Annotated in this window: 91 protein-coding genes, 6 pseudogenes and 1 other annotated feature (1 of these 98 running past the window's edge); of the genes and pseudogenes, 48 read left to right on the forward strand and 49 right to left on the reverse strand. The window is 60.0% G+C overall.

The genetic code is table 11. From position 1 onward, the window contains the following. The 5 genes from repA to ABVK50_RS28960 all read left to right on the forward strand — a co-directional run bounded on the left by repA (position 1) and on the right by ABVK50_RS28960 (position 4,408). Positions 1-1,179, forward strand: a complete 1,179-nt coding sequence (repA, locus tag ABVK50_RS28940; RefSeq protein ID WP_353646266.1) for a plasmid partitioning protein RepA — start codon at positions 1-3, stop codon at positions 1,177-1,179. Positions 1,180-1,258: 79 nt separating this feature from the next. Next, positions 1,259-2,257, forward strand: coding sequence for a plasmid partitioning protein RepB (repB, locus tag ABVK50_RS28945; protein ID WP_353646267.1), 999 nt, complete (start codon positions 1,259-1,261; stop codon positions 2,255-2,257). A 159-nt stretch (positions 2,258-2,416) separates the two neighbouring features. After that, positions 2,417-3,625: a plasmid replication protein RepC gene (repC, locus tag ABVK50_RS28950; RefSeq protein WP_353646268.1), complete on the forward strand. Its 1,209-nt coding sequence runs from the start codon at positions 2,417-2,419 to the stop codon at positions 3,623-3,625. A gap of 92 nt (positions 3,626-3,717) precedes the next feature. Next, a complete protein-coding gene (locus ABVK50_RS28955) occupies positions 3,718-4,116 on the forward strand; it encodes a type II toxin-antitoxin system RelE/ParE family toxin (RefSeq protein ID WP_353646269.1) in 399 nt (132 codons plus the stop codon). Beyond that, positions 4,076-4,408 carry a helix-turn-helix transcriptional regulator gene (locus tag ABVK50_RS28960; RefSeq protein ID WP_353646270.1) on the forward strand — a complete coding sequence of 111 codons (333 nt, stop codon included), beginning with the start codon at positions 4,076-4,078 and terminating at the stop codon, positions 4,406-4,408. The genes ABVK50_RS28955 and ABVK50_RS28960 overlap by 41 nt, the downstream gene beginning before the upstream one ends. A gap of 31 nt (positions 4,409-4,439) precedes the next feature. Here ABVK50_RS28960 and ABVK50_RS28965 read toward each other — a convergent pair whose 3' ends face one another. Continuing rightward, positions 4,440-5,618: a site-specific integrase gene (locus tag ABVK50_RS28965; RefSeq protein WP_353646271.1), complete on the reverse strand. Its 1,179-nt coding sequence runs from the start codon at positions 5,616-5,618 to the stop codon at positions 4,440-4,442. A gap of 196 nt (positions 5,619-5,814) precedes the next feature. On the opposite strand from ABVK50_RS28965, the gene ABVK50_RS28970 reads away from it, so the two are divergent. After that, a complete protein-coding gene (locus tag ABVK50_RS28970; RefSeq protein ID WP_353646272.1) occupies positions 5,815-7,008 on the forward strand; it encodes an RHE_PE00001 family protein in 1,194 nt (397 codons plus the stop codon). A gap of 332 nt (positions 7,009-7,340) precedes the next feature. Here ABVK50_RS28970 and ABVK50_RS28975 read toward each other — a convergent pair whose 3' ends face one another. Next, complete coding sequence (locus tag ABVK50_RS28975; RefSeq protein ID WP_353646273.1) at positions 7,341-7,952, reverse strand: hypothetical protein; 612 nt, start codon at positions 7,950-7,952, stop codon at positions 7,341-7,343. A 334-nt stretch (positions 7,953-8,286) separates the two neighbouring features. Here ABVK50_RS28975 and ABVK50_RS28980 point away from each other — a divergent pair, with 334 nt between their 5' ends. The 4 genes from ABVK50_RS28980 to ABVK50_RS28995 all read left to right on the forward strand — a co-directional run bounded on the left by ABVK50_RS28980 (position 8,287) and on the right by ABVK50_RS28995 (position 12,588). Continuing rightward, on the forward strand, positions 8,287-8,511 hold the full coding sequence (locus ABVK50_RS28980) for a hypothetical protein (protein ID WP_353646274.1): 225 nt from the start codon (positions 8,287-8,289) through the stop codon (positions 8,509-8,511). Between the two features lies 1 nt (position 8,512). Continuing rightward, a complete protein-coding gene (locus ABVK50_RS28985; protein WP_353646275.1) occupies positions 8,513-9,064 on the forward strand; it encodes a hypothetical protein in 552 nt (183 codons plus the stop codon). 142 nt (positions 9,065-9,206) lie between these two features. Next, positions 9,207-11,120 (forward strand): hypothetical protein, encoded by a 1,914-nt coding sequence (locus tag ABVK50_RS28990; protein ID WP_353646276.1) that lies wholly within the window; start codon positions 9,207-9,209, stop codon positions 11,118-11,120. A 697-nt stretch (positions 11,121-11,817) separates the two neighbouring features. Beyond that, on the forward strand, positions 11,818-12,588 hold the full coding sequence (locus ABVK50_RS28995) for an HAD family hydrolase (protein ID WP_353646277.1): 771 nt from the start codon (positions 11,818-11,820) through the stop codon (positions 12,586-12,588). Between the two features lie 145 nt (positions 12,589-12,733). On the opposite strand, the gene ABVK50_RS29000 is transcribed toward ABVK50_RS28995, so the two are convergent. The 3 genes from ABVK50_RS29000 to ABVK50_RS29010 form a co-directional block, all read right to left on the reverse strand. Further along, a complete protein-coding gene (locus ABVK50_RS29000) occupies positions 12,734-13,915 on the reverse strand; it encodes a PD-(D/E)XK nuclease family protein (RefSeq protein ID WP_353646278.1) in 1,182 nt (393 codons plus the stop codon). A 1-nt stretch (position 13,916) separates the two neighbouring features. After that, positions 13,917-16,349 carry an ATP-dependent helicase gene (locus ABVK50_RS29005; protein WP_353646279.1) on the reverse strand — a complete coding sequence of 811 codons (2,433 nt, stop codon included), beginning with the start codon at positions 16,347-16,349 and terminating at the stop codon, positions 13,917-13,919. A gap of 561 nt (positions 16,350-16,910) precedes the next feature. Beyond that, positions 16,911-17,774: a hypothetical protein gene (locus ABVK50_RS29010; protein WP_353646280.1), complete on the reverse strand. Its 864-nt coding sequence runs from the start codon at positions 17,772-17,774 to the stop codon at positions 16,911-16,913. A gap of 646 nt (positions 17,775-18,420) precedes the next feature. Here ABVK50_RS29010 and ABVK50_RS29015 point away from each other — a divergent pair. The 4 genes and pseudogenes from ABVK50_RS29015 to ABVK50_RS29030 all read left to right on the forward strand — a co-directional run. Then, positions 18,421-18,747, forward strand: coding sequence for a hypothetical protein (locus tag ABVK50_RS29015; protein ID WP_353646293.1), 327 nt, complete (start codon positions 18,421-18,423; stop codon positions 18,745-18,747). Positions 18,748-18,757: 10 nt separating this feature from the next. Then, positions 18,758-18,874: a sequence feature (AL1L pseudoknot), on the forward strand. Further along, positions 18,776-18,973: pseudogene (locus tag ABVK50_RS29020) on the forward strand (IS3 family transposase); the annotation flags it as partial. It overlaps the preceding feature by 99 nt. 401 nt (positions 18,974-19,374) lie before the next feature. Next, entirely contained in the window at positions 19,375-19,644 is a 270-nt protein-coding gene (locus ABVK50_RS29025) for a hypothetical protein (RefSeq protein WP_353646281.1), read from the forward strand. 1,135 nt (positions 19,645-20,779) lie between these two features. Further along, positions 20,780-21,658 (forward strand): annotated as a pseudogene (locus tag ABVK50_RS29030) (DEAD/DEAH box helicase); the annotation flags it as partial. An 809-nt stretch (positions 21,659-22,467) separates the two neighbouring features. On the opposite strand, the gene ABVK50_RS29035 reads toward ABVK50_RS29030, so the two are convergent. The 3 genes from ABVK50_RS29035 to ABVK50_RS29045 form a co-directional block, all read right to left on the reverse strand. Further along, positions 22,468-23,835 carry a DUF2130 domain-containing protein gene (locus ABVK50_RS29035; RefSeq protein ID WP_353646282.1) on the reverse strand — a complete coding sequence of 456 codons (1,368 nt, stop codon included), beginning with the start codon at positions 23,833-23,835 and terminating at the stop codon, positions 22,468-22,470. A 370-nt stretch (positions 23,836-24,205) separates the two neighbouring features. Beyond that, on the reverse strand, positions 24,206-24,529 hold the full coding sequence (locus ABVK50_RS29040; RefSeq protein ID WP_353646283.1) for a hypothetical protein: 324 nt from the start codon (positions 24,527-24,529) through the stop codon (positions 24,206-24,208). A 4-nt stretch (positions 24,530-24,533) separates the two neighbouring features. Next, the gene (locus tag ABVK50_RS29045; protein ID WP_353646284.1) at positions 24,534-25,220 is read right to left on the reverse strand and encodes a ParA family protein; all 687 of its coding nucleotides are present in this window, start codon (positions 25,218-25,220) and stop codon (positions 24,534-24,536) included. A 434-nt stretch (positions 25,221-25,654) separates the two neighbouring features. Here ABVK50_RS29045 and ABVK50_RS29050 point away from each other — a divergent pair, with 434 nt between their 5' ends. From ABVK50_RS29050 to ABVK50_RS29060, 3 genes are all read left to right on the forward strand, one after another. Then, positions 25,655-26,035 (forward strand): hypothetical protein, encoded by a 381-nt coding sequence (locus ABVK50_RS29050; protein ID WP_353646285.1) that lies wholly within the window; start codon positions 25,655-25,657, stop codon positions 26,033-26,035. After that, positions 26,032-28,392, forward strand: a complete 2,361-nt coding sequence (locus ABVK50_RS29055; RefSeq protein WP_353646286.1) for a relaxase/mobilization nuclease domain-containing protein — start codon at positions 26,032-26,034, stop codon at positions 28,390-28,392. Before ABVK50_RS29050 ends, ABVK50_RS29055 begins: the two co-directional genes overlap by 4 nt. 920 nt (positions 28,393-29,312) lie before the next feature. Continuing rightward, positions 29,313-29,741 (forward strand): hypothetical protein, encoded by a 429-nt coding sequence (locus tag ABVK50_RS29060; RefSeq protein WP_353646287.1) that lies wholly within the window; start codon positions 29,313-29,315, stop codon positions 29,739-29,741. Positions 29,742-29,915: 174 nt separating this feature from the next. Here the strand turns inward: ABVK50_RS29060 and ABVK50_RS29065 are convergent, their stop codons facing one another. After that, positions 29,916-30,632, reverse strand: coding sequence for a hypothetical protein (locus ABVK50_RS29065; RefSeq protein WP_353646288.1), 717 nt, complete (start codon positions 30,630-30,632; stop codon positions 29,916-29,918). 54 nt (positions 30,633-30,686) lie between these two features. Between ABVK50_RS29065 and ABVK50_RS29070 the strand changes: the two genes are divergently transcribed. After that, positions 30,687-31,358 (forward strand): hypothetical protein, encoded by a 672-nt coding sequence (locus ABVK50_RS29070; RefSeq protein WP_353646289.1) that lies wholly within the window; start codon positions 30,687-30,689, stop codon positions 31,356-31,358. A 370-nt stretch (positions 31,359-31,728) separates the two neighbouring features. Here ABVK50_RS29070 and ABVK50_RS29075 read toward each other — a convergent pair whose 3' ends face one another. Together ABVK50_RS29075 and ABVK50_RS29080 are read right to left on the reverse strand one after the other, a co-directional pair. After that, entirely contained in the window at positions 31,729-32,805 is a 1,077-nt protein-coding gene (locus ABVK50_RS29075; protein ID WP_353646181.1) for a DUF6531 domain-containing protein, read from the reverse strand. Further along, positions 32,802-37,793 (reverse strand): TIR domain-containing protein, encoded by a 4,992-nt coding sequence (locus ABVK50_RS29080; RefSeq protein ID WP_353646182.1) that lies wholly within the window; start codon positions 37,791-37,793, stop codon positions 32,802-32,804. The genes ABVK50_RS29075 and ABVK50_RS29080 overlap by 4 nt, the downstream gene beginning before the upstream one ends. Before the next feature lie 1,018 nt (positions 37,794-38,811). Here ABVK50_RS29080 and ABVK50_RS29085 point away from each other — a divergent pair. Continuing rightward, positions 38,812-39,636 (forward strand): annotated as a pseudogene (locus tag ABVK50_RS29085) (IS5 family transposase). A gap of 16 nt (positions 39,637-39,652) precedes the next feature. Here the strand turns inward: ABVK50_RS29085 and ABVK50_RS29090 are convergent. Then, positions 39,653-40,255 carry a hypothetical protein gene (locus ABVK50_RS29090; protein ID WP_353646183.1) on the reverse strand — a complete coding sequence of 201 codons (603 nt, stop codon included), beginning with the start codon at positions 40,253-40,255 and terminating at the stop codon, positions 39,653-39,655. A 57-nt stretch (positions 40,256-40,312) separates the two neighbouring features. Between ABVK50_RS29090 and ABVK50_RS29095 the strand changes: the two genes are divergently transcribed. Then, complete coding sequence (locus ABVK50_RS29095) at positions 40,313-41,617, forward strand: patatin-like phospholipase family protein (protein ID WP_353646184.1); 1,305 nt, start codon at positions 40,313-40,315, stop codon at positions 41,615-41,617. A gap of 169 nt (positions 41,618-41,786) precedes the next feature. Here ABVK50_RS29095 and ABVK50_RS29100 read toward each other — a convergent pair. Continuing rightward, a pseudogene (locus ABVK50_RS29100) lies at positions 41,787-42,579 on the reverse strand (IS1380 family transposase); the annotation flags it as partial. Positions 42,580-42,854: 275 nt separating this feature from the next. Between ABVK50_RS29100 and ABVK50_RS29105 the strand changes: the two are divergent. The 7 genes from ABVK50_RS29105 (at position 42,855) to ABVK50_RS29135 (ending at position 68,479) form a co-directional block, all read left to right on the forward strand. Continuing rightward, positions 42,855-43,535 (forward strand): hypothetical protein, encoded by a 681-nt coding sequence (locus tag ABVK50_RS29105; protein WP_353646185.1) that lies wholly within the window; start codon positions 42,855-42,857, stop codon positions 43,533-43,535. A gap of 116 nt (positions 43,536-43,651) precedes the next feature. Next, positions 43,652-45,151 carry a trypsin-like peptidase domain-containing protein gene (locus ABVK50_RS29110; protein ID WP_353646186.1) on the forward strand — a complete coding sequence of 500 codons (1,500 nt, stop codon included), beginning with the start codon at positions 43,652-43,654 and terminating at the stop codon, positions 45,149-45,151. Further along, positions 45,141-45,998, forward strand: a complete 858-nt coding sequence (locus ABVK50_RS29115) for a hypothetical protein (RefSeq protein WP_353646187.1) — start codon at positions 45,141-45,143, stop codon at positions 45,996-45,998. Before ABVK50_RS29110 ends, ABVK50_RS29115 begins: the two co-directional genes overlap by 11 nt. A gap of 539 nt (positions 45,999-46,537) precedes the next feature. Further along, complete coding sequence (locus ABVK50_RS29120) at positions 46,538-48,397, forward strand: M23 family metallopeptidase (RefSeq protein ID WP_353646188.1); 1,860 nt, start codon at positions 46,538-46,540, stop codon at positions 48,395-48,397. Positions 48,398-48,399: 2 nt separating this feature from the next. Then, positions 48,400-59,820, forward strand: coding sequence for a hypothetical protein (locus ABVK50_RS29125; RefSeq protein ID WP_353646189.1), 11,421 nt, complete (start codon positions 48,400-48,402; stop codon positions 59,818-59,820). Further along, the gene (locus ABVK50_RS29130) at positions 59,817-67,748 is read left to right on the forward strand and encodes a hypothetical protein (RefSeq protein WP_353646190.1); all 7,932 of its coding nucleotides are present in this window, start codon (positions 59,817-59,819) and stop codon (positions 67,746-67,748) included. Before ABVK50_RS29125 ends, ABVK50_RS29130 begins: the two co-directional genes overlap by 4 nt. Before the next feature lie 32 nt (positions 67,749-67,780). Further along, positions 67,781-68,479 (forward strand): hypothetical protein, encoded by a 699-nt coding sequence (locus tag ABVK50_RS29135; protein WP_353646191.1) that lies wholly within the window; start codon positions 67,781-67,783, stop codon positions 68,477-68,479. A 289-nt stretch (positions 68,480-68,768) separates the two neighbouring features. Here the strand turns inward: ABVK50_RS29135 and ABVK50_RS29140 are convergent, their stop codons facing one another. The 14 genes and pseudogenes from ABVK50_RS29140 to ABVK50_RS29205 form a co-directional block, all read right to left on the reverse strand. After that, complete coding sequence (locus ABVK50_RS29140) at positions 68,769-70,940, reverse strand: type IV secretory system conjugative DNA transfer family protein (RefSeq protein WP_353646192.1); 2,172 nt, start codon at positions 70,938-70,940, stop codon at positions 68,769-68,771. A 27-nt stretch (positions 70,941-70,967) separates the two neighbouring features. Continuing rightward, a complete protein-coding gene (gene virB11, locus ABVK50_RS29145) occupies positions 70,968-72,020 on the reverse strand; it encodes a P-type DNA transfer ATPase VirB11 (RefSeq protein ID WP_353646193.1) in 1,053 nt (350 codons plus the stop codon). Further along, the gene (virB10, locus tag ABVK50_RS29150; protein ID WP_353646194.1) at positions 72,017-73,462 is read right to left on the reverse strand and encodes a type IV secretion system protein VirB10; all 1,446 of its coding nucleotides are present in this window, start codon (positions 73,460-73,462) and stop codon (positions 72,017-72,019) included. Before virB10 ends, virB11 begins: the two co-directional genes overlap by 4 nt. Further along, positions 73,462-74,271 carry a TrbG/VirB9 family P-type conjugative transfer protein gene (locus ABVK50_RS29155; RefSeq protein WP_353646195.1) on the reverse strand — a complete coding sequence of 270 codons (810 nt, stop codon included), beginning with the start codon at positions 74,269-74,271 and terminating at the stop codon, positions 73,462-73,464. The genes virB10 and ABVK50_RS29155 overlap by 1 nt, the downstream gene beginning before the upstream one ends. Beyond that, positions 74,268-74,984 carry a VirB8/TrbF family protein gene (locus ABVK50_RS29160; protein ID WP_353646196.1) on the reverse strand — a complete coding sequence of 239 codons (717 nt, stop codon included), beginning with the start codon at positions 74,982-74,984 and terminating at the stop codon, positions 74,268-74,270. Before ABVK50_RS29160 ends, ABVK50_RS29155 begins: the two co-directional genes overlap by 4 nt. A gap of 98 nt (positions 74,985-75,082) precedes the next feature. Continuing rightward, positions 75,083-76,120 carry a type IV secretion system protein gene (locus tag ABVK50_RS29165; protein ID WP_353646197.1) on the reverse strand — a complete coding sequence of 346 codons (1,038 nt, stop codon included), beginning with the start codon at positions 76,118-76,120 and terminating at the stop codon, positions 75,083-75,085. Position 76,121: 1 nt separating this feature from the next. Beyond that, the gene (locus ABVK50_RS29170) at positions 76,122-76,295 is read right to left on the reverse strand and encodes a hypothetical protein (RefSeq protein ID WP_353646198.1); all 174 of its coding nucleotides are present in this window, start codon (positions 76,293-76,295) and stop codon (positions 76,122-76,124) included. 84 nt (positions 76,296-76,379) lie between these two features. After that, on the reverse strand, positions 76,380-77,117 hold the full coding sequence (locus tag ABVK50_RS29175) for a type IV secretion system protein (protein WP_353646199.1): 738 nt from the start codon (positions 77,115-77,117) through the stop codon (positions 76,380-76,382). 19 nt (positions 77,118-77,136) lie between these two features. After that, entirely contained in the window at positions 77,137-78,312 is a 1,176-nt protein-coding gene (locus ABVK50_RS29180; RefSeq protein WP_353646200.1) for a transglycosylase SLT domain-containing protein, read from the reverse strand. Next, entirely contained in the window at positions 78,296-79,600 is a 1,305-nt protein-coding gene (locus tag ABVK50_RS29185; protein ID WP_353647065.1) for a hypothetical protein, read from the reverse strand. The genes ABVK50_RS29180 and ABVK50_RS29185 overlap by 17 nt, the downstream gene beginning before the upstream one ends. 6 nt (positions 79,601-79,606) lie before the next feature. Further along, positions 79,607-80,568 (reverse strand): annotated as a pseudogene (locus tag ABVK50_RS29190) (type VI secretion protein); the annotation flags it as partial. 134 nt (positions 80,569-80,702) lie between these two features. Beyond that, a complete protein-coding gene (locus ABVK50_RS29195) occupies positions 80,703-81,005 on the reverse strand; it encodes a VirB3 family type IV secretion system protein (protein ID WP_123150346.1) in 303 nt (100 codons plus the stop codon). Between the two features lie 3 nt (positions 81,006-81,008). Next, a complete protein-coding gene (locus ABVK50_RS29200) occupies positions 81,009-81,317 on the reverse strand; it encodes a TrbC/VirB2 family protein (protein ID WP_353646201.1) in 309 nt (102 codons plus the stop codon). Beyond that, on the reverse strand, positions 81,298-82,011 hold the full coding sequence (locus ABVK50_RS29205; protein ID WP_353646202.1) for a lytic transglycosylase domain-containing protein: 714 nt from the start codon (positions 82,009-82,011) through the stop codon (positions 81,298-81,300). Before ABVK50_RS29205 ends, ABVK50_RS29200 begins: the two co-directional genes overlap by 20 nt. 243 nt (positions 82,012-82,254) lie before the next feature. Here ABVK50_RS29205 and ABVK50_RS29210 point away from each other — a divergent pair, with 243 nt between their 5' ends. The 3 genes from ABVK50_RS29210 to ABVK50_RS29220 are packed head-to-tail and all read left to right on the forward strand — an operon-like array spanning position 82,255 to position 83,622. Then, positions 82,255-82,872: a hypothetical protein gene (locus tag ABVK50_RS29210; protein ID WP_353646203.1), complete on the forward strand. Its 618-nt coding sequence runs from the start codon at positions 82,255-82,257 to the stop codon at positions 82,870-82,872. Beyond that, positions 82,853-83,413 carry a thermonuclease family protein gene (locus ABVK50_RS29215; RefSeq protein ID WP_353646204.1) on the forward strand — a complete coding sequence of 187 codons (561 nt, stop codon included), beginning with the start codon at positions 82,853-82,855 and terminating at the stop codon, positions 83,411-83,413. The genes ABVK50_RS29210 and ABVK50_RS29215 overlap by 20 nt, the downstream gene beginning before the upstream one ends. After that, on the forward strand, positions 83,410-83,622 hold the full coding sequence (locus ABVK50_RS29220; protein ID WP_353646205.1) for a hypothetical protein: 213 nt from the start codon (positions 83,410-83,412) through the stop codon (positions 83,620-83,622). The genes ABVK50_RS29215 and ABVK50_RS29220 overlap by 4 nt, the downstream gene beginning before the upstream one ends. Positions 83,623-83,954: 332 nt before the next feature. Here the strand turns inward: ABVK50_RS29220 and ABVK50_RS29225 are convergent, their stop codons facing one another. Continuing rightward, a complete protein-coding gene (locus ABVK50_RS29225; RefSeq protein ID WP_353646206.1) occupies positions 83,955-84,278 on the reverse strand; it encodes a hypothetical protein in 324 nt (107 codons plus the stop codon). 260 nt (positions 84,279-84,538) lie between these two features. Next, positions 84,539-84,706, reverse strand: a complete 168-nt coding sequence (locus ABVK50_RS29230; protein ID WP_353646207.1) for a hypothetical protein — start codon at positions 84,704-84,706, stop codon at positions 84,539-84,541. A 386-nt stretch (positions 84,707-85,092) separates the two neighbouring features. Between ABVK50_RS29230 and ABVK50_RS29235 the strand changes: the two genes are divergently transcribed. The 4 genes from ABVK50_RS29235 (at position 85,093) to ABVK50_RS29250 (ending at position 88,912) form a co-directional block, all read left to right on the forward strand. After that, complete coding sequence (locus ABVK50_RS29235; protein ID WP_353646208.1) at positions 85,093-85,980, forward strand: zincin-like metallopeptidase domain-containing protein; 888 nt, start codon at positions 85,093-85,095, stop codon at positions 85,978-85,980. Between the two features lie 238 nt (positions 85,981-86,218). Then, complete coding sequence (locus ABVK50_RS29240) at positions 86,219-87,001, forward strand: hypothetical protein (RefSeq protein ID WP_353646209.1); 783 nt, start codon at positions 86,219-86,221, stop codon at positions 86,999-87,001. Positions 87,002-87,211: 210 nt separating this feature from the next. After that, on the forward strand, positions 87,212-88,264 hold the full coding sequence (locus tag ABVK50_RS29245; protein ID WP_353646210.1) for a hypothetical protein: 1,053 nt from the start codon (positions 87,212-87,214) through the stop codon (positions 88,262-88,264). A gap of 51 nt (positions 88,265-88,315) precedes the next feature. After that, positions 88,316-88,912 (forward strand): recombinase family protein, encoded by a 597-nt coding sequence (locus tag ABVK50_RS29250; RefSeq protein WP_353646211.1) that lies wholly within the window; start codon positions 88,316-88,318, stop codon positions 88,910-88,912. Positions 88,913-89,074: 162 nt separating this feature from the next. Here the strand turns inward: ABVK50_RS29250 and ABVK50_RS29255 are convergent, their stop codons facing one another. After that, positions 89,075-89,536, reverse strand: a complete 462-nt coding sequence (locus ABVK50_RS29255) for an Lrp/AsnC ligand binding domain-containing protein (RefSeq protein ID WP_353646212.1) — start codon at positions 89,534-89,536, stop codon at positions 89,075-89,077. A 94-nt stretch (positions 89,537-89,630) separates the two neighbouring features. On the opposite strand from ABVK50_RS29255, the gene ABVK50_RS29260 reads away from it, so the two are divergent. Both ABVK50_RS29260 and ABVK50_RS29265 read left to right on the forward strand, forming a co-directional pair. Next, entirely contained in the window at positions 89,631-90,668 is a 1,038-nt protein-coding gene (locus tag ABVK50_RS29260; protein WP_353646213.1) for an ornithine cyclodeaminase family protein, read from the forward strand. 323 nt (positions 90,669-90,991) lie between these two features. After that, complete coding sequence (locus ABVK50_RS29265; protein WP_353646214.1) at positions 90,992-91,384, forward strand: VOC family protein; 393 nt, start codon at positions 90,992-90,994, stop codon at positions 91,382-91,384. A 4-nt stretch (positions 91,385-91,388) separates the two neighbouring features. On the opposite strand, the gene ABVK50_RS29270 is transcribed toward ABVK50_RS29265, so the two are convergent. Continuing rightward, a complete protein-coding gene (locus tag ABVK50_RS29270; protein WP_353646215.1) occupies positions 91,389-91,889 on the reverse strand; it encodes an Lrp/AsnC family transcriptional regulator in 501 nt (166 codons plus the stop codon). 61 nt (positions 91,890-91,950) lie between these two features. Between ABVK50_RS29270 and ABVK50_RS29275 the strand changes: the two genes are divergently transcribed. From ABVK50_RS29275 to ABVK50_RS29285, 3 genes are all read left to right on the forward strand, one after another. Then, positions 91,951-92,904 (forward strand): DMT family transporter, encoded by a 954-nt coding sequence (locus tag ABVK50_RS29275; protein ID WP_353646216.1) that lies wholly within the window; start codon positions 91,951-91,953, stop codon positions 92,902-92,904. Between the two features lie 170 nt (positions 92,905-93,074). Continuing rightward, positions 93,075-93,758, forward strand: coding sequence for a Type 1 glutamine amidotransferase-like domain-containing protein (locus ABVK50_RS29280; RefSeq protein ID WP_353646217.1), 684 nt, complete (start codon positions 93,075-93,077; stop codon positions 93,756-93,758). A 51-nt stretch (positions 93,759-93,809) separates the two neighbouring features. Further along, the gene (locus tag ABVK50_RS29285; protein ID WP_353646218.1) at positions 93,810-94,733 is read left to right on the forward strand and encodes a serine hydrolase domain-containing protein; all 924 of its coding nucleotides are present in this window, start codon (positions 93,810-93,812) and stop codon (positions 94,731-94,733) included. 61 nt (positions 94,734-94,794) lie between these two features. On the opposite strand, the gene ABVK50_RS29290 is transcribed toward ABVK50_RS29285, so the two are convergent. Next, positions 94,795-95,178 (reverse strand): hypothetical protein, encoded by a 384-nt coding sequence (locus tag ABVK50_RS29290; RefSeq protein ID WP_353646219.1) that lies wholly within the window; start codon positions 95,176-95,178, stop codon positions 94,795-94,797. Between the two features lie 109 nt (positions 95,179-95,287). Here ABVK50_RS29290 and ABVK50_RS29295 point away from each other — a divergent pair, with 109 nt between their 5' ends. Then, entirely contained in the window at positions 95,288-96,901 is a 1,614-nt protein-coding gene (locus tag ABVK50_RS29295) for a hypothetical protein (RefSeq protein ID WP_353646220.1), read from the forward strand. Continuing rightward, positions 96,891-97,916 (forward strand): dienelactone hydrolase-related enzyme, encoded by a 1,026-nt coding sequence (locus ABVK50_RS29300; protein WP_353646221.1) that lies wholly within the window; start codon positions 96,891-96,893, stop codon positions 97,914-97,916. Before ABVK50_RS29295 ends, ABVK50_RS29300 begins: the two co-directional genes overlap by 11 nt. A gap of 688 nt (positions 97,917-98,604) precedes the next feature. Here the strand turns inward: ABVK50_RS29300 and ABVK50_RS29305 are convergent. The 7 genes from ABVK50_RS29305 to ABVK50_RS29335 all read right to left on the reverse strand — a co-directional run bounded on the left by ABVK50_RS29305 (position 98,605) and on the right by ABVK50_RS29335 (position 101,630). Next, a complete protein-coding gene (locus ABVK50_RS29305; protein WP_353647062.1) occupies positions 98,605-99,138 on the reverse strand; it encodes a thermonuclease family protein in 534 nt (177 codons plus the stop codon). Positions 99,139-99,383: 245 nt separating this feature from the next. Continuing rightward, the gene (locus ABVK50_RS29310; RefSeq protein ID WP_353646223.1) at positions 99,384-100,088 is read right to left on the reverse strand and encodes an SOS response-associated peptidase; all 705 of its coding nucleotides are present in this window, start codon (positions 100,086-100,088) and stop codon (positions 99,384-99,386) included. A gap of 3 nt (positions 100,089-100,091) precedes the next feature. After that, positions 100,092-100,382: a hypothetical protein gene (locus ABVK50_RS29315; protein ID WP_353646224.1), complete on the reverse strand. Its 291-nt coding sequence runs from the start codon at positions 100,380-100,382 to the stop codon at positions 100,092-100,094. A 67-nt stretch (positions 100,383-100,449) separates the two neighbouring features. Continuing rightward, positions 100,450-100,686, reverse strand: coding sequence for a hypothetical protein (locus tag ABVK50_RS29320; protein ID WP_353646225.1), 237 nt, complete (start codon positions 100,684-100,686; stop codon positions 100,450-100,452). A 1-nt stretch (position 100,687) separates the two neighbouring features. Next, the gene (locus ABVK50_RS29325) at positions 100,688-100,987 is read right to left on the reverse strand and encodes a hypothetical protein (RefSeq protein ID WP_353646226.1); all 300 of its coding nucleotides are present in this window, start codon (positions 100,985-100,987) and stop codon (positions 100,688-100,690) included. Positions 100,988-101,012: 25 nt separating this feature from the next. Beyond that, entirely contained in the window at positions 101,013-101,417 is a 405-nt protein-coding gene (locus ABVK50_RS29330; RefSeq protein ID WP_353646227.1) for a hypothetical protein, read from the reverse strand. 21 nt (positions 101,418-101,438) lie between these two features. After that, positions 101,439-101,630 carry a hypothetical protein gene (locus ABVK50_RS29335; protein ID WP_353646228.1) on the reverse strand — a complete coding sequence of 64 codons (192 nt, stop codon included), beginning with the start codon at positions 101,628-101,630 and terminating at the stop codon, positions 101,439-101,441. A gap of 96 nt (positions 101,631-101,726) precedes the next feature. Here ABVK50_RS29335 and ABVK50_RS29340 point away from each other — a divergent pair, with 96 nt between their 5' ends. Then, positions 101,727-101,990 (forward strand): hypothetical protein, encoded by a 264-nt coding sequence (locus tag ABVK50_RS29340; protein ID WP_353646229.1) that lies wholly within the window; start codon positions 101,727-101,729, stop codon positions 101,988-101,990. A gap of 323 nt (positions 101,991-102,313) precedes the next feature. Here the strand turns inward: ABVK50_RS29340 and ABVK50_RS29345 are convergent, their stop codons facing one another. Together ABVK50_RS29345 and ABVK50_RS29350 are read right to left on the reverse strand one after the other, a co-directional pair. Then, positions 102,314-102,757, reverse strand: a complete 444-nt coding sequence (locus ABVK50_RS29345; RefSeq protein ID WP_353647063.1) for a hypothetical protein — start codon at positions 102,755-102,757, stop codon at positions 102,314-102,316. 29 nt (positions 102,758-102,786) lie between these two features. Then, entirely contained in the window at positions 102,787-102,987 is a 201-nt protein-coding gene (locus ABVK50_RS29350) for a hypothetical protein (RefSeq protein ID WP_353646231.1), read from the reverse strand. Positions 102,988-103,411: 424 nt separating this feature from the next. Between ABVK50_RS29350 and ABVK50_RS29355 the strand changes: the two are divergent. The 4 genes and pseudogenes from ABVK50_RS29355 to ABVK50_RS29370 all read left to right on the forward strand — a co-directional run. After that, positions 103,412-103,605: pseudogene (locus ABVK50_RS29355) on the forward strand (hypothetical protein); the annotation flags it as partial. A 27-nt stretch (positions 103,606-103,632) separates the two neighbouring features. Next, the gene (locus ABVK50_RS29360; protein WP_353646292.1) at positions 103,633-104,004 is read left to right on the forward strand and encodes a hypothetical protein; all 372 of its coding nucleotides are present in this window, start codon (positions 103,633-103,635) and stop codon (positions 104,002-104,004) included. 393 nt (positions 104,005-104,397) lie between these two features. Then, a complete protein-coding gene (locus ABVK50_RS29365) occupies positions 104,398-104,583 on the forward strand; it encodes a DUF3606 domain-containing protein (RefSeq protein WP_353646232.1) in 186 nt (61 codons plus the stop codon). A gap of 2 nt (positions 104,584-104,585) precedes the next feature. Next, on the forward strand, positions 104,586-104,813 hold the full coding sequence (locus ABVK50_RS29370) for a hypothetical protein (RefSeq protein WP_353646233.1): 228 nt from the start codon (positions 104,586-104,588) through the stop codon (positions 104,811-104,813). Positions 104,814-104,885: 72 nt separating this feature from the next. On the opposite strand, the gene ABVK50_RS29375 is transcribed toward ABVK50_RS29370, so the two are convergent. Together ABVK50_RS29375 and ABVK50_RS29380 are read right to left on the reverse strand one after the other, a co-directional pair. Beyond that, positions 104,886-105,170, reverse strand: a complete 285-nt coding sequence (locus tag ABVK50_RS29375) for a hypothetical protein (protein ID WP_353646234.1) — start codon at positions 105,168-105,170, stop codon at positions 104,886-104,888. A gap of 60 nt (positions 105,171-105,230) precedes the next feature. Continuing rightward, positions 105,231-106,109 (reverse strand): RNA ligase family protein, encoded by an 879-nt coding sequence (locus tag ABVK50_RS29380; RefSeq protein ID WP_353646235.1) that lies wholly within the window; start codon positions 106,107-106,109, stop codon positions 105,231-105,233. Positions 106,110-106,353: 244 nt separating this feature from the next. Here ABVK50_RS29380 and ABVK50_RS29385 point away from each other — a divergent pair, with 244 nt between their 5' ends. Then, positions 106,354-106,935 carry a recombinase family protein gene (locus ABVK50_RS29385; RefSeq protein WP_353646290.1) on the forward strand — a complete coding sequence of 194 codons (582 nt, stop codon included), beginning with the start codon at positions 106,354-106,356 and terminating at the stop codon, positions 106,933-106,935. Between the two features lie 241 nt (positions 106,936-107,176). Here ABVK50_RS29385 and ABVK50_RS29390 read toward each other — a convergent pair whose 3' ends face one another. Beyond that, positions 107,177-107,686, reverse strand: a complete 510-nt coding sequence (locus ABVK50_RS29390; protein WP_353646236.1) for a hypothetical protein — start codon at positions 107,684-107,686, stop codon at positions 107,177-107,179. 86 nt (positions 107,687-107,772) lie between these two features. Here ABVK50_RS29390 and ABVK50_RS29395 point away from each other — a divergent pair, with 86 nt between their 5' ends. Continuing rightward, the gene (locus tag ABVK50_RS29395; protein ID WP_353646237.1) at positions 107,773-108,351 is read left to right on the forward strand and encodes a hypothetical protein; all 579 of its coding nucleotides are present in this window, start codon (positions 107,773-107,775) and stop codon (positions 108,349-108,351) included. 231 nt (positions 108,352-108,582) lie between these two features. Here the strand turns inward: ABVK50_RS29395 and ABVK50_RS29400 are convergent, their stop codons facing one another. The 5 genes from ABVK50_RS29400 to dpdJ form a co-directional block, all read right to left on the reverse strand. Further along, positions 108,583-109,083: a hypothetical protein gene (locus tag ABVK50_RS29400; protein ID WP_353646238.1), complete on the reverse strand. Its 501-nt coding sequence runs from the start codon at positions 109,081-109,083 to the stop codon at positions 108,583-108,585. Between the two features lie 391 nt (positions 109,084-109,474). After that, positions 109,475-109,918 (reverse strand): hypothetical protein, encoded by a 444-nt coding sequence (locus ABVK50_RS29405; protein ID WP_353646239.1) that lies wholly within the window; start codon positions 109,916-109,918, stop codon positions 109,475-109,477. A gap of 229 nt (positions 109,919-110,147) precedes the next feature. Then, positions 110,148-112,226, reverse strand: a complete 2,079-nt coding sequence (locus ABVK50_RS29410) for a hypothetical protein (RefSeq protein ID WP_353646240.1) — start codon at positions 112,224-112,226, stop codon at positions 110,148-110,150. Then, complete coding sequence (locus tag ABVK50_RS29415) at positions 112,223-112,768, reverse strand: hypothetical protein (RefSeq protein ID WP_353646241.1); 546 nt, start codon at positions 112,766-112,768, stop codon at positions 112,223-112,225. The genes ABVK50_RS29410 and ABVK50_RS29415 overlap by 4 nt, the downstream gene beginning before the upstream one ends. Continuing rightward, on the reverse strand, positions 112,768-115,343 hold the 3' portion of the coding sequence (gene dpdJ, locus ABVK50_RS29420; RefSeq protein ID WP_353646242.1) for a protein DpdJ. The gene runs 1,990 nt beyond the window's last position; only the last 2,576 of its 4,566 coding nucleotides appear in the window; its start codon lies beyond the right edge, outside the window; its stop codon occupies positions 112,768-112,770. Before dpdJ ends, ABVK50_RS29415 begins: the two co-directional genes overlap by 1 nt.

The raw sequence follows: 115,343 nt of genomic DNA on the forward strand, positions 1-115,343 counted from the left end.
ATGAACATAGCCGCTCAGGTCGGAGATATCGGCTTTGCAGACACCATTCTCGACCAAGGCGGCGAGATTTCGCGAAAGCTTGACATGCTCCGCATCGAGAAATTTCCGCCAAATGCCCAGAAGACACTTCGGCAGTTCTCGCTTGCAGAGGTAGCAGATTACATCGGTGTGTCCCAGAGCTACTTAAAGAAGCTGCATCTAGAGGGCAAAAGCGTACAGCCGATAACGTCATCAACGGGACGCCGATCGTACACCGCGGAGCAGATGAACGATCTCAGGAGATTTCTCGACCGGGAACCGCGTCGACGTGCAGGCGACAAGCTGCAGGTCCTCGCTGTGGTCAATTTCAAGGGCGGCTCGGGCAAAACAACGACTGCAGCGCATCTTGCACAGCATCTCGCGCTAAGCGGACATCGCGTGTTGGCAATCGACCTTGATCCGCAAGCATCTCTCACTGCACTCCATGGCATTCAACCTGAACTGGATCAAAATCCCTCCTTGTATGAATCGCTGCGATACGACGATGAGAGGAAGTCCATCGTGGAGGTCATCCGGTCGACAAATTTTCCGAACCTCGACATCGTGCCAGCGAACTTGGAGCTCCAGGAGTACGAATACGACACACCCCTAGCGATGCAGAACAAGGGATCCAATTCGGGGAAGATGTTTTACACCCGCATCGGAGACGCACTGGCCGAGGTTGATGATCGATACGATGTAGTTGTTGTCGATTGCCCTCCGCAACTCGGATACCTAACTCTGACGGCATTGACAGCGGCGACCTCCGTTCTGATCACCGTTCATCCGCAGATGCTCGATATAATGAGCATGAGCCAGTTCCTGCTCATGCTCGGCGAGATCCTTAAATCGATCGAGGGGGCCGGCGTGAAGGTCTCCCTGAACTGGTTCCGCTATCTCGTCACGCGCTTCGAACCCACGGACATTCCCCAGACCCAAATGGTCGGCTTTATGCAGTCCATGTTCGCCAAGCAGATGCTGAAGAACCCCATGGTGAAGTCGACAGCGATTTCGGACGCAGGGCTGACCAAACAAACGCTGTATGAAGTTGAACGGTCGCAATTCACCCGGTCGACATATGACCGCGCAATGGAGTCGCTAAACGCCGTAAACGGGGAGATTGCCGCTCTCGTTCATCAGGCTTGGGGGCGCAGACAATGAGCGTTCCGTTGTCAGCCGTACAGTCACGATTTTTCTTCAACGGTGACAATGACATAGTTCATTTTCGGAGAAGCTGAAGATGGCAAGACGCGACGTGCTATTGGGCATAACCCAAGCCGAGACAACGAAACCTGAACGCCCGGCGTCTGCAGGCTACGCGGCACGGGGCGCTTCTCGATCGATGTTGTCATCCATCGGCGAGCTTGCAGCTCAGGCGGCAAAGGCTGAACGACTGCTTGAAGGCGAGACAGTGGTCGAACTCGATCCCGGTCTCATCGACGACTCGTTCGTCTCCGATCGCATGGACAACGGCGACGAAGCCTTCACGGAATTGGTGAAAGTCATTGGCGAGAGAGGGCAGGACAGCCCGATTCTGGTTCGGCCTCACCCCGCGATGAGCGGACGATATCAGATCGTATTCGGCCACCGTCGTGCTCGCGCGGCAAAGCAACTTGGGAAACCCGTCCGCGCCGTAGTCAAGGAACTTCAGGACCGAGATCACGTCGTCGCGCAGGGGCAGGAAAACTCAGCACGGGCCAACCTGTCTTTCATCGAGCGGGCGGTGTTCGCGCAGAATCTGTCGGACCTCGGCCATGACAGGGAAACCATTCAGTCGGCACTGGCGATCGACGCGCCAATGCTGACGAGAATGCTTTCGGTCACAAAACGCATTCCTGATGTCATCATTCGGGCGATCGGAGCCGCAAAAGGAGTTGGCCGCGACCGCTGGCTTGATTTGACGTTGCTGATTGAAAAGCCGTCAAACCTGACGAAGGCAGTGGAACTCGTTGGGACGGAGACATTCAAGTCGGCGGCCACCGATGACCGCTTCGACCTACTCTTCAATCTTCTGACGACCTCGAGGAAGCCCAAAAAAGGGGCCGGCGCGCGCCCCACGGCCAGATCCTGGGCGTTAGCAGGCAAATCAGTCAGGGTGACTACAAAGGACACCGGGAACGCGTTCACATTGGCTTTAAAGGCCAAGGACGCATCCCGTTTCGGTGCGTACCTTTCCGAGAACCTGGAGCAGCTCTACCGAGCCTTCAGCGAATTGGAAGAGAAGGAAGCAGGAGAGTAGAAACCGCAAAAGAAAAAGGCCCCCGAACGTCACCGTCGCGGAAGCCCTTCTCGTTTCTTGGCAGATCGAGAATCCCATTTCCGCGAATCACTGTCAAGCTTTTTGAACGTCGTTTCGGCGAGCGGATTTCTTTTGCCTGATTAGAAGGCGAAGAAGGAAATGGAGACGCGTGTTTCAACGACGCCCTTTGGGCGGCGGCCGATGTCACTTGCGATGTTGGCAGCGCAAAACAATTCATGTGAGATTCCCGAGGGCAGGGCTGTCGAAAAGTGGCAGGTCTACCGCGCCCTTTGCGAAGCCAAGAGCATCGTTGGCATCGGCGATCGTGCCTTGGCCGTCCTGAACGCGTTGCTGTCGTTCTACCCGGACAACGAATTGAGCGCGGAAAACGGCCTGATCGTGTTCCCCTCGAATGTCCAGCTGTCTCTCAGGGCGCACGGGATGGCCGATGCAACGCTCAGGCGGAACCTGGCAGCCCTTGTCGACTGCGGGCTGATCACCCGTCGGGACAGCCCCAACGGCAAGCGTTTCGCCCGCAAGGACAGGGGAGGATACATTGAGGAGGCTTTTGGCTTCTCGCTGGCCCCGCTGCTGGCCCGTGCCCATGAGTTCGAGGCAGCAGCCGAACGCGTTCGGGCCGACAACCGGGCGCTGAGGCTCATGCGGGAACGCATTACGCTGCATCGCAGGGATATCCAGAAACTGATCGAGGCAGCCGTCGAGGAAGAGGTTCCGGGCGATTGGGGAGGCCTGTGGAAGCGTTTTCGCGCCATTGTGGAGGCAATTCCGCGCCGGGCAGTCATTGCCGAGCTGGCGCCGATCGTCGCCGATCTGGCCGCTCTGCACGAGCAGGTGGATATCCTCTTGAAAATGCATATGAAATCCACAAATCCGAGCGGCAATGAGTCCCACGCCGAGCGGCAGCATTCTAATTCAAACACCGACTCTATTTTTGAACTTGAACCTGCTTTCGAAAAAGCCGGGGTCGCGGCCGAGCCAAGGACAAGGAACGCCGAGCCGCCAAAAACCTATCCGCTGGGCTTGGTGTTGAAAGCCTGCCCTGACATTGTGGACTACGCCGTCGACGGGATCGCCAACTGGCGCGACCTGATGGCGACAGCGGCCCAGGTGAGGGGATATCTGGGGGTCAGCCCGTCGGCCTATGCGGACGCGCTGGATGTCCTTGGGCAGGAGAACACGGCCATCGTGATCGCCTGCATCCTGCAGCGGGCGCAGCATATCAACTCGGCAGGCGGCTATCTGCGCGCGCTTACCGAAAAGGCGAGGGCAGGGCAGTTTTCTGTCGGGCCGGTGCTGATGAGCTTGCTTCGGGAGCGGGGCCGGTTGGGCGAGGCGAGGGCGGGATAACGATACCGTTGTCTTGTTCAAGCGACAACGCGCTTGAACAGAGGCGTCGAACCCATTATATCGTAGAGTATCTATATCGTGAAGGATATAAGATGGCCGAATGGAAGGTCGAGTTTCATGAGAGGTTCAAAAGCGAAATTACTGATCTTCCATCGGGCGTTCGCATCGAATTGGCGGCGGTTTTGATACTGCTGCGCGAGAAGGGCTTCCGGTTGGGGCGGCCGGAGGTCGATACGCTCGAAGGATCAAGGCATCCCAACATGAAGGAGCTGCGGCTGAAGGTTCTGAAGGTGCAGTGGCGGTTCGCATTTGCATTCGATCCGGAACGAAAGGCGGTGGTTCTCTGCGGTGGCTCGAAGAGCGGGGTGAACCAGAAGCTTTTTTACAAGAGGCTGATCGACCTGGCCGACAAACGATACGACGATCATCTGGCCAGTTTGGAGAAGAGACATGGACGATCTGGACAAGCTGATAAAAGACCTTCCCGCTGATGAGCAGCGCGCGATTGCGAAGCGGGCGGAGGAATTGATCACGGCGCACAATCTGCGAGAGCTGCGTGCGCTCGCCGGCAGGACCCAGGCGGAGGTCTCGGAGCGCACCGGGTTCAAACAGAACAATGTCTCACGGCTGGAGAGACGCACCGATATGAAGCTGTCGACGCTCAGGGAGTATGTCGAATCCCTCGGCGGAACGCTGAAAATCGTCGCGGATCTGGCGGGCAAGAAGGTTGACCTGTCGAGCATTGCCAGACAGCCCGAAAGTCATGGTTCGAAAGGCGTATGACAGCATCTGTCGCACGCCTGGTGTAGATCGGCTAAACGATGAGCCTTGCCGCCCGCCCGAGCGTCCGTTCTGCATCGTTGTAGTAGTTGGACGCCTGTTGCACTGAGCGGTGCTGCGACTGCTGCATGGCTTCCGGCAGCGGAATGCCGCGGCGGGCGGTCTCGGTGAGATAGCCGGACCGCAGACCATGGGCACTGAAGGCCCTTGGGTCGAGCCCGGCCGCGGCGACGCGGCGTTTCAGGATCAGATTGACCGCCTGCGGGGTCAGTGCGCGTTTTTCGAGATTGCCCCAGCGGTCGATGCCACGAAACACCGCGCCTTCCGAAATGCCCGACCGCTCGAGCCAGTCTTTCAGGACCAGCACCGGCCGGCCGACCAGCAACACGAAGGCGTCTGTGTCGGCTTGCGTGGTCTTGGTGCGACCGAGCCGGATTTTCAGGCACGGCAGTTTTGGCCCGTCCGGATCCTTCGGATCGGCCGGCACCGGGTCTTCTTCCACCAGTTGCTCCACCCTCAGCGACGAAACCTCGCTGCGGCGGCGGCCGCCGGAGGCGAAGGCGGTGATGAGAAGAGCGCGGTCGCGGGCGTCGACCAGTTTTTCCCCGGCGCAGGCTTTCAGCAGGGCGGTCAAAATATCGGCGGTCACCGCCTTCTTGCTTTTTCTCCCGCGCGGCCGGGCGCTGGCGCGCACCGCCAGCTTTATCGCGCTCTGCAGGCCCGGCGCGTTGAATTTGCCGGAAAAACCGCGCCATTTGGTCAGCGTCGACCAGCTCGACAGCCGCCGTCGCACGGTGGACGGGGCATGTGGCCCGTCGCTGCGCAGAAGGCCTTCGGCCCTCAGCGCCGTCTCGACATGGGCCGGCATGCCGTGCGCCGGATCGGTTTGGCGTCGAGAAGAATCCCAGAGGTGGTGGGCGACGAATTTTATCAAAAACGCCTCGGGCGCCGGCCAGGGGAGCGAAGAACCGGTCGCGGCAAGCGACCAGGCCTCGAGATAGCCGAGGTCGGAGGCGAGCGCCCGCAGGGAATTTTCGCCCATGCCTTCTTTCGCCAGGTGCCGCAGCGTCTCGACGTCGTCGTCGGTCAGAAGTGTGGCCAAAAAATCGCGGCGGTCGAACGGCAGCACGGACTCGAGCGCATCAAGCGCTTCGGCGCGCCGCGCCACCAGGTTTTTGTCCGGGCGGCCGCTGGCGCGGGCATTTTTTTTCATCAGGGCGTTCTTTCGGTGGAGTCTGCGGCCGTTGCGGCCGTGCTTAGCGCCGACTCTAGCGCCTTTGCGCGCTGAAATCCATCGCTATCGATAAGAGGTCATTATCACCAGTCATTTTTCCACCCGAAGAACCCGCCGGTGACGGAAATGAGAGCCGAGTTAGCTTCGGTTGCGCGAATCGGCTACCGTCAAAACGATGGCTTACCATCGCGACGATTTGCCCCTGAACAGCCTGATCGGGCCGCTCGCCCGCGCCGACGACCTTTTGGCCCGCCTCGACGAGCGCGTGGCAAAAAGCCCGGTCCGCGACGGTTTTGTCGAGCGCCAGAACTTTGCCGACGCGGCGGCCGCGCTGTGGCTCGACGGCGAGCTGGTCCATGTCGAGGACCTTGTCCTCCACGACGCCCATATGGACATCCGCGCCCCGACCCACGAGCTCACCCGGGCGCACGCCGTGCTGCGCGCCCGCCGGCGTATTTTTGGCCACAAGCCTGACTGGGCTCTGTCGAAACCCGGCCTTTTGAGCCTGCGCGGCCGCGAAGGCCAGGGCGGCGGCAGCGCTGCGACCGCTGCGCTGGCCGGCTTCGGATCCAATGCGGCGGTGGCGGCCGCCGCCGGCGAAAACCTTGCCGACGACACCGGCCAGGAGGAGGCTCTTGCCGAAGAGCTGGCGGAGATCGACGCGCTGCTGGCCCGCTCCAGCCGGCTGCTCGCCGGCGAAAATCTCGCGCCGCGCGCCGCGAACGACCCGAATGTCGACACGGCCGGGCAGGGCGCAAACGCCCCGGAGAATGCTTCCTTTGACGGCCTCGGGCCGCTGATCCGCGATCTCGACTGGGACGAGGATCAGCGGCTTGCCGACTGGCTCGCGGTCCTCGACCAAGTGCGGGGCGGAACAGTGCCGACAGTGCTTGGCGCGGCGATCGCCTGGGAGGCGTGGGAGACGATCGAACCGCTGCAGCACCAGCATTGGCTCGGCAATCTGTTCACCGCCGCGCTGCTCAGGCAGCGCGGCAAGGTCGCCTCGCATCTTTTGTGCCTGCATGCCGGACTGCGGATTGTTCCCCGCGACCGGCGCAAAAGCCCCACCCGGACAATCCGGCTGCTGGCCGTGCTCGACGCGTTTGCAGAGGCGGCCGCGGCCGGGCTCAAGGAGCTCGACCGGCTGACGCTGGCCAAAGCCCAGATGGAGCGCCGGCTCAGGAACCGGCGCAAAAGTTCGAGCCTGCCGGCGCTGATCGATCTCGTGCTGGCGCGGCCGGTGGTATCGGCCGGTCTGGTCGCGGCCGAGCTGAAAATCAGCCAGCGCGCCGCGCTTGGCCTGGTTGCCGAACTCGGCATCCGCGAGGTGACGGGCAGGGGGCGCTACAGGGCGTGGGGATTTGTATGACGAAAGTCGTAAGCCGCCGCGCACCGTGATGGATTGCCACCAGTCTGAGCCTCTGAATACATGGCTGACCTATTTTGTCTTGCTTTTGTTTTAGGAGAAAACCGTGACCACGGCAGTCATTGACGATCCCATGGTCGAAGTCACAGCCGATGTTGTCTCGGCCTATTTTATCGTAGGTAATCAACTGGCGCTTCATGAGTCGCTCTATGCGCGAATCCACGATGGCAGCAGGCCAGTCCCGAGAAGCGCTCTCGCGGATCGTTGTGCCAAGCTCGGATGCCGGTTTCTCCGCGTAGAGAACCGCCGAGAGTTTCCTCAGTATCCTGAACTATTTAAGGTCCGGCTAGATTGCGCTCAGTCGACCGATGAAGTGAGTCTACGACGGCTTCCGACAGCGCCCGTTGCAACTCTTCAAGGTTTGGGGCCCGTGCCCGCTTAAGATCTAGAGCTTTCTTCCAAGCTTTAACGTATTGGCTGTCACGAGCGAAGTCAGGCTTCTTGCTTTCATAATGCGCCCACTCCGCAACGTTGCGCGCTGCCGCGAACTGACAAGCGAAGTCATGCACGGCATAATCCTTTCCGTAGTGCTCCCACCAAAACCCCTTAATCTGCTTTGCCTCTCTCACCGCCGCTGAAAGCGCCGGGTTTTCAGGTAGTCGCTCCTGCTTGGTTCTTGATGGACGACCGCGCTCCTTTTTAGGAGCGTCGCATTTTACAAGTAGATTGGCGGCCCAAATTTGATCCTCCACCGCGGCTTGCCCTGCCCGCAACCTGCGAATCAACCCGCCAAGAGGTTTAGTGTGGATGGATGGAGCCATATGGGCTTCCCTATAAGCTTCTTCCGCCGGGTCATAGTTGCCCAAGCTGTCCAGCATATAGTCTAGCCAGTCTGCCATCGCTCGCCGTCCCTCCTTGCTATGGATTTCCCACTTGGGCAGCTTCATGTTGCGCGACCTCCTTCCCTGAGCGGATCCACATTTTGCATTGAGCCAGCCAGTCGACGCAAGCGTCCAATGTGCCCGCCTTTCGTCCAGATAGAAATACCGGTAGTAGACGCCTGCCAATGAGCAGTTCGAACACCTGGTGTCGAAACAGGTCAACTCCGACCGTCGCCATGCTTTATTGGCGGGGTATCTTTAGGTGATCCTCAATTGCCCGAAGGATGCTGGAGTAGCCTCGGCCCTGTGCATACAAAAGCGGACGGGCCGACGACGAAGCCGCCGACGTCGATCCATAGCTCTCTTTCCGCCTACGAGTTTCGGCTTGGTGAGGCGCCTCTTGTTTGAACCGCTGGGTGAACGCGCCGATGACGTTCACGAGACTGCGGCCTGCGCGGCCGCTGAAGACGCCGGCGCGTCTCGTGAAACCGGCCTGGCTGACTTCCGTCAAGCTAAGAAACCTTGCGTCATTCAAGACTTGCGCGTCATCAGCACGATCATGACAGCCAGCACCATCACGCCTATCAGCACTATGCTGGCCGAAGTAAGCACCTACGGAGTATGACATGCCAACCCCACCTCACCAGACCCCCGTTGGACCCTTCAAATATACGGTTCCATTCACCGCCCCGGCAAATGCCCGGCTGATCGCCGCTGCCCAGGCCGAGCGGAAGGAGCCAACGGAGATTATTCAGCGCGCGACCATCAACTACCTCATCGATGCCGGATTTGTTCCGGAAGACGAAGCCGATCGTTTCAAGCTGTTTTGGTGGCTGGTCGACCAGACGGTCCTGGCCGCCCAAAAAATCTGTCGGGACGGCGGCTTTGCCTCATCTATCACTCTCGACGCGATCCACGCCTGCATGAAAGATCCCAAATGGGTCGAGGGGTATCGGACCTACGTGCGGAATGACATCTTCAAGAACGGCAATCCCGAAAAGGGTCCAATCAACCGCGAAATCGGCTTCCGCATTCGCGCAGGGATCGGCGGAGTGGTTGAAAAGACCGCTGAAGGCAAATCGGCCACGGTGAAGGTTTTGGGCGAAATCATCCAAAGCTACACACCCATGACCGACTACGACCGTGACACTTTTGCCCCGTCAAAAGCCGCTGCATAGTAGTTGTGGACCAGTTTGCGCTCGGCGAGTGATCTGCGCACTCGCCTGGCCCAGAATACTTGATTTATGAACGTGCGCTCGAACTTGCGGGGATCCACACCCGCTGCCAAAAAGCGCCGGTGGCTAAGCGGGAGGACATAAATTGAACGATGCCGGTGCAGCCAGTGGCATAGTACAGGATATCAAGGCATTCCCCTCGGCAGCGAACGCATTCAACCAGTATGTCCGCCACGACTCTACCTTCGAGGGCCCTGACGCGCCCGCAATTCGTAGCAGGAACCTCGAAAGGTACATTCAGACCATGGCTATGGTCAAAGGCCGCGACTTATGGCTGTTTGAGGCTCCGTCGACAAGAGGCGCAGTGCGCACTGGCGTGCCTCAAACGTCGGCCTGCTGGCTTGAGTGGCGAGCGAAACAGCTTGGAGTTCTCGAAGGGTTTGAGGCGATACCATTTCACGATGCGGAGAAGGCGCAACCTTCGGAGACATCACGGCGCGTCGCAAAGTTCTTCGACCGAATGAATAAGAAGCCGATTATCTGGAACGCGGTGATGATTCACACGCGCACGCCAGACGGGAAAAACCGTGCTCCTCGCGCGAGTGAACTTCGTGAGCATATGCATATTCTTGGAGCGATATGCGACCTCTGCCAACCTAGCAGAGTTATCGCGTGCGGAGGCCCTGCACAGGAAGTGGCGAATCTAATGCAGATCAAACACGAGTGTGTTGCCCATCCTGTAGCTCCGATCAGTCCGAGCCTTGGCGTATCGGATGTTGCGGTCGGCAAGCTATGCGCGCGGTTGCAGGTTCCGAAGCCGCCGCGGGGATACTGGGCCAAAGTACAGGCCGGCCAAATCCCACGCCGGCCACCGCTGGCCGCTTTCCGTGAGGAAATCGAACGCAGCCGCCGGGAGGAGGCACGGGCCAGATCAGCGGAATCGCTATCGAAACTGCAGCAACAGTTCTATCGAGCGGCGCTCTCTGACTTGCAAGGTCGCGGCGTCGATGTGAGCGGAGCCGAGGCGAGAGGAGGCCGGCTCCCCGAGGTAAGCCCGGACATCGCCGCACAGATCCTGCTGGCCATTCAAAACCGAGGGCATGAGTGGGTCAAGGAAGGGAAGGTCGTCGCGACCTGGGCGCATCCAGCACACAACAGCCTGGCAAGACTTGTCGGCAGGCTGTTGCCGCTAGCCCGGCCACAGCTATTGGTGTTCGAGAACGCATACAAGAAAAGCTGGTCCGCTTCAGAGGGTCCGGTCGTCTTCCTGCACCTGACTTCACACCTCCAGGAGCGGATCGCAGCTCTTGTCCGCGTCGTCCGTGACCAAAAGCTCCAGCATGTGGTCATGCCGCTCATCGCGACCGATCATGCCTGGTCTGTTCGCCACGTTTTCACGCCAGAGTCGCATCTCTTGCTCGACAGCACCCTGTGTATTTCGGCGACCGAGTTGTGGGTGGAGTACACCCGCAAGGCCTGGCGCGACGAAGATCCGCCGGAGCGCTACGTGACAGGCAGACTGACGCTGAAAGCGATCATGCCGATCGACTATATGCCTGAGCGTGGGGTGTCGTTGTCACCGACGATCTCGACGGCGTCAGTAGCGCCCTATCGCGAGCGCCTTCTTGCCCTGCTCGAGGCGGAGCGGGTGAACGAGATGATGATCAATACTGCCTACGCAATCGAACGTGAAGTTCCCAGCGAAACGCTGGCCATCGCGGACCGGCTATGGTTCGGGGCGAAGCGCCCATTCTCGTCGGCGCGTGAAGCGTGGCGCCAGATCGAGGAGGAATTGGAGCGCTGGGAACGAGAGCTCGAAGGCGAACGCACTTTGTTGGCGCAGGCAATACTTGGAATAGAGGTGGGAGACATCGTGACAAGCGAAAATGGCGGCCGACTTCTGCGGCTTTCCGTGACCGGAACCACTCTCTACGCCGGTGACGATTATGTCACCTTCGTCGTAAATGGCATACGATTTCGAAAGGATGGCACGGTTGGCAAACTGCAGGAGGCGTTGAGCTTGCAATTCGGGCGAGAAGGCTTGAAAAAGTGCACATAGAAAAAAGACCAGTTTCACGAGACCGCCAGGGACCTGGTTTAGTAGAGTTTCGGCTAGCGTTCCCGGGAGAATTCAGAACTCGCCAGCGCGACGGTCGGGAACGGATTGAGCCGGCGCTTACCGAGTGCTACTTCGCACTCGTAGATTGCTGCTGAGCGATTGGGGTGCAGAATGGCCAAACTCGCAGGGTTCCCGGAAGAGACGTTCTCTGCGATGCAACGCATCCGCGAGACCGCCCTAGCTCGTTTCGACAGCCTTTTTACCCCTGAGCGGAATCTGTGGAGCCCCAGAACCTACGTCGGTTCCGTGCCTTGTTTGTCGAAAGGTTTGATGAGGGCGAAGGTTCGTTTCTTCAGAAGTTCAGAAAACAGCTCGAGGAAGCTGACGACGACGTTCTTCAACTCGCGGCGGAACTCCTGTACGTTCAGCAGTTCTTCACGACTCTCGCTGGGTCAGAAAAAAGCTTTAGAACGTGACGGCTGTCCTCGGTTGGTGCACTCATCCAGTTTCAATTCCGGAATGGGCCATGGTTGGCATGAAGCAAGGGTTTGCGGCCGACCGAAGCTTCAACCAGCACCGACGATTCCATTTGGCGTGGCTGACCGAGTTCCTAATCCACTGGCACAGGCTATCGCGTAAATGAGTGGATCGCCGAAGATGCCTCCGTGCGCCACTTGGCCTGCGCTCACGCGAAGCCATGATTGAAGGAGCGCGCGAGGAGCGACGTGTCACTTTCGTCGATGCAGACAACACGCTGTGGGACACGGACGGCGTGTTCGCCGCAGCGCAACTGAAACTGCTGACAGCCGTCGAAGGCGCGATTGGACTCTTGGCGACCAGCACCGATCGCCTGACCTTCGTGCGGAGTGTCGATCAGGCATTGGCGGACCGGCACCATCTCGGCCTGCGCTATCCACCCCGCCTCCTCGCCATCGGGATCGCTCTCGCCCTTCGAGGCGAGGAGCCCGGTGTAGCGGCAAGGAGGGTATGGGCAGGAGGGTTGACGTCGAGCGGCCTAGAGCTCGCGTTAGCGCAACAGATCGAACTAGAGTTCATCCAATGGAGCGGGCAGCTGCCTGATCTTCTGCCTGGGGTGCGCGAGGGCCTCCAGCGCCTGCACGAAGGTGGCGTTCTGATCGTCGTCGTAACGGAAGGCGCAAGGAGTCGTGTGACAAGAACGGCAGACGAGCATGGCCTGACAGCGTTGCTTGACAAGATTGTCGAAGCGCCTAAGTCCGAACGGCTATTTCAACGTGTCCAGAAACTCGGGCGCGCGCGCGCGCCGGCGTTCATGATTGGGGATCAACTGCGGCGTGACATCGAGCCCGCGAAGGCCGCGGGTTTGCTGACGATTTATGTCCCTGGCCGCTTCCGGCCGCGGTGGGAGCCGGACGAGACCTCGGTCCGACCCGACTATCGAGTCGAACGGTTTGACCAAGGAGCCGACATCGTCTTAGCTGGCGGGTAAGCGGGCCATAACCTCGTAGCCGTCCTCCGCTCGAGAGAGATTCGTGGAACGCAGCGTTCGCCAGCTGCACATGCCAATGCGGTTGATCACTTAGCTCACACTGCTCACTGGCGGCCCATCGGAACCGATCACTCCAAACCGTCAATCAAATTTCATCCTGCACTGTATCCTCGTCGCCAATCCTGTTGCCATTGCGCTGATAGCCTTCACAGAAATAACGAAAGTCGCATGCTGCGCACGTCTTCGCGTCATTGCAGTCGTCCACCCAGGTTTGGAGGATGCTGACCGCCGCTTCCTCGTGCCGAACGCAGGTCTCGATTTGGGCGACTGTATCGTCGAATGCCCCGGTCGCGACCGCGATACTCTGCTCGTTGACCGGAATTACCCGGACGGCGCGACTGAAAAGGAACTCAGGGCTGAAATCAGCCCGTGCGCCGGGTCGCCAGTTTTCCAGCATGCGTTTGTCGCTATCGCGGACGGGAGCGACATCCGTCCGAGCGGCGCGAAGCGCTGCTCGCAGCGCCAAGATATCACCTTCGCCTGGTGCGAGTTCGTTTATGTAAATGAGGATTCCTGCTGCGACCCTCCTGCTCCTTCGCTGTTCGTGCCGAAGCCAAGCGTAGGTCTGCACCTGCCACTGGCCGTCGGTCCATTCGGCCGATTCGGTATCGGGCCTTCGTGTGCCCTTATAGTCGACAATGACTTCGAACTCGCCGCTCAGGCTCGGGCAGGCGGCCTGAACTGCACGACGTATCAAATTGTCGGAGTCCGCCGAACCGAGTTCGAGTTCGGTAAGTACGTCGATGATGCCAGTCAGTGCGTACTTCTCGGCCCGATGTTCGCTAGAGATCGCGCCGGGAATTTCGCGGGTACCAATAACGCGCTCTTCAGCCTCGGCTATCAGGGGAAAGAGGTGAGGACCGAGCATGTTAACGGCTGCCTCTGCACGGCGGTAAGCCGCAAGCCGGGCTTTCCTGCTCCTGGCGCGCTTGTTCTGGTTGAGCAGCGATTCCTCAACCGGCCAACCGAGATAGCGCAAGTCGAATTCGGGCAGGCCTAACTCTGGTTCCTCGATCGGGTCATCCAGCGTCAGTCGGGTGTACGGGATGGGGAAGGGCAAGCCCCCGCGGCTTTTCCAGAGCCGATACACGTTCTCCAAGAGCCCGTGAATAAATTCACCGTACCAGAGCTGCACCGGTCGCGAAGGCGGTAGCGCACTACCGTTCTGATAGCGGTACTGCCGGGCGCATCGGCGGAACGAGAGCAGATCGCCCGTCAGAGAGTATTCCGGAACTATCCGGTCGGGACGCTTTCGCGCGAGACGCATGTCAGATCCTGATGAACGGAATGAGGTCGGCGTCGACTGGCGGGGGGCGGAGGTGCGGATCGCTCACCCAGGCCCAGCTTTCGTCGCGCCGCCAGAACTTGGCGACATTTTTTATCTTGGTGCGAAATTGCAGTCCTTGCTGACAACCGACCAGCATGAGGAGGCTCTGCGGGCGGCTGTAGGCGACGTAGTAGAGCCGGATCAGATCCTCGAAAGTTCGCTGCATACCGCTCCTGCGCCGGCGGGCCGGACCGACCGGGGTAACATTGGCCAGCTCGTCCTCCAATCGAACTACAGAGCTCTCCTCATCTGGGAATCGTCTGAAACGTTGCGTGCGGTGGTTCGTCTTAAAATCCGACGATATGTCAACGATCACCAAGGGGAACTCGAGCCCTTTGGCCTGATGAATGGTCATGATGTTGAGCCGGTCTCGAGGTACGCTCGGCATGATCTCCTCATCAACCGCCATGAGGTTCTCGGCTATCGGGTTGAGCACGTCGCGTATCGCGCTGTTTACCGAGCGCGTGCGGTGTGGCTCGTCGCGCTGGATAGCCACCTTGTAACCTGAGAAAGTCGATGCAGCGGCAACTGTGCGGGTGATTGCCTCAAGGTAAACCTGAGCCTCCGGATCGTCTTGGAAGGGCGGGAACCAGGGAAGGAAGGAGTAACAGACGTCAAGCACCGGCCATTCGGATTCGTTGTCACGGCCTTCCACCGCAAAGCGCCGCCAGCGATCAACCTTCTCAGACAGCAGGTCTCCACGGGGACTCCGCGGATTGATCGTCAGCATGTCTTGCGCTGCGATGCGCCATTCATCCAAGAAGTCGTTGGCGTCGTTCGTGAGGAACGCTTCCAGCTGTCTGGCGCCGCGCGCTCCGGGGTTGGGTGCCGGGTCTATGCATTCGAGTAGCAACCCGAGGAACTGCTGAACAGTTGGGACATCGCGCAGAGCAAGACCACGGGGGTTGAAGACGGATAGCCCACGCGCGGCGAGTTCCCGACGTAGGTGAAACGGCAGTCGTTCCTTCCCTGGTTGACCTCGGAATGGACGGCCCCGTTCATTGACGGTCGAGGCGAGCAGGACCGCGTCGCCCAGATCGCCGCCTTGATCTGCCGGTAGGATGGCTTCAAGGAGAGTGTCTTCGTGGGGAAGCGGTATGCGACCACCCTGTCGAAAAATGCGGTGCAGAAAATCTGCGAGATCCGCGGCTAGTATGGCCGGGTCGTCCCGAAACATGCCAATCACGCCTATAGCCGCAGGGCCGGAAGCCGAAACAACCCGACGTTGAAGTGGAGGTGGAAGAGCAACTCGCGCCGGACCGAAATCCGGATCGTTGCTGATGTGTTGTGAAAAGAATTCGACGATCTGCTCGGAGGAACGGTAGTTCTCTTCCAGGCAGATGAGTTGCGGTTCGTCGCATTTTAAGTCGGCGCTTGCGCGTTCGCGAAAGTCGCGGAACAGTTCGATAGTGGCGCCGCGAAAGCGGTACAGCGACTGGTCGTCATCACCCACAACGGTGAGCGAAGCACCTGTCCGTCGCACAAGCTCAAAATAGATCGCTTCCTGCAGCGGATTGGTATCCTGGTATTCGTCGACCAGAAGCATGCGAAGCGATAGCATGCTCCTCGGCAGCCTGCCTCCGGCCAAGCGGTCAAGGAAGCGCTGCTCGAGCAGCGCGAAGTCCATCTGGTTGGTCTTGGAGAGATGAGCTTCGTAACGCTCCTTAATTCGTAGGATCGCCTGCCGGAAAACCTGGTCCTGGTGTGGCGCCGCGTAACCAACGAGGTCCACTCGGTCTTGCACGAGTCGATCGACGATCGTCCTCACGATCTCGGTCGCCTCGCCATTGTTCCGCACCGGGTCTCCCGAGAATCCATAGCGCCCGAGAAAAATCCTAAAGGGATCCCCGAGGCTCCGGAGTTCCGACCACACTTCGCCGCGGCGATAGAGGATCGCCCGGGCTGCCGACTGCTCGAGGATCACAGGCGGCGCCTCGTTAGGCTCGCGCATATCGCGCACTGCATCCTCACAGATGCTATCCAATGTGCCCGCGATGTATCGGTTCACGTCTACGGTGGCGAGGTAGCGCACCTGCTCCTCATCGCCCGCTTGGCTAGCGCGCGAGAGCAGATTGGCGCGAAGGCTTGTTCCCCATTCGATAAGGCGAGAGCGGATTTCGCGCCCCGCCTTCTCGGTGAACGTTGTGATTAAGATGTCCTCGGGCGCGACGCCATCCACGAATGTGAAGCGCAGGGCGCGCAGAACGAGCGTAGTCGTCTTGCCAGTACCCGGGCCAGCGACCACGAGGAGCGGCACGTCCGCTTGGGCCGCGATCGCGTCCCGCTGCCGTTCATTCGGTTGGTGCATGAACAATGCGGCCTCGACGAGGCCGGCGAATTCTTCGAGAGTGGGAGCGGTTCTGAACTCAGGCATGGTTCGCATCCCAATCGTATTGCGTCCGCGGGTGTCGAGACATTCGGCGTCTTCGCATCACGTGGAGGATCGATACGCCGACAAGAAAGTTGCGGAGGTTAAGCAGTAGGAAAAGGATACGCGCGCCGGAAGCAGTTTCCACACAGGAATTTCGGTCCGCGATGAATTGAATCACGCTTCTCCGGTATCCGGCACTGCCAGCTTTGAGACCAGGACGCTCGCGTCTCCACTCCGTCGCGCGCGACGTTTCCATGCCTTCCCCCTAGCCTCGCAAGCGAATCGATTGCCGCCGCAGGTTGTCCCCATTGGTAGCTTATTCCGCAGATCGATGCGTGAAAAGAGAAACGATCCGGGGGTCGACAGAATACAGAATACGCAATCCCTATGAAACGGCCTGTCCACGGCAGGATCAACCCATGAGCCAAACCGCTCCGGCGCCGCCGCTCAGGCAGGTCCGGCATCAGAGTCTTACACTCTCCCAAGTATTCGCTGCCCAGGCAGGTTTAGACGTCGAGACAAATAGCTCAGCGACAGCCTTTCTGCGTTGTCGCGTGTTGAGCCCTAGCGTTCATAAAGTGCGAGAACGTTTATATCGCAACCTTTCTTAAGCTGCCCTACAATGCGCAGGCCAACTTTATAGCCGCGACGTACGAGATTGTATGCGAATACGCCCGTGGGGAATCGTCCAGCGGGAGCAAAATGCAAGTGAACTGGAATTGCGCGCGTTGCGAGCTTCAGACGATAGTCAATCCAGTCTATCCGTTGGCCATTTTTGAAAGCGTTCTCTATCGATTCCAGCGCAACGCGGTTACTATACGACCTCACCAATGCATCCCAATAACACTCTTTTTGAACCTCGGCGTCTGCCGCGCGATCATCGGGAAAATCCGGTATTGCAATCCCATCTTTTTTCAGGCGTTCGATCATCGATTCAAAGATAAGAATAGTTTTTCCGTCCCCAGTCTCGCCTGCCATAGGCAATATCTCAACTCGTGGCTCCAAATCTATAAAAAGTAACGGGCGGACTCCCGGTTCATCGAGGAGGGCTTCTGCTTTCATCCAGTCCATCGATGTGCCAGCTAGCGAGGTTAGGGTAGGTTGTGCTGCTTTGCTAAAGAGCACGCGTTCTGGATACATCTCCTTGTAAGCGACAACAACGTCTTGAAGACGTTGCTCAGAACTGTACACGAATTGTTTCGTAATTTGTGCCGTATGTGAAGTGGCGTCAGTAATATTTCCAGTTATTTTTGCCTTCGTGCCAAGTTTAAAGAACGCTGGAAGCGAGACTTCACCGGAACCCTCGGCTTCGTCACCGCGTGCCTCGGTATGCCCTTTCTGGGCAGTCTCGCTGCTATGCAGAAGAATGTACTCAGGCTGCACAATGGCACCGAAGAGTCGATCAACCGACCGTTCGTCGATGAACATCGGGACTTCCGTAAGCCACCACAAATTCCCATGGACCTGCAACTCGCCCCGTTTGCTCCATGCATCGAGCGTCTTTGGCGGCGTCTTCCGCCAAAATCGATCCCACCAAACCATCCCACCACTCCGTTTTGTATCTGAGCCAATATAGCCGAAATCGTCTCACGGTCGCCAGCGGACGGAATGTAACGCTTGGTACTCCTGCGCAAACGCAGATCCCTTGAACAAGTTCGCGATCTCTACACCAAGTACGGTCGTGAACGGCACCTGCTCTCGCCGAAGGCAAGTGCGCCGCCGATCGTCAACTTGCTTCGTCTTACAGCCGGCGCGCGCCGCGCCCGCTGTCGGAACACCAGTCCACGCGCCCCTGTCTACTCCAGAAATGTGCTTAGGACCCGTCGAGTTGACGCACGGGGTTCGATAGTCGCCCGACCGAATAGCCTTGTTGGATACGCCAGCGCGGACGACGGTCTGGCATTAGCGATATAGCTGGATAATCTCCCCGGCGCGCTCGAGGTCGGTGTTAGCCAGGCGTGCGCGCATTTGAGCCGCTGCGTTTTCTCGCGTTTCGGGCTTTCTTCTCAAGTCACCTTTGCTACATTTCAGCAGCGTCAACCTTTGCCTTTTTGGCAACGAAAGAAACAACAACGTGAGCGCTTATCTTGTACGTCTGCGCGACAACAAGGAAATTGTCGGCATCATTGTCCTCGATTCTCCGGACGATCTTTACGATTTTGTCGACGAGAACACCGATCCCGGGCTGTGCGAATATCGCGAGCTGCCGTCTGGCGGTCTGCTTTGGCATGAAAACGACGCGCCACGCGTGCCGTCCAATATCGAAGATTCTGACGAAAGCGACGACTATTTCGCTCGTCTGGCGGAAACCGCCTCGTTCTCCGAGCTCTGGATGGGAGAGCTGTTCCAGACTGACGAGGAAGAAAGCGGCTCCTGGGAAGCGATTCCGCCTCGGAAATAAAACGCGAATTCGTGGAACCTGTCGCGACGGAGCTCGACCGCCCATTATAGCGATGATCGCCTTTGTCGACGATCACCTTTGGGAATACGGGGTCGAGCCGATCTGCGGGGTGCTGCCGATCGCCCCATCCGCCTATTATGACCATGTGGTCAAGCGTGCCGATCTCGCCCGGCTGTCGGCGCGGGCGAAGCGCGACGAGGCTCTGAAGGGGGAGGTGGGGCGGGTGTCCGATGCGATCTATGCTTGACAGGTTGTTCACACGCTCATCGGATTGATTTCATCGGCGAAAGCTTGCGCCCAACCAATAGCGAAAAGCCTGACACCGACCCTAACGAAACGACAACAATCACATGTTGTAGAGCCCCAGGAGAAGGTCGATCCAAAAAAAGTATAGCGACGACGGGGACGTTTGGTTCTCTATTGGACAACGGAGGGAAAGATGGCGAAGATATTCTCGATCGAAGAACTTAGAGCAATGACGCTCGAAAAACGGGTAATAGTCTATAACAATTGTTTAAGGCGTGAAGGAGATCCGGACGCCGAGGCAATCATCAAAAATCTTAAGAAGACTGGGATACCCTATACGAAGGAAAAATCGGTGGCTAATGGCACCCCGTTTATCGCCAAATGGAAATTATTATCAACAATCCAGCAAACGTTGAGCTCATGCTGGATGCGTCGGCCAATGGGCGCCCTGCACTTGAACCGATCGATCCTTTGATTGCCAAGGAACTCGGCAAGGACTACGGACCTCACAATGAATCAACGGTGACAGCAGGTTATCTGGTGGGCCAAAAAATGTATGCACTTGGCTACGAAAAGATGCCCTCGAAAGCGCTTTCACAAGGCTGTGTCGCCAAGACAGCGGCGATCTTTAGAAAGAGACGAGGAACCTGACGGTCAAAGACACGACTTGGCGGTCCTACGCCCAACGGCCCAAAGCGCCTTACGGTCGCTCGAGTTCGTACTCTCGCCTCCATTTGAGATATGGTTCGCCGGATGGCACTCGGTCGTCACGCCACCAAAAGGATCGAATCCTCTCGTCGAACCAGATCGGTTCGTTCAAGGCCCGAAGAGAGTCTATCGCGGAGCGGACTGACTTGTCGCCAGCGTCTACGAAATCCATGAGCTTCCCCACGCTGATTGGCCCATGCTGCTTTATGACCTCGAGCACTCGAACTTTTAGTACTCCCATTTTCGTCCTCCATACGTGTGTTGAAGAACAACAACAAATACTGAAATTTCTGTCCAGAAAAAACCTGCGTAAAATCGATTGAATCTTTTGGCGCCGTTCCGCCATTTTGTTCGCGCAGGGCGGGCGCTATGTTTTCTAACGGTAGGATCTCGAAAGAAAATCGATAATCTATCCCGTGCTGCAGGTGCAGAAGCGGCTCAGGAATGCTTCGAGTTCGGAACCCTGCGGTTTGCTTTCGGTAGCGACTTGACGCATCTCGGCAGTCGTAAACCCGAACTTCAGAGCAGCACGCCCTAACTCTTGCACTTGCTGTTTCTTTGACGGCCGTGCCAGTTACAATCCGCCGGAGGGAGAGGGGGCGATTCGATTTTGGCGCCAGCACACGGTCAAGTGAATCAGGGCGACGACCTGCAACAGGAAACGGGCTGGGTTGAACGCTCGATCGCGCGATGTACCCACGCATTGGCGTCGGCCACGAGAGCGGCGGACCGCGTTGCGCTGATTCGCTCGTTGATTCGCTTAAGAGGGGGAAGGATCGACCTATCCGCTCTTGATAGACAGCTCACGCTCGATGAGTTCGCTCTACTCTCGCGCTTTGGTCTCGCGCGAACCAATTCGGAACGATCGCTGCGAATTATTGACGAAGAAGACGCACATGACCTCAATGGTCTTGGCACCGCCTTGAAGTTTGACCCGGTTCCGCGGCAGGCCTACGAGCCTGCGTCGCCCGATGGCGTCCCGCTGCGCCTCACCAATCATTCGCGCTACCGAACAGTGACGCAAAAGGCAGCGACGCGGGCGCTGCTAACTCCCCCAGGCTCTGGCCTGTTGGTCAGTATGCCAACCGGATCAGGTAAAAGTCTCCTGTTTCAGATCGCCGCCAATTTCGAACGCGAAATTCATTCGGGCGCTTGCGCGATCGTAATAACTCCGACGATCGCACTCGCATTAGACCATGAACGCACCTTGTCCGGAATGCCGGGTCTCGAGCACAGCAAAGCGCTGACAGGAGATACGCCGCCCGCCAAAATAGAGGCGATCATCAACGGCTTCCGGCGGGGAGAAGTACCCATTTTGCTTCTCTCACCGGAAAAGGCACTCAGCCCTTCTATCCTGCAACATCTGGTCGAGGCGGCCACGCCGAATTCGGTCGAATATGGACTGGACGCGCGCCTCACCCATGTCTTCGTGGATGAGGCACATATCATCGAGAGTTGGGGGCGCAGCTTTCGTCCCGATTTCCAACGGCTGCCTGCCCTGCTTGCACGACTAAGGATTGCTAATCCTGAAATCCGTGCGGTTCTCCTGTCGGCGACTCTCCCCGATAGTGCGCGCAGGGTGCTGAAAAGCGGCTGGAAGTTTGATGGCGCCTGGCTCGAGGTTGACGCTAGGCTGCCGCGCTATGAGCATGATGTCGTCGTCGCGCATTATAACTGGGAAAGCCAGCGCCAAGCTGCGCTCGACTATCTCGTAGACCGCGCGCCGCGCCCATTGATCATTCATACGACGCAGATTGCCGACGCCGGTGCGCTTTACGCGCGCCTCATGGATGCTGATCACGGCTATGCACGTGTAGCGCTGTTCACCGGCGACACCGGCTCGCAGGACCGTCGTCGCATCGTCGAGGATTGGGCGAAGGACCAGATCGACATTGTCGTTGCCACCTCAGCGTTCGGATTGGGCATAGACAAGGCCGATGTCCGATCTGTGATCCACGCTTGCCTGCCCGAAGGTCCCGCGCGCTGGTATCAGGAGATTGGCCGTGCCTCCCGCGACAATGGCCAAGGACTCGCTGCCTGCCTGTTCGTCGAGGGGCCTGCCCTAAGCGACGTCAAACAGGCTTATAGCCTCGCAACCTCGGGATGGCTGACGCGCGAGCTGGCCGAAGAGCGCTGGGCGGGATTGCTGAAGGCCGCATCTAACCAGCGGTGTGTCGCCGAATATATGCAGATGACTCTCGACCTCGACGCGTTTCGCGAAGGATTGCGACCGACCGCTGGCGACTGGAATCGCGGCTGGAACATGACCTTGCTGACACTGATGCAGCGGGCCGGCGTGCTGCGTGTGTTGTCGATCCCAACGGAAGGCGATCAGCCCGAATTCTCCTGGAAGATCGAAGTCCGCGAACCTCGCGCTCTGAGCGGCGTCGACGAAGATGTATGGCAGCGGATAAGCGATTTTCGCGATGCCGAACTCGCCGAAGCCCGGGCCGACCTCGACGCCTTCGTTGCGGTCATGCGCCATCCCGACCGAGCATGCGTTACGCGCACCGCTTTTGAGATCATCGAACCGCGGTCCTTCACCGTGCCTTGCGGGCGTTGCCCCGCCTGCCGTAAGAACAGCGTCAACCCGCCCATTCATCTGGTCGCGGCCGGGCTGGAAAAGCCTTGGCCAGACGCCTTGCCCGTAACAGCCGGCCACGGCTCTGTGACGCGACGATGTCTCCGGGCCCGATTCGGAGGATCGATCGGGCCAAATCAGATCGCACGGCCGCGAGCTCCGTCTCCCAGCGTTCCAGTTCATCCTCAAGATGCCGCCAAGCCTCCCGCGCGTCCTGAAAGGGCCTCTTTTCCCCGAACCAAATCGGGCGGGGATGCTTCAATGGCCAGGACCTCTAAGCCCTCAATTTCTTGCATCACCTTTCCGGCGATACCTTGCAAGTCGCCGTACATCCCGACGGTCGACTCGATTACGCCTTGTATCTGAGCCTCCCGCTTGGCCCACAGGCGTGTTGTGGCCTTTCGTTCCTTGGCCAGGTCGTCCTGCATATCAGAGAACTTTTCGACGATGGCTTCGACGCGATGGCGGAACCGGGGACCCGTCAGATAGCCGTAGACCTGCTCCATTTTGGTAGCCTGGCCGTCCTGGGCGAGGCGGGAATTCGCCAGCTCGATCAGGGATTGCCGAAGCATGATGGCGATCGGCATCGCGCATTTGGGATGGGCGACATAGACACCATCCAGAAGATCGAAGGTTTCCACACCGGGAGGCAGCGCTTCCGAGATCATCAGCGCGATATCCGCTTTCGCCGCCCGTTGGTCGGCCCTGAGCTTCCCCAGCCAACCCTGGCTCCAGTTTTTGGTGCGTTTCGATTCCCACAAAATGGCGCCGCATGGCTGGCCGGCCGGTCCCACAACGCGGTGCAGGACATCTCCACCGAACTCGCCCTTGGCTACCGGTTCAATGATGTCCATTGGGAACCGGCTGGCAATGAGAGACTCCAGCTCGAGCTCCAGCACCTCGCCCTGCAGCTGCTGGGAACCCTGTTCCGCACGGCGCTTCAACTCCTCAATCTGACGCTGCATCCCGGCGATCTGTTCTTCTTTTTCCGCAACTTTCATTTTGAGGCCGTCTTCGGCTTCGGACCTCGCTTTGACGCGAACGGCGTCCAGCCCCTCCTGGATCTTTCTTTCGATGGTCAGCGCCATCTCGCGTTTCTCATCGTCAAGCGCACGCTGCTTTTTTAGGAATTCCGCCTGTTGCTGCTGGGCCTCGGTGAGCTTTTCGTCACGCGCCTTCAACGTCGCCTCCAGCTCGGCGAGCTTTTTATCCTTATCCTCCAAGTCTACCGACAGCAGCAGTTTCGCCTTGCGGGCCTCCTCGATCGCGATTGCGGCACGCTCAAGCTTAATTTTCTCGGCCACCTGGTTGCCGATGTCCTCTTTGGCGGCGGCAATCTCAGCCTGCTGGCGCTTAAGCTCCTCTTCTCTGGCAGCCATCGATGCGTTGCTCTGCGCTAGCCGCATTTCGTATTCTTCGCGCGTGGCGGCAATCAATGGGGCCGCGAGCGACTCGTTGAGCTTGATTTCCGTCTTGCAGCTTGGGCAGCTTATTGTCGGTTCATTGAGAATCCTGTCGCCCTGCAGCATGGCTTTGGTGGGTTGGACCGTCATCGGCGGGCTGCCTCTCCGAGGAATCATTGAAGGACGCGCCAGAGTATATCTCGCCAGGCATTTTTGGAAAAGAACAAAAGGTAAACAGATGGTTTATCCCCGCCGCAAAGCTAGGGGAGGCGACCAGGAGGGCTCGTGGCCTGGCTGGCGGGCAAGGTGGGTGCTGATTTCCTGGAGCTATCAAAATCATTGCAAACGGCGAGTCGTGCAAGGAGACATGTGGTTATCATGGCGCTGTAGGTGCCGCCCGCATCGACGGGCAGAATGCCCCGTCGATGTTCCCAAGCCCCCGTGACCGTGGCTGAGTTCTGTCAGGGCCGCGCAGATCATGCGCGCCGCGAAGCGGTTGCCTTGAAAGCGCGAAACGCGGTCAAAGTTTCGGCAGGCGGTCGGCGTGCTTCTCGAGAAAATCGTTGACGGCCTCAACATAGTAGTCGTTGACCCGCCGGCCTTCGGAAGCAGCGAGCAAGCGAAGGCGCCGCTTGTCTTTGGCGGCGATATAGATGGTGGTCGGCTGCTTCTTGTCCTCCCGAAGCGATTTTCCAGCGACCGGATCGCGTTTTTCGCCTTCTTCCTTCACCTTGCGGATATCCGCGCCGCTCATTTCCAGTTTTGGGCGATTGAGCTTCGGAAGCACAGCCGCCGCCGGCTGCATCACGCTTAACAGAGCGCCCTTTTTGGCGTTGTCTACCATCATCTCACTCCGCTGCGGCCGACCGATTGGCCTCAATCACATACCGGACAATCTCGGCAAATATCGCTTCGGACTCGGCGATGGCCTTCGGGTCTATCCTGCCGCCTGAATAGAGCGTGTTGCCCGTCTGCATGTCCTTATAGGCAATGCGGTAGGGCATTTCCTCGTTGGCAATTCGTGTTCCATCTTCCTGGATGATCTCTCGCAAGTCAGCCAGCGCCCTTGCCCGCTTGTCGATGACGGTGTTGTTCGTAAAAACATACATCACCGGCAGGGCAAAGCCGCGGTTCTCGGCGACCAGGGGAATGTGGCCGTTTACAAGCTGATGAGCGGCGGTAACGTCGTCCATGGCTAGATGCAGCGGCACCACGGCGATGTCGGCGGCGAAAAGCGCAGCCGTCAGTTCGTCATTCGTCTTGCCCTCGGTGTCGATAATGACCAACTTGCCCGTCTTATCCTGCTCCTGGGCCAGAGCGAGGATATCGGTCGGCGACGTGACTGCCACGATCTCCAGATTTTGGGGCTTGTTGCCGAAGCGATCGAGCAGCATGGACCAGCGGCCAATATTCTTGCGCTCGTCGGCGTCAATGACAAAAACACTGTGGCCCTGGTGCGCGGCGACACTGGCCAAGGCACGTACGAGCGTGGATTTTCCGACACCGCCTTTTGCCACGGCAACGGTCATGATCATCAGGCTCCGTCCTTCGCTGAAAAGCGCTATAGCGTTCCGATTTATAACGTTGCGACGGTGCGATTTACAAGCAATTTGATACTTTAATTTATGGCGTTTCGGGCTCATCGCGTCATGGCGCTATGTCCCCATTAATTGCAGCGTTGTGCCGTCGTGACGCTGTGCCATTGTGACGGCGCGTCGCTACACCGTTGTGATGGTAAAGAGTAATACCGCTATAGAGCTAAAGCATCCGTCAATTATAATTTCCACTGGCGCAGCAGCGCATTGGGTAACGAATGAAGTGCCGTGAATGTGGCAATGTCATTAGCTTGTTTTTCCCTCATGTTTAAGGTAGTTCTTCTTTGGCAGGATAGCGAGATTTGTGGAACAAATCCCTTTTGCGCGCTCGCTTTGCGGCCTTAGGTCGGAAAACATGGGAGAAAAACAAGGCCGTGCCACGCCAGGGCGTTAGCTACGGAGAAGTAGTCAGGTTCCGCGTCAGTGCGGACGAAAAGGCGGCACTCGTCGCCATCAGCGCCCGCGAAGGCGTGCCGGAATCCGAAGTCATCCGTCGTCTTTTGCGCGCGGAAACGGGGTTGTTTCTGCCGGTGGCCGATGTCGATCGACCGGCGATCGAGGGTCTTCGAGAGCAGCTGCGCAAGATCGGCGGCAACCTCAACCAGGCCGTCCGCGCCATGAACGCCGGCCGCGTCGGCTACGAACCGGCGCTCGCCAAGAGCCTCGCAGCGCTTCTCGGAATGATGCAGCCGATGAACAAGCGGCTCGCCGAAATGGCGCGGCCAGCCCGGATGCGACGGAACTCGGGTCAATGAGCGGGTATTTTTCCGAACTGGCGCTTGAGATTGACGCGATGCTTGGCGGCAACGCGCCGCCCATAGAGGCAGGGATAACGGACGATCTGTCGGAGGCAGAGGAGATCCGGCGACGCGCCTATGCCGCCACAGTGGCGGCCTGGAGCTCGCCGGCGGAACCGGGCACAGACAATGCGCCGGCGACGCGATCGGCCGGGCGTGCCGCGGGGTTGGGGAAGGGGAGCGCAAAAATTTCGTCCACGCAGCGGCCAGCCGCTGCAGGGGCGAAGAAAACGGCCGCTTCTGCGGCCGTGAAATTCGCTGCGACCGGATTTTATTCGGCGCCAAGCGCGCCTGCAGCGCCGCTCACGGCGGCGGCAAAAAGTTTCGGCCCGACTGACTCGGCAACCATCACCGCTGCGCTACGGCCGTTCACGGGGCAAAATGACCCGATCGCCGTTTTCACCAAAGTCGCAGCACTTGCGGTCGCCAATGACGAGGATGAAAGACGGCGACGGGGAGGGGGTGGCGGTGGCGGCCGCCCAGTTCCGACCGCTGTCGCAAAGACCACGCGCGGGCCAAGCCATGTGGAGGCGATCGCCGCGCGCGCGGGAATGGCGGCCGGCGCGCAGCCAGCGGTGTTCAAGGTCATTTCGACGGCCGGGACCAAGGGAGCTGCCGGCGCCTTGCTCGAATATCTCGGCACTAGGCCCGGCGAGGACGGCAAGAAACACGATATCGCGGTGTTTACGAGTTCGGGGCTGAGTGTCGAGACCGGCGAGCAACGACGCGCGCTTCTGGAGGAGTGGCAGGAAGACTTTCGCGAGCCGTTCCAGAACACGAATTTTATTGAGGTCGACATCGAGCTCTCCGGCGATCCCGGCCGGGATGATCTGCACGACGCCTTGAATGCCGCGTTCGGCAGCAAGCCATTCGTCTATTCGCGCGCCGGCGACACCGTAAAGGTCTATGCCTACACCGACATGAAAGCGGCAGCACTGGCAAAGGCGTTGCAAAAGGTCGACCACGAAAACGGCAGGGGAGGTGTCCTGCAACGGGCGGATGCCGGTATTAGCGCGCGGCTGAACGACGCCGGCGTGGCCGGCAAGGCCGAGATCAAGGCCGCCGTTTCGACGGCAAGAGGCGGCCAATATTTTTTGCAGAAATTCATTCGCGCCAATGCCGGCGTGATCAAGTCCAACGGCGAAGAGCTGCCGGCCGGCCAGCGACCGGACAAGACCGCGCAAGCCCTCTACGCGTCTTGGAAAGCGGATTTCAAGACGGTGGAGCCACGCAACGTTTATCACGTCATCTTTTCGGCCAGGGCCGGCACTGACGCGCGTGCGTTGCTGCGCGCGGCCGAGAACGTGCTTGCCGAAAACATTCCTGACCACAAGTGGGCGATCGCGCATCATCCGGAGACCGGGCACGTCCATGTGCACGCGATGATCCTCGCGCGCTCGGAAAGCGGCCGGCAGCTGCATTTCAGCAAAGCGGACCTTTTCGACTGGCGCGTGGCCTACGCCGAAAAAGTCCGCGAGGAGGGGATTGCCATGATGGCGACCAGCCGCATGGACTTTGCCGCTTCGCGGCCGTTCAACATGCGCCAGGCCGGTGCGTACGAACGATCGAAGCGGGACACACGTTACTCCGTGTCGCCGACGATCGCGCAGCGCGTCGAGGCGAAGCGGCAGGCCGTTTTCGAGGCAAAGACGATCGCCGCCTATGGGGCAGGGATCTCGCGTGGCTGGCAGGTGACCGCCACGATGACGCGCGAGGCAATGCCCGGGTCGCAAGCGGACGCCGGCGCGGCGGCGTTTTCAGCTGCGCTCGCCGATGTCGCGGCCGCGCAAAGGTCCGAACTTCGCGCGACGCCGGCGTCAAGCGGGGAGGGGACACCGCTATCGCCGTCGGTTGAAACAGTTGATACTCTAATTGACCTAACCAACCGCATACAGGAGATCATGAGCATGGAATTGTCGCCGCTGGAGCTGCGCCGGAAGATCGTGGATGTGAACAAGGCTTTCGACCGGGTCGACGGCTCCTTGTCCAATAAGGAGGACAAGCAGGAACTCGCGGGCATACGCAAGGAAATGAACGGCCTCCTGAACGAACGGCTGAATGATGTGCGGGTGCAGGCGGCGACTGGCGGAACCGGGACCGCTGACACGGTGCGGGACGAAGGCCGCTCTCTTCGCGAAAAAGATCAGCAGGCCAAGACACGGGACCGCGCGAACGAGCAGAATCCACGGCAGGCCGACAAACAGCCCGCACCGGGCTCCGCGGCGGGAAAGAAGGCCGAGCAGCAGGCTTACCGTGTCGAGAGGCAGAACCGCGACACGCAGCGCTCCATGGACGATGACCGGGGGCTTGAGTAGCTGTCGGCACCTAAGTGTGAAATGCGGCAGTTTATGCGGGCGGTGGCACTTAGTTTGAGAAGTCTCAGCGCGTCGCTCTTAACTAAGATGCAAAGGTGAAAACCACCCCATCGACACGCTATGACATTGAAAACGTGGCGAAGTTGTCGGCGCTCGGCATCCGCGAAATGACGGGCGGGGATGCTACCGAGAGTGGGGAATCGCCTTGTAGCTCCCTCTCCGACAATTGAGCGTTCCCTTGTGAGGTGCCGCTCGGCGCGGTTCCTGAGTTATTACCTTCATTGCCCGCTCCGATTTCTCGGCCGGCACATCGAAGCTGCGCGCGATCCAGCTGCGCTCGCCCCGGCAACCGGCGAAAAAACCAGCCGCCAGATTCGGCGTGCGAGACGCCGAAACGTCAGCAGCAAACGCCAGAACGATCAGCATCGGGGCGAAAGATCGTCAGTTCGAGATGACCGTCCGAGATCTGCCCGCAATGACCAGAGCGCTGCCAAGGTTAGCACGCATGCGGTCTTACGTTGCACGGCAGTGTTGCGCTTGTGAAATACTGCTGGCAACATTGCTAGTCGTCATTGGCGAGCGCACGGATCTGCTGCACTCGTCCTGAGCGGGGGAGAGCCAAAACCTATGGAGATCGTCAGCGAAGGGTTCCCACAGGCTGGACAGCAGTTTCGATTCACAATTGTAGGTGGGATCGGCGCAGTAAGAATAGAAGTTTACCTGGATGGGCGTCAGCTTTACTCAGACGATTGTCCTGATCCGCCGTGCCATGAGATGGTCCAAGTCCCCCCCGGAACGGGAGGTGCCACAGTGCGAATCCTTGCAAAGGACTCTTCTGGTGATATCTCTGATCGGAAGTTTACAATTATCGACGCGGACAGAAGTATGGGAGGCGCAATGTCTGCTGGGGACGTCTGAGGATGGACAATTTTTTTCAGGAGCTTAATAAGCTCACCCCATCTACGCTGGCGGGTTTCACTGCCCTAGCCGGGGCGATAGGGGCAATAGTTGCTAGCGTTATTACAGCAATAGTTGCTAGGTTTGTCGTCACGCCGTTCTTGGGAGCACGTGACAAGCAGGACAGGGAAGTGGAGTGGCGCAAGCACGCCATTGAGCTCACAAAGTTGGATCTTGATAGAAAACTCAAGGCCCCAACGAGGATGGATGTGAAACCGGTCCGTCCGAGCATTCTTGATTTCCTTGCAAACTATCGCGATCTTCAGGAACTTGGGCAGAAGTCGCCAAAGGAGCTTTATAAGACAATTATAGAGAGACGCGTTAGTGCTCCCGAGGGTGCGACAAATCCAAACGGAGCGAATACTAATGCGGACGCGGCGCCAACAACATAATTAGCTGCTAAGTGATATCTACCCGTCGTGCGAAGAAGTTCCTACGGGCAGCAGGCGCCTGAAGGCTGTCACGGATCGCAGTGGATTTCCGAGTCAATGGAAATGATGCCGGCCCGAAAATCTCCAGCTGGTAAGAATGGGTGAGCACAGCAGCCGCGTGTAGAGCGTGCGACGCTACATTTGATTGAGCAGTGCCAATACCGTCTCAGATCTCTCACCAAATCCGATACCCTTGAATTCGGGTTTATCCGTAAACACGCCTCGAATTTTGACATCGCCGATGAAAAGAGCCGCGGAATCCATCATTGGGCAGCCAGAAAGACCTCTAGGTATCGGGCTCATGACGCTCTTGCCCGAGCGCGGGTTACGATTCTTACGCTTCGGGTAGTCCATTGTTAGCCGGTCTGTTCCGCCGTCGATCTCTTTGTTGGTGTACACGAATGGCGTTGGGAACAGTCCACCCCCACCCCGGTTAAAATCCCGAGCGAGATAGCCATGAATCGTCAGCAGTTTTGAATTCTTTGCTGATCCGTTATGCAACACATCAGCTGGGAGGCAGCGGTTCATGTCTATCCTGTCGGCATGAAAGGCAGCGAGGTCATGCTCGCGAGCGTAGAAAACATCAGTCACTTCCGCCTCATTGAGACTGAGCAGCCGATCATTTTGGAAGAAGAACTTGTCGTTGTGATTTTCATCAATTTTGTGGCCTCGTAGCACGTGCTTTGCAGTCACGATAGCGGGGCGTCCATTCCAAGCGATCAGAAACCCTGTCCCAACCTGCTCGGGCATCTGCTTTTCGTTCGCTTTGTAGAAGGCGACGAGGGAAGGCTGCACAATTGCCTCGCAGGCAGCGACCACGTGGTTAGCGAACATGTCTGTAAACGCGCGCATCAAAGATGATCCATTGAAAAAAGCCGGGCCAGCAACGCGTGTAGCGATGAATCCATGGCGGTCCTGCAGCCATTGCAATGCACCTCGGTCGACACTTTCGCGGGCCTCCCCATCGTTTGGATGGTTTCCTTGCTTAGCGAGTTTCGGACCGCAGGTGCACGACGACGACAGGATATCGGTATCTTTTTTTTCAAGGCGGCGCGCCGCACTAACTTGGGATTAATCAATGCTCTGCAAGGCCGTAACGAGATCGCGCAAGCCGGCGTCTGCTTCCGATTTATTGGCCGCGTTCGCGGCGACCTTCGCGACCCGGCGGATTGCGTCCGCAGTCCTTGCTTGGGCTTCTGTCGATACGGCATCGTTGCGTCCAGCGGCGCGTGTAATTGCGGCCAGTTTGGCTTGTTCCGGGGCAGGTGTGGCCGACTGGTTGATGGTTTAGGGTTAGCTGCAATGTCGGTCGTCACGGTGACCGGGCGGGTCGGCGGTGGAGGCGCTTGCCAGCCTTGGCCGCGAAAACTGCGCCGCGCGGCCGCGTTAATGCCGGCATCGCTTCATTCGCGCGCGCAAACCGCGGCCGAACCAACATGTCGCCAAAACCAGCACCTCCGTTTTGGTACTGCTTTCCTGCCCAACTCCGGTTCCTTGTTCACCTTGGCGGCCGCCGCCTTGAAGGCCGGAATCGGCATCCAGGCACGTTTCATTTCGAATGAATTTGAAACCGTTTAGAGTTCGCCGAGCTGGGGTCAATGTTTGGCGCTTGTCCACACACTTGCCGCCGGACGAAGGCTTCGAGCAGCAACGGGAAGTTGCTGGTAATGAGCTTCGCACGCTGCTGCGCCGCGGACGCGATGTCCTGGTTCATTGCCGCGGCGGGCTCGGACGAGCCGGTACGATTGGTGCTCGACTTCTGATCCTTGGTCCACGGTTGCGCGTCACAACATCGGATTTCTTCTTTGACCTCACATCGACTGCAGTGTTGTAGTGTTGTCCCGGTGGAGCACCTTTCAGGATTGGTCGTCACGCAGCTCAGCGGCGTGTCATCATTTTGGTGTCCACAAAAATACCAAAAACCCCGCAGCAAGCCAGACGGCAGCGGTTACATCGGCATCAAAAGGGGTGTGTGCAAGCCGTCTCGCTTCTCGCGCGTAACGATCGGCGGACCGAATTCCGGGTATACTGTTTCGGTGAAGTTTACCCCGCTTGGTCCCGAAAGACCAGCGCTCACCCTTACCTTCCACAACCGCCCCCGCCCTGACGATGAATCCTTCGTGTATATGAACTCATAGAGGCCTTCGGCGGTCAGCTCTTCCCCGCAGCGTCTCGTGGAATAGACCCAATAGACCTCATTCTCGCGCACGCTGAAGCCTTGTTTGTATGCCTCCTTGCACAGATCACGATCGACGAACCCGACGACCCAGTCCTTCTCCTTGTCATAATCGATGGCAATGAAGGTCTTGTCGGGCCAAGTCGCGCGGATGAGATTGTGTTCGTCGTCATAGAAAAATGTGTACACATTCCTCCAGGCGTTTTTGACAGCAACAAGATCTCCATAGTGATTGTATCGGTATTCGATCAACAGATCGTCAGGAGTATGGATGCGGAGCACCTTGCCCGCCGAGTTGGTCGAAAAACGGTAGCGGCGGTCTTCCCAGTCGACGATTTCGATGATCCTGCCGTAGCGCCGTATGATTTCCACCGTACCGAAACCCGACGTTTCGATCCCTGAGACATGGCCCATACGGTCAAAGTGCAGCGTTTCCTTGCCGTCGGCACTCCGGTATACGAATCTCTGGGCGGAAACTTCCAGGGTGCTGCCGTCCTGCGCGGTCAGCACCCGGCCGGGGCCTTCGCTCCGCTGCTGTGGCTCGAATTCGAGGCTCGCTCCGCCTCCGCAGAATGACAGCTCGAAGGAGTCCCGATCGTTAAAAGCGATTGAGGTCTCAAACTTCGAACACCAGCCGAACCCGAACATGCCGTCGAAGAGAGAACGACTGTTATAGGTGCGCAGGACCGAGACGCCCAGCTTTTCCGTCACGTCGATCCAGGTGTTTGTATAATTGGCGTTTTGCATATCCACCAAAGCATTCCCTAGCCGGACCGTCGAGAGGATCAGCGCCACGGCGATTAGGAAGGCCCGCACGACCGACGAAAGTGCGTTGAACACAACCGTCATGTCTCCAGCGCCTTGAGAAGTGCTTCAACAAACGTCGTCGCCTCAGGTTGCAGCAGGATATCCTTGAAGAGCGGCTCGGAAGCCAGCGGCTCCAGCGTTTTCCGCAAAGCCTTCAAGGCTTCCGCGGCGCGACGGCGAGCTTCGCGATCGTCTTTGCCGGGATCGAAGGGACGCAGGTCCACACTCGTCGGGCCGCCGGAAAGCGCAAACTTGAATTTGTCCCCGCCGATCGTGACCAGGATGTCCCTGCTAATTTGTTTCTCCTGAAGCACTTCCAAGGTGAACGTACCGGCTTCAGTGGCGATCCGCGTCGGAAAGCGTTCCCTGTCATAGGTCACCGTGGCGAGCGTCTCACTGTTGCCGACGAGGCGCGCCAAGCCTTCTCGCTCGTCTCGGGCGACCGAGTAAAGGACGGATTTGCCCTCCGCTGGCCGGAACTGGGCGCGGACGACCCGGCCCATGTGATCATAGTCGACTTCGATCTGCCGCCCCTGCGAGAACGCCCGCGTGATCCTGCCCATCTCGTCCCGTCTTCGACGGATAGGCACCTCAGGAATGGGCTGATTTGCGAGCAGGCGTCGGCGCAGGTCGGCTTGCGGCCCCGCGTAGGCGAGCGCGAGGCCAATGGGCGGGCGGCGGCCGGCCTGCTTGGCCAGCGCTGCCCAGCGCTGCACAGCGTCCCCCGCCGCGCCTCGACGCTCCAGGATGTGAGCTATTCGTATGGCTGCGGTGCGCATGCCACGCTGTTGCGCGCGTAGCGAAAGGAATGCCGCATCGGCCTCGGCAACGTATCCGCCCTCCAGCAGAGCGCGCTCGGCCAGACGGTCGAAGGCCTCAGCCCATCCATCGCGTGCGGCCATCCGCATCAAATGCAGGCTCACCCGACGCTTTTCGTCGCGTTTCGCCTTGCCGTCGGAGGAAGTGTCGCCATCGAGTTCCTCGTGCTCCTGCTCAAGCCGTTGGGCCACGACCATCGCGGCCTCGGCCAAGTAGGTCGACGCGAAGTCCCATAGCGCATTCGCTTCTCCCGTGGAGGCGGGCTTTGCCTGATTCGTATCGAGAAGACCGGCGAGGCTGACTGCTGCGTACGGATTGCCGCTTGTCGCAGCGAGGCGATAAAGGCTTTCCTCCGTCTCCTCTCCACCGCGTTGCAATTCGGGATGCCTCGCGAGCCACAGAGCAAGGTTGCGCGGCGCGCGCAGATTGTCACCCAGCGTCATTGCCTTCCGGTAGTGGTCGGCGATCTCCTGCGGAGTCGCCAGCGACTTCTCTTGGAGGAAGCCTGCATAGGCATTGAGAGCGTATCCCGACCCAAACTCGGTCGCGCGTCGGTATAGGGAAACCGCGCGCTCGGGATCGGTATCCTCGATTGCCACCGCCAACCGGTACATCGCGAATGTGTCGCCTTTGGCCACGGCGGCCTCATAGGCTTCGCGCGCTTCGGTGTCGCTTGCCGGCCTTCCGTCGAGGCCAAATTCGCGTTCGTGGCCGAGGCGCGCCTCGGGGATCGTGCCATCGGGCAGTTTCGATATGAACGGAGAGAAGGCGGGCGCGGCATCGATGCTCTTGCTGGCACCTGCGCTAGCAAGCAGGTCGGCGACGATTGCCTTTGCTCCCTCGCTCGATGGGCGGGCCGACATGCTCTTTTCGATAGCCGGTTCGAGGATGTCGCAGCGCTTCAAAGCGTCGCCTGCCTCGAAGATCGTGCCGTCATTCAGCCGCCGAAGGCGATGGCACGCGGTAAGGAGCTCGACAGGCCACCCGGCACCGCGGAACACCGGCGTCGTGGAGCCCTTGGCGACGACGCCGATCCACGGGGCATATGCCGAAGGTGCTGGCAGCCACTCGTCCATATCAACACAATACCGGCCGCGCGAGTTCGAGAGTCGATCCTCGCATGCGTCACGATCGACAGGTGGATACGATACATTGAAGGTCAGCCATACGTCCCGCCACTCCTCATCGGTCGAAAGGGACGCGACATCTAGATGTGGATTGTAGCGGATGCGCGGCCGTTCGCCGATCTGGCGGGCGATGCCCGACTGATCCGAAACGAGCTCCAGCCTTTCACTGCCACGAAGGATCCGGCCGTCCTCCGTTGTGGCGACGATGCCACCCTGGTCGTCAGCGGCGATGTCGGCCACTGTGATTCCGGCGCCGGTCGCCACTTTCTCGGGCAGTTCCTTGCCGATGCGCCATACCTGTCCAGCCGATAGCACGAAGACGCGGCCGGATGACCCGAGCACCGTGAGATCCTTGCTCGTCAAAAAGGGGGCACTGGCAATGTCGATTGCTCCGATCATAGCAAGTTGACCGTCCGCCACTGTCCACCGTTCCAAGCGGTTGGACCGGATTAGCAGGGCTGTCTTGTTCATCCGATCGATGCCAAGCGAGACCGGCTCCCCAGGGAGCTGTGCCGAAGCTGTGCTTTCGGTCAATGGGTTCGAAATGACTAAGACGGTCCCCGTCTCGCGGACGTGGAGAGACGCGATGAATTCCACATCTCCAGCGGCCAGCCGAGTGCGTCCGGTCGACGTTTCAGATGAGGCGGAGTTGACGTCTGCCATCGCCGCGAGCTGTGACCTGATCTGGCCATTGATCTCGCCGCTGGCTTCGATCGCGCCGGCAGCGCTGAGAATTACTGCGGCCAGCGCCTGGCTCAGTTCCGAGTCCTCGAGGAGTCCTTGCGCGGCGAGTTTCACCGCCTTCTCGGTTGCCGCGCCGGAGATACCAATGCTCCGTTCCAAGTTACGATCGCCTGCTTGTCGCTCGGCGAGCTCGGCGCGGTCGCGCTCAGCCACAGCCCTGTCGCGCTCGTGCGTCGCGATCTGCGCTTGCCGGGTCGCTTCCTGGGCCTGGCCAAGTGCGTAGACTAAAGCGCCGATCGCAACGACAGCGAGCAGGCTGGCGGCTATGGCGCCGATCAGCGTTCTGCGGGCCACCTGTTTCTGGCGTTCGGCCGCGAGCCGCTGCGCCTGCGCGAGCTGCAGCGCCTCTTCCAGTTCACGATCGCGCCGGGCATTGTCCGCAGCGCGCGCCGCAGCGAGATAGTCCTCGACCAACGCGCCGGAGAATCCGGCGAACCGCTCCTCGCGCGCGAAGCGGTCGGCATCCTCTAGCCGCCCGGCTTGATGAGCCAGCCACTCCTCTTTGCGTCCATTGGCATCCCAATCGCGTGCGGCGCGCGCGACGCCTTCGAGAGCGACGAGCGCGGCGAAATCCTCATCTAGCCAACTTTGCAGCAATGCCCATTGCCGTAGCAGCGCCTCATGCACCGGCTCGATCGTCGTGTCGCCCTGCCGGACCAGCGTCGAGACTCCGTCGCCATCGGCGGAAGGTGCAAAGTCCTGCTCCGTCGACAGCAACCGCTCCGCCACCAGATGGCCGACAAGTGACCGCGCGTCCTCCGGAATCTCTGACAACCGGGCCACTCGCCGACGCGGCGCCCCCGTATCGGGGTCGATGCCGGCAAGCCATGGGATGAGCGCGCGCCGGAGCAGCGCAAGTTTGGCAGCGCGGTCCCGCGGCACGGCCTGATCGGCGTCCGAGGCCTTGAGCGCCCGCTCCACCGCGGCCTCGATGGAGCCACGAATGCCGCCGATGTCGCGGTAATCGACGAGCCTAAGGTCGCCGTCGCCACCATGTTCCAGATAGAGCCTCTCCAGCGTGAAGGCAAGCAGCGGCAGTGCGTCCTTGCCGCCGCCCGCCTCGATGTCGGCAAGCAGCGCGGCCGTCAATGCCGGCTCGATCTTCAGCGCTCGCTTAGTGTCCTTCAGCCTCGCCACAGGCCCCTCAATTACCGTCTGATAGGCTCCTTGCGGCATCGGAGGCAGCGACATCGTCGTCTGGCGCAGACCCTCCAGAGCGGTGGCAGTTTGCAGTTGCTCGTAGGAATCGGAGCGGATGGTCACGAGGAGTATCACGCGCGGCGTCGGCAGCGTGATGACAGAAGCCAGCAGCACGAGGAGCGCATCGGCTTCGGCGCGCCCATCGGCGAGGAAGAGCTCCTCGCCTTGGTCGATGGCAATCACTATCGCCGGGGCCGCCGGCTGCAGCCCCCCGTCAAGCTTCGGAACGCGCAATGCCTCGGCAAGTTCGGCAAGCAGCGCCGCGAACGTTCCCGGGTGGCCGACTGTCGCCGCCTTTGCCCTCGCACGGCTCAGTTTCAGTCCGGCCAGGCGGAAGGCGCTTTCGATAGACGCGAGCAGACCGCTTTCGCCAGTGATCGCGGCGCGCTCCGGTCGCAGCACCGGCAGCGGCAAGAAATTGCGGTCATCGCGGGCCATCCTCGGCAGGAGGCCGGCACGCAGGAAGGACGACTTACCCGCTCCTGACGCGCCGAGGATCGCGAGCAAGCGTGGCGAGGCTTCGTCGGCAAGGCCGCGCAGGCGGTCGAGAGCCTCGATGACAGGTGCCTCGCGGCCAAAGAAGATACCGGCGTCCTCCGCCTCCAGCGGCTTCATGCCGCGCCAAGGCGGCCGATTGCTATCGCTGTCGGGCGGCCAGGGGAAAAAGCGAGCGTCGAGGCCGGCCTTAGTCAGCCCAACCCTCAGTGAGGATAGGCCGGCCTTCGAAAAGGTAACGTGTTCCTCGCGGCCGTCCGGCAGTATGGAGCGAAACATCATATGATCCGCGCCGCCGGCTAGCCGTACCACTTGCCAGTTCGCCGTCAGGTCGGGCGGCAGGTCGGCAATCGGGATATCCTCGATAAGCACGCCGACCATACGCTTGTTCAGCCGGAGCGCTAGATTGAACTCTTTCAGGCACCAGCGCGATCCGAGCCAAGCGCTTGAAACTAGGAACAGCACCGCCTCGCAGCGACTGGCGGCTTGGTTAAGCGCACGCTCCCAGCGCTCGCCGGCAACGATGCCGCGCTGGGGGTCGAGATCAAGAAATAAATCGTCCCAGCCTTCGGCGACGAGAAAGTCGCGAAGCGCTGCCGCTGCGAAATTGTCAGCACTCGAATGACTGAGGAAGATCCGCGCCAAGCCCACACGTTCCTACGTCGCCTTCAGCCGTCACAGTAATCGTAACGGTTATGGCCCGCAACGGGGGAGGATCACCTCCGTAAAACGTCGTTGTCGATGACCGCTCGCGGCCCCCGCCTGTCTGATAATATCCGAACCAGTGGAGCTCTCTCTCTCTCATCAACATCACAAGTGTCCACTATCCAGCAAATGGACACAATTCGTGTGATCGTCGCAGCGCCGGAAGACGCCTCAGGCCGGACGCTTACGCTGCAAAACATGCACGAAAACGACGGCGATGACGGCTCGGAAGGCAGAACCTCTCGCGGTCCCTGACCGTCCCAATGAGAGCTATTTGGCAGCCGGCAACCCGACGGACCTTTGCGTGGGCTCCCCGGACTTCAGCATCCAGCAGGGCGCCCGGCACGAGCACTTAACAAACATCATGCCGGTTATCGAGCAGACTATGTGGGCGGCAGCCACTTCACCGGACGGGGTTGATAGCACCGACGCCCGGCGCTAAGCCATCGCCCGCCTTGCCAAAGCCGAAGGACTTGACTTCGGCGGCGAGTTTACCAACGTCGAGCCGGGAAGGGCACGATGCATCGCTAGGCGATCTCGGTTCACCAAGGCATGCCAGCGGCCAAGCGCAACCACGGCTTGGTGGCCGGCAGGAAGTACGGATTAGCAGCGACGTCACCTTCATTGCCGGCCTCTTGGCGAAACACATCCCGTTCGCCGCCGCAGCGCGGTGCCCCTGTACTCGAGGAGTAGACAGCTCCGGCAGGCTGCCAAAGCAGCAGCCTGATTAGTCTTCTCCTGTAAGCGGCGCAGTCCAATGCAGGGCAACTTGGACGCTTTTGCCCGTTCCTAAGTCACCCATCAATTCAGGCCCTAATCGTAAGCCCGGCACTCAGGCATATCGATCTTCACCTACCGGCCAGATGGACGGTAGGCACAAGAACTGCCGCTTAGACGCCGTTTGGAAAATCGAGGGGGTGGGGTTTTGCGGTGAAGCGATTTATGATTCAAGCTCTGGATGTGGACCGAGCAGAGCCGCGGGCGAATGGCCAAGATCGCCAAGAAAACCAAGCGCTACCCATCCGATTTGACGGACGAGGAATGGGAGCAGATCGCTCCGCTAATGCCCAAGCCCGGGCGTCGCGGCCGTCCGCGCGAGGTTGAATTCCGGGAAGTGATCAATGCCGTGCGCTACCTGGTCCGTTCCGGTTGCGGTTGGCGGATGCTGCCGATCCATTGCGGGCCGTGGCAGACGGTCTACGGCTGGTTCCGAGAGTTGGCGCGGCGCTTTCTGTTCCAAACCATCCACGACGTGGCGCTGATGCTGGATCGCGAGCGGGCTGGGCGCGAGGCCAGTCCCACAGCTGGCGTGATGGACAGCCAGCCGGTCAAGGCGCCGCAAGCTGAAACAAGGGGTTACGACGCCGGCAAGAAGATTGTCGGCCGCAAGCGACACATTGCCGTCGATACCGATGGGCGGCTCTTGATGGTCAACCTCACCACCGTCGACATCTCCGACAGTGCCGGGGCTCAGGCGGTCCTGGACGGCATCCGCAAGCGATAGCCCTGGGTGAAACATCTGTTCGCCGACAGCGCCTATGACCGGCTGAAGCTCATGGACAAAGCCGCCTATCTCGACTTCGTGGTCGAGATCATCCGTCGATCCGACGACCAGAAGGGGTTCGAGGTCCTGCCCCGCCGCTGGGTCGTCGAGCGCACCTTCGGATGGATGACGCGCTGGCGACGCCTCGTGCGCGATTATGAACAGCGCATCGATGTCTCTCACGCCATGATCCTCGTCGCCATGGGTGGAAACCTCATCCGACGAAATGCCCATCCCTGATTTTCAAAACGGATTCTTAGTGGCCTGAGCCCGAGTCGGCTGGCCCGAGAGTCGAAATACTTTGCACGCAAAATCCCGATTGAACCGCAAGATCGGCGAACTCGCGCGTTGCGTCGGTCGGCCCACGAACGGCACCATCCCAAGCGATCACGGCGAGTCGTCGCCGCGGAATTTCTCCCTCAGCCAACGTAGTTGCTTCGGCGATGATCGCACGGTTCGTTGCCGCGTATGCGGTCGTGTCGTCGTCAGAAGCATTGAGAATTACGAGATCTCCGCGCGACTGAGCAGTAGCTACTAGACCGTCGAATAAACTACCCCAGAACTCGGGGTGTGGTCTGTCGATGACCGACGTTCTGCGGAAGTGTTCCGGCGCAAAGGGCAGAACGATGCGTGTTCTGATCTCCAAGGCATCAGCCGCCTGAAGCATAGTCAAGTCGCTGCCGCAGGCGCCTGACGCTACAACAGCAATTGGGCGCTCCCGAGATAACAAGGCGGTCAGTGCTTGTTGTACGGTCGGAACGCTTTCGAATGGAAAACGCACCACAAGAGAGTCTGCAACGTCTGTGCGTCTCCCTGCGAAAGCAATTACGCTGTCGGTCGCTTTGCTGGCGACGCTCATGATACCAGGCCCGGTTCAACTGATTGACAAACTATCGACGTATCGGCCTGGAGTAAATTGATCTGTCTGGGCAGAGACTTCGAAGCCCTTGCATCAACCCCCTTCAGTCGAGAGTTCGAGATCAAATATGGGTGGATCTTGATTTTACCGAAGGCGGGTGGCATATCTGCCTTGCATTCCTATACTTTTCAAAAGCATTTAGTTATTCGAACTAGCAAGGAGTTCCTCCTGAACCTTTTGCAACGATTACAATCCGCTGGTCCAAAACGCATTCTCGCGCTTGACGGCGGCGGCATTAGGGGCGCGTTGACCCTGGGCTACCTTAAGCGCATCGAAGACATCCTGCGAAAATCACATGGTCGGCGGGATTTGGTGTTGGCAGACTACTTCGACTTGATCGGAGGGACCAGCACTGGTGCGATCATTGCCGCTGCACTTGCCACCGGCATGAGTGCCCACGAGGTCGAGGCGATTTACCTCGATTTCGGGGGAGAGGTGTTCAATGACCGGCAGGATAGCCTCGGGTTGCCACGCCTTGGTCTGCTGCGCGGCCGGTATAATGCGGAGCCGCTCCGCCGCAAGCTAAAGGAATATTTCGGGGATCGGACCCTTGGAGACAGTTCGATCCGCACAGGGCTTTGCATTGTGACGAAGCGCGCAGACACCAACAGCACCTGGCCGTTGCTGAATCATCCGGAGGGGCGTTACTACGAGAAAAACCGTCCAATCCTACTGCGCCGGGCCGTACGTGCGAGCACGGCCGCGCCAACCTATTTTGATCCCGAGAAGCTTAATATCGGCGGTGGCGTCCGTGGCGCGTTCGTCGATGGTGGCGTGAGCCTGCACAACAACCCCGCGCTGCTCCTCTTTCTCATCGCCACGCTGAAGGGCTTCCCTTTCCGCTGGCCCACGGGCGAAGGCAAGCTGCTCCTTGTTTCTGTTGGAACCGGTTATTGGAACGAGGCGTCCAGCTTTGACCGGGTTATGAACGCGCGATTGTGGAACTGGGCTTCAAGTGTACCTAGCATGTTGATGGACGATGCTACCTGGCTCAACCAGCTTCTCTTGCAGTACCTCGCCGCCAGCCCGACCGCGACAGCAATAGACAGCGAAGTAGGAAGCCTGGGCGATGATTTGTTGGGCGACCAACCGGCACTAACGTATCTGCGCTACAACGCACTGCTCGAGGAGGGTGCACTACGCGAGCTCGGACTAGGCGAACTCGCTTTGCGCGCCGAACAATTGCGGGATATGAGCCGCGCCGAGAGCCGCCACGACCTCAACCTGATCGGCACGAAGGCCGCTAACAGGATGGTTGATGACGTTCATTTCTCGCCAAAATTCGATGTCCGATGCAGCTAACCCGTCCTATTCATGAGCCTTGTGGTTCGAGCGCCGCTGAGCGTTCGATCATGCATGTATGAGGCGTCTTTTTCACCGCAGCTGGGACTGGACTTTGGAACGCGCTGGAGGGTCTGGGTTTGGGCGGGGCCTTGATGCCCCGGCGCTCATGGTGCTGCGGGCTGCAGCTGGCCTCGGGACAGGCGGCGGCGAAGGCCAGGCGGATGCGCGAGACGGTTTCGATGACGCGGGCGCCGAGCTTGAGGAGCCTGAGCCGCAGCGTGGCGAACTCGGCGTTGCTGAGATGATCGGTTTTGGGCACCGCCTCGCGCAGGGTGAGCATGAGCAGGACGAGGCGCACCTGGTTGGCAATCGGTGAGCGGCAGCTGGTGCGGTCGGAGGCAAGCTGGCTCTTGTGCATCTTGATCAGGTTTTCGGCCTGGCCACGGGCGCAGTAGATCACGTCGTAGACATGCGCGGCGGAGCCTTTGTCGAAATTGGTGACGACGAAGCGGATGTCGAGGCCGCGGGTGGTTGCCTCGATGCGGGCGCAGACGCGACGTTGCGTCTTCCAGGATTTCGCCTTGTATCGGCTCTCGGCATAACCGCGCAGCACCGGCTTCTGCTCGAGCGCGCGGCGGGTGCGGATATCGTCGGCGGCTTCATCAACGAGACGCTGGAGAACCTTGTTGCCGGGCAATCCGAAGAGGTAGTCGAGCGCATTGTTCTCGCGCCAGGCCATGACCTGCGCCCGGCCATAGTGGCCGTCGCCGCGGACCAGGATGCGGGTGGCCGGCCAGCGGGCGCGGATGCGCCGGACAAGCCGGCGCAGATGCCCGCAGGATCTCCTTGCCCGTCGGGGTCTTGCCAGGACGCAGGATCACGGCGACCGGACGTCCGGTCGCGGCGTCATAGATGTGGATCGGCAGGAAGCAGCGCTCGTCGTGATGGGCGTTGAAGAGCGAGAGCTGCTGATGGCCGTGAGCGGTCATAGCCGACGTGGTATCGAGGCTCGGAAGCCGACCTCGAGCAACAGGAAGGGCCATGACCCGAAGCGGTCATCTGCCGAACTTCACGTAGAACGGCCACGGGCGGTAATCGGATACTCGATCCGCTTGGCGCCATACGACCCTTGGGCAATCGATAACGTGGGGAGTACTGCGGAAATCGTGGTCAGATCGCCACGACCGTGATATTTACTGAGAATTGGCCGTCCAGTTGCTTGTGAGGATCATTTGTGGATCGCTCAGTAGTCCCTATGATGGTACTTAATGGCGTCGTTCTGGGTTTTTTCGTTGCGTTTTCGAGAGAACCAATTGCGGGCGCCGTTGTGGGCGGCCTACTTTCCCTCGTTACGGCAGTGGGACTCTTCTTTCTTCAGGTCAAGGATGGGTTAGCGACGAACGCACGTTTGACCCGCACCACGTCGGCCGTAATGGTGGCTTTCTACGCGGCCCTGATGGTCAGCGTGATTTCGTTCACGCTCGCCCTACCGTGGCTCCCGTCAAACCTCGACACCAAGCGCGACGTGATCGAACGCTTTCTTGCTCGATCGGGAATCAACGAGCTCGAAATCGGCAAAAAAACCTACCAGCTGGCAACTGAGGGGCGTGCTGCTGCTACGGCGCTGGTTCTTGGGTCCGAAGATTTCGTAGAAGAAGCGAATTGGCTCAGGACGTTCGGCCAGGGGGGCCGGAGGCCCGCGCCCCAGGCAACATATATCGGTGGCCCATATTGCGACATGCTCGCGGCTGCCGAGCAGACACAACGCGTCGACCCCGCTAAGCTGCAGCAGCTCGACGCAGCCACAAACGACAGGGGGCCGAAACTGGCTGCACGCCTCTTGCTTGCGATCGATGATCCCGCACAGCTTGCTCGAGCAATCGATAGGGTACAAGCGGAGTTCTGCAACACGAGCGGCGAGGATGTCGCAAAGTGAGGCACGTCCTCCAGATCGCTCTTTGCGCCCTCGCCCTGCTGGTCGGTGTGACAGGGTCGCGCGGCCAAGACGAGTTAGACGTGGATTCGATCAAGCGCATACTCGAGCAAAGCATTGTGCGCATCGAAGCGAGCGATTGCGAGGCGATGTCCGTTGGATCGAGTTGCCGAAACGGCATCGTGAGCACGGGCTTCTTCGTTAGGGTCGACGGAGAGCTCTTCATCGCGACGACGCTTCACGGTGTCGCGCACTATCCGCAGATTTACTGGAGCGCGCAGAACGGCAAGACCGAGACAACCTCTATCGCGCGCGTTAACACGAAGTCGGACCTTGCTCTACTTGCCGTGCTGAATGCCGACGACGTGATCGCCCTCGGCTTCATGCCGCTCGAGGTCAGCAATGCCGGCATTGATGATCTGGCGGGCAAGCCGGTCATCTCTATGGGCTTCAAGCTCGGCCTGCGGATGGTGACTGTGGAACAGGACGACGTGAGAATACTGGCGCCGCGGCAGATCGCCGACCTGCTTCCGGAAGACATCAAGCTCGATCCAGATTTTGCGCGCTTTTTCGCTTCCGACGCCCAAACGCTTCAGTTGGAGCTCAGGCTCGATCCCGGTGATTCCGGAGGCCCGATTCTCCTTGGACGGAAGGTGGTCGGCATCTCACACGGCGGTATCGATGGGACATCCTTAAGCTGGGCTATGCCGGCCGCCGAACTGTTGAACGCGAGTAGTGAGGAGGAGGATGTCAACCTTTTCCTCGCCGACAGCACGGTGCGGCGCCACGGCCAAGACGCGGTGATTCGGCTGTTCAATACAGACAACGAGATCACCGAGACGCATATCGTGGCGCCGCCGCTGCGCTACACCTTCATGCTCCGCTTCAGTTCGCGGACCAGGTTGCTTTCGGGGTATGCGTCGCGGGTCGGCTGGTACACCGGGAGCGAAGACAACCCGGGGTACTGGTTCCCCGGAGACGGCCCGATTTCCCCGAATTCAGAGGCTTTTCCTGGTTCGCCGATCACAGTGGAGGGCCTTTGGAGCGCCGCGCCAGGAGAACGAGAGACGCTCGAAGCGATCCAGCGCGACGAACTCGAGTTCCTCGACCTCCTGTCGCGCGCCGCGATCAGGCTCGAATGTCAGACCGAGGACCGACTAGGCCAGCCCGGCAAGCCCTACTGGCCCTCCGACACCTTCCATTCGCTCGAACTGCAGCACGCGATCAATCTCGATGCGGTCGAGGTGGCGCGAGACCGGGGGGACGTCTTCGTCTATTCGCGTACCGTCCAGGATGTCACCCCCTTCGGCAAGCGCAACCGTTTCGCCAGCAGCGGCGTCCGCGGCAAGATCACGGACATCGACCTTAAATTTGGTCTCTGCGCAGTCAACCTTGTTCCTAAAGACGAGGGTGGCACTGACCAAAGCGTGTTGAAGCCCCTGAACGATGCGCTTCGCGTGGGCACGGCCTGCATCGTGTTCTATCTGTCCGACGGCACTGAGTTGCAGCTCTTCATGGTTGGCCAGAGCATTGATCCGGCGCTCGATCCCGAGCGACTCTACGGCATTCTGACGCATACGGGTGGCAACACAGGTGCGGGAGCGTGCGATGAGCGCTAGGCTTGCGGCTGTTCTTGCCATTATCGTTGCGTTTCTGCTTGGTGCGGCGGCGCTAGGGGCAGAGCCTACAGAGGAGCTGTGCGCGAAGCTAGACAACCAGGCGGCCGTCATGTCTGTCGTTGAGTGGAAGCGCCTAACGACAAACTGCTTCCTCGCTGGCTTTCCGACTAAGCTTCGGACCTCCGATATCGGCGAGATCCCTATGGATGCCCCAAAAATGGACCTTATTATCGACGTTGGGGAGAATGACGGCGCCTTTGGTCTGCGCTCCTTCCCCGGAGTTAGAATACACCCCGTTGTGCGCGATCTGTATTGCCGCGAGTTCGCCGAAGACTGGGTGACGCTGAAAATCCTGTGCCCCCTTCCGCCGATGTTCTCAGTGGCTCGTGTGGATCCGCTTGGATTGTTGGCTTGGGGACCCTCACTTCTTCTCGAGTGGGGCCTACCATACGACCTTCTGTTACGGGGGCAGGCACATCGCCTGGAGGGGTCTGGAAGGGACTCCTTGCTGTATCTAAAGTCGCTCACGTTCGAGAACTTCTCCGCGGACTATCTCGCCGTCGACAATGTGGTCATCCGGGGAGATCTAGTCTTCAAGGGCTCATCGTTCGGGTTGCTCTCAGTTGACAAGACAATCGTCACAGGCCGCATCGTGTTCGAGAACGTCTCAATCGAGCGTGGCTTCAACTTTGAGAATACGCTCGTTCACGAGGGCGTCAGCGTAGATAGACTGAATGCGATGAACACGCTCTGCGACAACAAAATGGAGCTAGCGACAACTCCACTTTCGATCGATAGTCCGAACTTTATCCCGCCCTGCCTGACGGAGGCTCTTCCGGACCGCTGAATACCTTTGGAACTGTTGCCCGCCTTCCGCAACGAATCTCCAGCGTCTGCTTTGGGGCCGAATTGGACCGTCAGCCAATTTCCGCTTCTGTGCGCTGTCCAGGCGACCGGACCCGCGTTAGAGATCGACCCTTTGGGGAAGCGGCCAGGATCGATCGGAAAATCGATCAACGAGTGGTCGCCCTTCAAACGTCATGCTCAGCGGACAGTTCGGACAATTGCTTTTGTCGATCTTCGTACGTCCATCGAGCGCGTTATCACATTGGCGACAAGCCCGAAATGGAGCATTTCTTTCATCGCGACGCTGCGAATAAGGCCCCTTGCCGGAAAGTATAACAGAATCTCTTGCAGAGAGGGCGGAGTTCTGCCGGTTGCCTGTCCACGTTTTGTTTTCGTTGACTCAAACGAAAGACTTATGTGATCCTGCGAACCGTTTCAAACGTGGTGGGCGCGGGGGGATACCACCTTGCATTCTACTTTTCTTATGAACGGTAGAGACGCCGAGGATTTCGGACCGGGACGGCGGCTGAGGCCTGGGTTGTGAGCGCAATTCCCCAACCAGTTCTAACTGCTCTGCGCGAAAAGCTACGCCACGCTGGACAGGTATTTTCCGATGCGCGATACCCGATCCAATTAAAAAACCCTCCTTCAAGCGAAGCAAATTATGGCGAGCCGGGATCACTGTATTTCGGCGAAGCGCGAGGTTTCTATCCGAGAAAAGGCAATGGTGAAGAATATATTTCAAACGGTTACTTCCAACCCTGGAACAGTTTCTTTCACGTGTCCAGTAATTCTGATGGAGGCGTTCATCGCGGGCACCAAGGGTTGGATATTTACGCGCCATACCATCCATTTCCCCATGAAATTCAGGTATGCGCTGTCGCGGACGGGACGATCAATAATCGGACCTACTGGGGAGATTTCAGCGAGAACAAGAAGGGCATTCGCGGGCTTCAGGAACTCGGCAATCGCGTCACGCTCTCGGTATCGGTCGCCGTCAAGCAGAAGTCCCATCAAGTCCTGTTCTTCTACGGTCACCTGAATCGATTTGCCGATGACGATCGCGGTACGAATGAAGAGCGGCGAAGCCGGTCGGTCAAGGCTGGCGAGGTGATCGGCTATGTGGGTAAGAGCGGAAATGCCGACACGCTCCGCGAAGCTTCAACACGGAAATCACCCTTCCATGTCAGTTCTGCGCATCTACATTTGGCTGCTGCGCTGGTCGTGCCGATCAAGAATAAGAACGGAAAACCGGGGACGAAGCTCGTCTATTTCGATCCGCTGGAGGTCCTGCCGAAGGCGCTCGGCTATCATCCTAGCAAAGGTGACCTCGGCTACGCGACGTCGAACGAAGAGAAGTCCGGGCGTCCGAACGCAACTCAGTGGCAGGCCAAGAAACTGGCGGCTCTGAAAGATGCCCAGGACGAACCGAACGTTCCGAAGGTGCGCATCCGGAATGTGGAGAAGACCGGAATTCAACGCAACACGTTCGGAACCAAGGGATTTCGGCGGGTAATCCTGCCCAAGCCGTTCCACCGGATCGACGTCGATCGTACCAGCACTCTATCGGCGACGCTCTCGGCTTATGCGCTGATGAAAGCGCGCAAGGATGCCAAGCCGGACTTGTTTAACCGGGCCATCGCGCGCTGGAAGGAACATGCCGCGGAGGAGACCGACACGAACTATTGGGCTGAGACGGCGCCTGCCCTCGCGGCCCGTGCCGTGGATCGGTTCGGGTACCTAGCTTCCAATGACGCTGGCCACGCGCTGGCGGCGGCGATGCATCTCCATGAGGCACTCTACGTGCTGATGGGCGGGCCTGCCTTTGAGGAGCTGGGCAGCGATCACGCAGACCACAAGATCTCTTGCGGTTTCGGGTTGCGCGGCAGTCTCCTGGGTGTAGCGCTTGGCGAGACCGTGGGGGCCCTGCACTATGCCAAGTTTCCGACCGGGGAGGACGCATCGGGAACCCCGGTACCGCTTTTTTCAGTGACGTTCGGAGCCGGAGGAATTCGCCACGCCACACTTAGCGGCAAGATGCCGTTGGCGGACACAGCGCTGGATTACTACAGAGCGGTTTGGAACAGCTTCATCGCGACCTATGGCGTGACCAAGACGATGCGCACAGTTCAAACGCGCCTTTCGGCGAACGACGCCGCAGCCCGCGCCCGGGTGCTCACGAAGACCGAGAACGCACGCGACCAAATCAAGATGGCCTCGAGGAAACTTGCGGCGTTGGGGGATACCGCCGCCAAGACTCTGATCGCGGAGGTCCTCGACGCCAACATCGCGCATTTCCAGGCTGCCGTGCATCTATCAAAAAAGCCCGACACGACCGGCCCCCGCGCGACGCCAGATATCTTTGCCCTCTGTGATGCGCCGCCGACGGCGGGGAGCTAACAGTGGCGCTCGATCTCTTCAATGCGACGGTGAAACATTTCGGCAAGGGGACGGACCCGCTGGAGCCCGGGCCGGGCCAGGATGTGCCGGTCCGCATCACTCTTACACCCGGTGATCCGGGCCAGCTTGAGATCGAGGTCCTTGACCTGGAACATCATACGGTATCGCAAAAAACCTGGACGCTTGGGAAAGAGGTCCCGACCACAATCACAACCCCGGAAGTGTTCACGGTCGTTGCCCCTGGTGACATGGCCTCGATTTTGGGGTTCTCGCCCAGCGGCACCGGGGTCACGCTCGCGGAGGTGCGGATCGAAATCCGCCCGCACCCCATCGGCGGGGCGCATAGCAATGAGGCGCCCTTCGCCGCGTTCATCTTCTGCTGGGACATAGATGCAAGCACCTTGCAGGACTTCAAGACAACCAATGATGTGACGATCACATCAACGACTGCTTTTCAGGCCCGGGTCTGCGCCGGGATCGCGTTCCAGCACCCACCGGCCGCGGGGCTGGGGCTATCGAACGTGCTGGTGCGCTTCGATGTCGAGAGCCTCGGCATCGGCTCGGGCTGGATCCCGCTCGGCGGTTTCGACTTGGTGCAACTTGAATTCCCGCCGCTTGGCCTGCCGGACGAGTTCTACATCCCGCCGCTTCTATTTTGGCTGAGGGAGATCGGGCTGAAGATGCCCGACGGGATCGAGCTTCCAGATCTCGACTGGGATTTCGATTTTCCCGACGAGTTCGACCTGCCGCTGGGGGTACGGTTCCGGGAAACCCATCTTAGGATCTATCGCCAGGATGGCAATTACCGGATCGATGCAATGGCACGGGAGCTAGTCCTGTCATGGGGCGAGTTCGAGTTCGAGCCTGAGGATGTCGAGCTTCACTTCCGCTCCAATGGCGACACCTACCTGTTTTATGCGCAGGTTTTCCACGCGCAATATCCCTCGGACGGAGACGACAGGGGGGAGGTCGGGCTCAGTCTGCCCTTCGGCGTGCTAGGCGGCAGTCTGCGCTGCGCGCGGGTGCGCGTCGGCGTGTTCGGACATAACAATGGGGGCAGCAAGTACCGCTTTTGCTTCGATACCTTGGTCGAAATCGGCGGGTTGAAAATCACCTCGAGCCTCGCCGGCAGCGACGGTGTTTTCTATGAGGCGGATCTCCGCTTGCTGCTTCGCGACGGCGTGCTGATGACTGCGGTGCCGACGAAAGTCCCCACGCTCCTGTTCGAAGGGCTCGAAGGCGAGGAGGTCTTCAAGGACTACGCGAACCAAATTCCGGCGCATTCCTTCGCCGAAAACTTGCGCGAGCCTGCTGAGCCGGGCGCGCCGAACGAATACGGGCTGTCCTTCCTCGACGGCGATTTCAGGCCGGGCGAGCGGCTTTTCGTGGCATGGTCGCAGAAGGGCAATCAGCTTCTTGAGGCCCTCGCGCATGATCTTCTGGGGCGTCCGCCCGCCGGTGTCATTCCCTCGGATGCCCAGGAAATCTGGGTCGCGCTGGAGCTGCTGTTCCCCACCGGCACGACCGGTGAGCGGGAATTGCAGGCCCGGCTGGACTGGCAGAAGGCGCCAGAGGACACTGCCGCGACCTTGCCAAGCCTCGCGCCGCTGGGAGCTGTGGAGGCGGATACGCCCGCACCGGCGAACGCGCCCGACGACCCGGTCTGCATCAAGCCGGGTGAACTGGGAGACGGTATCGCGCTTCCCCAAAATGGCAAAATCGACAAGGATGACAAAGTCCCGCCTGGCGCGCATATACTCGACTTGCCGGGCGTGCGCGTCCGGCTTGCGCGCGCTGAAACGCAGACTATTCTCCTGCGCAGCGATGCCGAACGGGGCGACAGTATCGCCTACCTGCTGCAATGGTTCGACGGAAGCCTGCCCGATGTCGCCAACGACACGCTTGTGGCAGAGGTTGGCGTCGATTTCTCGCTGACCCCCGACCGCGCGCCACGCCAGGTGCAGGAAAGCGGCGGCGAGACGCCCGGCGATTTCCTGAACGTGAAGCTGGGCTATGAGCGAGGCGCGCAGAATGCCCGTTCCGAAGCAATACAGGTGCTGAAACTGCGCAGGGGCGCAGCGCCGGATTTCTTGCAGGTCTACCGGACCGATGCGCCGCGGCTGAGCCGCCTCCTGCCCGTATCGCGGCCGCCGGTGCAACAAGACGCCTGCCCGGAGCGGGAATTGAACGCGTCCGACGTCGCGTCCGTCCTCCTGCCCGAAGACGTTTTCAGCGGCTTCTCGCTGCGTGATGCCAGCAGCTGGCGGCTTCTGGTGTCTTCGACGCTAGTAAGCTCGATCCTCAAGATGTTTGGCCAGGATGACGCGGACAAAGGGCGCCGGGTTAGCGTCGAGATCACCGAGATCTGCCTTCCGGAAAAGGCGCTCGACTATCTGCTGGTCAAGACGAGGATAAAGATCAATTTGTTCGGCGGAAAGCCAGGCGGGACCCCCGAGATCGAAGGTGATGTCGCGTTCCGCTTCGATCTCAAAACCCTGGCGTTGTCGGTCGAGGACGGGGCGGGCTTCGCGCTGCTCAAACCGGCCCATGAAGGTCTCCCAAGCTGGGCGCAGGCGCTGAACCCCGAGAACAAACCCGACGACTATATCCATTCCGATCCACTTGATATCGCCGGGCTGCAAATGTTCGGCATCGCGAAATCCGATCCCAAAGCCACCGGCGACCAGAAGATTCGGCTCCTGACGCTTGAGATCGAGGCCGGCCGCTTCCTTCTGATGGCGCCCGAAGGCACCGATCTTTTGCTTCGGTACGACGAGCTCGGCGAGGAGGGGCTTACCTTTCTAATTTCGACCTTCGAACTTGGGCCGGCCGGGCTGAACCTCAGCGCCGAGCTTCTGGCGACCAAGCTGAAGGTGCCAGGGCTAAAGCGGCCTTTTGCGCTCAATACCGCGAGCCTGTCGATCCGCAACAGCGATGTCGAGCGGATCGAGATCGGCGGCTCGGGACAATTGCCGGACCTGCTGAACGAGGCGCCGGTCGAGATCCTCGTGGTGCTGGAGCAAAACCCGCGCACAAAGCGCATCTTCCTTTCCGATTTCGAATGTACCCTCGGTGATGGGAACGCACCGATCTTCAGTAAGGGTACGCGCTGCAAGTTCGAGATCACGCGGCTATCGATCGGCAAGGACGACGCAAACGGAACCCGGCCCCTCGCCTGGTTCTTCCTGGTCTCGGGGGCGCTGCAATTCACTCCCGATCGGGCCGAGTTCAGCGGTGAGCTGCTGGAGGATTTCTCGTCCATCCGGCTGGAGTTCGAGAACGCGCCGCTGGGCGACGAGTTCTTCGAGCATGTAGAACTGATCGTCACCCTCCGCGAGCCGAAACGCTTCAAGGTGTTCTACCTGTTCGAGATGGAAGTCCGCTCGATCGGGTTCCATCCGAAATTCACCGGCTTCAAGGAGGACGGCCCTGCGATCATCATCGGGGGACAATGCGCCTTCGCAGATCTTGGCGATGTGCTGGCGGTAGAGATCGATTTCCACCGCTGCTATCTGGGCTTTCCCGCGGAGGGCGAGATCCTGCCGCAGGTCCATTTCAAAGGGCTCAGGGTCGAGATCGCGACCGGCGGGTTCAAGATCGCTGGGCGCGTCGATACATATGACGCGACCGATATCAAGGGGTTCGCTGGCGAAGGCACCATCGTCATCCCCGGCCTGCCCGAGCTTTCGGCGGCCTTCGCCTTCGTCAAGCTCCGGACCGGCGACGGCAGCTTCAAGCGCGCATGGTTCATCGCGATCGAAGCCGCGCGTATCAGTATTCAGATCGGGTCGCTGCCTTTGTACCTGCGCCAGGTCGGACTTGGCTTCGGCTATCGCTACACCTCGGTCATCATCAAGCGATTCGAGGAAGAAGAAGAGCTCGGGCCGCTGATCGCACTGATGTTGAAAGAGATTTCGCGTCATCAGTCGCTGGCGCGGATCGACACCTGGGCACCCGACCCCGAGCGGGCCGGGGAACAGGGACGGTGGTCGATCGGGATGGAGGCTGTCTTCTCGATGGCGTCGGCCAATTCAACGCCCACGACCTATGATGCCGCGGAAGAACGCAAGTTGCAGACCGTGGTGGCGCAGCTTCTGGTGTTCATCCGCTCGGACCTGACCTTCCTAGCGGCGGCAAAGGTCTGGCTACCGATCAGCACCGACGACTTTTTCGAGAACCGCGAGGGGATGCGGAACCGCCCGCTGGCGCTTGGCTTCATGATCTACTCAGCGCCCAAGAGCCGTTTGTTGATCCACGCAGCGAAGGGCAAGAACCCCTATCTCGGTCCGAAGGACCAGCCGGTCCCGGAAACGGTCAAGAAGATTCTCGACAATTCCCATTTCGAGGCGACCTTCCTGAGCGAGCCGGGCCTTGTTCATGCCGAGCTTGGCTGGCCGGACCGGCTGTTCTTCCGTTTCGAGATTGGCTCGCTCAAGCTCGAATGCCGCGGCGGCATCCTGTTCCGGGCGACCCGCGATATTCTGGTGCAGGGGATCTATTTCTCAGCCCATGGCTCGACTAATCTCGGCGGCGGCTTGTCGGTGGGGATCGTCGGCGTGCAGATCAGCGCGAAGATCACTGTCAGCCTCGCGATGCGGCTGATGATCGGGATCTCGCTGTCGCGGCCGCTGCAGTCAAATATCTATGCCGTCGTCGGGCTGGATGTTGCCGTCGATTTCCAGATCTATGCCTGGTTCCGGCTGAACCTGCGGTTCTGCAAAATCGAGATCGATCTTCATTTCCCGCTCCGCCTGCAGATCATCGTCGCGCTGGAGCTTGGTTGGGCCGGGGGTACCGACTTGGGCTTCCGCGGCCGCGCCACCGTTATGATCAGCGTCTTCGGGCGCGGCCTTACGGTGCGTGTCGCTGTGGGCGTGGGCGAAAGCGGAGTGAATCGGGCGCGCGCCGCCCTTGAGCCGTACATGCGCTCGTTCCTCGAACCCGGCGCCATCCCACCGATTCCCGGTCTGACAAGCGAGCGCGCAGCGCTGACTTCCGAGGCTCTGGCCGAGGTCGAGGCCGCCCGCAGCGCCAGTATCACGTCGCCCGCGGCTTTGGAACGGAAGGCCGCGCCTTCCGAGGTATTCGCGCCGGCTGTGCTCGAGACGGTAGCGGATGCCTTCGCGCTCGCGCTGGTCAAGGGGCCGAAGACGGAAGACGCAAAACGGCTCTGGATCGGCTGGGTCATGCCGAACGTCCAGGAAAGCAATTGGTTTTTCTATCCAGTCCCGACGGCCGATCGCCAGGGATATGCGACCCTGATCGTGCCGGGGGTTGCGGATGTCCGGGTCTTCCGCTCGTCGCTCTCGGGCAGCACGGTGCATTGGACCGAGGTCGGCCTCACCGGCGGAAATCACGTCATCGAATTCGTCTTCGATAAGGGAAACGATCTGGAACCGAAGTCCGATGACGGTCAGCCTTTGGCGAAGATCAACCTCATCACCATACTGGCGGGCTGCTACGAGCCGATGCATGACGAGAATATCGGAACAGGGGAGGAGCCCTTCCCGCTGAACTGGGAGAGATCGCCATTCGCGCTTCGGAATGTCCGGATGAATCGTCCCGAGGTGAAGCGCGACGACCGTCTGCTCGACCCGAACAACCCGGCGCAATCGCCGAAGCGGCAACTTGACCCCGATCATCCCTATGACAAGGCCCTGATGCGCGCCACCGACCGCGACAGCATTGAGCACAAAGGGGACGCTTTCTCGGAGGAAGAGAAAGCGCGGCCTTCGGATATCACGCTGGCTCGCAGGCAGCTTCGGGACCAGGCACTGGGAAATCAGTCCTTCCTGCTCCGCTCGTTCGCCGATGACGCGCAGTTCCTGGCCGCGAACACGCCGCTTGTGGGCGATGTCCCTCAGGACGTGAAACTCGCACCCGGGGAGCGCCCGACGCTTGCGCATATGGGCCTTGTGGTGGCCGTGGTGGCCGAGACCTGTCCGGACTGGCTTCGGACCTATCCCGGCACCGACAACCTGGCTAGGGCGACGCTCGATTTCACGGACGCTCACAAGGGCGAAGAGGGCGATGTGCACTTCTCCGGCGGCATCAAGCCGGTCATCGATTTCGACGCGGCTGATTTCGAGACCAATCCGCCGACGCTCGACAATCTGCTGGTCCGGGTGGACAGCGAGACGCTCAACATCGGTTGGGATCTTGTCTGGGGACCGCAGGGCATCCCGCGCGGAGAGTGGGAGCTGGACGGCAAGGACGGTAAGGATGCGCCGCCGCCTGATCCCGAGGATTTCCTCTGGGGCTACCGGGTCGAGCTTTTCGTTGAAGGGATCAAGGAAGCAGTCGACGTGACCACGGCGGGCCCGGGCGATCTTCTGGTGCCCCCGGAGGAAGCGGGGGACCAGAGAGCCGCCGCAGGCGGAGCAGATCACAGGTCGATGATCCGACTCAAGTTGCGCTACCAGTTCAACAAGGCTCTGAATGAGCTTGGTCTGGGTCGCGAGCTGTCGGTTCAGCGCAGCTTCACCGCCCTGATCACGCCGATCGCCCAGGACGGCACCCGGGGCAAGACCTGGACCGCCACCGCAAGTCAGGTGCCCTCGGCGACGCCGATGCCCGCCGACGATGCAGCGCTGAAGCTGAAGTTCGACGCCCATGCAGCGGAAGACGGGAAACTGCCGCCCATGCGCGGCACGCTCGAATGGCGCGAGCTTGTGCCGCCCACCCGCCCTGATGTGGCGACCACCCAGCGCTGGCAACTGATCCTGCGCCCCTTGCCGCGGCTGCCGCTTGGCGCCTACCCGCTCGAGGCGACGGATACCTCGGATGCGGGGATTGCCGGTGTCGCTGGCCTTTCGCCGCAGAATGGCGATATCATCGTCGCGCTGAAGGCGATGAACCAGCTTGAGGACGGTGGGTTTGCCGAGAGACGGACCACCGATAAGCCGTCCGCCGAAGGTGACGGCGTACGCGAGCCGATGCTGCAGCGGTGGCTGCTGCCACTCAATGGGGTAGACCTAGATGAGATCGCCGAGGCGGTACTGGATTATCGCGGACGAGTTGTCCCCCCAGGCAGCGCTCTTCGAGAGCTGGCGCAAGGCTTTTTCAATCAGGTTCCGGCCACCGAAGCTGATGGCGCGGGCTGGCGCGTCTTCCTCCGCGCTATGGCTGACGCGCCGCTCAAACCCGATGAGATGGGGGACCCGGAGGCTAACCTCGTTCCCGGTCCGGCCTCCGCCATGGTCCGCGTCCGGTTTCTGCTGGAGGGCCAGGCTTCGCTCGAGGAGAGCACTGAGACGAGCGGCGCGACGCCGCTCGACCACCTCGAATGGGTTTCCGAGACTCCTCCCCATCCCGGACAAGTTCCGGGAGTCGAGACGGTGCAGGGTCGGATCCACAATGCCGCAATCGTTGACGAGGGTGGCGAGCTGAAGCTGAAGTTCCTGCCGCAACCGGGGCGCGACCGGGGCGTGACGATCAGCTGGAGCGCCGTCAGCGAGAACTTCGCATTGGAACAGGTGGCTGCCTACGAGCTTTATGAGGCGCCGATGGACGCGCTCGTCAACTTCAGCCGCGCCGCGACCGCCGATGGCAAACCCGTGCCGGGCTTCGGGCCGCGCTGGCAAAAGCTCCGTGAGATCCGGCCGGCCGACCGCGAGATCGCGCAGCGCGCGGTCACCTCATTTGTCCAGCCGGAGATTTGGGACAGCACGCCGCCCTCGGCCCGGCAGACGGTGGAGTGGATGGTCCGCAAAGACATCCCGCCCGAGGACATGCCTCAGAGCCGCCCCGGCTGGTACTCCTGGGCGGAAAGCGAGCTTCTGTGGCCCGACTGGTTCCAGGATGCCGAGAGTACACTTGTGGCCGTGGGCCTGAAATCGAGCGACTCGCCCTTCTTCGAGGCGGTCAGCAAGGCCAAGGCGCCCGGAGATCTGACTTGGGAGGAGATCCTGGCCATTCTGGCTGCGCGCCGGGATCTAGGAGAATACTACGCCAAGCGCCGAGTCCATCCTTGGCTCCTGATGGTCATCGGCACGCTCGCGGCACGGGGGGCGCCCAAATCGCTGGGCGGGACCGATGTGGAGGCGAGCTACGAGGTCGAGATCAGCCCTGGCAAACTCTTCCTGGAACCCGAAGGCGGCAAACCCGATCCGGTCAAGTGGGTGGAGAACGACCTTGCGCAGCTCGATCCGCTGGGCTGGGGGGCTCTGTCGCAGCTCGGGCTAGCGGCCACGATTGCGCTTCGCGACCCGCTCACGGGCGTTTACTGGTCGCAAGCGGAGCTGCGGGCCGAGCTGTCGGAGACGTTGGACGATCTTCAGGTTTATATCCAGCGCTACAATGAGCTGGTTCCCGAGGACCTGGAGTCAAGGCACGCGATGTCCCTCGATGCCCGGCATGTGGCGCTCGACCTGCCGCTCCAGACCAACTGGGCCATCCGTGCCGAGCCCGGCATGGCTAGTCTTTCTGACAACCGGACGCTGGCCATGCTTCAACTGGCGCTGAGGCCAGTGCCGGAGCATCTCGAGAAAATACCTCCCTACAGCTACACCCCAGCGCAGCGGGCGAAATACGGAGAGAGTCTTCCTGAGCTGCCGAAAGCGCCCGGACCGATCTTCTACGAGGTGCTCAGGGTCGAACTCGACAAGGAGGAAAGGGAACCCGCGGGACAAGTCTGGTTCCGCGTGGATGTCGAAGTGATCTATCCTGAACGCGAAGGTATGCCGAGGACAGTCTTCGGTCCTGCGGACAATCCGATTGACGTCAAGAAAATCACGCCGGGCGGTGAGCTGCTTCTTGTCCGCTGGCAGTATGTGCCGTCGTTCGACGCGTTGTCGCAGCAGCACTATGTGACCGAGCGCCTGCAGGCCGCGCTCGAGAATGGCGACGTGCTGCCCATTAACGAGGTCAACGATCAGCCGCTTCCGCAGATTTTGAGCGGCGGGGGCGTATTGGCCGAAACTCCGTTCGGCCGATTCGATAACCTCGAAAGCTGGGCCGACCACGTGTTCGGCTTTGTGTTCGATGACAGCGACCAGTCCCAGCCGAAATGGACCCGGGCAGCCAGGCCGCCCGAGGACTCCCGCTTTGGCCGCTTTATTGGCCACCTGATCCGCGCATTCACCTTCGTGAACGAAAGTGTCGAGGAGGGGCAGCAGGCCGAGGCCGAGAACCACGCGCGCGAGGAGATGACGGCAAAGATCTACGCAGACGAAAAACTCCTGGAGAAATACATGCTCTGGGCCGAGCGTTTCTTTGCTGCGGCTCCGATCGTTGAGCGAACGGACCCGTTCAAGAACGAGCAGATGCTGGCAGTTTCCGGCGGAATTCTGACTGAGCCGGATCGCCTGACCGCGGTCGCGCCGAAGCGCATCGATCCGGCGCGGCTCGCTCCGGGCGGCGAGGGTCTCTACAGCTACACCCACCCAGTCAAGGAAGACTGGGCCAGTCAGCGCGCGTATGCGGTTCGGCTCGTACCACGCTGGTGGGATCTTCGTTATCCCAACACGGCGGTGCCGCAGCCTGATTTCACGCCGATCTGGGACGGGGATAAGGAAAACCTGCCCACCCCGGAAAAGCTTGGCCACAGCCGAAGCGTCATCACGATCCCACGCCGCCGCAAGGTCGAGCCGGTTAAGCTGATCGGTCTGCGCAATGTGTTCAGCGACGAGGGTCGCGAGTTCACCGAGATATCGCTGAGCGATCATGTGGAAGCGCATCTGAGCCGCGCCAACGTGGCGCTCGCCCGGAAACTGGAGTTCCAGGATATCATGCGCCGGTTCTCGATGGAGTTCCGGCATGTGGATTGGCTCGTCCGCCTTGCCCGTTTCGTTGGTGGCAGTCTGAAGGAAAGGCCCGAACCGTCCTTTGCCCAGGCCGAAGTGATCGAAGGCGAATGGACGAAAATCGCGCCGGAGGCAAGCTTCGAGGAAAGCACCAGCGATTACCTCTCGGCCGCGCCCATTGCACGGTTTGGTGGCCAGCGGCTTCTGACGCCAACCGAGCCCTTCTATTTCAGACAGCAGGCCGAATTCGTCGCACGCGCCAAATCGGTCAAATCGTCGACAACCCGCGTCCGGCTGCCGGTCGCGGCGGCTCTTCCGCCGCGACCGCAAAATGGCAAGGTGGACAGCCACGAGCCGATTGCCTGGGCCGAGGTGCCGGGCGGCGAGTTGGACGCACTTGATGGGCTCGAGAAGGCCATTCTCGACGCCATCGGCGACGCCACGTTAAAAGAGCGGATCTGCGGGTACCTTCGGCCCTGGGCCTATCGGCCCAACACACGCTTCCCACGGCTTTTCGAGGCGCTACCGGCGGCGTCTCTCGGCACCTATTTCAAGTCCGAAGCCGATCAACAGGCCTATGGGAAGCTGCCGGATTTCGAAGCCCGGCTGGAGATCGTGAGCGAGACGCGGGTCAATGGCGCTTCGGCTGTGCGCAATACGATCGCGGTGATCGACGCAAGTCGCGCGCCCGAGGGCGCCGCCTCGCACCCGTTCCTGCTGCGCCGGGTTTCGTCGCGTTACGAATTCGGCGAGCTGCGCGTTCCGGAAAAACAGGACTGGTTCGACGGCCTAACACTTTCGCTTGTCATTGCGCCGAGGATGACAGGCCCCGCCACAGCCGAGATTACGCCCGATCTGAGCCGTGCCGACGAACCCTCGGCGAGCCGCCCCCAAGAGCTTGTCGATTCAGGCTCAAGCGAACAGCTTCTCGGACCAAATCAAATGCCGGTGACGGGACCGTTGGCCCAGCTTCTGCCACTCTGGCAGCGCCTGGCGGTAATCGAGGAGAGCGGCAAGATCATGATCCGGCTCTGCGCGCCACTCAAAGGGCCGCGCTGGCTATGTCGCGCCCAAATGTCCCGCGAGATCGACCTGGCACCGCTCTCCGGCCCCGATCTCAAACTCGGGATTCGCACACTCCTCGATGTGGAGCGCCGACGTGCTTTAGCGATGGTCGGGGTGACCGAAGCCGGCGAGGGTCTCACAACCGCCGGTCTCTTGCGCGATATTGAAGATACGAATGCGGCGCTCCTCTCCGATATTCTGCCGGCTGCTGACCTGGATGCCATCAAGGGCGTGGTAGTGAATCTCCTGAGGATCGGGCAAGCTATCTATCGCCTGCGCGATCGTGTCTGGGACGTTGTGACGGGCAGCGACGATCTCGCCGAGGGCGATCGGCTTTTGCTGTCGGCCAGGCGGGGGCCGAAAGACCCGGAGACGGAGACGCTGTTCGACGACTACGCCAAGCTCGCGGCTAAGTGTGGCGTGGAAGCCGCGACCACCCGGGAGCCGCGGTGGGTCCTGATGATGAAGATCAGCGAGATCAGCAGGGAGATCGCCGAGGCGGGTTACCTGCCGTCAGATTCGAAGGAAACTCTGACGATCATGGCGCATCATGGAAATCTGGCGCCGGTCGAATGGGACATCCATGACGCGAGCGACGGCGGAGACGCGGCATGACCATTAACGCTGATGACCTGATTGCGCTATTTCCGTCACTCTACAGTCGGCGGGACAAGGGATCGAGCGCGGCGATAAAGAACCGCGACTGGGAGGCGCTCCGTGTGCCGAGGTTCCGGGGCATAGGACCCTTCTGGTCCTTCGGAATGATCCTCGACGACCAGGATGGCGCGGTGCGTAGACCGAGGCTAGACGTACTCGCCGAAGCGGGCGAGACTATCGACCTGAACGCCACGCTCGGGAATCTGCACAAGCCTCTGCTCCTGCGCACCAGCCTGGCGGATCTCTGGTCATCCAGGGAGACAAGGCCCAGCAGGGCTCGGAGGTCGCGCCTTAGCGTGCTAGCCGTTGACACATTCGCCGATGGCGAAGAATGGCCGCTGCCGAATGATGGGAGCAAGTCCGGCTTCGACAACGAGCGCAGCAGCGCCCTGATCTTTGCGCCTTTCGGGCAGTTTCCGAAGAACGAACCGAGTGCCTTCTTTATGCCGGCCGCGCGGCTGGTCTCGGGCGAAATCTGGTTCACGCCGCAGGCCAATTACCGGCCGGCGCTGCTGGAAGCACTTCAACTTGAAGAACCGGGAGGAGAAAAGGATCCGAAAATCGCGCTCTTGCCCGATGGGTTCGGATTTAAGGCAGGCGTCAGACTACCGTGGATAGACGAACCGCTGAACGCCTGGATCAAGGTGACCACCAGACCGGGGGTAGAGCGAGACCAGCCGGTGCTCCGGCTATGGCGGGGGCGCGATCCGAAGCTGGACGATGACTGGCAGCGGGCGCTCGATGAATTCTCGCAAGGGTTCGGCAAGGCGAAGGCGGGTCAGGACGCGCCGGCCTGGCTGTCGCTGGCAACGACCGAGCGGTTCGCGCCGGAGCTGTTTTTCTGGCCGCTTGAGATTCGGGAACAGGTCCTGCTTTTCCGCCGCAAGAACAAGGCCCGGTCGGTTTCGCTCGAAGGGCGCGGATTTCTGGCCGAGTTGGGCAAGGGCGGGCCGCAGATTGCCGTCCGACCGGAGGTCTTCGAGGTCGGTCCAGGTGACGACGAGACGCTCGAAATCACGGCGCACGAGGAGATTCTCGTTCCGGTCGAGGACGCTGAGGGCCTGATCACGCTTGCCGATCCGAAGCCGGACGGGCTGACCGCGATTTATCGCTTTCACGCTGATGGCGAGACCCTCAGACTCGCCGATCGGGTTGGCAGCGAGGCGCTTTCGCTGGCCGTGCCGCTTCTGTCAAATGCGGCGCGCCTGCGTGAGGCGATGGGGTTCGACGAGCCGCGGCGTGCCTCCGGCGACCGCCAGGCGCCTATGCCGCTGGTGGAAGAGGCCACGGAACCGGAGGAAGGCGACGACCCGGATGCGCTGCGTGCCGTACCGGGGCCAAAGCCGGCAGAGCCGCCCTCTGCCCGGCTCTGGCTTTACACGCCGCTTCGAAATGGCTGGCTGCATTGGCCATTTCCGAACGCTACCAACGAGTTCCTCACCTTCATCAGTGAAAACGACGGGTCCGATCCGCCCACGCGCGTGGAGCGCGCTGTGACCAGCGGGCTTTGGCGGATGCAGAATGTCAGCGGCGATCTTGAGCGGGCTTGGGCGCTCTCGCTCTTCAATGGCATGTCAGTCGATCTTTCGCTTGCGCTTGCACGGGATGGTCCGCTTTGGAAAGTTAAAACGGCTGACATCACACTTGGCGGACTGTCTGCGCGGTTCGACGGTGTGCTGCCGGTCACCGCCTTTGCGCAGCGGCCGGAGCGGTTTCTGCCCGAGGCGGCGGATCGCGCGCTCCGTGCCTCAGCGCTGACCGCCGTGACACCCGATACGTTGGTCGGCGAGGATGACCGGCTCTGGCGGCTCGACGCAGAGGGCATGCGGGTAGTCGTCAGACTTGCCGGTGACGGCGAGGCCCTGACGCTTCATCCCACGAGCGACGGGCGCCGGGTCGGGTTCCGAGCGGGTCACCGACTGGAGCTCAAGGTGCATTGGCCGACGGCTGCCGTCGATGCCGAAAGTCTCTTCCAGCCGCGCGGGAGCGAGGATTCCCTGCCCTGGCTCTGGCAGTCCCACAAGGTGCTAGGCACCGTGCAAACCCTGCCGCTCGCGGCGGCGGGCGAAGCGACCAATGCCCCTTCGGGCAACCGCGAGTTTGCGCCGCTCCGGCGGGTCCAGCCGAATCGGGTCGGGCCCGAGGTGCTCGATCTGCGCTTCTCCGAACCCCTCGAAATGACCCATAGCGCGGTCACTTATGACCCGGGGGAACATCTCTATCAACGTCCGGGCGCCACGCTGCCCTGGGACAACGAGGTCGGGCAAGCGATCACGACGCTGCCTTCGGTCACATTGTTCGTCGGCGGGGTGGTCGGGAAGTCTCTCCGGCTCAGTGATGAGTCCTGGGGCGACGCGACGCTTCTGAACACGAGCGGCGAGGCGCTTGCGGCCGATATTCGCTATGATATCGCGCTGGCCGACGAGAGCTTTGCCCTTGCCACCTTGCCGCCGCCCGACCCCGACCCCGAAGCGGCGACGGGTGAGCGCGGCGCAGCCTCTGCCGCGGAGACCGGCACGATGGGCGCAGTGTTCCGGCCCGGGCCCTGGAACGCGCCCGGCGGCGACACGCCCGACAGCGCGTGGTTCCCCGTCTGGGTCGAGCGCAGCCGGCAGCTGGCGCTCGCCGCCGTCTACGACCGCCGGATGATCGCCGGTGAGAGTGGCGGTCCGGGCCGCCTGAAGAATCTCTTTGCCGAGACTGACTATCCCCTTGAGAAAGTCTCGCTTGAGATCGGTCTCGGTCTTTCGGAACCGGAAGGCGAATACGAGGGGGACGAGACCGGTGTTCGGCTCGACTATGCTGGCCGGATGTCGCTTGAATTCATTGGCAGCCTCGGCATGGGCACGATCGAACTGAACGGGCTCCCTAGCGCCGGCGATCTGATGGGTATCGCGGGGCAGTTTCCCCGGTCGGAAGATCACAGAGCCGAGGTGCAGCTCGGCACCATGCAGGGTGATGCGCTGATCGGCGGGCTCTGGGATCAAGCCGGGTGGAAACTTGCGTATCAGCCGCAAGAACCGGCCGCGGAAAGCGTGCGTTTTCGCAAGGCGACGCGCGAGGCCACCGAGATCGCGGGCGGTGACGTCAAGGTTCGTGGCCTCGATCAGATCTTTCTCGGTTCACTACGAAATACGCTGGATGTGCGGGTCGGCAGCGACGCCGCCGCCCCGCCCTTGCGGCTCTATTTCCGGGACGTACCTTTTGGCAGCACCCCCGGCGCGGGCGCGCAGCTGACTGCGGATTTGCGCGACGCCTTCAGCCAGTCGGAAACCGGCTGGGACAGGGCGGCGAACGGGCTATCGCCTGACCTGAACCACCGGCTGGGCTTCGCCTGGTCGCTGAGCCAGGAGGGTGCCGGCGGCCATGTGCTGTTCGGCCCCTTCGCCTTCGAGCCTCTGGCGATGATCGGTGCGCTGATCGCCGACGGGACGGGCCGGCTTGAAGAAGCGCGGTTTGAGGGGCGGATCAAGTTGGTCGTACCCCGGCCCTCGGATATGGGAGGAGACACGGGCCTTGCCTTCCTCGAAGGGACGGGCAGCGCCACACTGACGATCGCGCGCGACGTGTACGGTGTCCTAACGGCAAGCTGCGCGGTTCCCGAACTCGACCTGCCGCTCAGCGATTCGCAAGCCGAGGATCGTTTCGTGGCCCGTTTTCGGGCGAGCGAGATCGTCCTTGGCGAAGGCGCCTCCTCCATTGAGGGGCAACTGGTGTTCCCGGTGGGCGAAGCCGAGGTCGCGGTCGACGTGACCGCCGACATGGCTCGTGTCGCAACTGCATCCACCCCGTCCCTGGTCAAGGCGGAGCTGGGCAGGCTCACCGTCGGAGAGGCAAGGCTGCGGCTTCCGCCCGTCAACTGGGCCGGAACGCTCTCGGTCGACCCTGTGACTGCCAGCGTGGGCATCTCCACCGCTTTCGGCGCTGAGAAGGGCCGCTATGTCATCCGGGAACGGTACAATCTGATCGAGCCGGGCCTGATGGCCGAGCATAGCGGGAGCATTCTGCAGATCTCCGGTCAGGAGCTTGCGCTCAGCCCGACGCTGACAACACGGCGCGACGACGACCCCCTGAGCGATCGGATGCTGGCCTTCAATTGGCAACTGCCAGTCGGGATCCTGCCCACACCGTTCTGCGGCGCGTTCGACGTGCTTGGCGGCGAAGGTGCGGCGCTGCTCCTTCTGGGCGAGTACATGTCCGACGGCTTCAAAGTCACCAGCGTCACGCACAGGGCGCGGCTTTCCGTCTCTGGTGAAGGTGCCACGCTGGAGTTGGTCTATCCCTCCTTCGATGACCGATCCGAGACGCCTTCGCGGGTGATGCTCAGCGGGCGGTTGGAGGTACGTAACCTGCACCGGTTCGCCAAGATGGATGTGACCGTCGACGGGGCGTATCTGACGGCGACGCTCAATTCGGCGGCACCGACATTCCAGCATGACCTTGTAGCCCGCATCGAGGGCGCTCCGGTAACGCTCGAGGACCTGCACGAGGGTTGGCTTCGGCTTTCGGCCGCCGTCAACCATGAGCTCAGCGACGCGGCCGGCACCGATGCGAAGTGGACCAGCCACCAGCTGATCACCCTTTTCTCCGATCGCGGGTTGAAGGGCATCCTCACCGCGCTTCTCACCCAGCCGGGTGAAAGCGTTCTGACCCATGCAGGCACGCTCGGCGTGGACGTCACGGTCAAGGCGCATGTCGTCCGGTCCTGGGCGGCCATGCCCTACGGGCTCAACAAGGCGCAGGCCGAGGCGGTTTTGGCCTGGCTCGAGGCCGATGGCGGGCGCCGCTGTTTTCTGGAGGCCTCGGCCCATCACGTTCTGAGACCCACCGGCGAGGCAGCGCCGCTGAACCATCTACCGCTCCCAGCGATCGGCGCGTTCCAGGACCCTGCCGCCGATATCCCGCCGCCCTTCGACACGCTCGTGAACATCACGGACGACGTGAAGCTGCGCCGGTCCAGTCGGCCCGGCGACGGTATTGAATTGCCGCCGCTCGACCCTGCTGTGGCGGCCCGGATCGACGCGCGACTCGCCGAGGCCCGCCAGGAGGCGCGGGCCGACCGCATCGATCTCGCGAGCGCCCTCTGGAAACGGCGGAGCGAGCCGAGGCCGCGAGCCCTGTTCCAGGGGCAGACCGAGGCCGAGGTCGATGCCGCATGGACCTGGAGCGACCCGGAGGAGTTTCTGGGCACGGCCGATGTCTCACTGCGCCTGTCGTATTGGAAAACCGAGGGTCCGGTGACAGCCTACACGCTTGCCCCGGGAACCTGGAGAGACGCGGATTTCGTCTCGAAGGAGCTGGTCGGAAAGACGCGCTCCCAAGACACGATCAAGACGACCGCGGCCTATTTCAAGGCTTGGGAGATGTTGGGAAGCCCCGCGCAGCATCTTGTCCCGGGCAGCGACGACCGGGGGGCAGCATCAAATCACAAGGATCCGGCCGTGGGCGTCAGCGTTCGCGCGGCCAGCCGCGACAACAGCGAGATCACCGAGATTGCTCGCATCGTCCTGCCCGTGCGCGCGCTGTTCGACGATCCCGCGCAAGACGGAGATGACGATGGGGGCGCCGGCATTTCCATCCGGGCGCTGGAGATGGCACGCGCTAAGATCGGCAAATGGGCCAGAGACATTCTGGCGCGTGAGGCGCCATGGGCGGATGTAGCCCTTGTCGAGGCCGACAGGCTGGTCGGGACGGCGCCCTTTCCGTTGGTGATCATGAGCGTAGATAGTTCGTCGCCCGCGCAACGCCGCGTCAGGCGCGCCGCGCGAGCGTACCGGAAGGGTGCGCGACCCCAGCACCAGCGACTGGCGCACCCGCCGCGGCCTGCCGCACTCACCGCGGGCGCGGCGGAAGGCTATCTGCCGTTCCGCGCAGGCTCCGAGATCCTTACCGACGCCTTCGGTGCGCTGCGTTTGGAAGGGCAAACCGAGGTCGCGCTCACCGCCACTGCCGCGGTATCCGGCTTTGGCTTGGGCGCGACAGCGCAGCGCGTCGTTCCAGCCGAGAGGCTTGGCACTCATCAGGGCTTCTGGATCAGCGATCGTGAGACGATCGTCCCGCGCCCATTCGAAGCGTTGCCCTATCTCGAAGCCGATACCGTCGGGGTCGAGATTACGTTCGCCCTGCCGCCTGATCCGGCCACCGGTTTTCCAGTCGCGCTGGCTCCCGCGGCGTCAAGCGGACTTTATCCCAAGGCTGATCCCAAAGCGGGATCGAGCCCCCACCGGACCTATCATTTGCCGCCCTTGCAAATTCAGTCGCAGATCGGCGTCCGGTCCGGGGCCTGGAACACGCGCCGCATCGGGATAGACGAGGTCGAAGCCGATTCAACTGGCGGACTTGCCGTTACACCTGCACCGCAGGCTCCCCTGATACAGCGCACTCCTAGGCCGGTGGAACTCGGCGTCAACGATCGGACCCGGGCCAGTGCTTTCGAGCCGAGACATTTTGATCTGGCCTCCGAACCGATGGCCATTCTCCACGACCGCGGGCAGCGCATCACCGACCCGCCGGACGAAGAAGAGCCCGATCCGGGCGGTTTCGGCGGCGAGGGAGAGACCGCGGTCTTCCTCGACGCGGCGCTGAAAGCGGGTCTCGACCGCCGGCCAAGAGGCCGTGGCGCTCTCATCGTGAAGCTAAAGGCGCCGAAATTCGCGCTGCTCGGGCCGGATTGGCAGGGCGAGATCACGCTAACGCGGGTGGCGGGTTTCGGTGCGCCGCCTCCGGACTGGTCTGTAAAGAGTGCCATCATACAGGTTGGCGAGAATTTGTATCTTGGTCAGGGCGATGGCTCGTTGACGGGGGGTGACGGCACGATCCAGCTCGTCGGATTCCGGAAGGGTGGACGGTCGCTTCTGACGGATCTGCTGGATTTGCCGGGTGCGACGCCTTTGACCCTGCGCGTGCTTCTGTCGGCACCCGGGATCGAGCGCCAGCTTGTCTTCGGGCTTTACAAGACGGGCGGCGAGGCACCTCTGGTAGACCGCGCCGCCTTCCTGCGCTTCGACGATCCCGCCTATAACGACCGGCTGACCGGCCTGCCCAAGCTCGACCGGGTGCCCATTCCCGGCACCACAGGCACGGAATTGGTGTTTCTCGGCGAGCGGAACGAGGTGACGCCAGGCGATTACCTGACGCTGGCCGCCGCGCTCGTTTCGACCGTACCGGGAAACAATCCGGAGGCAGAGTTCTTCGCGCTCGAGGAGGAGATCGACAAGCAGATTGTGCGAGTGTTGAGACTTAGGCGCATTTCGGGCGGGGCACCCATACCGATGGCTATTCGCGCCGAACGGCGGCGGCCAGGCACAAACACGGCCGTTCAACTCGATCTGATCCCCCCAGATCCCAATGCGGAGGCAGATTTCGCGATCATGTCGCAATCGCTTTATCTTTATAAGATTAAGAATGTCGACGAGAACCTTGGCGAAAGGCCTTTGATCGCAGGGGACCGGCTATCGATCCGCCTTGAACTTGGAGAGGGCGAGGCGAAGGAACAGGCGATCTTGCGCTTCGATGTGGTCGAGAAGCCCAGATTTCCCAGTAACCCGGCGGCCTTTGCGTTTAAAAGCTTTCTATGGGAGGATAAAAAACACGGGGCAGCGGCCGACAATTTGCGACGTCAGCTCTCGGTTCCGCTTTACGCTCGGTTGGCCGAGCCCTCGGTCATTGAGCTTGTCGATCCGCGCGACATGCTGCGTGGCATCGTGCGCCGGAGAGCAATCTACTATTGGCGGGACTTCCTGCAACCGTCGGCCGATGGGCTCAACTGCCGCTTTGCTCTGATGAAGAGCGGCCGCACAGGCGCTACTTGGCTGCCGAACAGCATCGATGATGATTGGGCGCTCTTAGACTCTCCATCCGTGCAAACTTCAAGGTCCACTGACTGAATTGACTTGAGCGTATCAAGGAACAATTGACCATGAACAATGCGAACATGCGTGCCCCGATTGTAGCAGTATTCGGCAGTAAAAAGTTTGTTTCCCATGCGAGGTCAATAGGTGAAAAGGTCTCTAACGCCGATGCGATTCTCCTGACTGGCGGAGACGGAGTGGACGATGGGAGCGTCAAAAACGCAGCAATCAAGGGTGCGAAAACAGCGGGCGGGCGTTGGATTGGAGTTCACAGGCATGCCTACAATGACGGTTCGCGGGACCCAAGTTTGAAGGAAGAAAAGGCTGGGCTGATACTGGAGCCTGGTCTCGGTCACCGGCGAAACTACCTAGAGGCCTGCCTTTGCGATGTTGCAATTGCGCTCAAGGGTGGCAAGGGAACCGTTTCGGAAATTTTCGCATGCGTGTTTCTGAGGAAACCTGTGATTCTCGTTGCTTGGGACGATCATATCGAGCCTGATTTTTGCTGGTTGATGGCCGATGAATACGCACCGAAGATCGACGCCCTGGACGAGAAAATAAAGGAGCTGGCGTCAGCCGGTTTGAGAGAAGATGCGATAATCCGGCTACCGGCCGAAACGCCCGCTGGTGAAATTGTGACAACGGCGCTCGCGCGCGTTGGGATGGAACGTCCGGGTCGGTTCCCCGCATTCTTTGGGGACCGGTTCCGGCCCCTGTTCGATGCATTTGAGGCATTCACTGCTCAACGGACAGCAAAGCTCCCCTGATCTTCCGCCGATGGTCAGGTATTCTGTGAGTATTCCGGCAGACTGACTTTATGGGCCTCGGTCACTGTGGAACAGTTCTCGACCGCGGCGGAGAATTTCGAACGCTACCGATGTTGAGGAGCAGCGGGAGGCTCTTCGTTTCCAAGAAACTTGCGCATACCGAGGAGTGGTTCCGGCCAATGTCGGGTTTCAGAATGAGACCTCCGCTTCGGAAGGTCGCGTTTTGGTCAACTAACGCAACAGCACGACGGGATCCGGATGACTGCACAGGGTCCGATTACTAACCTAGCTAATCAATATCTTGCACGGCTGTCTCGAGATCGCTCAAGCCGGCGTCTGCTTCCGATTTATTGGCCGCTTTCGCGGCGACCCTCGCCACCCGGCTAATCGCCTCCGCAATCTTCGCATGGGCTATCGATACAGCATGGTTGCGCCCGGCGGCGCGCGTAATCGCAGCCAGGTCAGGCGTATTCCGAGGCATGGGTACCCGACCGGCTGATGGTTTAGGGTTCGCTGCAATGTAGGTCGTCACGGTGACCGGACGCGTTGGTGGGGGAGGGCGCCTGCCAGCCTTAGCCGCGAAAACCGCACCGCGCGGCCGCGTTAATGCTGGCGCCGCCTCATTCGCGCGCGCAAATCGTGGCGGAACCAACATGTCGCTAAAACCAGCACTCGGTTTTGGTGCTGCTTTCCGGCCGGCATCCGGTTCCTTGTCGACCTTGGCGGCCGCCGCTTTGAAGACCGGAAGCGGCATCCATGCACGTTTCGACAGCTCAGCGTCGGCAAAATAGAAATTGCGCGTGCCGAAAATTGCATGCGAACCGCGAGGAAGGATGATGCATTTGTTGCGGCTCATGGTGCGGATCTCGTCGGGGCGCATCAAGGGCCGACGGACCTCCTTCACGTGCACGGTGCGCGCGTAATGCATGTCGAACATCGTCGCTTGGGTTTTGCTGACATCCTTCTGGACTTCGGTGCGCTCGCCCAGGGTGTCGGAGATGTATTTCAGGTCCTCCGCGTCTTGCGCGCCGAAAAACACCTGGACACGCGCGGAGTTGACCAGCGTTTTGCGGCCTTCCTCGCGATAGATGGTGTCCACCGACTTGAGAGACTGGACAAAGAACCAGGTCGGCACGCCATAGCCGCCGAGGATGGTGGCCGCTTCCATGACGTTTTCGAGTTTCCCGAGGTTCTGGAACTCGTCGAGCAAGATGAGGACACGATGCTCACCCTGTTCGGGCATCTCTTTCGCCATATAGTTCATCAGCTGTGTAATCAGGACATTGAACAACGGCCCGATCGAGCGGATTTGCTCGATACGAAAGTCGAGATAGAGCGAGACCTTTTCGCGCTTGAGATTGCGGATGTCGAAGGTGCTCTTGTCGGTCGCGCGCAAAAGCCGCTCGTTCATGAACGGATTGAGACCCGTTCTCACGCTGCCGAACAGGCCGGAAAACTGCTTGTCCGACATTTCGGCGTAGCTGGCGAGCATCTGCAGCGTGTAGTCTGAAATCTCCTTCGCTTCCTCCTCGCGCAGTGCCTGAATCCATTCCAGGAACGGCCGGTCGGCGCCATTCATGATACGAAGCGCCTGACGCAGCGTTCGCTGGCTGTCCTGGAGGCGGGGCGTCTCCATGACGTAGGAGATCACGCCGGCAAAGAGCATGCGACCGTCGTCGACCCAATAGGTTTCGCCTGTCGTCGGGCGTGGAAACAGCGCAGCCGCGATGTTGCGAATGTCGATGTCGCGCTGGTCGCTGTCGAGGCTAATAAAATCGAGCGGATTATAGCATTCCGTCTCGCCTTTTTCGTCGGCCGGTGAGAACCGAATGACCTTGGAAAAGGTTGAGCGATAACCCGCTGTCGCCTGATAGGTCTCGCCCCGCATGTCGAGCACCACAAGCGAATCCGGCCAGAGCAGCGCATTCGGGATGATCAGGGCGGCACCCTTGCCCGATCGCGGCGGCCCGACGACGAAGCCGCCGACGTCGTCGCCATCGACCCATAGCTTTTTTCCGCCTGCGAGCTTCGGCTTGGTGAAGCGTCTCTTGTTGGAACCGCGCTGGGTGAACGCGCCGATGACGCTCACGAGATTGCCGCCCGCGCGGCCGATGAAGACGCCGCCTCGTTTCGTCAGGCCGGCCCGGTTGACTTCCGCCAAACTAAGAAATTTGGCATCGTTCGATGCCTTGCGCGTCATCAGCACGGCCATGACAGCCAGCACCATCACGCCAATGAGCGCCAGGCCGGCCGCATAGAGCGCCTGCTGATAGTGGCCGAGAATGGCGACATCGGCGTGGGCGCGGCGCAGTGTGGCAAAAGGATCCCGGTCGAGATCCTGAATCAGGGCGAAGGAGCCCGTCTCGTACCAATCGACGCCTGCATAGGCGATGGCGAAAAAAACAACGCCCACGGCCATGACCATGAGCGTCACGACCAATCCCTTGATGACCTGCACCATCACGCCCTCATACGTCGCCTTCTCAGATCAGCCGAGGCGTTCGGCCTTTGTGAAAGTTATCTCGCTCACCACGCGCCGGCCGGCATCTCGACGCGAGAGCTGGACGACGATCGGGATCACCTCTTTCAGGTAGTCCATGATCTCCTCGCGCGAGAGTTTCACGCCGCCCTGCATGACCATCAGCGCCAGGCGCTCATAGGCGGCGCGCGCCGAATTGGCGTGTACTGTGGTCAACGATCCGGGGTGCCCCGTGTTGATCGCCTGCAGAAAAGAAAAAGCTTCCGCGCCGCGCAACTCGCCGAGCAACAATCGGTCCGGTCGCATACGCAACGACGCCTCGAGAAGGCTTTGCGCGTCGACCTTCGCCAGGCCCTGGTCGCCCTTGGAGGAGAGTAGGGCCACGGTATTCCACGTGACGGGCTTCAGCTCGCGCGTGTCCTCGATGGTGATTATCCGTTCGCTCGGAGGAATGAGCTTTAGCAAGGCGTTCAGGAAGGTCGTCTTGCCGGTCGACGTGCCGCCCGAAACAACGATCGACACGCGATTCTTGACCGCATGCTCCAGAAATTTCATTGGATCGGAGCCGCCGATCAGCTCAACTAGTTCCGTTTCTTCTTCCGACAAGCCGAGCTCATTGCCCATACGCGTTTCTTCGAACGCGCCGCGCTTGGCGTAGTCGTCCACGGTCATGTCCATGATGACCTGCTTGCGGATCGAAATGGCGCCACCGTCCGGTGCTGCCGGCGGCAGCACGAATTGAATGCGCTCGCCGCTGGGGAGTGCCGCCGACAAGATGGGCTTTTGCTCATTCACCTGTTGATTGGTTGAGCTGGCGACAAGTGTTGCGAGGTTGCGAATCCATTTCTCGGTCAGCCTGACGTCAGAGATCCGTTCCATTTCCTCGGCGCCAAGCCGCTCGACAAAGATTTGGCCCGGCCTGTTGACGGAAAGCTCGGAAACATTGTCCTGCCGTAGAAGTTCGTGAAGGGGTTCCAGCTCCATTTCCAGAATCGGGAACTTAGCATATGGGCTCGATGAGGTAGCCGGCGAAGCAGTGGCCGGGTGTTTGATCATGGTCATTTGGTCACCGGGGGTGCTGCCGGAAACCAATTGTCTTTCAGCGTCATGTAGAGGGGAACAGGGTCGATCGCGGCACGCGGTCTGCCGCCGCGTTTGAGTCTCGCCAGCTCTTCCTGGACCGGATCGGCGTAAAGTTCCGAAAAATCGAGATCGCGCCGCACAAAGACGATCACTGACGTACCTTGGTCGACATAGATCGTCGGCGGGATGTTGCGCGAATCCTCGAAAGCCTCCTTGGCCAATTCGGTCATCGTGCTTGCGGAGCGTTCGATCGCGATCTGACGGGCTTCCTCTTCCGTCCGCTCCGGATCGATCGTGATCGTCGTCACCTCGCCAGTGATAGGATCGACACGGGTAATCGTCTCCTGGCGGCGGCCGCCGCTCGGGTCGGCGAGCGCCGAAAGGTATTCCGCCGCACCGCCAACGATCGACAGCACGATCGCCGAGCCGAAGCGTTCCAGCCAGTGGCGATCGACACGACCGGCCATGCCGCCACGGCCAAGGCTGTCAGCACCAGGCGAGCCGATGTTGACCGACACGCCGTCGGACCGGATCATCCGGTTCCAGACGACAAAGACCCGCGTCTGGCCGCGTGCAATGCCGGACTTGTATTCGCCGGTAAGGCGCGACCCTTTCGGGATCAGCACACGACGACCGTCAAGCGAGTAGACATCCTCGCGCACGACCGCCCGCACCATTCCAGGCAAGTCGGTGTTGATGGCAGTTTCAAGAAAACCGCGGATCATGGTGCCCTCTGCAATCAGGGCATCCGTGCGGTTATTCTTCGTCGCCGTCGCCTTGGCGTTGCGACTTACTTCGGCCTGGGCGAGGAACGCCTTGTTGGGGTCCAGGTCTGCCCCAGGAACAGGAACGAGCTGGCCGTCGCCGGCGATCGCCGCGGCCGCTTCGCCTGCCGGGGCGTCCTGTTCCCCGTCAGTGACAATCTGACTCGAGCGCAGCCGCTCCCACAGCTCCTTTTCTTCCTGCTCCTTTCGCTTGCGCTCTTCCTCCGCCAGCCTAGCCTCTTCCTCTCGGCGGCGGGCCTCCTCCTCGGCAAGCCGGCGGGCTTCGGCTTCGCGCATTTGCTGTTCGAGCAAGCGCCGCTGCTCCTCAAGATCGACGCCCGGCGCGACTGTCTGGTCGACGTCGGCCGATTGTTGCGGTGGCGGTGTCTGAGGAGGCGGGATGACAATCTGGTCTTGCGGTGGCAATTCCGTCGCCGGCGTCGCCGGCTGGCGGGGTTGAAAGGTCGAGGTCTCGAAAGCCTCTTCGTCGTTCGATGTCGTGTTCCGGTCGGACGGTCCGCTCGGCCAGTTGATATACAACAGCCCGCCGGCCAGCAGCAGCCCGATCCCGGCTATGCCGAGTTTCGTACCCAAACCTGCATTTCGCCGGGCAACCGGGCTACCACCGTCGAGCTCATGATAGTCTATGTTCGACATCAGCGGCTCCTCTGTTCGAACTGTCCACGCTTGCTCTTTTTGCTGAGCTTCGACGGGCCATAAATGTCTTCAATCGGATCCGGCATGCGTTGCGATGGAGATTGACGGTTATAGAGGCACAACGTTTTGTCGCCGGCCCGCAGGGTGAATTGCCGCGCAACCTTGTCGACGATCATGTACTCGCCTTCAGTGCGCAGGTTCACCAGAGATTCACGGCCTTTGGCTTCGACAACGAAGATCGCCGGCACGTCGCCCGTGAATTGCAGGAACATTTTCCTCCCGTCATCGAACACGACCCGCGGCTTGAGCGAGTCATCACCGCGATAGGCGTAGTCGTAGTTCAGCATCGACGGGTCGATGTTTTTCAGCGACGGATTGAGGGCGCTTTCTTCGGCTTGGGCGAGGAGCCGCGCGTTCACGTCCTCGTCAGGGTATTTGAACCGAACATGAAACGATGCCCTGAGCGACGGTTCGCGCGAGCCGACGAGGAGCAGGGAATAGACCCGCTTGTTGGTGACGATGTTGACGTTGGTCTCGGCGTTTTCGACCAGCGGCTTGACGAACAGGATGCCCGAGCCCTTCTTCGGCACGATCGACCAACCGATCGTGTCGCCGGCCGAAATCGTCTCGATAACTTCCGTCGGGCTGAGCTGGACCATCGTCGAGACGCCGATCGCAGCCTGGATCGTCACGACATTGTCGTTGTTGAAGGTGACGTAGCGAATCCGGCCGTCGCGCGACAGCGCCGGGCACGACAACGCCAGGCAAAGCGCGGCCGACAGCGCGACCTTTCTCAGCCGCCGCCTCATTGTACCGTCCTGTCGGCCGGCGTGGCGTCGGGAAGCGATTCCTGGTCACGCCGATATTCCGCGACCTGAAAGCCCAATGGATTGTCGAACCGATACTCGTTCTTGAGTGGGGTGCTAGTGTAGCGGAATTTGACGACCGCCACCCAGTGCTCACGCCGCGTCGTGTTCTGCCGCTTCTCTTCTGTCGAAAGGCGGACCGTTGCCGTCGTGCGATTGAGGAACGACACCGACTTCACCGTTACGCTGATGGTCGTGTCGGTCCCGTAGCGCTTGTCTTTGGAACTCGGATTCGAGGGCGTAAATTCCCGCACGAGATCGTCGGCGGCAGATCCGGTCGAATAAAGCTGCGCCAGATCGAAATTCGATTTGATCATGCGCGGGTCGTAGGTCTCGCGCGCCCGGATATAGCGCACGATATTCGCCGCCGTGACCGCTTCATCCTGGGACAGATCACCCGGTTTCAGGGCTCGTGCAATTTCCAGGTAGCCGGTCGTCTTGTCGACAGCGACCATGTAGGGTTCGTATTGCTTGAGCGGAAAAAGCAGGACGAGCGCCACCAGAGAGAGAAGCGCGATGGCGCCGAAAACTCCGGTCAGCAGCCACGCGAACGTTCGTGATCGCCGTAAACTGCGATGGGTATCGTCTTCCCACGACTTGCCCTGTTGGAAGTACCGCTGGTCGACTACGCCTGTTTCGGTCGGTTCATTTGACACTTTAATTTAGCCTTGTTTTCAAGCTTTCTTCTCGACGCCATCAGATCCCATTGGACTTGATGACGAATTCGGCGCTTTCTGCAGTCTACCCGTAGACCCTATAGCGAGGACGCGTTCCTAGCTGTCTCGCGTTGAATATTGATCGCCCTCATATCAGACGCGAATCTCTGTCGACCTTCCGCCGATCCCCGCAGGAATGATCCACCGGCGCGCGTCGTTGTGCGGGTCACGACGTTGTCTGCCGCGCCCCTTGCAGACCGCCACATGGAGCCGATCGCTCCGGCAGTTCCTATCGGTCCGCTCCCCGTCAGGATGCCGGCGATGATCGGCACCTGTAGCAGGACGTAGAAGCCGACCAAAGTGACCAGCAAAAGCGGCATGACGTGCGCGAGCTTGCCGGTAATATCGGTGCCGCCACCACCGTCCATGGCAGTAACCGAGAGCTGCACCATGTAGTAGTAGAAGCCGAGAAACCCGTAGATCAGCAATTGCTGCACCACCAAGTTCGCGGTGACGGTGAAAAAGCCCTCGGTAAATTTGAATGAATAATTGAAGAGGGCCATGATGATCCACACCGGCCCAAGAGCCAGGATGATGAACAGCAGCACCTTGGCGGCAATGATCGCGGCGACGGCGACGCCGATGAAAAGCAGCGTGAAAATAATGATGATGATGGCCAGAAGCGCACCAAAAAAGTCGGTTAAGGAGCCGGTGTAGATCAACGGCACGACCCTTAGCGTCGCTTCGTAAAGACCGTCGAACATCGCCGGCACCGCATCGACCGAAGAAACCTGAGTGCCGGTGGTCGACGAAATCGTCTGGACGATCCGATTGGCCAGAATTTCCGGGATCGACTGCACCAGCGTATAGATTGTCTCGGAGAACGGGGCCCAGTTGGTGACAAACCAATAGATGGCGATCGCCCGGCCGAGCCGCCACGCAGCCTCCAGTGGCGAGGCCGTCGAGCGGCCGAATATCTGCATGTAACCCCAAACGACCACGTAGAGGACCAGCATCGCGAAAAACAGGTTTTCGCTATAAAGGCCGACGCGCTTGTAAAGGACCTCTACAAAGCGAGCCCCGGCCTGATCCACGCCGTTCAGAAGGTCGCTGATGATGGTCGAAACAGGGTTCATTTTATTCCGACAACACGTTGTCGAATGCCGAGTTAACCGGCTTCAGCTCGCCGCACTCATCGTTGGCCGCATACGAGGAAATCGGGCCGCAGGGCGCCTTGAGCTCGCGGCCGGGCCTTGCGCAAGCAGTTGCCAGGGCGGCCATCATCAACGCCAAGAACACCCGAGAATTCATGCACTATCTCCGCCGTTAGAGTCACGATCGCCGGCACCGTTCCCCCGGACCGATGCCGGCGACCTCACCCCCGCAAGAATTCGCCTACTGCGAACCGCCGGCATTCTTGAATGGGTTCACGTCTTTGAATTGCAGCATCTTTTGAACCTGAGATTGCTGCGTCAGCCGGAACTTCAGGTCTTCGTTGAGGGCCGACACCGCGCCGTTCTGGACGCCGATAAGCTCATTGATCGAGCGCGCTGTTTCCAGCTGCATCCGCGTATTCTCGTCGACCGAACCCTTGACGTTCTCCGCCTGACCGATCTGGCCGGTCGCCGATTGCAGCGACTGTTCCCGGGTTGTCACGCCCTGCGAAGCTTGCTGGGTCAGTGCAGCCAGCAGCGCAGAGGTGTTGACGCTGCCGCTGTAAAGGCTGTTCACGGCGCCTGGGTCTTCACCCTGGATGACGGCCTTCAGCTGCTTGACCAACTGCAGGCCGTTGATCACCGCGCCGGCGATCTGTTGTGCCTGACCACCGAGCCCGCCGAACGAAAGCGTCCCGCCGTTGAGAACCGATCCGAACGATGGCGCAGCGGCGATCGACATCCCCCCGCCAAGACCCTGTTGACTGATACCGAGCGAGCCGTTTCGCGTCCCGGAAAGCGCCTGCAGGATCTCCTTCGACTTCTCAAGGATGTCGTCATTGCTCCTCATGATCGAATTGGTGTTTTCGGCGTTTTCTCGCGCGACATCCAGATTCGCGCCGTCGATCACTGCGATTTGGGCATTCCCGAGCGCAGTCGAGGCGACCAGGAATAGCGATGCTGCAACAGTCCGTTTCATTACGGGTGCTCCTTTCACTCTATTGCGCGTTGCGTTGCATATGTTCCAAAGCACCCGCCGCCGCGTCGGCGTTGGGAACGTGCGTGATTTCTTCAGCGCCGCCCGATCCTGTGACGCGCTTGGCGCAGCCGGGCCACAAAGGCTCCGGCACTTCTAGCCTGCCGAGGATGACGGGATCGCACGAGAAGGGGTTTTCCGTGCCCTCACTGGTGCCAAATCTGGACACCTGAGAAAGCTTGGTGTTGCGCTGGAGAAGACGGGCGTTCAACAGTTCGTTCACCGCTGCAGAACCCTGGATTAGCTGGTTGAGCAGGTCGGCATTCAAACCGCGCGCCGTGGAGTTTTCGTCCCAGGCGTCCATGTATTCTTCCTTGGTCCCGACACCCGCCGCCAACGTGTCGATGAGACTGGAATACTGCGATCGCTGCGCGCTGCCTGTTTCGAGCCCAGTAGCCGTCTTGTTGACGGCAGTGACGCCGCCCGTCTGTGCAGCACCGGCAGCGCCGGTGCCGCTAGCCTGGATACTGAAGGGCGGTGGGGCAGCAGCCGGGGCCTTTCCCGACCCCACATACTCATTGAAATATCCATGCCAGCGCCCGACGCCGGCCGCCCAATTGGCCTGTTCGGCCGCCGTCGAACCGTTATAGTAGGATGCGAGGCATGCGTAGTTCGTGCCGCCGCATTTCTTGACCGCCTGGCTCAGCAGCTTCACCCCGCCCTCAATATTCTGTTCGTTGATGTCGCGATCGAAGCCGAGGCCGCGTCCCGTGCCCTTGGTGAGCTGCATCGCCCCTTTCACGCCGGTATGGCTGCCGGCGCAGGTGTCGAAGCGCGCTTCCTGGTAGGACACGGACAGTGCCACTCCTTCCGAAACGCCATACTTCTTTGCGTAGTATCGAATGAGCGACACATTGCCCGCATCGCGGGCGAGCGCCTGTTGTGGCGAGCGCCGAAACATTTCGTTCCGGTATTTGTTCGAGTAGGTGCAGGCGACGGCCTTGCGCTGTCCGGTTTCAGACGTCTTGTCCTCATGGGAACTGTCGTTCTGAAATTCATCTTTTTTTCGCTCGACGAGGTTGGGATCGTCTTCAACAGCGATTTGTGCCAGACCAATGCTCGGGGAGATGAGCATCGGCGCTGTCACGACCGTTGCGAACAATGCGGCCATCGGGCCGGCCTTAAGCTGCTTGCTCATCCGCTTCCCTCTCCCATCCACAAAAATAGGGGAGCCATGCCGTCGGCTCGTCGCCGTGGCGCCTGCGCAGTTCCTCACACTCACGAACGGTTTTTTCGTTGCCCGACAGGACCTTGACCAGGTCCGGCATCGTCGAAAGGTCGAGTTTGGCGACGATCGAATCCGACGCATGTTTCACAAGAAATGCGCGGCTTTCCTTCGCCGTCTCCCTGACAAACCGGAACTCCTTGGCCGTCAAGGTGAACCGTCTGCGGTAGGATTCCTGATCGGCCTTCGGGTTCGGGAAGAAAATGTTGGTGGAGGTCTGCTCAATCAGCGTGTTCGAGATCGCCGACTTTGCAACGTCGTCCGCGGATTGGGTGCCGAAGCCGACCACGCCGTTGCGCTTACGGATCGTCTTCAACAGGTCCTTTATGAACTCGACGAAAACGTCGTCATCCAGGAGCTTCCAGCCTTCATCGAGGAATACCAGGAAGGGATCGCCGTTTATCTCCTGATCGATGCGGAAGAACATATAGAGCAGCGCCGCCGTGCGGATTTTCGGCTCGTTCAGGATTTTGGTCATGTCGAAGCCGATCACCGCCGACGAGAAGTCGAGTTGGTCGGTTGCATTGTTGAAGAGCCACCCTCTGCTCTTCATGTCGAGCCACGGCTCGAGCCGTTGAGTCAGGTCGTTCATCCCCGGTTGCAATCGACCGCGCAGGACCTCCGGCAACATCGAAAAGACGCGTCGCTCTTTCGGGATCCTGAAAATCTGATCGACCGCATCGCCGATGACCCGGATCTCGGCGGGTTCCAACGTGCCGTTGTCAGGCTTCAGCAGGTACTGCAGCAACGTATCGACGAATGACCGATTTTCCGGCGTGTCGTCCAACTGCAGGGGCGCGAAACCGGTTTGAACACCGGGTTCCAGCACTTCATAGCGGCCGCCGAGCGCTCGCACGAAGATCTCCGCGCCGCGATCCTTGTCAAAATAGACGCAGCGCGGCCGAGGCTCGACCCTCATGCTTTGAGCCAGCAGGAAGGACATTGCCACGGTCTTGCCCCAGCCGGTCGGGCCAAAGACCGTGAAATTTCCCACGTCGTCCACATGGAAATTGAAATAGTAGGCAGTTTGGCTTGTCGTCTCGAGCAGGGCGATCGGACGCTTCCAATGCAGCCGGTCTTTCTGGCCGGACGGGAAATTATGCCCCGAAAACAGGCCCGCGAAATTCATCGACGAGATCAACGCCTTGCGCGCGACGTAGCTGAAATTTCCCGGCAGTTGCGCCCAAAACGCCGGCTCCATGTTCAGGCGCTCACGTACCGGGATAATTGCCAGACGCGACATTTCCGACTGCACGTCAGAAATTGCCTTGTTGAGCTCCGGAACAGACCGCGCGACCACGCAAACCGTCAAATGATGGCTGCCGAACACGACTTCGCCTTGCGCGAGCTTGTCCATGCCATCGTGAACCGACTGCTCGACTGAGGTGCCCCCTTCGTCAGAGCCAACAACTTGTCGACTGATCTTGCGGATTTGCCCCATTGCGGCAACGCGGTCCTCCAGGGCAAAGGATTGCGTAATGATGATCTCATGAGGCAACCGCAGAAGCCCGTCGAGGCCACCCGGGGTCGTGTAGGGGGATATTCCTTCATCGAGATCATCGCGGCCAATTTCGATGTAGAAGGTTCCGCCCCTTTGATTTCGATCGCCTCGCGCCCGAACAGCAGTTGCCGCGTCGGAATTGCCTCAGCCAAACTCATTCGGGGAAGCGGGACTTCCACCTCATCGGCGCCGGCGAGGATCTTGGCTAGAAATTCAGCAGGCTCCGAAAATGCGCTGCCGTTGCGCTCGACCACCTCCAGCTTCCGTGCCCCATAGGCACTGAAATCCTGCACGAGACTGTCGGTCACGTCGTGCAGTTCCTTGAGTGCTTCGGCGCGGGTTTCCTCGCCGGCCGACTGCAACCGAAACTGATCAAAAATCTTGTCCACCCAGCCGATCTTGCCGGCCATCGGCCGGCGTATAACCGTCATGTAAACTTCGTTGACGAACAGGTTCTTGGAGGACAGCGCCTCCATGTAGCGCGCGTCCAGCTCCGCGACGAACGGATTGTCGAAGCTTCCCTCGATGTCCGGCCTGATGTGACGACGGATGATCGTCGCATAGACGGAAAAGCGCGACGACGAGAGATTGCGAAATGTCGTGTTGCGGTTCAGGACCCGGGCATTGAGCTCTGATTGGTCCATCGTCTGAAACGGCAGACCGCCCATGCGGATGACGCAGGCCAGAAAGCCCGCCTTGGTCACCAACACGTTATCATCCACATGACGCAAAAAGGGGACGTGTTCACTCACGCCCTGCTCCTTTTTGCGTTGCTTGCCGTATTTCAGATCAGCGTTGATGCTCACGGAGAATAGCTCCTGGCTCCCCAAAACGAGGTGTTTCCCATCGCCCGCTTGGTCAGAAAAAGGCGCTCGAAGATGTGGAACATGTGAATGTCGCGTTGACACAGATAGGCTGACACCCCGTGGCCGATCACGGCCACGAGGGGCGGAAGCAGAATGTTGCTGGTGGCGATGAAAAACACGACACCGATCAAGCCGTTCAGCCAAAAAACCTCGTAACGCACGCCCAACACCATTAGGGGGCGCGTTAGCGCGAGGCTCACAGGCTCTGCCGTCGGCAGGTCGTCTTCGTTGTCGTTCATGCCCTAGCTCGAAGCGGTCTCGCGGATTGCGTCGACCAGTGTCGAGGCGCCAAACACGAAAGCGATGCCGACGACGATCGAGAATGCCAATGGCCAGGCCAAACGGCCGGTCATCGCCATAAACCCGAGGAAACAGACTGCAATAATCGCGATAGAGCGCGCGATGTTGCCCTGCAGGACGCCGACCAGCCAATCAAAGACGCCTTCGATGGGTGCAGCGTCCTGGGCGAAGGCCGCGACTGGCTGCAAAAGCGAGCCGATCGCAACGGCAGCGGCGAGCTGCAGTGTGAATTTACTCCACTTCAATGACATGTCCGTCCTTCCACGCATTTTCGAACTTCCCTTCTCCATTGATCTCAGACACTTTCGCCGGCTGCGACGAGCCGACCATGGCCGACAGCTTCCAGCGGTTGAGAACCTTGATGATGTAGCCGGCCGTCTCCGGAAACTCCGGAATGCCCCGGCTCTGACGAACGTTTGCGGGCCCGGCGTTGTATGCGGCGAGCATCAACAATGGATCGCCGAACTCGTCGTGGAGATGCTTCAGGTATTTGATGCCGCCGCGAACATTCGCATCGACATCACACCTGTCACGAACGCCAAGATCGCCCGCGGTTTCCGGCATCAGCTGCATGATCCCCACAGCGCCCGCCGACGATTGCTTGCGCGCCGCGCCATGCCGGCTTTCGACCCAAGCCACAGCGTCGGCCAGGTCCGCATCAACACCCTCTTGCGCCGCCACCGCGCGGACGAGGTCGCTGACGGCCTTGCTATCGACTGCCGGACACTTAGTTGGCGGTAGAGCAGCCGACGACCGTGCCGTTGGGACCGCCTGATTCAACGTTACCTTATAAGCGGCAGATTTTTCGGCCCGAAACGCTGCGGCTACACGCGCTGCAATATTTGGCGGTTGCGGAGCCTGCCGAGAGACTGCATCCTGTGCTTGGCTTTGTGTTGCCAGCGCAACCCCTGCCGCAAGAATTCCGACGAATGAAACTCTGGCCATTGCGTCGCCTCGGTTATTACTTTAACTTACGTCATAACCGCGGCAATCCCGCTCGTCAACAAGCGACTACAACCATGGCTTTCTTTCTCGTCGGTTATTCGCCCCTTTTGCTGCCGACCGTAGCGCGGGCGATCTCAGCGCGTCCAAGAGGCCCGAGTTGCGCCTTCGGCGCTGCCCGCGCCAGCCGCTTGACGCTTTCGGTCACCCGCGCACAAATGCAGCCATAGAACGGAGAATGCCGTCATGAAATTGATCGTTTCCGTTTTGGTTGCAGCCGCCGCATCGATGAGCGCGGCATCCGCCCAGGACGAGCCGTCACCATTCGCCGAACCGAGCGTTCAATATCTCAGCCAGTTCGCCGAACCTCACAAGAAGGTCTTCGTTCTCGAGCGCTATGATGCAACCGGCAAGCTCTTCGTTCGCGACGTCGACGAGATCTCGTCTCCCGTCGAAATCATTGACGCGACCCATCGCAAGATCAACGGCGTCGAATATGTCTTGCGCGGCCTCACGTCGTGCCCGTCCAAGAAGGTCATCTACAATCGAGTGCAGACGTGGGATTGCAAGGACGCCGCGAAAGACGACGCCGGTACGATCTATAACGAGCGCGCCAGCGTGATCCTGTGCAAGACGCTGGTCCTGCAATCGACGCCTGGAACGCCCGACCCTGTGTCCTGTTTCGCTCGCGTCGGTGAAGGATCGAACAGCGATCCGTTCCTCGTCGCCAACGACGACGACTCCATGGTCTTCCAAGGTTTTGCTCAGATCGGCGTAGGCACGGACGGCAAGCCGCTTCGCCCCGATCTCCTCGAGTCGGCGGTCATGGGAAAGGAAATGGGACTTGGCGATTCGAGCCAGTGATATTCTTTTGACGGCGACTGCAATCGCCGCGACCTTTCTTCCGGCCCACGGGCAGGAGGTGGCGCCGAGCTTCGCCGTCCCCAAGAACATCACGTTGCGGACCGGCGACACCTGGGAGTTCAATGGCCAGGTCTACCGCCTGTATGGCGTCCAGTCCTGTATACGCGGCAGCATCGCTACCGACGCCGCCGGTGATAAACACGACTGCGGAAGCCTTTCGCTGGCCCAGCTCGGAGGCTTGTTTCAGACGGCGACCGTGACTTGCCAACCGATTGGGAGAGCGCGGGACAACGCGATTTTCGCAGTTTGCGCCGCTGAGATCGACGGCTCGACGATCGACGTTGGCACAGCAATGATTTCTTCGGGCTTTGCCTTTGCGGCAACCTATCCGGATGGTAACGCCGTCAATATGAGCTATGTTGTTGCGGAACTCACGGCAAAAGGCGCCGGCGAGGGCTTGTGGGCTTACAACTTTCAACATCCCGTCCAGGCGCTTCTGCAGACCTCGCAGCCCGCGGCCACGAAAGGAGCTGGCCAGTGACCATGCCGGATTCTCACTACAATCGCCCTATGACAATCGTGCAGGCGGAAGGGCTAGAAGCGCAGAAGCAAGCTGAACGCGATCTCGCCGATCTCCACAGCGGTCACGGTTGGGCCGTAGCCGCCATCATTTTCCTGCTGGCGCTCACGTGGCTTTGCAACCGATTTCCCGCTCTAGGCGATTTGCTCCTTAGTCTTTGGTATTCATGAACAGCATCACATCCTCTGCCATCGCTCTCGTGATCGGTATAGCCATGGGAGTTGGCGGGACCTACGCACTAACATCGTTGGCGCCTGGGAACTCCCAATTGGAAATTCCCACTGAGGAGGAAGCTCGCGCGTCGCTTCAAGCCGCCAAGCCCAATGATTGGCCGAATCTCCAATTATCCTTGGGGCAGTGCGACAAGGACACCTTGGGACCTGGTGTGCGATGCGCCGTTGACGTAACCTATGATGGTCTCGGCGGCCAAAGAAAGAGACAATCCATCGTCGGCTTTTCTAAAACCCCAAGCGGCTGGATGGCCTCTCTCTACCAATAGCCGTCACTCCCAAGAAAACGACTGCAACAGCATCTCCCAGTCATTCTCGTCCAGACCGCTGGCACCGTCGACAAGCAATGTCCGTACATAGGCCGCTTTGGCCGCAACATCGACCATTGTCGTAGCGCTGAAAGCCAACAAAGCGTGTCGCGCTTCCCTCTCCGCTGCAATCGCTGAATCGGCAGGAAGCGAACGTCCACCACCGTTCTCATTCACCGCTGCCTCCAATGACCGGCGGGCTCTGCGATGCTTCGCAATCAGCACCAACAGTATCCGGCCGACACGCTCAATGCGCTCGCCGTCCAGAACAACCAGATTGATATCCATGATCTTCCCTTTCCCGCGTAGCGGTCTTGGTCTGCCGCAAGGCAGGGCCGTCCGCCCTGCCCTCGCGGCGTCGCAAGCCAGACCCGGCAGAAAGGGGGAAAGGCCAAAATCGGAAGGGGGATCACCCACCCGCAGGGACATCCTGGAGGGCTGCGAGCAGCCCGGAGGGATAGTGTTGCAACGGCCGCACGCCGGAAGCATGGGGAAGACCGATTTTTGCCTTGTTGGGGAAAGATGGCTGGAACCATCGTTCCCCTCAGCTAACTTAAGAAAGCTCGGGCGATCCGCTCCAGAAGTCTTTCCAGCGCCTGTTTGTGAAGCTCGTCGTGAGGAACGCGCGCCAGGAAATCGTCTATCGACATCCAGTTGGCCTTGCCCGATGGCGCGAACTCGACATAGAGGTGCATATTCTCCGGCTCAAAGACCACGCGCCAGCATCCTCGCGGTTCTTCGGCAAGCAAACAGATCATCGTCCTCGGCCTCTCTAGCTCGGCAACAGCAGAGACTTCATGAACTCGACTACGGCTGAGCCGTCGATCGCAAGAAATGAGTATTGACAGGGGTTGCGACCTGGACGCCGGGCGCTTTGCATCGTGTGATTTCCGGCTGCCGCTCGACTCGCGCAATTGCTCGATGGCCGACTCGATACCTCCCGGCCGTCTCCATCCGCCAAGTGATTGACGGGCAAGCTACGATGGCCCCTCCCCCATGCAACCGCTGTCGCGGTCCTCCTCTCCGTTGGGGCCCTACGGGGTGCATGGGCTCGTTTCAGCCATCTCCGTTTTTTGCCGTCAACCGACGGAAGGAGACGGCCATGCAGAGCATCAAGGACACCTACCAGCGCATCACTGATACGATTATCGAGCAGCTTGAATCCGGCACCAAGCCGTGGGTCCGTCCATGGCGCGGTAACGCCCGCAGAAGCTCGATCATCCCTCGCCGTGCGACCGGCGAAGCCTATCGCGGTATCAACGTCATCATGCTCTGGGTTGCCGGCCAGATGTTCGGCTACGAGGAAAACACCTGGATGACGTACCGACAGGCTCAGGATCTCGGCGGCCAGGTCCGCAAGGGCGAAAAAGGCTCGCTCGTCGTCAAGTACGGCACCTTCACGCCAAAGGATCAGGAGCACGACGAGGATCGCGTGATACCCTACCTGAAAGGCTACACCGTCTTCAACGTTGAGCAGATCGAGGACCTGCCGGACCGGTTCTTCAGCGCGGCCGAGGAACTGCCGTCAGCGCCGGTTCCGCACATCGAGACCGTCGAGACCTTCGTCAAAAACACCGGCGCGAAGGTCAGCTACGGCGGCACGAAAGCCTGCTATCGACCGAGCATCGACGACATTCTGATGCCCGACCGTGACCGTTTCGACAGCGAGGTTCACCTTTACTCGACCCTGCTTCACGAGCTCAGCCATTTTTCAGGCGCCAAGCACCGCCTCGACCGCGATCTGACCGGCAGATTCGGCAATGAAGCATATGCGATGGAAGAGTGCATTGCTGAATGTACAGCGGCTTTTTTATGCGCCGATCTTGGTGTCGACCATGATCCGCGGGACAACACCGCCGCGTACCTGGCGAACTGGTTGACCGTTTTAAAGAGCGACAAGCGTGCAATCGTCACGGCCGCCGCCAAGGCGCAATCTGCCGCCGACTACCTCCACGGGCTCCAAGCATCGGAGACATGCGAGGCCGCTTAGCGGCCTCCTTCTTTCGCTCGGTCTAGCAATCACGGGATCTCAACGGCGCAGAAGGGTGGAGAACTGCGATTCGCGTGGGTCTATTGGAACGAGCAAAGAGCGCCAATAGTTGGCCTTTCGCTCGGGCGGCGACGAACCTCAGATTCCCCGGACGGCCAAGAAGCAGTTGGTGATTCCCTGATTTGAGTCTATCCCGGGCCAAGTCCAAGAGTTGTCGGCAGCAGAGGGACGAGGCAACATGGCGAGTTTCGCCGAACAAGCGAAGAAATTCTACGATGATCTTGGCGAGTTCTCCGCAACGAGGTCAAATGAGCTTGGCCAGATGCTTCAGCCGTATGTTCAGGTGACGGACCGCTATGGCATCCTTGTCTGCCGGATCACGCTTATCCTAGGAAGAACGCCTTCCAGGTCGAAGACAGATACCGCTATCCGCGACCTAATGGCGGACGTCTTCGACTTTCTGTATGAGGCACGCTTCCTAATCATAAAGGGCAAGCCGGAAGTGGCATACCCGCTAGCACGAAGGGCCTACGAGTCTTTGTCGCTGATGGTGGCCTGTTTCCTGGACAAAAAAACCGCCCACCGATGGGTGGCAGGCAAGAAGCTCGGCAACGCGGAGATCCGCCGTGTCCTTGGAAAGCATCCGGCAGGAGAGCCCGAGGATAGAATGAAGGAGCTATATGGGTTCTTCAGTCAAGTTTCACATCCTAACCGCGATATGGTCGCCCATCGGTTCTTGGGAATCGGTAATGAGTTTGTTCTCGGATCAATCGGTCGGCCGAGCCTGACCCTTCTGGCAGACTACGCGTTGAAGACCCTTGAACTTTGGCATTGGTTTGGTGCGTTCATTGGGTTCGCATATTTACCCGTTGTTGCCAATGCAGACCCAGATATAGTCGATGAGCATGTTGAGGTAAGGGAAATCGCTCAGCAAGTCGCGCGTTGGCTTGGGGAGCAGCACAACCGGGTCCTTGCTCAGGAGCAAGCTGAGATGGCCACCGCGAAAGCGGCTCGTCCCTGAAGATTGCGAAACGCGCCGAGATTGCCAGGGGCCGTTTCGTTTGATGGCATGGATGCACGCTCCCGACGGCATTGCCATGCGTTGGGATGATGATCTGCAAGGACATCACGGAATCTCAGATGACAAAATCACCAGCTCACATAAGGTGGCTTTTAGTGTTTCGGGGCCGATGAGCGCCCTAGCTCGCGTGTGAGGAAGTTGAGACTGGCAATGGCATTGGTCAGCTACGTCCTTAGTGATTGCCCTGGTTGTGGAGCCAAAAACTCCTTCGGCAATGACGTATACGCCACACGCGTATCACTAGGCTGCGGCAGATGCACCTACAAGGAAAGCCGCCCGCTGCCGCCCATTACAAAGAAAATCCTCTACCTAGATCAGTACTTCTTCAGCCATGCCATTCGGGGTAACGATCCCCAGTTTACCGCCGCCGCAAGTCTTATCCGTGAGTTGGTAGGCCTGCAGCTTCTGGCCGTGCCGTATTCCGACGTTCATGAGGACGAGACCCACCAGTGGGCAGGGCATGAACAACTCCTCGAATTCATCAAGTCCACGTCTGGTGGACATGAGTTTTCCCAGACTTACCGGGTGGAGCTTAACCAACTCAACAATGCGTTTGAGGCATTCCTGAAGGGGCAGGCCGCGGCCTATGTTCCCAAGCGCGAGGATGCCCTTCACGACAAGGTCGACGTGTGGGGCGGGTACTTCCGTATCGACGTGGGAGGCTATCACGGCGACGTTGACCTCATCCGCAACCTAAAGGAACAGGCCATTGACGGCCTCGTTTCGCTATTCCCCGGCTGGCGCGAAAGTGCCAATACTTTCGAGCAAGACGTCGCCTTGGAGCACAATGCTGCAGCGAAAGGCTATGTGGACGCCTATGTGACTTACGTGAAGCGCATTGCCGAGGGCGACTACATGGCCCTAATGGATTCGCCCATTATGTCCCAAGTCATTCAGACGCTGATGCACCACTTCGCACGGGAAGTGCCGCCGCCCGAGCGGATGACGAGCATCCTAGCGTTTCTCTCCTCGGACCACTTCCGCAGCACGCCCTACCACGATATTCAGGCCCGGATGTATGCCACCCTGAAAGCCATGGTGAAGGGCGGCTCGTACATGAATCCTGAGAAGAGCATTGCGCGGCTCTCGGGCTTCTACTTTGATGTAAAGCACATTTCCACCTACGCGCCCCACTGCGACGGGGACGCTCGACAATCCGCTCACCGGGGTCCGGAAACGCAAGGCATTGGGCGTCTCATTTAGGTGGTACTATATTTCTTGCTGTGAGGGGGCCCTTTACGTTACAGTTCGCATATGACGCACACGTTGATTGGCTACGCCCGCTGTTCGACCGACAAACAGGACCTCGCCGCGCAAAAGGAGGCCTTGCTGAAACTCGGCGTGGCACCGGATCGGATCTATACCGATCACGGTTTCACCGGCACAAACCGGGCACGGCCGGGACTCGATCAGGCGCTGGCAGCGGTGCGGGGCGGCGATACGCTGGTGGTGCCGAAGCTCGATCGGCTTGCGCGTTCTGTTCCCGACGCGCGCGCAATCGGAGACAGCCTGGCCGAGCGTGGCGTGAAGCTACAAATCGGGGCGAGCGTTCACGATCCCACGGACCCGATGGGCAAGCTGTTTTTCAACATTCTCGCCACCTTTGCCGAGTTCGAGGCGGACCTCATCAAGCTTCGAACCCGCGAGGGGATGGCGGTGGCCCGGGCCAAGGGAAAGTTGCGTGGAAAGAAGCCAAAGCTGTCCGATCGCCAGCAGAAGGAATTGCGTCGCATGTACGACACCGGCGAATATTCGATCAGCGACCTTGCCGAACTATTCTCAATATCACGGCCGACCGTTTATCGGACCCTCGGCCGGCAGGTAGCCGGAGTCGGCGTGGAGGCGGCGTAAGCTTCCGGAAACGACCCCAAGTGCGCCATAGATGAGGCTGTTCTGAATTCCCGAAAGCGGACACCACAATGCAAGATTCTTGCCGCCGAATTGAGCTATGCGGCAGCCCGTGCTGCCAGACTGGATTTTTCCAGCCTCAACCGGTCCAGAAAGTCGGGGGTGTCAGAGCGGCAACAATGCGTCAGGCTTCACATCACCAATCGATGCGTAAGTGTGCGTTTCCCTGACACCAGGAAGCGGCAGAATGACCCGCTGCAGGAACTCCTGAAACGTCGCCATGTCAGCTATTCGTGCTTTGACCAGGTAGTCGAAACCACCAATCACCATATGGCATTCGATGATTTCGGGTGCCTTCGCAACAGCCTCCGCAAAGCGGTCGAAGACGTGCGGCGCGGTGTGATCGAGCCTTACCTCGACAAAGACGAGCGTGCCGCGTCCGATCTTTGAGGGCTCCAGCACTGCCCGCACGGCGCGGATAAAGCCTTCACTGAAAAGGCGCTTGATGCGTTGCGATGCGCCGGTCGGTGACAGTCCAACGCGTTGGGCGAGGTCAAGTACGGTCCGGCGACCATCTTCTTGCAATAGCCCAAGCAGCATCCGGTCGACACGGTCCAGATCGTTCATTTCGGATTCACACTTTCTTGGGCCTAAATGCGCGATAGTCACGCCAAAAAATCGAAATCACTATATTTCATCGCGCCGGTTTGTCGCAATACGGTTGGAAGGCATCGAACGCCCAACCGAAACGAAGGCCAGCAACATCATGGACAGCACACAACCTGCATCGAGCAATCACGCAAAGGGTGAGATCAAGATTCTCTCGCTGAGCGAAGCTGAGATCAAAAAATGTATCGACCTGCGTAAGCTGCTCGACGCGCTAGCGGACGGGTTCAAAGCGCTTTCCGACGGTCGTGTCGTCAATCCAGAACGACCACAACTCGACATTCCGAGTGCGGGCTACTCATTGGCGATGCCGGCCTGGATGAAGGGCATGCATTTGACCGTAAAACTGGTCAACGTGTTCGAAGGCAATATCGCCCGAGGCATCCCAAGTCACCTCGCGACAATACATCTCTTCGATCCAGAAACAGGAATGCCTGTTTGCATCATGGATGGCACCTATATCACGGCCGTGCGCACGTCTGGCTCGGCCGTTCTCTCAGTGCGAGAGCTCGCCAGGCGCAATGCCAAGGTCGCAACCGTCGTGGGCGCTGGCGTTCAAGCCAGCCAGCACCTTCACCTGCTGTCACTCGTTCGCGACTTCGAAGAAATCCGAGTTTTTTCGAAGGATTTTGCCGATGCGCAGGCGCTGGCTTCACGTCATCCAGGTGTCACCGCCGTCGAGGACCTCGAGGTGAGTGTACGCTCTTCAGATGTCGTGTGCCTCGCGACCCACTCTTATACTCCGGTGATATCCGCAGAATGGGTTCAACCAGGGACGCACGTGTCCTCGGTTGGTGTCGCGCCACCCGGCGGGGAACTGCCGATCGATTTGATCGCTCGCGGCAACCTCTTCGTTGAAGCGCGGGAGTCCTTCTCGCCAACCCCGGTGGGCTGCTGCGAGCTTGCAACTATCGATCCCGAGGCTGGCACAGATCTTGGTGCTATGTTGCTGGGACAGCGACCAGGCCGGACGTCAGATGAGCAGATCACAATCTACAAGGCCATGGGCGTCGCCATGGAAGATTTGGTGGCAGCCGACCTCGCTTACCGCGAGGCCAAACGCCTGGGTGCGGGCCGAGCTATCTCGCTCTAGCGTAGGATTCCGCCCCCTCCCGCAAACGACCCTCCTCCATTGGAGCCCTCCGACAGGGTAAGAAAAAAACGCTCGGGAACCCTCGCATTTTTGCAGAATTCGAAGTCGATTTGGATCGGCGCCCAGTTGCTTCCCGAACCCGTTGGCTGTTTCCGACCCAAGTCGGCCGTTCATCGCAGGAGGCGACGGCTTTGCAAGATGACCTTGCAGATGGCCGTCGTCATGGATCATATCTGTCGCAGAAATCAGGTGCAGAACTGTCGTTTTAATCGGGATTTCGTATCAGGCTAATGCCGAAGTTTGTATGGGATGTATCCTTCCGAATGATCGATCATGTTTCTCTTGGCGTGCGCCGCCTCGACATCAGCACCAGTTTCTATGAACTGGTGCTCGGGTCCTTGGGCTATACAAAGCTTGTTGTCCGACCCCGGACGGTTGGCTTCGGCAAACGCTATGCCGAAGTCTGGATCAACTCGCGGCCTCAGATGAAGTCCGTCGAAACCGATAGCGGCGCGCATCTCTGTTTGCGGGCGGGATCACCCGAACAGGTTGAAGCCTTCCACCGCGCCGCTTTGGCCAATGGAGGGGCCGATGATGGCCCTCCAGCCCCACGGGAGCACGATGCGGCAGATCAGACCTTTTACTCTGCTTTTGTGCGCGATCCCGACGGTAACAGGATCGAAGCCGTCTGCTTTGTCGGTGCGCCGCCTCCATGAGCCGTCATACTTCGTTCGGCAAAGGCGGTCCCCGCAGCGGCACCGGGGAGGACTGCACGATGGAGGTCGTGGTCTGTCCGTGGGCCAGGAAGCGGTCGAGCACCTGATCGAGACTTTCCAGTGCGTCCAGGTGGATTCTGAGGATAAAACAGTCCTCGCCCGTTATGCGATGACATTCGGCAACCTGGGGCAGCGCCCGCGCGAGTTCTATGATCTTCGGCAACTGTCCGGGCATGGGGCGGATTCGGACGAACGCCGTGATGGGCCAACCGAGCGCCTTCGAATCAAGATCGAGACGATAGCCCCGGATTACGCCGGCCTCTTCAAGGCGCGTCAGACGCTCCCTCACCGCCGGAGCCGACATGCCGATGTGCCGGGCCAGTTCCGAAACACTCGCGCGCGGGTCATCCAGCAGGAGCCGGAGAAGGTCCACGTTGCGTGCATCGGACAGGAGCTGCAGAGATTGATTGTCGTTGGGCGGCTTCGCTTTCAAATTCCTTGTCATTATCCTTTTTCTCCTTCAGATCAGCATATACTATGCTGACCTACCCTGCAAAACTGTCGAAATGAGAGTTGCGGACGATTTGTCGGCCGAGATGGGGGCTTCCAATCCCGAAGGGGAGCCGGAGACGCCGCGAAGCCAGTGGTCGGACGGGCTTCTTCTGGGGAGCTTGGGCGTGCTTGCCTTCAGCGGAACGCTGCCCGCAACGAGGGCTGCTGTCTCGTCCTTCAGTCCGTTGATCCTCACCTGCGCCCGGATCGAGATCGCCGCAGCTCTCGGTATTCTAACTCTCCTCATCACACGGCAATGGCGCTTTCCCGAAAAGCGGCACCTGCCGGGCATTCTCTGGATGGGCTTCGGCTTGGCTGTCGGCTATCCCTTCTTCGTTGCTGTCGCGCTCCAGCAAGTTCCGGCGATTCACGGGGCAGTGGTGATCGGGCTGGCCCCTGCCGTCACGGCGCTGATCGCTGTGATGCGCGCCGGAGAGCGTCCGCCACCCGCATTCTGGATTGCTTGCCTCGTCGGCGTCGGCACGGTCCTGTCCTTCGCGGTCCATCAAGGCGGCGGTCACATCACCCTGGCGGACGGCTGGCTTGTCCTCGCAATGCTGAGTGTCGGCATGGCCTATGTCGAAGGTGGGCGTGTCTCTCGGGAGCTTGGCGGCACCACGACACTGTGTTGGGCGATGATCCTGTTGGCCCCGATCACCGCCCTCCCTCTCGGTTTTGCGCTGTGGCAGCACGAATGGGCTTCCATCCCCGAGTCCGCCTGGGCTGGCTTCTGGTATGCGGGCATCGTGAGCATGTTTCTCGGCTCGGTGTTCTGGTATCGGGGTCTCGCTGTGGGCGGGATCGCGCGCATCGGCCAACTGAATCTTATCCAACCCCTGCTCACGCTGCTCTGGTCGGCATTGCTCCTCGGTGAGCGTGTAACGGTCGTGGCCGTGATCTGCGCCGCGATCATCATCGGGTCCATGGTTGCCTGCATCCGAAGCAGAGTGCCATCGACGCCAAGGTGAGAGCGGTGGTTTTAGCACGGTGATCGGGGCCATAAGGGGCGGCAAGTTACAATTGGCGACATAGGCAGCTTCATCGCCAACCAATCCGAAAGCTGCCCGACCGTTTTCCACCCGTTACGGTCAGCGGCGACGCAGTTTACTCATGGTCCGCACCGCGCCACAATTCCTTCATGATCAATGCCGTCTTCTACAGTGACCAGGTCATCCCAGCCAACGAAAAGGTCGACATTCGTTTGACCGAACTGATGGGCGAGCGCGGTCGTCGCATTGGATATATTCCGTCCGGACCGGACCCGAACTTGCGGTTCTACTCGGAGAAGCGGGCCTACTACGCCCGGCAGGGCCTTGCCCTCGACATCTTCTACGATCTGGACCGAGATCACGGCAGCGCCGAGTTGGATACCTTGCTGGCATGCGACGCGATCCACCTTTCCGGCGGCAATACCGCGGCCTTTCTCGCCCGGCTCCGGCGCAGCGGCATGCTTGGCAGGTTGCGCAACTGGGCGAACGACGGCGGTCTTCTCGTCGGCACGAGTGCGGGGGCCATTCTGATGACCCCGACTGTTGCAGTGGACGCACTATTCGGCGACGGAAGTCCCGAGGATGTCAGGGATGGCGCAGCACTCGATCTTGTGCCGTTCGAGTTCTTTCCGCATGTGCAAGCCAAGGCGAGCTACCTGCCGGACCTGCTCGCCTACAGCACACGGAACTCAAGGCCAATCATCGCTTGCCCGGACGGCGACGGGGTCGTCGTCGCGCATGGTGTTGTGGAATGCATTGGCGATCCGCTCTGGCTTTCCAATGGGTCTGTCGAGCGGGTAAGAGAAATGACCTTGGCTGCCCTTTCGCGCTGATCGTCGCTCATGGAAGTTGACCTTCCGGCTTAATGTCGCGATCGTCATCCGATGGACGAGTCATCCTTCCACTCCGCCTGGATTACTGCCGATGGCGCGGTGAACTCCACGGGGTCGGTGTCCTCCGCGTTTCCCTGGTGGAGCTTCACGAAGACCGTGATGGCGATCTGTGCGCTTCGCCTATTCGAAGACGGTCAACTCGACCTTGACGCGCAACTCCGTGACAAACCATACACGCTCCGGCAACTCCTGCAGCATCGTTCGGGCCTCCCGGACTATGGCCCGCTGAAGACGTACCATGAAGCGGTCGCCCGCAACGACACCCCTTGGTCTCGCGACCGTTTGCTGGATGCAGTCGGCGGCGATCAGCTCGTCTTCCCGCCCGGTAGCGGCTGGGCCTACAGCAATGTCGGCTACATGCTCGTCCGCGAGACCATCGAAGAGATCACCGGCCGCGATCTGGCGACAACCCTAAGGGACATGGTGTTTGCGCCGCTGCCAGTGCCGTCGGTTCGGCTCGCGGCCACGCCCGCGGACTTCAGCGAGGTATTTTGGCCAGATTTGAGGACGTATGATCCGCGATGGGTCTATCCCGGTTGTCTCATCGGCACCCCGGTGGATGCGGCCATGGTACTACATGCCCTTTTGCGCGGGTGGATTCTGAAACCGGCAACCCTGCGCTCAATGCTGAACCGGCATGACCTGGGCGATGCCGTCCCTGGCAGGCCTTGGACAGCATGCGGATATGGTCTGGGGCTTATGTCCGGGCTGATGGGGGAAGCTGCAAGAGCCATCGGTCACTCAGGTGCCGGTCCCCACAGCGTCAACGCTGTCTATCACTTTCCCGATCTGGCCGTTCCGATCACAGTTGCGACTTTCACAAGCGGTGACACGGATGGGCCAGCAGAGGCTGAAGCAATGTCGATTGCACTCCGGGTAGGGCAAGGACTGCTCCCCACCCTCTCGCGACGGTGAGGATGGCGCCTTCCGAAAATTTCTTTGTTTTCCGAAAGGCACCTTGGCGTCCGCACGCCCGCTAAGAGAAAGCGCCGGCTGCCACCGCGGTACGATTGACAAATGACTGCAAAAGCAGATTCCAATCAGCGTCTTCCAATCCGCTGTCGCCCTCGTTGAGCAACCAGCGAAGGTGCTCGGCCTTGGCAGCACAGTCCTCGATACTTTCGACCGCAAATCGAAGCATCTCGTCCCGTGCATGCTCTTCTTGGGCGAGGAGCTCGTTCAGTCGCATCTCGAGCCGCACCGAGAACCGATTTTCCGTCTCGCACTCGACGAGCCGCCGACACAGACGCTCCACCTGCTCTCTCAACTGACGATGTCGTCGAACTATCGCTATGAGCGGCCTTTCAGCGTTAGGATCCTCAAGGCATTCACCATTAAACGTTACGACAGCCAGAGCCATATCGCGCATCCTCTAGTTGCATCGAACTGATAAAAACGTTGATTAAGGACGAGGGCACGATAGGATACGAAAACAAGCGAAACGGAACGAAACCAGAGCCTATAAGTCATTGTTTAGGAACGGAAAGTTATTTCTCGCTCCGCCCAGAGACGGGAGTGATTTCAAAGAATTATTCAAACGATTGGCGGCGGCGGGTGCGGGTCGGCCATTGGGCAAAGACGGGTTTCCTGCAGGCCCATGGACGCCCGAGCTTCTTGCAGAGGCGATTTCACAGATTGATTCCAACCGGGTTGGGGTCGATTTGCGAACGGTGCAGCTTTGGTTTCAAGAGAACGAGAAGGGAATTAGCACTGCCAACATTCGTTGGCTGGCGAGGATTTTTGGATGCGATGATCCGGTCGCAACTAGCGAATGGCAGATGGAGCTTAGTGCGGCGCAATCGCGGTTATCGGCCAAGAGACGAGAATGGAAGAGAGCCGGAAGCAGCGTTGCACAGGAGATTCCAGATACGGCACTGACTGCGACCTTCGATGACGAGACAGACTCCCCGGCAGAGCTGACACGGGATACTGACGCCAAGGGGCCGAGGCGGCGTTTTAGTTTGGCGAGGAAATCGGAGGCGTTTTTTAGTCACGGATCTCCCCTGAATTTACCGGCGTCGGTGTTTGCCGGCATGACCGCCCTCGGCTTTCTGTCGTACATCATTGGTATCCACAACGTCACCTACGAGCGAGCGGACGGGCTCGTTAAGCAGGTTGGATTCCTTTGGGCCGCAAATTGGACACTCGACTTTATGGTGTTCTTACCGCTGTTTTTCTTCTTCGTTATAGAGTTGCTGGTCTTCTGGAAAAGTGAGGGGCGCAGAAAGCTCGCCGCGCAGGGCGATCAGGTGGAAAGCGACGACGCCTGGTTGCGCAACGTTGACGCTTCCTCGTACACATATTGGTCGGTTTTTTTGATTTGCTTGCTGTTCGCGGGTCTTTTTCAATGGATCGGCGTGTCCTTGATCCCGTTGATGAAGGGCGGTGGCAACTATGCCATCGATTGGGGAAAAATAGCTCTTGTGCGTCCGGAGGTCATATCTGTCCCCGAGACAGTCGTTTTTACGGGGCTCGCTTACCTATACATGTGCCTGGTGTTTTATCTTTTCTTCGCAGGTCTCATTTTGCTATATACGGTTGTTCATGATCTTTGGAGAATTGGAGACGGATTGAAGAAGCTGCCGCATGTTGATCATCAGCAAGAGCTCAATGAAGCCGGCCTCACAGTGATGCGTGGGGTATTTCGGTGTACTGTTTTGGGGGTTCTGGTCGCCCTTTGGATGAAGGTCCAAAGCTCTTATCTGGCATCCAGTGGTGAGAATATTGTGGCGTGGTTGGTCGGCGATATGTCTTCGACGTTCCAAGGTCGCGATGATGTGAGCACCGGGTTCCGCTATCGTATGCCGACGCATTACAGCAGCCTTCTTATCGTTATTTCGACCTGTTTTGTATTTCTGTATGGCTCCATCCGATTAGGTGTCGGAGGTCGATTTCATGCGCCTTTGTGGAAGATGTCGGCGGTCGTAGCGTTACTTGTTGTCAGCTACTTGTTGATCGACGCGTTTGCCGGCTTTTCGACCCTTCTGGCCATTTCAGTGCTAGTCGCACTATACGGCCTGTTCAATCCAGGATTAGGCCGCTGGCGAGCGAGCGAGTTAGGAAACAATCAGAGTGTTTCATAGTTGGCTCGATCGTTGGGACGAACGCCGGGCCCTTCGCGGAGAGGAAGGGAAGAAACCAACGGATTTCGTCCTTGACGCGGAACGCGCCTTTCCAGGTGCGAATAAGACAACAAGTATCGAGGAATTCTGTGCCCTTGCGGACCAAGCCGTGGCTGATCCAGCCTTTTTCGATGAGCCGAGTGTGAGTGATCAGGGTTTTGAACGGCTAGATGGGTGGCTCAAATTTCCATCGGACATTTCTACTGATATCGAACAGAACAATGTCGTCTCGGCGAAAATCACAGAAAGCGGGTCGTTCGATCAGGCGATGGTGATTTTTCACCATTGGAATGCAAGCGCCCGGAATCGTCAGATTGCCAACTTTTTCTCGCAGCGTGGCATCACGGTTGTCGAGATTGCTATGCCTTATCACTTCGAACGCAGCCGTCCCGGCTCCGTGCACGCCGACTATATGCTTGGCCCTAATCTCGGTCGAACGATCCAGTCTGTAAGGCAGGCAGTGTTGGATGGGCGAAAACTCATACGTTGGTTGAAAAGCGAGGGCTATCGAGAGATTTCGGTTCTCGGTATGAGCTTAGGTTCCTGGGTCGCAGGGGTGATCGCGGCGCACGACTCTGCTGTGTCGAAAGCCTCGTTGTTTCTGACGGCGGGGAGTCTCGCGGATATGGTTTGGACGGGTCGCGCGACACGATCGATACGTGATAGTCTTGAGCCTGAGATTGACCTGACCGATCTCAGAAGGGCTTGGGCTCCACTTAACTTGAAGAATTACGCGCATAGCTTGGCACGGTCTGATCTCGAACTTCATTTTGTGCTGGCTAAGAGAGACAAAGTGGTTTTGCCAGAGCTATCGGAGAGGTTCATGCAAAGGCTGAAGGACGCCGGAGCCCGGCCAAAAATATTGGAGTTAAACTGTGGTCACTATTCGCTCGCTATGCCGCCTTACATTTTGTTGGCCGGATTGAGCTTAAAGCGGTTTCTGTCGTGTGCTGACAAGTCGGCCCGGCGAGCATGAGCTTGGCGTTGGCCGTCAGTTCACCAGCAAATTCTCTGGTAGGGGCCTTAGAGTGTCATTTCGCCCCCAGCCGGAACTGACCCCCATTTGCGGCCGCGGATTCCGACCTGATGTCGCCTCCTGCTACCGTTGATTGTTGTACTTTAATTGATGTACGTGTCAAGCTTTCGCTGCTGATTTTTCAGCGATGGCTGGGCAAGCCCGCGGGAAACCGTGTTTCCCCGGGATCACGTCGCAAGCACTTCAACCAAGCTTTAACCTTGCCAAGCCACGGTGGCATTTGGGCGCACCAACGCATGAGACGCGACAACTTGTACCGATCTGTTTTCGAGGCGGAAGCAGCAGCGCCGGGCCAGCGGCGCGCTCGGGGAGGATAGGCCACCCCGACCGAGGCGACGGCCTCGCCTTCGAACCGGAGGTGATCTTATGTGGTTTCTACCACTTAGCATCACCCTAGATGTGAAGAGGACCCGGACGAGCTGGCAACTCCAAATCCGGGTCCAATTCTGGCTCTAGGAAACGGGGGCGGGCCGTAAGGCTCGCTCCCACTCCGGAACTGAATATAGCGATTTTCGTTTGATGTTCCAACCCTTTCGCCGAGGCCGTTTCCTCCCCTCGCGCTGCCCTGCCCTCCACGAACGCAGTCCCGCCCTGGGCAGGGCTGCCGATCACGCTGGATGAAGGACGGTCAGAGGCACCACGGCCTCCGCTTACCTGACCACTGTCTGGCCAGGCCTTCGGCGACCAATATGCTGCCGGCGGACCTGCCGTTGACCTGAACGATGCGAAGGCTGCGGCCGTACTGATCGACATCCCGACTTCCCTTTCGCACGACCGTTACTGTGCCGGAATTCAGGATCTCGACAAGCCGCAGGGTGGCGCGATCGCCGCGCTCCTTCTCGCTCGCGCATTTGTAGTCTCGGACCTCAGGCGCATCGATGTCGAGCATCCTGATCTTCTCGCCTTTGAGCCGGATCGTGTCTCCGTCGATGACGCAGGTGCGATCAAGCGAAGTGTAGCATTCCCGGAAAGTGACGCGGCTAGCTTGTGCCGTAGGGTTCGAGATCAGTCCAAGGCCGGTAACGCCGGAGATGGCGTCGCGACCGTAGAAACCAGCGACGGCCATGACCACGAGCGCCGGGATCAGCCACGGCGATTCGAGCAGTCCGCGTCTGCGGCTTCTCGGCCTTCTTCGCTTCCTGAATCCGACAACGTTGCCCACACACCCCTCCGAACAGAGCATTCTGCCTGAAATCCCCGAACAGTCCATTGATGCAGTCGCTCAAAAATGCGCGGGTCCGCTTCAGTTCCCGGCATCACCACGGTGCTCCCAGCAGAACCAGACCGTTTGCTTGCCTCGCGGAAATCCCCAACCACCCCATTTCGTACAGCCCTGGTGTTCGCATTAGTGCTCGAATATCCCTACAGGACGAGCGACAGGCGCTGGCTGCGAGGAGGGTTCGTCGCTCATTTGGGGAACAGACCGTATTCGGAAGCCATGTCGATCGGCTTTATCATCTCTTCACCGCCTTTGAATTTGCTCGAATTCACCTGGCGGTCGACCCGGTAGAATTCCAAGTCGCCATCGAGAGTCTGGCTGAGGAGTGCCTTGGCCTCGTTCACCGGCGTCGCCGGATCCAGCCATGCATCGTAGGCCGAGGGATCGAGGATCACGGGTTGGCGATCGTGCAGGTTGCTCATCGGATTTTCGGCCGGCGCCGTCAGTATCGTGCAGCTGGTGATGTCCAGGGTCGAATTGTACGCCCAGAGCCCTGCGAATGAGAACGGCCGGTGGTCTGCAAGGAATATGTACCAGGGGTCCCGGCCACCATCGGCAGGGCTCTTCGTCCATTCGTAGAACCCGTCGGCCGGGACCAGGCAGCGCTTCGATTTGAACGCGTCGCGGAATGCAGGCTTCGCATCTGCCTCCTCCGATCGCGCATTGAACATCTGAAACTTCGGGACCTCTTTCGCCCAGTATGGCACCAGCCACCATCTGCCTTGGCGGAGCTTGTGGTTGCCGTCCTCAGCGATGGTGATGAAGGGGACCTCCTCAGTCGGTGCGACATTGTAGGCCGGCGCATCGTTGCGATGCTTCTCCCAATCCAACGTCAAACGGTAGAGCCGATGAATTTCCGACCAGGGCAGATATCGAGTGTAACGACCGCACATGCGCTAGTTCCGCAAAATATCCGGCACGCTTAGCGGGCCGCTTTCGAGAATTCGCTGCCATTCTTCGTGGCGACGCCATGCTCCCCGTGCCCGGCCATTTTCCCGGTCGCGCTTGGGGTCGAACAGCGTACCACCGAAATGATCCTTGAAGGCCCTTGCGGATGCAAGGTCGGCGAAACAATGAAGCCGATAGTTCTCCTGCTTTCCGTTCGGCCAGATGGAAGTGACGCTGCGCGTTCGATAGGTCCACCCCCGCGCCTGGCAAAACTTCATGATCAGCGCGAGATTGCTCATGACGCAAACATCATCCGGCAGCGCCACCTGATAGGGATAAGCGCGGTCGATGGCTGCATAGGAAAGCTCACCCATTCGTCTCGCTGGCATCTGTCTCCACCGGCCATCTCTTATGGTGCCATTGCCTGCTGAAGCCCGACGAAACGGCAACCCTGAAATATTGAATTTCGCGCTCCAGATAGGCGACCTGAACAATCAGCGCGCGAACCGCAGCGCGAGCATCTCCGTCACAGGAGGCGATGACGGTGTCGACGTTGCGCTCCAGACCATCGTCCGGTTCGGTGGCGGGCTTTGGGGATTGCATTTCATCGCACGGCCTGAAACAGATCCGGCTGCGCCGTCGGGTCCGGCCACGGCAGCCGGCGAAGGCCGTCGTAGACGAGATCAACGGAATCCGGATCGTAGAAACAGGCCCTCAGCACCGGCAAAATCTTGGCGTCATAGAGCGCCCGTTCTTCTTCGGTCAGATCATCCTTCGAACGAAAATCCAGCTCGTATGCCAGCCGGTCTTCAGGGCGGCCGCTTCCGAAATATCCGTTCTCGCACAACTCTTCCAGAATGCCTTCAGCGGTCTCAAAGAGCCATTCATCTCTCTCGCTGGGCATGGTGGTCTCCGCTAGTTGGCTTGTTTCAGTTCGTTGCCTGCTCCAGGGCATCGATCGCGGTCAAAATGGCCTGCCTTTTTGGTTCGATGGGCTCCTCGGGGCTGAAATCTGACAGCTCGAGCGCCGTAAAAGCGATTGTCACGGCGTTGACCAGCTCACGCGCGCGCCCTTGATCTTCGAAATCTGCGGCGACGACCCAGGCGAGGTCTGCAACAGCGCTATCGAGGAATTCGCGTTGATCGTCCGCGTCCCGAACGCGCGATCGGAGCATGACAAGCGCAGTGTCGCGATCGACGAGCTGCGTCGCCGGACTGGTGACTAGCTGCAGGTGAGCGCTTTCCGGGCGCTGCTTGCCTTTTCCATCCCATCCCGCACATGCGGCATCGACGGCGGCGGTGTCGGCGGCGTCCCATATGGCAGCGGCCTCCATTTCCTGATCGGAAATGTCGAACTAGTCCGAAAAGCCGGCGATGTCCCAGCCTTCGCGAATGCTGACGCCGTCAGCGGCATCTTGGGGATCGACACCGGCGCGCCTGAATACGGCAATTGCGGCATCCAAGCCACGCTGCAGCTCGTCGGGCGTGGCTTTCGGGATCGAGATCTTCATTAGCGGGAATTCCGGATCAATGCGTTCGTGCCTCATGGCCCTACTCCTATCCCGCTTGAAGTAAGAACAAAATGGGAACAAAAGTCAAGCGGCCCTTGACTGGCGAGGAACATTTTCCTCATTTTGGAGGCAATGATTGAGACGCTGCAATTCGGTTGGCGGGTGCACATGCGGTGCGCCTGGGGCAAGCGCGACGGCATGAAATCGATCCGAGAATGCGGCTACCGCGTCGAGCTCGACATGGACACGCTTGTCATAGCGAAAGGGCCTGGCTTTCCCATCGGCATGCTCGCCGAGAGGTTGTTCTGTCCTCGCTGCAGAAGCCGTCGAGTCACGGTGGCCTTCACCCCACCGGCCAACGAGAACTTGGCCAGGGCTCGGGGCGGTTCTTACTGAGGGCGAAACACTACGCGAATTGGTCCCGTCCAATTGAAATCATTCGATCGCCGCGTTCGGATCGGCATTGGTATCATCCGCAGTTCTTGTTTGCAGCGACAGCTAAGCACGGAGAACCTTCATGCCGGCACATCGGCGGCATGGTTCGGCCGCGTATCCGATACCGTTCTTGACAATCGCCGCATCACGATCATTCTCGACAGCCCGCAACCCGACCCCACGGCAAGCCATGCAAGGCACTGTCCCTCGCCGCGATTTTGCGCGCTCTTCGGCCCACCATTGGAGCTGCCGCAGCTGCCGGCGCGTCAATACGGGCTGTGTCATCACTTGGGTGTTCCCGACGTCTCAGGCAGGCAAAAGACGCCTTGCGTGATTGAGAGGACGACGCCCCCTTTCGGTTCGACAATCGCTCCGGTCCAGGCCTGCGAATAGGTTCGGCTCGCATCGACCGCCGTCAACCACAAGACACGATTGTCCGCGAGCTCCACCTTCACCTCCGCTTGGAGCGGGCTGTCATTGACCGTCTGTCTGTAGTGACGCTTGATCTTCACCGTCCCTTCGGGAAACAGCGCGCGGCTGTTTTCATATTCGATCTCGAATTTCGCTCCGGCAGCACCGTCGACCTTGCAAGTTCCATCCCGATCACAAATCGTGCGGGCCGTGGCTTCGCACGTCCAGTTGTATCCTGATTGCCACATCGGGTTGCTCGCCTGCGCGAGCGCCATTCCTGGCGCCAGCATCGCGACGATTCCGGCTCCGGCGACCACTCGCCCGCAACTCGATACACTGCCATCCATCATTCTTCCGGCCCTTTCAGTTCCGTTTTCGGCGTGACCAGCAAGGGTCCTTGCTGCCGATGAAATCCGCTGCTGGCGCTGCCCTGATAAAATGCCAGCGTCATCGCTGCCACTCGCAAGGCAGCCTCAATCCCGTCGCGCTCCGCGCGTGCGCGCAGCTCCTCGAAATACACATCCGCGATCTCTTGGGCGTCGCTCATGGAAAGATATTATAGTATCAACTTTTCGACCGCCAGAGGGGAAAGGAAGGCCCTGCCCCCTCTCCCCAGCAAGGCGACAAATCGGTCTCCCCGTCCTTCCTCCGACGGACCTCCGGTCGCGCTTCGTGCAGGATCCGCGCGGATCCGCATGCGCGGATCGGCGCCGCCCCTTCGGCTTCGCCTCGGGCGGGTGATCCCCCTCCGATTTGTCGCCTTGCCCCCCTCTCCCCGGTCGGGTCGCCGACTGCTCGGGAGCAGGAGCGGGGCTCCTGCCCCTTCGGGCAAGAGCAAGACCGCTTCGCGGGAAAGGAGAGAATCCCCATGACTATTGCTGAAACCGAAACCTTCATGGTGCCGTTGAACAAGCTGACGATCTCGGAAAAGAATGTCCGCAAGACCAACGCCGCCGACACTGTCCGCCCAAGGCGAAAACCCACTGCTTCACAATGTACGCACAGCGAGGGCCGGCGAGCGCGTCGTCGGCCAGGTCATCGGTCACGATGACCGCGTGGCCGTTCTTGTAACTGAAAACGGCATCGTTGCCGCCGATCGGGCTGATCTGGCCGCTCGCCCCCCGGCAACGATCAGGAAATCGCCTTCACCGCCCGCTCCGATTTTTCGCAGCTTGGAAGGCCCGCCGAAGTGATGCGGGAGGGATCAGCCGCACCCTTGGCGCCTTCCGTGCCGCTAACTCCGGTCGAACTGCGCCGCGCCATTGCCGGCGCCAACAAGGCGTTCGACCGCATTGGGTCGTCGCTTGCCAACGACGCCGACAAAGAGGACCTTGCCGGTGCCCGCGAGGAGATCAACAACCTGCTAAACGAGCGGCTTGAAGAAGTCCGCATCACCCAATCGCAGCAGCAGGCGGCAAGGCCGGCCGAAGAGCACCGTCCGCCAGAATCGGCGCGCGAGGCGCAAACGCCTCGCCCCACGCACGAGCCAGAGCGATCGCGTGGAACCGACAAATCGACTGGCCGAGACGCAGGGCGCGGTATCCGCGACGATTACGAGCGCTGACCGTTCCTAGGTGTAGCGGCTTGAGATTATCCAGGCTCGGGCGCGAGATCATCGCGATTTTCGGCTCAGATTAAATGCGACTGTAAAATCGCTTCGGCTCGAATTCGGTGAGATTGGGCTCGGAATATGTGCGACGGGCTCACATTGATGAGACTGTGCGCAGACCGGTGAGAATAAGCACGACCAGCAAGAAAAGCGTCCGTTTTTCTGGCGACAGAGATAGTTCGTGCCAGTGTCAAAATTTCCGCCAGAACTGCTCGGCCGCGTCTTTCATGAGCTCCAGCCTCCCGGCCCTGCTCTCCCTCGGTAACAAATCGGGCAGCAGGGGGAAAGTGTTGGAAGGAACCAACGGAGCCTCCGGCCGGTTAGGTGTGAAAACCATGGGAGAGCTCAATGGCGGACGACAAGAGCAAGACCGGCGGGCAGGACCGCATTCGTGTCGCCGGCGGGCAGGAATACGAGGTCCGCGACTTCGCCGACAAATTCGATATCTCGCCGGCCGAGGCCAAAGACCTCATCGAGCGCTTCGGCAATGACCGCGAGACGCTGGAGCGAGAGGCGAGAAAGCTGAAGGGCTGACCATGATCGAAGATGAGATCGTTCTGGGTAAGGAAATTGATCCGGAAACCTTCAGGATCGACATGGCTAGCGAGCTGTGCACCGCGTTAGCAGCGCTCGACGCCCCGCGCGAATTACTTGAGATCGTCGGCAGTTGGGGTGACACGATGGACGATGACGAAACACTCCGCCATCTGCGGTCCTACAATCAAAGCGGGACCTTCTATTCGAAGATCATCTGCCAAAGCTGAATGCTCCTCGTGGACTTCTTTCAAGGTGGCATCACCTGCTCGTACCGGACGAGGCTGGCGGCTAAAAAAATTCTAGCCCGAACTTGGTCGCCAGTCACCGATGTCGTAAGCAGCCGGCTCGCGGTGTATGAGCCGGACGCTAAGCTTATCCCGATACATCCGGGCGAACAGGCTATCGGGGAAGTGCTCGATCGCCCTGTCGCGCAGCCAGGGTTCGACCTGGCCCCAATATTGAACGCGATCTTCGGCGACGAAGCCATTGAGTGGATCGCCGAGCTTCACCTCAATGCCGCCATCCCAAAACCACGACACCGAGACATTGATCTCGCTGTGGTAGAGGTCCTGCATGATGCTCATCGGGATCGCTCCTGCATCAGCCTTCAATGCCTCAAAGGAGCAGCGGTTCCGGGGCCCGGGTCAATCCTCTCGCACCTCTTTCAGCGTGGCGTGGCGCAGCCCGCCTTCGCCCCGCAGGAAGCGCACGCGCCCGACCATGCCAGGCTGGGTCCATTCCGCCCCGGGGTTCCTGAATCCCTTCGGCGCCGGCGCAGGCCTCGTCTTCACCCTATCCCATAGTCGGTCGCGCATCGCGCCTTTAAGCGCGACGATGGCGCTGCCGACATACTTCCGGTCTGGCGTCGCCATCAGGGCTTGCGGAGCCTGCCCCGGCTCACGGACGACGCCGAGCAGCTCGAAGTCGGATTCGACGAAGCACTTCGTCTTGAGCCATACCTTCGACGGCCCGCTGCGGTAGCGGCTGTCGGCGCGCTTCGAGACCATCCCCTCGAGTCCCATTGCCTCGACAGCGCGGAAGATCGCCGCCGCGTGCCCCTCAAATGCCTCGCTGAACTGTATCTTGGCATTGCCCTTCACCATGTCAGCCAACCGACGCCGGCGCTCCACTAGCGGTTTGGCGCGAAGATCGGTCCCGTCGAGGTGGAGCAGGTCGAAGGCGACGAAACAAAGACTGCCAGGATCCGACCGGATTGCCCGGCCGACAGCATTGAAGTCAGACGCACCTTTCTCGTCGCAGACGATGACCTCGCCGTCGATGATGGCCGAAGTGCATGGCAGCGCCAGAGCGGCTAGACCTATGGGCCAGAATTTTGCCGACCAGTCGTGGCCGTTGCGGGTGAAGATGCGCGCCATGCCGTCCTGAACGATGACTTGGACACGGTAACCGTCGAACTTCACTTCGTGAATCCATTCATCGCCCTCGGGCGGCTTATCCACCAGGGTCGGGACTTGCGGGGGAATGAACTCGAGCCGAGATCCGGCGACAGAACGCTTACTCATGCATCTACGAATCTAGTGAGTTGATTCGTATTTTAGGAGTCTCTGATAGAAAAAAGCCCCGCGCTTATGCAGTGGAGGCTATAGGTTCGGTCGCGGCCTGCACGGCATTGTGTCTGCAAATCGACCGTTTTCCTTACACATTTGAGAACCGCGCTTATTGAGGCGACGAAGAGCGGCAATTGCGTACGGAAAATGTGTAAGGAAATCTATTGACAGGAAAACGCTGTGTTTGCACTATCCTTACATGCTAATTGGATATGCCCGCGTCTCAACCGCAGACCAGAACCTCGACATGCAACGAGACGCGCTGACGCGCGCCGGATGTGAGAAAATCTTTGAGGAGAAGAAGTCCGGTAAGGCGGGGAGCAAGCGTCCGGAATTCGAGGCCGCCCTCGCCTATCTTCGGCCGCAGGACGTTCTGGTGGTGTGGAAGCTCGACCGGCTCGGTCGCTCCCTTGTCGAAATGATGCGAACAATTGACAAGCTCCGCCAGGACGGCATCAAGTTCCAAAGCCTGACGGAGCACTTCGACAGCGAGACTGCACACGGCCGGTTCGCTCTACAGATGCACGGTGCTATGGCGGAATATTTCCTGGACCTGAATCGTGAGCGGACCATGGAAGGGCTCAAGGCGGCTCTCGCCCGCGGTCGCAAAGGTGGACGAAAACCCAAGCTCACTGAAGATGATATGAGAGCTGCAAAAGCCATGCTCGCGGCCGGAGATATCTCGGTAGCTGATATCGCCCGCCGCCTGGGAGTGAGCCGCGTCACCTTCTACCAATACTTCCCTCAGGCGCGGGCCCGATCGAAGGAACTAGTGAAGTGAACGGGGGTGGAGACGCGGATCTCAAGGGCTAGTGGCGAAAATCTGACGCTTGGCACCCGTGACAAAGGACTGGATCGGGCACGATTTCCGGATAGTCAGCTGTTGGGCATTGCGGAGGCGATAGCCGCCGTTCCGTTCACGACCCCCATTGCTGCCGGTGGCGCTTCGCTTTTGTGAGGACCGCTTCTGGCCCAAGCGGGCACTCGATAACCCTGTGCTCGAAGCCAGGGCGCGGGGTATACTACCTCCCTCGCTGATGGAGCGATCCGTCACTGCTCAACCACAGACCGTCGCTAAGGTACACATCCTCCCCATCGCCGCCCGATGAAATGGCTTCGTATAGGTCGATCATATCATCTGCTCCGCCGGTGACTTGTTCGCCCGGCCCGTCGAACAGATCGAAGAACCTCTCGACAGTCCTGAAGAGAACATCGCGGAGGTCCTCATCGTCGCGCTCACGGACGATCCTGCAGATTTTTACATAGTCTCTGCCAAGTCGATCCTTTGTCTCGTGCGCGTTGAACCCTAGTGCCAGGCAAAGCCGAATTGCAGTTTCGATCAGTCGACGTCTGTCACCACAGACTTTCACGCAGCCATCATCCTCGCTGGCTGTAGCCGTCATCAACTCCCACCGAGGCTCCTGCCCAAGGATCCGCAGATAGCTGGTACCGTTTCGTACAACTAGCAGGCTCTCGTCGCTCGCTAGCCCTGCCTTGGTTGACTTGACGATTTCGAATGTCGCGTTGCCCAATAATATGCCCCCTCCCCGCAGAACACTTCGGCAGACTATCGCCGCCTTGTCCTTACTCCGCAAGGAGAGTTAAAGCCTGAGCGTCAATGACCGCCTTTGTGCGCGATCCAGCCGAGGGGCGCTCTTCCGCTTTTCGACCTGCCCTGGCTCTTGTGGATATACTTCACCGCGCCGAGCTTACGGGCCTGGCTCAAAAATTAAAATGGCAATCCTATTGGGCCACGCATATGAGAGCGGAAATTGCAGCCGTCGATCTGAACCGGCATGAAGCGGACAAAGCGGCCTTTCGCAGGAGGATTGAATTTCTTCCCGAACTGCCCGTAATAGCTAGCCAAGATGAAAAAATCAGACTCGAAACTCCGAGTGATCACGAAACAATATACCACCTGACGAAGGCGGCCTTCGAACCGATGCCATTTAGTCTAAATGCGATCGTGATGCTGCTCGCCCTAATGTCTGCCGCGCGTCGCGATAGATCACCGCGCCATGCAGCTTCTACGCATGACTTTGATGAAGTCTATGTCGCCGTCCTGCCGCGCGCGGGCAATAGCCCGTTTGTCCACCTCGTTAGGGTAGTTCACCTCGACAATGTAGTAACGTTCAACCGTTTCACGCAGATTTGCGATCTTCCGGGCGTGGACTTTAACATCGTATTTCATGGCTGAATCCTTCTGTGCCGACTGATTCGAAGGATTGCACGCACCTACCGAAAAAAGTGTGCCGCCAACGTAGGAGCGGCGCTAGTCGCTTCGCTTGAAGACGCTGAATGCCCAGACAATCACAGCACCGAGGATCAGCAGGACGAGCGGCGCGATGAGCGCGACCCAAAGCGGAGATTACAATCCACAGCCGCCAGAAACCACGCCGTAGGTTCATCGTTTGCCCGGTGGTGGCCGTCATTGATACGGGAAACTAAGGCTGTTGCAGGAAATTTCCGTCATGCCTTTAACAAATGTCGGTTCGCCGACCTCAAGTTTTGTCTCGTCAGCGGTAATCGTTCGCTTGATCCAGTCCTTGATTGTTATGGTCTCTTCGTCAGAGACCAGTCGCAAACCTGTTCCCGCCGAAGTGCCCGGGCCGCGCCAGTAGAGGCGAGGGAAAAGATGGAGCAACAGCGGGTCTTCGGCCGAGGCGCAAATATGGGTGAAAGTAGCTCCCTTCACCTCTAGCGGAGGCCGAACCGCCCAGCAGGTCTCGCTGTCTGCACCCTCGCCCCTGTCAAGGTTTATGCGTTTGGATTTGTTCAAATAGAGTAGGGTGGCAGTGGGGTCAGGGGCGTGCTTGCATGCAAGCTGATGGATCAAATGTTCAGTGAATGCTTCCTGCGCTTCCTGGGAATGCGCTGCCGTCGAAACACCGAGCAAGAGCGCAACCGATACAGTTGTAGCTCGTCTCATGTTCACCCCCCAGTAGAACTGTCAGAGTAACCCATTTCCGCAGCAGTGTCTGCTGGGAACCTGGCGACAATGTCCCCTAAATGGGTCCAATTTGAAATCGGGCTTTGAAGTGCGAGAAGGGTGGGTGGCCCTAATCAGCCTACCACCTCCCAACCCATCTCGATTACTGTGCGCCAGGATCGTTTCCTGTCTTAACAATTTCGCAGTGATGCGTCAGCCGGTCGAGAAGGGCTACGCCGCCCCGGCGGCAGTGACAAAAAGTTCCGGAATCTGGCAGGGGAGGATTAGTTGCCCCTACGCCTCGGGATCGATCACAATGCAGGTCGATCGCTACGGGAACAGCCACATGACCAACGGCCCGATCTACGGATCTACGATGCGGGCGATCACGTTATTTCGGGGATCGCCCAGGCCCGGCACCCAAAAGCGAGAGCGCATAATTTATGTCATCTAGAATTTCGTCAGGGATAGCCGGACCCAATATGCCAACATTCTCGCAGTGATCTACGCGGGCTTTTACTTCTAATTGAACGCGATAAGATTGCTCGATTGTCGAGCTGAGATTGTATCCAAGCTCTCGCAATTCCTGGCTTGTCCAGAGCATATCGCCAAGCCAATGATGGTATGTTTCGCGATACACCGATGAAAGATACCGAGAGGCTCCCTCAATCGAGCCGAAAGATACCTCAGATAGGATTTCGCTGCACTCGACACAGCTAGGCAAATCGACAAGAACATCGCTATCGTGATAGCGGTCGCCGACAGCCGGCAGATATCCATACGGCACTTTGATAGCGGTGCCTGCGATGTCACCGCAGAAGACGCATTCAGCCATCTCCCCCTCCAGAATATCGACTAGCCTGGAGGCACTGCTCGAAATTGTCAATTTGTCGCAAGAACTAACATCATCTGAACAGGGTAGAGCCGGAACGCGACAGCGGCCGCAAAGTCCAGAAATGCAAGTTCCCAAGTTCCGCTCTGGCACGAAGGTGTTCGGCAACCCGGTCGCCTGAATGGTGATCTCGGACGAGTCACAGACCACTGACCGATCACTTAAACTTTAACTACATTCCAGCCGCGCGAACTCTGCGTTCGAGCGCCCGGACGATACTCGCGCTACCTGTCCCTTGCACATATTCGAGGCGATCTCTTACCTTATCGAAGGCACGATAAACCGCGTGCTTGGTGGCCCCCCACACGAATAGTATGACATCGGCCGTTGTCGCTGACGCGGTGCCTTCGCCTGCAGCATGATCCGTCACTAAGACGACGTGGGCTTGCGTGCGATCTTCGATTTGCGCGGCCGCTTCTCGCGCCGCACGTTCATGCAATGAGACGATTGCGATCTTCTTGAACCCCGCCGCAAGCAGCGGGTCATCCGCAGATTGGAGGGGCTGCCAATCTCCACCGAGCGCTTCGTCGGTCGTGGTCACATCCAGACCGAGGCGGCGGCCAAGTCGATACCAAAGATGCCGGTCGGCGACAGAAAAACCTTCGTGGTCGACCTTTGTGAGACCAGCACCCGCGTACCAAAGCGCAAGATAATCTTGAGCGGTACTCTGCTCGGTCAAAAGCTCCAGAGCTTCGCCGAGCCAAGCGAGGCGCGAGCGGACCGGCCGGGCTTCCCACCAGCGCACTATCGCGGTTGCGGCTATCGCCTCCAGACGGCCGTCGAGACGTAGCAGCGCATCGGCGATGGTGAGCAGCAACTGCCCGTCTATCGGATCGGTCGACATTGTACGGCTCGACGACCAGATCTCGAGCACCGCCTGATAGAGGCTGAGGCGTTCTCGCCGCGGAAACCGCTCCTCGCAAACATAGGCGTCGATGACGGTCGTCAGGACCTGGTCAGCTGCGGCGCGTTTCTTCGTATCCGCTATGATGTCCGAGTCCGTGAACAGTTCAATGACGAAGTCACCGTCACCCGGATCACAGGCGTCGGGCATCAGCATGGCGCGCTGGAGAAAGGCGGCCAAGGGCTCGTGTGCGTCGGTCGCAACGAGCGTAGGAACGTCCGACCAGTCGAGCGGCAACGCGGGCTCGTCCGTGACCGGCACCGAAGCGACTTTGTGCGTTTCACCCTCGGTAACAGGTGGCTCGACGGTCTCTACAAACGGCGGCTCGACCAACTGGGCTTCGGTCTTTAGAACGGGCGGCGCCGCGGGCTCTGAACTCGACTGCAGGCCGAGCGCCGGGAGGATGGAAGCGAGCGCCGCAACGACCGCATCGCCCGGAAAACGGTCTGCTAACGCATGGAGCCGGCCTGCATCTTTCGCGAGCGCCGCATCATAGGTGGCCATGCGCACAATAGCGGCATCGGCACCGTCCGTAGGGTGACCGGCAAGTCCAGCAAGGCGGCCGTACAAGGGCAGATATGCCGCGAGGGCGGCCTCGATGTTACCCGCGGCCTCGTGGTCGGCCAAGAAGACTGCATGATGGGCCAGGAGCACGCTTTCGACGACGCGCTGTGGTATGCGCATCGACAGCAGGTCGTCCAATTGCGGATGATTAACAATCGCCTGATCGTCACCAAAGGCCGCGGCGAGGCGAATGCGCATGGAGAGCGCATTGGATGCCGTATCGAGTTGGCGTTGATCGATATCGTTGATCGCTTGGAGCGCGGTGTTTCGGTCACCGGTCGCGAGCCCTAAGGTGAACTGGCGGCGCAGCATTTCAAGGCTCGGGCGCAACTGCGACTGGCGGGCGGGCGCTTGTGCGATGACCGCACGCATTGTTGCCAGACGAGCGATCACATGATGGATGTCGGCGAGACGGCTGTGCCAGCGGAAATAGCCCTGGGGTGACTGCCTTAGCAGAAGCGATCCCATTTGTCCGGCCGTACCACCCTCCGACAGTATCGATGGCGCGGATTCCCAGCCGAAGCTCGGGAGAACCCAGCAGCGAAGGTCCTCGATCGCGCGCCGGAGTTCCCCGGCCGTCGGCGCGAGGGTCACCCAAACGACATCCTGTCTGCGCGGATAGGGTAGAGACGCGACCTTACCGTTGAGCGTCGCGGCGATCTCATTGGCGAGCGGATGGTCGGCGCGCACGCTACCGTGCAGGGATAGCGAAAAGGCCAATTCCCCCGATAGTCGGGCGCCAAACATGTCGAGCAACGTGGTGACCGTACTGCTGTCGCTCATGCAAGCGTCTTCCAATGGCGATCAAGCTCAAGATAGGCTTCCGCGATCTTGGGCGGCAAGCCGTTGCCGACGACGCTGTGATACACGACCTTCTCGCCGCGCACGCGTACCCCGTGATGGGTGATGTTCATCGACCCCTCAATGTAGAAGGTCGGTGCGAGAATGCCCTTTTCGTGGAACTTGCTGTCGCCGAGGCGACACGACACGCGCGACACATTTTTGAGCGCCGGGATACTCATGAATGCACGCGAGCGGTCATTATCGGTGGTAAGCAGACGGACATCGAGCTTGGTCGAGAGCGCGGTTAGATAGTCCGAGAAGCGGATCCATGGCTGCTCGGCGAGACGCGGAAAGAGCGCGGCAAAGTCCCGGAAGCGATTGTCGAACAGGTCAAAGTCGGTGATCCAGGGGCTCGCGAAATAGGCCGGCCGGCGATGCTCGCTTAGGAGCAGGAGCGACGCGAGCGCCGAGCGCAGCAGGTCGGGGAGCGGCCAGCCGCCACCATGAGTCCAGATGTCGCGGCTTTGCAGCGCCGGTCGCATCACCGCACCCCCATGTTGCGGATTTCTACGCCGACCCGCCAGCCATCGGGATTGCGCGACACGCCGCTCAGGATCGGCCAGACGAGCAGATAATCGCGCTCGAACGGCTCGGTGAGGAGTGTTTGTAGCGCCCGCGCGATTTCCGCAAGGTCGTCGGCGCCGCCAATGATCTCAACCCGATCCTCGCTCATTAGCAGAGCATGGAGCCGTTCGACCCAGCCCGTCGAGATCGAGAGAGAGGGCGTCGGGGGTCGTGAAGCGCGCAGCCATTGAGCGGTCAGTTCCCGCGACGGACGAATGTCACTGGCGAAGCGATTGGTGTTGGCCAGGCATTGCGGACAGCTGTCGTGGCAGCCGGGCACCAGAAAGTCTTGGGTCCGCGCGAACAGCTGCGCCTCGGCTGGCTGCTGCGCGGTAATGCGCTCGATCATCAAAGAGAAGCGCCGGCGGACATAAGGGGAGTCGGCCAACAGATAGGCGAAGACGCGCGCATCTATGGGCGCACCAAGCCGCCTTTCTCTGTTCGCCCACAACCGGTTGAGGCTGTCGAACCAGGCATCGGTCGTCGTATTGCTGTTTGGCTGGAGCAGACGGCCGGTCACCGCGACGACATTTTGGCGCGAAGCGCCAAGCCCTGCCTCCTCCAGAGCCCCGGTGAGGCGCTCTTGCGCGGAGAGAGTTTGCTGATAGCCGCGCGCACGCCGCGTTCTATCGAAAGCGTCTGCGAGCGTTCCCGGAGTGCGGGCGTGTTCGGCGACCGCAATCAGGTTCTCACTGATATGCGCGCGGGTGCAGAAGCCAAGCGCGTGCGCCAGCGCCCGCTCGAACGCACCTTCGCCGTCGAGTGACATTTGCACAAAGGCTTCGATCTGCCCGATGCCGCCGGGCGCGCTTTCCGAAATGACGATCAGCGGATTCCCGTCCTCGGCGAGGACATCGACCATGAGATCACCTTCCCCGACATCGGTGGCGACGGCATGGACAGCGCTTAGGCAGCCCTCAGCGAGCGTTTGCAAATGGCGCTGACGCAGCCAAGCCTCGAAATCCTCGTCTAGATCGGACCAGAGCGCGGTCTCGGCGCGCGTGATCTCCGCCGCGCAGGCAGAGTCGGACCAGAGAGCCTCGAGCCGCTTACGCGCCTTGCCGCCGGCATGATGATCGTCGGCATCGTCATCATCAAGCGCGGAGACGCTGAACATGCGTGAAAGGACCCGCCCGATTGCCGCGACCCGCTTGCCGTCGAGCCGCGACTGCGCTGCTTCGAGGCTGCACTTAGCTTTGAGTGCGGTAGCGGTGAGCATCGCCAGGCTGGTTTGCCACACCCATTCAAGTGTGAAGCTGCTTGCCGCTTCGCGCAGCAACAACGAGCCCATGAGCAGACGCTTGAAATAATCCTGGCGCAGCCGGCCCATGGTCGCGTCATCGAGCGCGGGCCGGACGCGCAGACGCTCTTCGCGAATTCGGAAGACAAGGGCGTCGACCGTCTGCTCGAAGCCGACGGGTTCGCGCACGACCTCGCCATTGTCCGACGTTGAGGCCAGCAGAATTGCACCGCGGCGTTCGACGCCGCGGTTCATCAAAATATCGAAGCGACCTTCGCTTGTTCGGCGGCGAATCAGCACTGCATTTAGGTCGCCGTGCAGATAGGCACGCGTATCGTCGAAGATTTCCTGCCAATGCTGCTGGCCGAGCAAACGAAGCGACCGCCCATCGCCGATGCACTCGGCGCTGTTCAACCAGAGCCACGCGGCGTTGCTGCTGTCCTTGACGTCGCGCGGCCGCTCAACCAGCGCCACGCGCAACGGCTGAAGCGCTGCCGAGGCTTGGTCGGTGCCGATTGCGAGAGTGTCGGGGAAGAACTGGCGCGCCGGCACAATAACCGGACTAGGCGCGGTGAGAAGCTGCTCAGACCCGGCGAGCCAATAGCCGTGCTCCTGGCGGCGTACGGAAAAGCGTTTGGAGACGCGCCCGGGGCAGGATTCGATAAGCTGCGACGCGATCCCACGGATCTCAACGTCCTTGTTCGTCCCGGGAAAGTCGACTGTCACATCCGACGCTGCGAGATCGGCAAAGGACGCGGCGGGGATGAAGCTCGGAAGCGGCTGACGCGCACCGCTGTCCTCGCGATCATTATCCCGGCTTGGATCTGCGAAACGCCATTCCGCCTCAAGTTTGCGCAACAGCGATGGCACGGCGTGGCGCAGCACTGGCCGCGGCGCTTCCCAAAGCATCGTGTCGACGACCCGGTCGATGTCCTCGTCGCTCGCCCAACCGAACCGCTGGGTAAGGCGCACCACCCAGCCCAGTTCTCGGTGGAAGGCGGCATAGTCGTCCCCGAGATCAAGCAAGCGGCGTAACAAGGCGATCGCGCGGCCGCGCGCGGCCGCGTCATATTTGCCGGGGCGCCGCAGATAGCGCACCGGGTCAGCGGCGCCGACTCGCCGGCCCACCCAATCGAGCAGAAAGCTCGTCGCCTGGACATGCTGCACATAGGGGTTGAGCAACGGCACCTTGATCGACTCGACCTCGGGCTGGAACAGGCGTTCGCTGTTCTGAAATAGCCAGCGGTCGCGGC

This window comes from Mesorhizobium sp. WSM2240, assembly GCF_040438645.1.
Taxonomy (GTDB): domain Bacteria; phylum Pseudomonadota; class Alphaproteobacteria; order Rhizobiales; family Rhizobiaceae; genus Allomesorhizobium.

What these genes read in the sequence shown, in the direction of transcription:
- repA (WP_353646266.1), top strand. Translation starts at nt 1, where the DNA reads ATGAACATAGCCGCTCAGGTCGGAGATATCGGCTTTGCAGACACCATT.
- repB (WP_353646267.1), top strand. Translation starts at nt 1,259, where the DNA reads ATGGCAAGACGCGACGTGCTATTGGGCATAACCCAAGCCGAGACAACG.
- repC (WP_353646268.1), top strand. Translation starts at nt 2,417, where the DNA reads ATGGAGACGCGTGTTTCAACGACGCCCTTTGGGCGGCGGCCGATGTCA.
- ABVK50_RS28955 (WP_353646269.1), top strand. Translation starts at nt 3,718, where the DNA reads ATGGCCGAATGGAAGGTCGAGTTTCATGAGAGGTTCAAAAGCGAAATT.
- ABVK50_RS28960 (WP_353646270.1), top strand. Translation starts at nt 4,076, where the DNA reads ATGGACGATCTGGACAAGCTGATAAAAGACCTTCCCGCTGATGAGCAG.
- ABVK50_RS28965 (WP_353646271.1), bottom strand. Translation starts at nt 5,618, where the DNA reads ATGAAAAAAAATGCCCGCGCCAGCGGCCGCCCGGACAAAAACCTGGTG.
- ABVK50_RS28970 (WP_353646272.1), top strand. Translation starts at nt 5,815, where the DNA reads ATGGCTTACCATCGCGACGATTTGCCCCTGAACAGCCTGATCGGGCCG.
- ABVK50_RS28975 (WP_353646273.1), bottom strand. Translation starts at nt 7,952, where the DNA reads ATGAAGCTGCCCAAGTGGGAAATCCATAGCAAGGAGGGACGGCGAGCG.
- ABVK50_RS28985 (WP_353646275.1), top strand. Translation starts at nt 8,513, where the DNA reads ATGCCAACCCCACCTCACCAGACCCCCGTTGGACCCTTCAAATATACG.
- ABVK50_RS28995 (WP_353646277.1), top strand. Translation starts at nt 11,818, where the DNA reads ATGATTGAAGGAGCGCGCGAGGAGCGACGTGTCACTTTCGTCGATGCA.
- ABVK50_RS29000 (WP_353646278.1), bottom strand. Translation starts at nt 13,915, where the DNA reads ATGCGTCTCGCGCGAAAGCGTCCCGACCGGATAGTTCCGGAATACTCT.
- ABVK50_RS29005 (WP_353646279.1), bottom strand. Translation starts at nt 16,349, where the DNA reads ATGCCTGAGTTCAGAACCGCTCCCACTCTCGAAGAATTCGCCGGCCTC.
- ABVK50_RS29010 (WP_353646280.1), bottom strand. Translation starts at nt 17,774, where the DNA reads ATGTTCATCGACGAACGGTCGGTTGATCGACTCTTCGGTGCCATTGTG.
- ABVK50_RS29025 (WP_353646281.1), top strand. Translation starts at nt 19,375, where the DNA reads ATGGAAATTATTATCAACAATCCAGCAAACGTTGAGCTCATGCTGGAT.
- ABVK50_RS29035 (WP_353646282.1), bottom strand. Translation starts at nt 23,835, where the DNA reads ATGACGGTCCAACCCACCAAAGCCATGCTGCAGGGCGACAGGATTCTC.
- ABVK50_RS29040 (WP_353646283.1), bottom strand. Translation starts at nt 24,529, where the DNA reads ATGGTAGACAACGCCAAAAAGGGCGCTCTGTTAAGCGTGATGCAGCCG.
- ABVK50_RS29045 (WP_353646284.1), bottom strand. Translation starts at nt 25,220, where the DNA reads ATGATCATGACCGTTGCCGTGGCAAAAGGCGGTGTCGGAAAATCCACG.
- ABVK50_RS29055 (WP_353646286.1), top strand. Translation starts at nt 26,032, where the DNA reads ATGAGCGGGTATTTTTCCGAACTGGCGCTTGAGATTGACGCGATGCTT.
- ABVK50_RS29060 (WP_353646287.1), top strand. Translation starts at nt 29,313, where the DNA reads ATGGACAATTTTTTTCAGGAGCTTAATAAGCTCACCCCATCTACGCTG.
- ABVK50_RS29065 (WP_353646288.1), bottom strand. Translation starts at nt 30,632, where the DNA reads ATGCGCGCGTTTACAGACATGTTCGCTAACCACGTGGTCGCTGCCTGC.
- ABVK50_RS29070 (WP_353646289.1), top strand. Translation starts at nt 30,687, where the DNA reads ATGGCGGTCCTGCAGCCATTGCAATGCACCTCGGTCGACACTTTCGCG.
- ABVK50_RS29075 (WP_353646181.1), bottom strand. Translation starts at nt 32,805, where the DNA reads ATGACGGTTGTGTTCAACGCACTTTCGTCGGTCGTGCGGGCCTTCCTA.
- ABVK50_RS29090 (WP_353646183.1), bottom strand. Translation starts at nt 40,255, where the DNA reads ATGAGCGTCGCCAGCAAAGCGACCGACAGCGTAATTGCTTTCGCAGGG.
- ABVK50_RS29105 (WP_353646185.1), top strand. Translation starts at nt 42,855, where the DNA reads ATGATGGTACTTAATGGCGTCGTTCTGGGTTTTTTCGTTGCGTTTTCG.
- ABVK50_RS29115 (WP_353646187.1), top strand. Translation starts at nt 45,141, where the DNA reads ATGAGCGCTAGGCTTGCGGCTGTTCTTGCCATTATCGTTGCGTTTCTG.
- ABVK50_RS29130 (WP_353646190.1), top strand. Translation starts at nt 59,817, where the DNA reads ATGACCATTAACGCTGATGACCTGATTGCGCTATTTCCGTCACTCTAC.
- ABVK50_RS29135 (WP_353646191.1), top strand. Translation starts at nt 67,781, where the DNA reads ATGAACAATGCGAACATGCGTGCCCCGATTGTAGCAGTATTCGGCAGT.
- ABVK50_RS29140 (WP_353646192.1), bottom strand. Translation starts at nt 70,940, where the DNA reads ATGGTGCAGGTCATCAAGGGATTGGTCGTGACGCTCATGGTCATGGCC.
- virB11 (WP_353646193.1), bottom strand. Translation starts at nt 72,020, where the DNA reads ATGACCATGATCAAACACCCGGCCACTGCTTCGCCGGCTACCTCATCG.
- virB10 (WP_353646194.1), bottom strand. Translation starts at nt 73,462, where the DNA reads ATGTCGAACATAGACTATCATGAGCTCGACGGTGGTAGCCCGGTTGCC.
- ABVK50_RS29155 (WP_353646195.1), bottom strand. Translation starts at nt 74,271, where the DNA reads ATGAGGCGGCGGCTGAGAAAGGTCGCGCTGTCGGCCGCGCTTTGCCTG.
- ABVK50_RS29165 (WP_353646197.1), bottom strand. Translation starts at nt 76,120, where the DNA reads ATGAACCCTGTTTCGACCATCATCAGCGACCTTCTGAACGGCGTGGAT.
- ABVK50_RS29170 (WP_353646198.1), bottom strand. Translation starts at nt 76,295, where the DNA reads ATGAATTCTCGGGTGTTCTTGGCGTTGATGATGGCCGCCCTGGCAACT.
- ABVK50_RS29175 (WP_353646199.1), bottom strand. Translation starts at nt 77,117, where the DNA reads ATGAAACGGACTGTTGCAGCATCGCTATTCCTGGTCGCCTCGACTGCG.
- ABVK50_RS29180 (WP_353646200.1), bottom strand. Translation starts at nt 78,312, where the DNA reads ATGAGCAAGCAGCTTAAGGCCGGCCCGATGGCCGCATTGTTCGCAACG.
- ABVK50_RS29185 (WP_353647065.1), bottom strand. Translation starts at nt 79,600, where the DNA reads ATGGAGCCGGCGTTTTGGGCGCAACTGCCGGGAAATTTCAGCTACGTC.
- ABVK50_RS29195 (WP_123150346.1), bottom strand. Translation starts at nt 81,005, where the DNA reads ATGAACGACAACGAAGACGACCTGCCGACGGCAGAGCCTGTGAGCCTC.
- ABVK50_RS29200 (WP_353646201.1), bottom strand. Translation starts at nt 81,317, where the DNA reads ATGTCATTGAAGTGGAGTAAATTCACACTGCAGCTCGCCGCTGCCGTT.
- ABVK50_RS29205 (WP_353646202.1), bottom strand. Translation starts at nt 82,011, where the DNA reads ATGGCCAGAGTTTCATTCGTCGGAATTCTTGCGGCAGGGGTTGCGCTG.
- ABVK50_RS29210 (WP_353646203.1), top strand. Translation starts at nt 82,255, where the DNA reads ATGAAATTGATCGTTTCCGTTTTGGTTGCAGCCGCCGCATCGATGAGC.
- ABVK50_RS29225 (WP_353646206.1), bottom strand. Translation starts at nt 84,278, where the DNA reads ATGGATATCAATCTGGTTGTTCTGGACGGCGAGCGCATTGAGCGTGTC.
- ABVK50_RS29235 (WP_353646208.1), top strand. Translation starts at nt 85,093, where the DNA reads ATGCAGAGCATCAAGGACACCTACCAGCGCATCACTGATACGATTATC.
- ABVK50_RS29240 (WP_353646209.1), top strand. Translation starts at nt 86,219, where the DNA reads ATGGCGAGTTTCGCCGAACAAGCGAAGAAATTCTACGATGATCTTGGC.
- ABVK50_RS29245 (WP_353646210.1), top strand. Translation starts at nt 87,212, where the DNA reads ATGGCATTGGTCAGCTACGTCCTTAGTGATTGCCCTGGTTGTGGAGCC.
- ABVK50_RS29250 (WP_353646211.1), top strand. Translation starts at nt 88,316, where the DNA reads ATGACGCACACGTTGATTGGCTACGCCCGCTGTTCGACCGACAAACAG.
- ABVK50_RS29255 (WP_353646212.1), bottom strand. Translation starts at nt 89,536, where the DNA reads ATGAACGATCTGGACCGTGTCGACCGGATGCTGCTTGGGCTATTGCAA.
- ABVK50_RS29265 (WP_353646214.1), top strand. Translation starts at nt 90,992, where the DNA reads ATGATCGATCATGTTTCTCTTGGCGTGCGCCGCCTCGACATCAGCACC.
- ABVK50_RS29270 (WP_353646215.1), bottom strand. Translation starts at nt 91,889, where the DNA reads ATGACAAGGAATTTGAAAGCGAAGCCGCCCAACGACAATCAATCTCTG.
- ABVK50_RS29275 (WP_353646216.1), top strand. Translation starts at nt 91,951, where the DNA reads ATGAGAGTTGCGGACGATTTGTCGGCCGAGATGGGGGCTTCCAATCCC.
- ABVK50_RS29280 (WP_353646217.1), top strand. Translation starts at nt 93,075, where the DNA reads ATGATCAATGCCGTCTTCTACAGTGACCAGGTCATCCCAGCCAACGAA.
- ABVK50_RS29285 (WP_353646218.1), top strand. Translation starts at nt 93,810, where the DNA reads ATGGACGAGTCATCCTTCCACTCCGCCTGGATTACTGCCGATGGCGCG.
- ABVK50_RS29290 (WP_353646219.1), bottom strand. Translation starts at nt 95,178, where the DNA reads ATGGCTCTGGCTGTCGTAACGTTTAATGGTGAATGCCTTGAGGATCCT.
- ABVK50_RS29310 (WP_353646223.1), bottom strand. Translation starts at nt 100,088, where the DNA reads ATGTGCGGTCGTTACACTCGATATCTGCCCTGGTCGGAAATTCATCGG.
- ABVK50_RS29315 (WP_353646224.1), bottom strand. Translation starts at nt 100,382, where the DNA reads ATGAGCAATCTCGCGCTGATCATGAAGTTTTGCCAGGCGCGGGGGTGG.
- ABVK50_RS29320 (WP_353646225.1), bottom strand. Translation starts at nt 100,686, where the DNA reads ATGCAATCCCCAAAGCCCGCCACCGAACCGGACGATGGTCTGGAGCGC.
- ABVK50_RS29325 (WP_353646226.1), bottom strand. Translation starts at nt 100,987, where the DNA reads ATGCCCAGCGAGAGAGATGAATGGCTCTTTGAGACCGCTGAAGGCATT.
- ABVK50_RS29330 (WP_353646227.1), bottom strand. Translation starts at nt 101,417, where the DNA reads ATGGAGGCCGCTGCCATATGGGACGCCGCCGACACCGCCGCCGTCGAT.
- ABVK50_RS29335 (WP_353646228.1), bottom strand. Translation starts at nt 101,630, where the DNA reads ATGAGGCACGAACGCATTGATCCGGAATTCCCGCTAATGAAGATCTCG.
- ABVK50_RS29340 (WP_353646229.1), top strand. Translation starts at nt 101,727, where the DNA reads ATGATTGAGACGCTGCAATTCGGTTGGCGGGTGCACATGCGGTGCGCC.
- ABVK50_RS29350 (WP_353646231.1), bottom strand. Translation starts at nt 102,987, where the DNA reads ATGAGCGACGCCCAAGAGATCGCGGATGTGTATTTCGAGGAGCTGCGC.
- ABVK50_RS29360 (WP_353646292.1), top strand. Translation starts at nt 103,633, where the DNA reads ATGCGGGAGGGATCAGCCGCACCCTTGGCGCCTTCCGTGCCGCTAACT.
- ABVK50_RS29365 (WP_353646232.1), top strand. Translation starts at nt 104,398, where the DNA reads ATGGCGGACGACAAGAGCAAGACCGGCGGGCAGGACCGCATTCGTGTC.
- ABVK50_RS29370 (WP_353646233.1), top strand. Translation starts at nt 104,586, where the DNA reads ATGATCGAAGATGAGATCGTTCTGGGTAAGGAAATTGATCCGGAAACC.
- ABVK50_RS29375 (WP_353646234.1), bottom strand. Translation starts at nt 105,170, where the DNA reads ATGAGCATCATGCAGGACCTCTACCACAGCGAGATCAATGTCTCGGTG.
- ABVK50_RS29380 (WP_353646235.1), bottom strand. Translation starts at nt 106,109, where the DNA reads ATGAGTAAGCGTTCTGTCGCCGGATCTCGGCTCGAGTTCATTCCCCCG.
- ABVK50_RS29385 (WP_353646290.1), top strand. Translation starts at nt 106,354, where the DNA reads ATGCTAATTGGATATGCCCGCGTCTCAACCGCAGACCAGAACCTCGAC.
- ABVK50_RS29395 (WP_353646237.1), top strand. Translation starts at nt 107,773, where the DNA reads ATGACCGCCTTTGTGCGCGATCCAGCCGAGGGGCGCTCTTCCGCTTTT.
- ABVK50_RS29400 (WP_353646238.1), bottom strand. Translation starts at nt 109,083, where the DNA reads ATGAGACGAGCTACAACTGTATCGGTTGCGCTCTTGCTCGGTGTTTCG.
- ABVK50_RS29405 (WP_353646239.1), bottom strand. Translation starts at nt 109,918, where the DNA reads ATGGCTGAATGCGTCTTCTGCGGTGACATCGCAGGCACCGCTATCAAA.
- ABVK50_RS29410 (WP_353646240.1), bottom strand. Translation starts at nt 112,226, where the DNA reads ATGAGCGACAGCAGTACGGTCACCACGTTGCTCGACATGTTTGGCGCC.
- ABVK50_RS29415 (WP_353646241.1), bottom strand. Translation starts at nt 112,768, where the DNA reads ATGCGACCGGCGCTGCAAAGCCGCGACATCTGGACTCATGGTGGCGGC.